This window comes from Vibrio sp. 10N.286.49.E11 (assembly GCF_041469505.1).
In the GTDB taxonomy this organism is placed as follows: domain Bacteria; phylum Pseudomonadota; class Gammaproteobacteria; order Enterobacterales; family Vibrionaceae; genus Vibrio; species Vibrio crassostreae_C.
The window spans coordinates 1-115,343 of sequence record NZ_JBFRKQ010000033.1 but is presented as its reverse complement, the minus strand read 5'-3'; the positions used below and the strand labels follow the sequence as shown (position 1 = coordinate 115,343).

The window sequence follows — 115,343 nt, the reverse complement described above, 5'->3', positions numbered from 1 at the left end:
AACTGACGCAACAGTTGTTGGTAACAAAGACGTAGTAGCAGTAACTTACCTAGGTTTCGCTAAAGACCTAACAGCAGGTAACACTATCCTTGTTGATGACGGCCTAATCGAAATGGAAGTTATCGCAACAACAGAAACTGAAGTTAAGTGTAAAGTTCTTAACAACGGTGCTCTAGGCGAAAACAAAGGTGTTAACCTTCCTGGCGTTTCTGTTCAACTTCCTGCTCTTTCTGAGAAAGACAAAGCTGACCTTAAGTTTGGTTGTGAGCAAGGCGTAGATTTCGTTGCTGCTTCTTTCATCCGTAAAGAAGAAGACGTTAAAGAAATCCGTGAGCTTCTAAACGCTAACGGCGGCGAGAACATCCACATCATTTCTAAGATTGAAAACCAAGAAGGTGTAGATAACTTCGATTCAATCCTTGAAGCTTCTGACGGCATCATGGTTGCTCGTGGTGACCTAGGTGTTGAAATCCCAGCTGAAGAAGTAATCTTCGCTCAGAAGATGATGATCGAGAAGTGTAACCGTGCACGTAAGATGGTTATCACTGCAACTCAAATGCTTGACTCTATGATCAGCAACCCACGTCCAACTCGTGCTGAAGCGGGTGACGTTGCGAACGCAATCATGGATGGTACTGATGCAGTAATGCTTTCTGGTGAAACTGCTAAAGGTAAGTACCCAGTTGAAGCTGTTACTATCATGGCTCAAATCGCGAACCGTACTGATTCAGCTCTTAAAGCTGAGCTAGGTTCTCGTCTAGACAGCCCACGTCTACGCATCACTGAAGCAGTATGTAAAGGCGCCGTAGACACAGCAGAGAAGCTAGCTGCTCCTCTAATCGTTGTTGCAACTGAAGGCGGTAAATCTGCACGTTCAGTACGTAAGTACTTCCCAACTGCAAACATCCTAGCTCTAACAACTAACGAAAAGACAGCTGCACAGCTAGTTCTTACTAAAGGTGTTAAGCCAGTTCTTGTTGACTCTATCGAGAACACAGACGCGTTCTACATCAACGGTAAAGAAATCGCTCTACAATCTGGCCTAGGTAACAAAGGCGACATCGTAGTTATGGTTTCTGGTGCTCTAGTAGCTTCTGGTACTACAAACACGGCATCTGTTCACGTTCTATAAGAATGAACCGATTCGCATAAAATATAAAAGAGGGCTTCGGCCCTCTTTTTTTATGAAACAAAATCTTGCCTAACTTTTCAGTACGCTGTATTATCAATCACAATAGAACTACGTACTGTTAACCTCCAACTGACTCTTTCTAAGAGACGGATTAGCAGACTAGAAATCATATATAGATGAGGTTTGTAATGTCTAGTCCTACGCTCACTGACAAAGTATCAAAGATGATTCGCCAAGATATTCTTAATGGTGAGTTAACCCCAGGCCAAAAGCTTGTTGTTGCTGATCTAAAAGCACGCTACAACGTTGGCGCATCCCCTATTCGCGAAGCCTTGGTACAGTTATCTTGGAGCAAATACGTAAAGCTAGAGCCACAAAAAGGCTGCTGGGTATCTCCTGTATCAAAGAAAGAACTGAATGACCTATACGAAAGCCTTCGTGTTGTATCATCGGTTCTGCTTAAAAAAGCGATTGCAGCAGGTGATGAGAGCTGGGAACTGGATGTACTAACGTCTTACCATAAACTATCGCGAGTACAGTACGTATCTGAAGAGTTTGACTGTGTAGAATGGGAAGAGCGCCACCAGCAATTCCATGTCGCACTGCTTGAAGGTGCAGATTCAGAGAACATGTTTAAGTTCTTTGATGACCTAATTAACCAAGTGAAACGTTACCGCTTCCTCGCTATGTCTGCAGAAAGCGCATCAGATGATCTGTTCAATATTGATGAACACGAAATGATCATGAAACTAGTACTCTCTAAGAATGTAGAACAAGCGACTGAACTGCTTGATCAACACCTGCTAGGTTCAATGAAACGAATTGAAGAAGTTATCGAAGCGGCATAACGCTAAAGTAGCTTCTAACCAAATAAAAACGGAGCCCAATGGCTCCGTTTTTTGTTTCCAGTATTACGACTGAACTACCACCCAAAAAACTCTTTGTGATGAGTATTGAGTAGCACAACCATAGGTAAAAAATACAAAGCACTCAATTGAAAGCCAAGAATGGCTAATGTGCCTATGGTTAACCTCACTAAAAAATCGACAAACATACCACGCCTCTTTTAACCAGACTGTATGATCCCCAAACTCTTGCTCCAGCTAACCTAATTCTACTGCTGCCTTTCAAACCATTGAAAAGGCTAGCTAATCAGTTGAATTAAGTTAACGGTGTCATCCTTTTACATCTGGTAAACACTCTATTTATTACACCGTTAAGCACGATGTAATCTGAAGCAAGGTAGTTTACTTATTGTTCATTTTAGCTCAAATTTCCACCAGCATTAGACTTTAGTCTAACTGTATAGATTTTGTGACATAGGTCGCTCAAAAGTGAGATTCCTATAAAAAGGGGGAGAGATAAAGTGAGTCGGGGCCAGCTTGAAGAGGTGAAGCAAAGAGAAGACAGGACTAGATAGAAGCGAACCTAAGCGACATCATCGTAGCTAGGACACATAGAGACCGTATTACGACCAGACGATTTAGATTCGTAAAGCGCAACATCGGCACACTTGTATGAGCGAGTACTGTTACTTGTTAAATCAGTAAAGCCAACACTCACCGTTACCTTAGTTCCGGCTGCCAGTTCAATCTCTATTCGCAAGCGATCCAATACGCGCTTTGCTTCTGGCAGAGACGTGTGTGGCATCAAGAGTGCAAACTCTTCTCCTCCGACACGTGCAACAAAGTCCGTCCCACGAAGGCTATCTTGCAGAAGTTTAGCAACACCAGCGATCACACGGTCACCTTCGTCGTGGCCAAGCTCATCATTGATTCGCTTGAAGTTATCGATGTCCACCAAGGCTAAGCAGGTGGTCGCTTCGATCGGGTAACGCTCAACTAAGCGAGAATAGTAGGCCAGCTGCTCTTCGAATTTTCGTCGGTTCCAGAGATTACTCAAAGAGTCACGTTCACTTAAAATCCTCAAACGTACCTCAAGCTCCTTCCTTACGGAAATATCAACCAACGAGGTGATGTAATAACTGACTTTGCCTGAATTGTTTTTGACCGCATGCACTCGCATGATCGCAGTAAAAGGAATACGCAGCTTGTTCTTACACTGAACCTCCCCTTCCCATACTTCTTCTTGCTCTAAATGACTCCAAATAGCCGAGCTTGAGAGCACTTGGTCGGTATTCTCAAGCAGCAACTGCAATGCATTTTGACCGATCACCTGTTTTTTGCAGTACCCAGTCATGTTCTCAAATTCGTTGTTGATCATCATTGTGCGGTGCTGCTTGTCAGAGATCATCACTGCCGACATACCATTCAATGCGGCTCGTGCCAATTTACTCTCTAGGCTTCGGCGTCGGCAGTGCGTCACCAGGTAAGCAAACGGGAAAGCGAATATCAGCACCGTAATCAGAACAATGATCTCTTCATGGGCCAAATCATCTAGATCACGCTCAGCCCGATCCATCAGTTGCTTTTGATTAAGTTGAATCAGTAAATGGACCTTTTGACTGTTCGCGAGCATAACCGTGTTAAAGGCAAACAAATTACCATCTTCAAAAACGTATCCCACCTGATCATTGGAGATCGTATCCCACGTCTTCGGCGCGATATTTTTCAGGTTATAGCCTTTTCTTTCAGGAATAGAGTCTCCGAACAACTTACCGCTGTTGTTACTCGCGATGAAGTAACCCGCGTCATTGAGAACTTCTGCTCTAAGATCGTTATCTGGTGAAAAGCTCAGACGCGACGATAAGCCCCATACATCAAGATTGATGACGAGGTAGCCTACTCTTTCGTCAGGGGTTTCTACTGGGGTAAAGACACGGATTACCGGCGAATAAGGGAAGGTGACTTCACCATGCTCAGTTTCAAGCTCAATACCCCAACCGCCAATCTGTTCGGCTTCTAGTTTTTGAGCGTCTTGGAAGTAGTTAGAATCCGACCTATCTTGCAGCTGTTGAGGAAACGTCACTCTACCGGTATCAGAGGAATAGTTAACACGCACCAATTCTTTGCCAGTGACATCTAACAGATGGATTTGTGTATACCACTTCTGGTTCACGAGAACAGATTGCCAGACCTCTTCAAGTAGATGTTTGGTTTGGTCTGAGGGAGAGGAAGCAAAGTTAACCAAGCTCTGGCTATGACTGAGTAGCTCCATGACCGAGACTAACTGAGTCTTGAGAAGATCATAATCTCGCTTGGCATACACTAACTGATGAACGGCTTGCTTAGCTGAGTAGTCAAAGCTCTGCTGTTTTACTTCTTTGTAGCGCTGCAAATAATACAGACATACTGCAGAAGACAATATGATAGAGATAATCAGCAATGTAATTATTGATTTTTTATTTCGCATTGCTAACTCAGATGAATGGAAGTGCAGCGCGGGATTATAGCACTCTAAAAAATTAACAAAATAAAAGCCGCTTAAAAAAGCGGCTTTAAATTTATTTTTTAAAGACTTATCGTCTAGGCTTTCAACGCACGTTCGCCTCGTGCGATGCCAACAACACCACTTCGAGCTACTTCAAGCACTTCCGTCACTTCAGACAGCGCCTGAATGAAGGCATCCAGTTTCTCGCTAGTACCCGCCATTTGAACCGTATATTGAGAAGCCGTAACATCAACGATCTGACCACGGAAGATATCCGCTGTGCGCTTCACTTCCGCACGAGCAAAGCCGCTCGCACGTACTTTTACCATCAACAGCTCACGTTCAATGTGTTCAAGTTCAGACACTTCTTGTACTTTAAGTACGTCGATTAGCTTATGCAGTTGTTTCTGAATCTGCTCAAGCTGCATTTCGCTCGAGTTAGTAGTGACGTTCAAACGAGACAGCGTCGGATCATCGGTTGGAGATACGTTCAAAGACTCGATGTTGTAGCCACGCTGAGAAAACAAGCCAACCACACGAGAAAGCGCACCAGGTTGGTTTTCCATTAGTAGTGAAATAATGTGTCTCATATTATGTTCTCTCCGTTTTGCTTAGCCACATGTTATCCATACCCTCGCCTTTGATCTGCATTGGGTATACGTGCTCGGTGTCATCCACACTAATATCGACAAATACCAAACGGTCTTTCATCGCCAGTGCTTTTTCCAAACCTGATTCCAATTCATCCGGAGATGAAATGCGCATACCAACGTGGCCATAAGCCTCAGCGATAGCAGCAAAATCAGGAACAGAGTCCATATATGAGTTAGAGTAACGGCCTTGATAAACAATGTCTTGCCACTGTTTTACCATGCCTAGGAAACGGTTGTTAAGGTTAATAATCTTAACCGGGATATTGTATTGCAGCGCAGTCGACAGCTCTTGGATATTCATTTGAATACTGCCGTCACCGGTTACCACAACCACCTCTTCATCTGGCTTAGCAAACTTAACGCCCATACCAGCAGGCAGGCCAAAGCCCATCGTGCCTAGACCACCAGAGTTAATCCAACGACGTGGCTTGTTAAACGGGTAGTATAAAGCAGCAAACATTTGGTGTTGACCTACATCAGAAGCAACATAAGCATCGCCATTGGTTACTTTATGCAATGTTTCAATAACTTGTTGAGGTTTAATGCGCTCAGACGATTTCTCGTAAGCTAGGCAGTCACGCTCTTGCCACTGCTTAATTTCACTCCACCAGCTTTCCATCGCTTGCGCATCGTTACTTCCACCTTGCTCAACGAGCAAGTTCACCATGCTCTCTAGAACCTTTTCAGCAGAACCTACAATCGGTAGATCCACTTTTACGTTCTTAGAGATCGAAGATGGGTCGATATCAATGTGCATGATCTTCGCATCAGGGCAGTACTTATCTAGGTTATTAGTCGTTCGATCATCGAAACGTACGCCAATACCAAAGATCAAATCCGCATTGTGCATCGCCATATTGGCTTCATATAAACCATGCATGCCTAACATACCCAAAGAGTTCTTATGGGTGCCAGGGAAAGCGCCAAGCCCCATTAGGGTGCTTACCACAGGTAAATTCAGTGCCTCTGCTAATTTTAACAGCGGCTTATCTGCCTCAGAAATAACCGCACCACCACCGACATAAAGTACCGGCTTCTTCGCTTCAAGAAGGGCTTTTAGCGCCTTTTTGATCTGACCTTTATGACCCGTAACCGTTGGGTTATACGAACGCATTTTGAGCGTTTCTGGGTATTCATAAGGAAGCTTGATTTGTGGGTTTAAGATATCTTTCGGCAGATCAATAACCACAGGACCGGGACGTCCTGTCGTTGAAATATAGAATGCTTTTTTAACGACTTCAGGGATATCTTCCGCTTTCTTAACTAAGAAGCTGTGTTTAACGATCGGGCGTGATACACCCACAATGTCACACTCTTGGAAGGCGTCGTTACCAATAAGGTTATTTGGTACGTTACCAGAAATAACAATCATTGGGATTGAGTCCATGTAGGCTGTTGCAATGCCAGTAACGGTATTGGTCGCACCTGGACCAGAACACACAAGTACTACGCCCGGTTTGCCGGTAGAACGAGTATAGCCATCTGCCATGTGGGTAGCGGCTTGTTCGTGTCGCACTAATACGTGTTTAATTTCAGCAGTTTTAGCATGCAACGCATCGTAGATATCAAGTACAGAACCACCTGGGTAACCAAAGATTTGTTCTACACCCTCTTCAATTAGAGACTGCACCACCATCTCAGCGCCGGATAACATTTCAGCGCCGGATGACATGGCTGTTTCAGGTTTTGTTGTCATATTGCTCTCCTCACCAGTTTCCAATCATATTTGGTGAACATGTTGGGCTGGTTTTTTCATAGTCTAGGGCTTATTCGTAGCCTAATTCGAAATACTTCCACTTTTTCGGCTATGGCTGTCTGTCGTGATAACAACAAACAGTAATAAGAAACAACTTTAACGCTTTATTATCATCTGGTCTAACACCTGTTATTCGGCAACTGTGCCAAAAAACCAACTATTAGCTCAAAGCATTAAATAAAACCCAACCCAGACCCCCACACTAGGCTTAAACACTAGTTAACGAACAAAAAAAAGCACTTAATATTTCAATAGATCACTATTTATCGATAAACAGCGAGTCTGCTGGTGTGCGCTTTCGCACATTGTGCTGTGTCATTAGATACAAAAAATCCCCCTAAAAATGCAATCACATTCGTAGGGGGATTTTTAAACAACTGAAAATTTATCTAAGCAGAAAACTACTTATCTTTCGGCTTTTCGTTGTACATTTCTTCGATTTCGTCTTGATACTTATCGTTGATAACTTTACGACGCAATTTTTGAGTTGGTGTCAGTTCACCATCATCCATAGAAAATGCTTTTGGTAGCAGTTTGAATTTCTTCACTTGCTCAAACTTAGCCAGTTCTTGCTGTAGGTCATTCACACGCTTTTCTAGCATCTCGACGATTTGGTGATGCTTAACAAGCTCAACGCGATCGTGATACTTGATATTAAGCTCTTTGGCGTACTCTTCTAGCGAGTCATAACAAGGAACAATCAGCGCAGAAACGAATTTGCGTGTATCAGCGATAACAGCAATCTGTTCGATAAAGTGATCTTTACCAATCGCACCTTCAACCACTTGCGGGGCAATATACTTACCACCAGAAGTTTTCATCAGCTCTTTGATACGATCAGTAATGAACAGGTTACCATTTTCATCAAAATGACCCGCATCACCGGTTTTCAAGAAACCGTGCTCATCGAATGTCTTAGCTGTCTCTTCTGGCATCTTGTAGTAGCCACGCATCACCATTGGACCGCGAACAAGAATCTCGTCCTTAGCACCAATTTTTACTTCTGCGCCCGGCATCGACATACCAATCGAATCAGGGTTAAAACAGCGATCATCCCAACAAGATACTGTTGCCGTGGTTTCTGTCATGCCGTAGCCAAGTTTTACGTTGATGCCGATAGCATGGAAGAAACGACCAATCGTCTCATCAAGCTTCGCGCCACCACATGGCATGAAGTTGATGTTACCGCCGAGTAGAGCGCGCAGTTTAGATAGCACAAGCTTATCAGCTAGCGCATGGCTCTTCTTCAGCATCAACGATGGAGTACGACCTTCTTGGTGACAAACTGAAAGCTTTGCTCCCATGTTCACCGCCCAAGTAAATAGCACTTTACGAATAAATGGTGCTTTAGATACCTTCTCGTGAATCGCAGAGAAAATCTTCTCGTAGAAACGTGGAACCGCACACATTACGGTTGGCTTCACGTCGCTCAGCGCGTCACGCACCTGCATGGTATCTTGCAAGTAACAGTTGGTTGCGCCTTTATAGAGAACGTAGAACGTCCACGCACGCTCAAATACGTGTGATAACGGTAAGAAACACAATGAGACATCGTCTTTGCTTAAACTTAGACGCTCATCGTGGCCTTCTAATTGATAGCCAATATTGGTGTAATCAAGCATTACGCCTTTCGGCTGGCCAGTAGTACCAGAGGTATAGATAAGAGTCAGTAAGTCGTCCATGCTTGCATCTGCAAGACGAGCATCAAGTTCAGCTTGCTGAGCTTCAACACCGCGCGCCATGAAATCAGCCCAAGATACCGCAAAGCTATGGCCTTGAAGATCGATATCATCAGACATCGCGACAACCACTTCTAGCTGTTCACACTCTTCGAATAGGCTCACCGCCGCGTCAAATTGAACTTGCTCACCAACGAATAAGATCTTCACATCCGCATTTTGGATGATGTAAGACGACTGTGCTGCTGTGTTGGTTGGATAAATCGGCACAGTCACAAGACGAGCTTGTAAAGATGCAAAATCTGCCACGGTCCATTGAGGCATATTATTTGAATAGATACCGATCTTATCTTGAACTCTCAGTCCCTGAGCCAATAGTGCTAATGAAAGCGTATCGATTTGTTGTCCAAACTGTTCCCAGCTAATGCCTTGCCATACATTGTCTACTTTGTGCTTCAAAGCTGTACGGTTGCCGCCTTGGGCAATTTGGTCACGAAGTCTTTTTACGATATGAAAATCTAAATTGGCCATCTCTTTACCTTTGGCTTACACCTGTAAGCTTTTTTGAGCGCACAAGTGTACCTCTGATCATGGAAAAGGCAACTGATGAAGCTCAAAGTTATAAGTAATAGTACGTATCACGCTAAGTTTTCTATCAACAAAAATAGCAGGTACAAAAAAGCCCCAAGCCAGACTCCCAGCTTAGGGCTTATAAATCATAGAGTTTAGTGCTTAGTTAAGCGCCACTACTTCGCCACAGATCATCATTAACTGATCTCGTAACCAAATGTGTCCTTTATCCTTTTCACTTGATTCGTGCCAGCTTAGGAAGCCAGAAATCGCCGCATTATCGAATGGGAAATCTAGAATCTGAAGCTGCTCTTTGTTTGCTGCATGTTCTACCATCCAACGAGGAGCAATTGTTACTAGTTCAGACTGGCCTACAACGTAAAGAACGTTGCTCAAGCTCGTACCTTCGTAGAAAGGCGTGCAATCTAGGTCACGGTAAGCTTGCTCAGAGAAGCTACGTTGACCGTGGATACGAGACAATTTCGCGTGCTTTTCGTTAAGCAGCTCTGCCGCTGTTACTTCACCGTTAATGCGTGGGTGAGAAGCAGAAGCGACAACAACCAACTCATCTTGGAAGATTTCAGTGCTTGAGAAACCTTGCTCATCAAAGCGAGCGTAATCGATCACGAAGTCGATTTCTTGGTAGCGCATACGCTCAGAAAGCTGACGATCGAACTCAGCGTCCATGTGCAGTTTAACGCTTGGTGCTTGCTCGTTAATTGTCGACATAATCTTAGGTGCAAAACGCATGTCACAAGGGCTGCAAATCGCAAGTTTGAACAGGCGAGAAGACGACTCTGGAGAGAACACAGAACTTGGTAGTTCGTTGCGTACTAACTGTAGCGCTTGGCGGATAGGACCAAACAACTGACGAGCACGTTGAGTCGGTTGAATACCACGACCTTGGCGCATGAATAGTTCGTCGTTAAACATCACTTTTAGACGAGCAACAGCGTTACTTACAGCAGGCTGAGACATACCCAGATTGTGAGCTGCACGTGTAATGTTTTGCTCTTGCATAACTGCATCAAATACAGTCAAAAGATTTAAGTCGACTCCACGAAGTGTGCTTTCCATTCTGTAGCTTGCAATAGCACTCATTGCGTCTTTCTTATCTAACATTCAAGTTGCCTCTTGTCGGTTCGACAGCGTTAAATTGGTAATGGTATGAGAATAGATAACCACTAATTCTTATATTTATCAGACCGATGTTTTTCGGATTGACATTACTATTAACCAATGCATCTCGAGCTACCAACAAGATTGATAAAGAATAATTTTATTTTACCTTAATGATTAAACAACATCTAAAAATCAATTATTTATAGAGTTATAAAAAAACATAAAATGCGTCACTTATGAGTTTAATTTCGACTTATTTAGCTGTTCTATCGTTTGGTTACATTTGTTACAATTTATTGAGCTCGTGAATTGTTCAACCGGTCAATTCAGAAATAGCACTTATGAGTTAGGTGAGCGATGCATAACTTGGAAAGTCGACCTTGTCCCAAAGTTGCTTTCTTAAATCATCTTGATTAGACCAATTCCCCGCTAATACCCACTCAACGAGTGCACTTGCCACGTCTGGATAGGTGACCACTTCAGCCTGTTTTTCACTGAGCCAAGTACGCAAGATAGCCGCATCTAAAAAGCTCATGGTTTGAGCTAATCCAAGAGCCTCTAGCGTCGCCACATTGCTCTGTTGTTCGAACTGCCCTTCGAGTGGTTTGAGAAGCAATTTCTTCCCCAAAGTGAGGGCTTCAGATGGCAATTCAAAGCCGCCATTTGCGACCACTCCAGAGCACTGATTGAGGTCGAATTGGAAGCCAGTATGACTGAGTGGTTTGAACTCAATATTTTCGACTCGGCTGTGCTCAATAACATCCGGGTGGTAACAGACAAAGTTGTGCGAAATGAACTTCATCAGCAGCTCTGAGATCGACTCAAGATCCTCAAATGGCAAATAGACCAACGTAAAGTCTTGTGCTGTTTTGGTTTGTTGCTCACCAACCAGCGTGTGAACGATAGGCGGCAAAATCGGCTGTTCAAAGTGATACCAGTGCAAGCCAATAGAGTGCTCGGTTGGGGCGAAATGTTGAATCACTGAATGTTCAATCCAGTTGCCCCCTTCTTTGGGTACATCATAACGAAACGCATTCTGGTGGCTTATCCCAATGCATGGCACACCTTGTCTCTTAGCCGCCCATGCAGTGACAGGCTCAAAATCATTAATCACTAAGTCATAAGGCGTAAGATCGATCTGGTTAATCTCACGGAGAAATCGCCAGATGTTGTTCTTCATGAATGTTTTGCCGTATTTAACCTGCCCCTGCTCGCTGTAAAAAGTTAAGCCGCTGCGGGTCTGATAGTTGCCAAACGCTTCCATCGAAAAGTATTTGCTCTCATCTCGCCCAGAGAACAGAAAATCGACATCAATATTTTGCTGACGAAAAGCGACGGCCATTGCTCTCGCTCGAGCGATGTGCCCATTTCCTGTGCCTTGTACGCCATATAAAATTTTCATGCATGTTCCTTTAAATTTACCACTTAAGCTCGGCAGTGGTTGCCAACAAAATAATTACAGGATGAAGCTGATAGCGAGGCTGGTACAAGCGATGCCCAAGGCTGCGCCAATCAGTACGTCCGTTAAAAAGTGCACACCGAGCAGGATTCGAGAGCCTGCAATCGCAGTTGCCCACACCAAGCTAAAGAGGTACAAGCTCGGATAGAAATGCCCGATTAAGGTCGCCATAACAAAAGCAGCAGCGGAATGCCCTGAAGGCAGACTGTATTTATCGGATGGCACAATATGAGAGTGAAGTAGTGAAGAGAATTCAGCTGGTCGACGGCGCTTGAGGGTATTTTTAGCAAACCAGTAAATAGGCAGTTCGATTGCGAAGGCGGTTAAGCCCACCAAAAGAAAGTCTCGACCGGTGTTGCTATCGACCAGCAGTGCAATCAAGGCAATCAAAACATAAAGGTGTCCATCTCCAGTATGAGACACCGCTTTACTGAGCGTTGCATGTTGCCCGCCATAGCGGTTGTTTAAACAGAAAACAGAAAATGCCACATCCCAGCGGACAATAGGTTCGATAGTACGCATACGATCTCCTTAACAATCCTTATTCAGTTAAGGCTCAAGTTATGCCCAACAAATGACAGTTAAGTGACGTTTTGAATGAACTAAAATGAAATTTCCCATGCTTGATAGACAGGTCAATGGATCAAGTCAGGATGGCGATAGATGCAACCGATAAAAATAAAGCGACCCAAGGCCGCTTTATTCTTCTATGTTTTTACTTCTTTATATAAGCAAGCAAACGCTACTTCTATCGTGTTAATGGTTATAGCGTTCGCTAATGATAATAGCGCTAAAGGCTATAGCACTAAAAGTTATAGCGCTAATGGCTCGTGCTTTTTCACCAAACCGAAATCCGCCAATATCGCGTAGGCCGCTGGGATCATAAACAATACTAATAAGGTCGAGGCAAATATGCCGAATACGATCGAAATAACCAGTGGCTGGATAACCTGAGCCTGTAAGCTGGTTTCCGTCAACAGCGGTAGCAAACCTGCCGCAGTCGTCATTGAGGTCAAGAATACCGCTCGGAAACGCTCGCGACTGGCTTTCACCACCGAGTCATGCACGCTATCTCCCTCATCGACATGGTGACGAATGTACTGCACCAACAAGATGGAATCATTAACCACAATCCCGGCAAGCGACACGAAGCCCATCATGCTTGGCATACTCAAAGAGTGCCCAAGTATCCAGTGCCCAACCACCACCCCAATAAAGGCGAGTGGAATGGCTAGCATTACGACCACAGGCTCTAAGTAGCTTCGGAATTGATAGCTAAGAATCGCAAACACGCCGAATAAGCCGAGCAAGAAGCCTTTGCCCATCGAGGCTCCAGTCTTAGCCGCATCTTTGGCTTCCCCTTCGAAATCAAAGCGTAATCCTGGGTACTTCTGAATAAGCTTAGCTGCTTCATCTTTTTGGAACTGAGCCAAAATTGCGGACGAACTCGCCTTCTTATTATCAATATCACCAAAGATACTGATGGTTCTTAAGCCATCGATGCGCTGGATTCGCACGTAGTTACGTTGGAAATCTAATGTCGCCAATGTTGCTAGCGGGATCTGACTGCCATCTGCGGTAATGATCGGGAAGTTAGCCAGCTGCTGTATGTCGCCCGCTTGTTCCTTATCAAGACGTACCTCAATCGAGATATTCTCAACACCGATTTGAATCTCATCCGCAGTTTGCCCAAAGAAAGCCGCTCGTAATTGGGACGCAATCATCTGCCCATTCACATTGTAGGTTTCAGCTCCAGGGCGAAGTTTAACTAAGATCTCTTCCTTACCCATGCGCATGTCATCAAGCACACCATGCACTCCGTCAAACTGATTGAGGTACTCCTGAATCTCCAGAGAAGCAGACTTCAATTCAGCCAGATCATCATGCTTGGCACGGATCTCGATGGCACGACCACCCGGCCCCATCGTGGGCTGCTTGAACACTAATGAAATAGGATCCGCTAAATCGCCAATATCTTCACGCCACGCATCAATGAAGTCATCGATAACCGTATTACGGCTCTCTGCTCCGCGTAAGTCTAAACGCACAGTGGCTAAATGTGGGCCTGATTCATTGGCGTCTGCGTTGGCATTGAATTGGCTGGTGATATGCTCAACCAATTTATTACCGTCCTCAACCTCTTCGCTCCATTGCTCATTCAAACGCTCAGCAGAAGCGACAATTTTGTCGACGACTCTCTCGGTTTGAGACAATGATGCGCCCGGCGGAAGAATGATACGCGCCTCGGCAATATCACCATCCAGCTCAGGGAAAGGTTGGAACTTAACAACGCCACCAGCAATCAAAGCTACCGAAAGCAACAACAGGGTCAGCACTCCGCCCATAAATGCGTAGCGGAATGTCACCACTTTCTCGACCATGTTCATCAAGGTGGTATTACGGAAGTTCTCAAACTTCTCAAGCAACACCACTTTAAAGCGCAACGCTGGCTTATCATTTTTTTCTTTATGTAATGAATGAGATAAGTGATTAGGTAGAATCAGGAAGGCTTCAATCAAGCTCAACGACAGCACCAAAATCAATACTTGAGGAACGGCCTTAAGCACCGCGCCCATCTCGCCATCAAGAAACAGTAAGCTACCGAAAATACACACCGTGGTTAAGAAAGAAGACAGTACTCCGGGAAGCACTTTCTTAACGCCGTTGTACACCGCATCATCGACGCTTTGTCCCCTATCTAAGTGGGAGGCTATCGATTCGGCGATCACGATGGCGTCATCCATCATAATACCGATTGCCATCAACAACCCGACCAGCGACATAATGTTGATCGACAAACCAAGGTTGGCCATTAAGAACAAGCCACCAAGGAAGGCAACTGGCAACCCTGCCGCCACCCAAAATGAATAACGTAAGCTGAAGAACAGCCACATGGTGGCGAACACCAGCACAATACCTTGCCAGCCATTGCTCACCATCATGGTTAGACGATCCCAAAGCACAGATGAGAGATCGTTGGTCATTTGTAGTGTCACGCCATCAGGAGCAATCGCGCTTTGATCTTCAACGAATCGTGTTACGTTCTCTTTGATTCTCAGCGCATCGTCTTCTTTGTTCTTACTGATCTTAAGCAGCGCTGAAGGCTTGCCATCAAATAGCACCTTTTGCTCATCAAGCTCAAAGCGGTCGGTTATTTTTGCAATGTCCCTCAAACGGATCACAGAGCCATTGGGCGCAGATCCAACCACGATACTTTCAAGCTCAACAGGTGTAATTCGTCTTTCATCAAAACGAATCAGAAAATTCTTGTCTGGTGTTTCAACGTTACCGCTTGGCAGTTTTACATTCTGACGGCCAATCTGGTCTGCGATATCACCGACACTCAAACCCAGCTGGCGAATCGCTTGAGTATCCAGTTCAACGCGGTATTGATGATCAGAGAAGCCGCTAACATCGACCAGTGAAACATCATAATCAAGCTTCATGATACGTTTGAGGTCTTCAGCGTAGGCCTTAAGCTCCGGCCACGACGTTTCTGCTGTGATGGCGATATCAACAACTGGTTCATTCCAATCCAGTTCTTGAACAACAGGCGATTCAATCTCAGTTGGGAAATCATTGATCGAGTTGATTTGAGTTTGCACATCCACCAGCATTCGACCGATATCCGCTTTCTCATTCAACTTCAGGATTAGACGTGCACTACCTTCTATGGCTTCACACTGAGTCTCTTCAATGTTAGCTAGGCCATCGACGGCATCTTCCATTCGTACACACAGGCTTTCTTCTACTTCTTGTGGGGATGCACCGGGATAAACGATGGCAGCCATAATATAAGGCGGATCATAAGCGGGGAAGGTTTCACGCTTGATGGTTGATAATGAGCTTATACCCATGATCAATAACCCAAGCATCAACAAGTTTGCCGCTGTTGGGTGCCTAGAAAAGAACTTGATCATGACGCACTCTCCTGAGTATCTGATTCAAGCTCAGCCTCTTCAGAGTTGGACTCTCTCAGTAACATGCCTTCTATTGCTGGCAGGACATCATTGAGAACCAGTTTATCTCCAGTTTGTAGCTCTCCACTCACAACCACTTGATTGTCTCTGCGATAAAGCACTTCAACATTGACCACTTGCAAACGCTGGTTGTCATCCATCAGGTAAACCTTATCACCATGCAGTGCTCGCTCTGGAACCACCCAACTTAGATTGGCGACACCCTCAATCTCAGCTTTGACAAACATACCGTTAACCAAAGGCGTCGCGCTGTCTGGTTGCAATTGTGAGTAATCTTGAGCGATCTCGAGAATAATCCCCGCCGTCGCTTGGTTTTCATCAACTGTTTCGCTGATTCTTGCCACCTTCGCTGGCCAACTGAGGTTCAGGTTGCCGCTGTTAAGTTGAATGCTTGCTTTGATTGGCGCTTCATAAGGATTAGGGATTCCTGCAGCATCGCGAGGAAATTGGTTAAAGCTGGAGGCTAAAGTTTGCATATCGTGAATAGAAAGTTGCGCCTCTACTTCCATGACATCAATCCCGTGAGCAATAAACATCTCTTGCTGAAGGTTAACCACTTGATTTTGCTCGATATAAACTTGAGCAACTCGCATCGCTCTTGGTAAAGTGACGGTAGTCTTATCGAGAGAGCGTTGCGCCTCTTTGACTTTAGATACATTGACCTTAATCACCGCTTGCGCAACACGTTTTTCGTCTGGCATTAATGCGATTTGGTTCGCGATATCTAATACCAACTTCTGTTGAGATAGCGCACTTTGTTTTTGTAGATCGACATCCGATTGAGAGGTGAGCCCTTTCTTACGCAGATCCTGTTTACGTTGTAACTCTTTATTACTGATCACTAAGCGATTCTTTTCGATCTTAAGAGTCTGATTAAGGTTGTCTTCTTCTTGATTCAATTTCGCTAATGAGGTTTGGCTTGATTTTAGATCCGCCTCTGCTTGTATCAGTTTCAATTCGTAATCCAATGGATCAACCTTGAGCACGACCGTTCCTGCAGGGATCACCTGGCCTTTTTCAAGATCTGGATGTCGATACACGATCTGTCCTGTCACCTCTGCAATCGCTTTCCATTCAACTTTAGGCACCACTTTGCCAAAGCCGACCGCTAAAGGCGCTATCAGTTGTTGTTCTAGGCTCACAGTATCAACTAAGCGAGCCCTATCACCCGCAGGTTTGGTTGGAAGATCCGGCTTCAAGTTAATCGCGGCGACAAGGCCAATCACACCAACCGCAAGTGCTGGAAAGAAGAGTAGTTTTCTATTTATTTTCATTATCTTTGGTCCTGCACGGAAGAAGGGCTCGGTGCGTTAATAAAGCCTTCAGTCATCAATTGAATGTTGTGTTCGATTAAACGATTAAGAAATTCTTCATTAATCTCAATCCCATGAATTGCCAATAAAGGCGGCGGAGCGATGAAAGGAAACACCATCAAGCTTACATACGAAACACGGCACAATTTTGGATCCATGTTCTGTTTTAAGATGCCTTGTTCAACCAGCTTTTCAAAAATGACATCTTGGGCTGGCTTTGCAACATCGAGGAAAACCTTTTCGAGCAACTCTCTTTGCACTTCAGAGGGAGGCATATTCATCACTTGGGCTATCAAGCGAGGAAACTTCGGCACCTTGACCATCTCTTTGTAGTAAGTCCTCATTAAATCAAGAAAGTTCTCATGACTGCTTTCTTCAACCAACCTCTGCATCTGCAATTGCATCGGTCGTAGCGTTTCACGCAGCATCGCTTCAAACAGCCCGGCCTTACTACCAAAGTAATAGCGGATCATCGCTATATTCACACCCGCACGCTCAGCAATCAGGCGCGTCGAGACCTTGTCGTATGCTTGAACGACAAACAGATCACGAGCATGCTCAATTAATAACTGTCGAACATCTAAGTTTTTTTGAGGTCGCCCCGCTTTACGCGCTGCCATCACTGAGACCTATCCCTATAATTAATCACACGATTAATTATAGGGATAAATCGACATGGTTGTAGAAGATTAATTACTCACTATTTAATCAAATGATTAATTAATTTAGCCACCCTTTTAATTTTATTGGTGAATCGTTCCATCAAAAAGATTTACTACAAAGTTTTAACCTACACATCAGCCAAACGATAAACTAACCGCCCAGTACAAAACACTCAATCAGCTGATAACACCAGCAAACAACACGCAAGCAGCACAAACCAAAAAAAAACACCGCCAAAGCACGCTGATATTGGATTTTCTTGTTTGACGCTCAGAATAAATTGCGGTAAATATGGTGTTAACAGTTTATTTACGGATATTTGTGTAATGATTTTTTCTTCTTCTCGACTGCTGAAACTTCTCCTTATCGTGAACCAATCGCGCGGGTAAGTTGTGGGTCAAGAACTACACAAATATTAAAACCCGCGCTGAGCGGGTTTTTTTGTAACTGGCACTTTTAAAAGAACATCATTCTTAATAATAATTTGGATAGCAATCGATTCATTATCGATATAAGGAAGCCCCCATGAACGATCAAGTGATAATTTTTGACACGACCTTACGTGATGGCGAGCAAGCGTTGGCTGCAAGCTTAACGGTAAAAGAGAAATTACAGATCGCTTATGCACTTGAACGACTGGGTGTAGATGTTATTGAAGCGGGCTTTCCGGTGTCATCACCAGGCGACTTTGAGTCAGTACAAACCATCGCAAAAAATATTAAAGACAGCCGAATCTGTGCACTTTCTCGTGCTGTAGCGAAGGATATCGATGCCGCTGCAGAAGCGTTAAAAGTCGCTGAGCAATTCCGTATTCACACCTTCATTTCTACATCAACGGTTCACGTGCAAGATAAATTACGCCGTAGCTACGACGATGTTGTCGATATGGCAGTAAAAGCGGTAAAGCATGCGCGCAACTACACAGACGATGTTGAGTTCTCTTGTGAAGATGCAGGTCGTACGCCTATCGATAACCTATGTCGTATGGTTGAAGCGGCAATCAACGCGGGCGCGAAAACCATCAACATTCCAGACACAGTGGGCTACACAGTACCTAACGAGTTTGGTGGCATTATCAAAACGCTATTTGATCGCGTTCCAAACATCGACCAAGCAATCATCTCTGTTCACTGTCACGATGACTTGGGTATGTCGGTTGCTAACTCAATTGCTGCGGTACAAGCCGGTGCTCGTCAAGTTGAAGGTACTATTAACGGTATCGGTGAGCGTGCGGGCAACTGTTCTTTAGAAGAGATCGCAATGATCATCAAAACTCGCCAAGAGTTACTAGGTGTTCATACTGGTTTGGATCATCAAGAGATTCACCGTACCAGTAAGTTGGTTAGCCAGCTTTGCCACATGCCAATTCAAGACAACAAAGCAATCGTCGGTGCTAACGCATTCAGCCACTCTTCAGGTATCCACCAAGACGGCATGCTAAAGAACAAGAACACTTACGAGATCATGACTCCTGAGTCTATTGGCTTGAAAAACAAGGCATTGAACCTAACAAGTCGCAGTGGTCGTGCAGCCGTTAAGAGCCACATGGACGCAATGGGCTACAAAGACAATGAGTACAACCTAGATTCATTGTACGAAGACTTTTTGAAACTGGCTGACCGTAAAGGCCAAGTATTCGATTACGACCTAGAAGCACTAATGCACTTCGCAAATCTACGTGACGAAGATGACTTCTATAAACTTAACTACCTAAGCGTACAATCTGGTAGTGTTATGTCAACCACCAGCATCAAGCTGCAATGTGGTGATGAAGAGAAATGCGAAGCGGCTGTCGGTAACGGCCCGGTTGATGCTTTATACCAATGTATCTACCGCTTAACGGGTTACGAAATTGCATTGGATAAATTCGACCTTACCGCGAAAGGTGAAGGCGAAGATGGCTTAGGCCAAGCTGATATTATTGCGAACTACAAAGGCCGCAAGTACCACGGTACAGGCGTTTCAACGGATATCGTTGAGGCCTCTGGTCAGGCGCTACTGCACGTTATTAATAGCATTCAACGCGCAGACACCATTGCTGAAATGAAACAGCAAAGAATCGCAACAGTTTAAACACCCAATAACAGAGCCCTAGAGCCGATGTTATTGGCTTTAGGGACAAAATTTAAAACGAGCGAAAGAGCTCAGTAACAAGAATTAAAGGATTAACATGACTGATAAATCATACAAGATTGCCGTACTACCTGGTGATGGCATTGGCCCAGAAGTAATGCAGCAAGCACACAAAGTGCTAGACGCGATTGAAAAGAAGCATGCGATTAGCTTTTCTCGTGAAGAGTATGATGTTGGTGGTATCGCAATTGATAACCACGGCTGTCCACTTCCAGAAGCGACAGTAACAGGCTGTGAAGAATCTGACGCAGTACTATTTGGCTCGGTTGGCGGCCCTAAATGGGAACACCTTCCACCGAACGACCAACCAGAGCGTGGTGCCCTACTTCCTCTACGTAAACACTTCCAACTGTTCTGTAACCTACGTCCAGCTCAAATCCATAAAGGTCTAGAGTCTTTCTCTCCTTTACGTGCTGACATCTCAGGTAACGGTTTCGACATCGTGGTAGTCCGTGAGCTAACAGGCGGTATCTACTTCGGCCAACCTAAAGGCCGTGAAGGCGAAGGCGCAACTGAAAAAGCTTTTGATACCGAGGTTTACCACCGCTACGAAATCGAACGTATTGCAAAGATTGCGTTTGAATCTGCACGCCTACGTAACAAAAATGTTTACTCAATCGATAAAGCGAACGTTCTACAGAGCTCTATCCTATGGCGTGAAGTCGTTGAAGAGATCGCAAAAGATTACCCAGATGTAACGCTAAACCACATGTACATCGACAACGCGACCATGCAGCTAATCAAAGACCCATCTCAGTTTGACGTAATGCTATGTTCAAACATCTTTGGTGACATCATCTCTGATGAGTGCGCAATGATCACTGGCTCTATGGGTATGCTTCCTTCTGCAAGTTTAAATGAAAGCAACTTCGGCCTATACGAACCAGCAGGTGGCAGCGCACCAGATATCGCAGGTAAGAACATCGCAAACCCAGTCGCGCAAATCCTTTCTGCAGCCCTAATGCTTCGTTACAGCCTAGGCGAAGAAGCGGCAGCACAAGACATCGAAGCAGCGGTTTCTAAAGCACTTTCTGCAGGCGAGCTAACGGCAGACCTTGCTGGCAAAAACCAAGCGCTGACTACCTCTGAAATGGGTGACAAGATCGCTGAGTACATCTTAGCTTCATAAGCTAAAGGCTCCGATTAGAAGCAAGTACATAAGAATAATATCAAGCCAAGTCAGCGTAAACCGCATGACTTGGCTAGAAACAAACACTGGGACTGATGCTCCCAAGGAAGAAAAGCTATGTCGACAAACCAGCACGCAAAAACCTTATACGAAAAAGTTTATGACGCTCACGTTGCAGTTGCAGCGAAGGGCGAAACGCCAATTCTTTATATCGATCGCCACTTAGTCCACGAAGTAACGTCGCCACAAGCCTTTGATGGCCTGCGTGAAAAAGGTCGTAAAGTTCGCCAAGTAGGCAAAACCTTCGCGACCATGGATCACAACGTATCGACACAAACCAAAGACATCAACGCTTCTGGTGAGATGGCTCGTATCCAAATGGAAACGCTATCGAAGAACTGTGAAGAGTTTGGTGTCACGCTTTACGACCTAAACCACAAATACCAAGGTATTGTGCACGTAATGGGGCCTGAGCTAGGTATTACTCTGCCGGGTATGACCATCGTATGTGGTGACTCACACACGGCGACACACGGTGCATTTGGTTCATTAGCATTCGGTATCGGTACTTCAGAAGTAGAGCATGTTCTAGCGACTCAAACGCTAAAACAAGCGCGCGCTAAAACCATGAAGATCGAAGTAAAAGGCAAAGTCGCAGAAGGTATTACAGCCAAAGATATCGTGCTCGCGATCATCGGCAAGACAACAGCTGCAGGCGGAACAGGCTATGTAGTTGAATTCTGTGGCGAGGCAATTACAGACCTTACAATGGAAGGTCGTATGACAGTATGTAACATGGCAATCGAGCTAGGCGCGAAAGCGGGTCTAATCGCTCCAGATGCAACCACATACGAGTACATAAAAGGTCGTAAGTTCTCTCCAGAGGGCGAAGACTTAGAAGCGGCAATCGAATACTGGAACACATTGAAAACCGATGCTGACGCAGAATTCGATGCAGTTGTCACGCTAGAAGCAGCTGAAATCAAACCACAAGTCACTTGGGGTACTAACCCAGGTCAGGTTATTTCAGTAGACACACCAATCCCAGCACCAGAAAGCTTCGCAGATCCTGTTGAAAAAGCATCGGCTGAAAAAGCGTTGGCTTACATGGGGCTAGAAGCAGGTAAATCTCTATCTGAATACAACGTCGATAAGGTCTTCGTGGGTTCTTGTACTAACTCTCGTATCGAAGATATGCGCGCAGCCGCTGCGGTAGCGAAAGGCCGCCAAGTAGCGAAACATGTTCAAGCATTGATCGTTCCGGGCTCAGAGCAAGTTAAAGCACAAGCAGAAGCTGAAGGTTTAGATGTAATCTTTAAAGAAGCAGGCTTTGAATGGCGTTTACCGGGTTGCTCTATGTGTCTTGCGATGAACAACGACCGTCTAGGTCCACAAGAGCGCTGTGCTTCTACATCAAACCGTAACTTTGAAGGTCGCCAAGGCCGTGATGGTCGTACGCACCTAGTTAGCCCAGCAATGGCAGCCGCAGCGGCTATCGCTGGTCACTTTGTCGATATTCGTGAACTTTAATTAGAGGATTTAACATGTCAGGTTTTCAACAACACACCGGATTAGTCGTTCCTCTAGATACGGCCAACATCGATACTGATGCGATCATTCCAAAGCAGTTTCTACAGAAAGTAAACCGCATCGGTTTTGGTAAGCACTTGTTCCACGATTGGCGCTTCCTAGACGATGCAGGCCAACAGCCAAACCCTGATTTTGTAATGAACGAAGCTCGCTACCAAGGCGCTTCAATTCTTTTAGCTCGTGAAAACTTCGGTTGTGGTTCATCTCGTGAACACGCACCGTGGGCGCTTGCCGATTACGGTATCCAAGTAATGATCGCACCAAGCTTTGCCGACATTTTCTACGGTAACTCGATCAACAACCAAATGGTGCCAGTTCGATTGACTGAGCAAGAAGTGGATGAGCTATTCCAATTCGTTGAAGCGAATGAAGGTGCAGAAATTACGGTTGATCTAGAAGCAATGAAAGTCAGCGCGAACGGCAAAGAGTACTCGTTTGAAATTGATGAGTTCCGTCGTCACTGCTTACTGAATGGCCTAGATAACATCGGCCTAACACTTCAACACGCCGATAAGATTTCAGAGTTTGAAGCTAAGATTCCTAGCTTCCTAAAATAATGAGACGTTTCTGAATAAATCTAAAGGTTGGCCAAGTGCCAACCTTTTTTATTTGGCTAAGCTTTTAACTTAACTTCATATGTTTATTTAAATGAAGAGCTATGAAAGAAAATCGTAAAACATAAGGTCTTAGTAGTCAGTCATCAGGAGAATGCCATGAAACAACTACTTTTTATTGTCAGCCTACTTTTCTCAACCTTAGCTTGGTCTGCGCCTAAATCTGATCTTTGGCCATACTGGAAGCAAAGTAATGAAGCCAACTCTGAGCAAGTTTCTCATCAAGATTGGCAACAATTCCTCGATAACTATTTAGTAAAACAAGGTCAACACGCCTTAGTTAGATATCAAACGGTGAGTTCTTCAGACAAAACCAAACTGAAGCAGTACATAAGCCGACTTGAACAGATTGACCCTCTCGACTATCCAAAAGCTGAACAGTATGCTTATTGGGTTAACCTATACAATGCAGTGACTGTTGATTTGATTCTTAATGCATACCCAATTAAATCTATCACTAAGCTCGGCGGACTATTCAGTTTTGGACCTTGGGGAGATGATGTAGTTGCAGTTAATGGAAAGACACTGACACTCAATGATATCGAACATCGAATTTTAAGACCGATTTGGCAAGACCCTCGCACGCATTACGCGGTGAATTGTGCAAGTCTAGGTTGTCCTAATCTACAATCTCAAGCATTTACTTCTGATAATACAGAAATGTTGCTAGAACTCGCTGCAGCTGAGTATATCAATAGTGATAAGGGTGTATTGGTTAACAACAACCAGCTTCAATTGTCATCGATTTACGAATGGTTTGCTGTTGATTTTGGCAACCAACAACAACTGATTAAACACTTAGATAAATACAGAACAAAGTCGGTAACGTACACGGGAAAAATAAGTTATGACTATGATTGGTCACTTAACCAAGCAAACTAGTTCTAACGCGAAAGTTAATCACTAAAGCTAAACAAAAAAAGAGGCTAGAGGTTTTATTAACCACTAGCCTCTTATCAATTCTTTGACCGTATTTCTACAATTAAAAGCTTGAGCCCGGTTGCTGCAAGAACTCAATCTCTTCGGGAGTCGAAGCTCGCCCTAACACCTCATTACGGTGCGGATAGCGACCAAATCGCTCAATGATAACCTTGTGCTTAAACTCAAAGTCCAGATTATGCTCTAATCCCGTTTGAGAAAAGAGTTCCACGGCTTGTTCATGGACTAACAAAGATTCACTGTGCATATAAGGCATATACAGGAAGCTTTTCTGTTGCTCGTTAAGCTGGTGATCAAAACCACCCGCTACCGCCTCTTGGGCTAGAGCCAACGCCATCGGATCAGCCGAAAAAGCTGTCGGACTGTTTCTACCAATATTTCGAGAAAACTGATCAAGCACGATAATTTCAGCCAAGCGCCCTTCTGCATTTTGTCGCCATTCAAATAGCTCACCTTGGATAGCGGCTTTGTGCAGTTTAGCAAAACGAGACTCAATCAAAGTATCGATCTCTTCACCGCCAGTAAACCAGTCTTTTGGCGTCAGTTCATCGAACCAAAACTCTAGAACATCCTGATACGTTACCGTCATATAATTCCCTTTAATAAAAAACCGAGTCATTTAATATCATGACTCAGTCTATATTCAATTACTTAAAACCTTTTACTTTCTTTATCAGATCATAAGCGTTCTGAATTTCTTGCGATTTCTCTTTCGCAACATTCATCATCTCAGGCGGTAAGCCCTTCGCCATCAGTTTATCTGGGTGATGCTCATTCATCAGCTTGCGGTAAGCTTTCTTCACCTCTTTACCGTCGGCACTTTCACTCACACCGAGAACTTTAAACGCATCGGCCAGTTGGTTTTGTTGCGAAGCCTGTTGCCAACCCGATGATTGCCCATGGCCTTGATGGCCACCAAAGCTTCCACCTTGCTGTTGAAAACGAAATGCTGCTTCTTGCATCTGCAAGCGGCGCTCTAGCTGTTCTGCAGAAAATCCAAGGCCTTGCGCTATCTTATGCAGAACTTGACGTTCACTCGGGTGCAAACTTCCATCCGCAAATGCGGCAGATACCTGAAGCTCTAGAAAGAACTGCAGAAGATCAAAACGACCACCCGATGAGATTTTAACTCGATCAAGTACGTCGTTCAGAGGGAAGTCGCTCTCTTTGCCGTCACGGAATGCATCTTGCGCTGCTTTACGCTGTTCGCCATGTAGGTTCATACGCTCCATCATGGTAGAAGCGAGTTGAATCTCTTCTGGCGTTACCTGCCCTTTCGCTTTAGCAACGTGCCCCATAACCGCAAAAGCGGATTTAAAAAACTCGTTCTGTCTTTCTGCTTGGCTTGGACCTCGACCAAAACCAGAGCTATTGAAGCCTGATTGGTTCAATCCGCGAGCTTTATCGAATTGGTGTCCTAAAAACAGACCAAAAACTAAACCGAGTGGCCCTCCAAATAAAAAGCCAAAAAACGCGCCCAAAATTTTGCCAAATATTTGCATTATGTGTTCTCTATCTATGAATTTTATCTGAGTAATGCTGTCTGATGATGCTGAATGCTATTATTTCCTTTATCATAAGGAAAATGCTTTATTAATTGGATTGATACTAGATCAACCCTTCATCTAGTGACACAGGATAGTTCAACTTCATGCAATCTTTTTCCCGCACCTTGTTAGCCGCGTCTATAAGTACGGCGTTATACGTGTCGACAACTCAAGCTGAAACAATCACCGATAGTAGTGTGCAGGAAATGCCCTCTATAGATCAATGCTTGATCGAGCCCGCTGCAGAAAACGAGACACAGCTACCCGCTCACGTTGAGTCAGATCGCCTAGAAGCTATCAATGGTGACAAAGCAATATATTCAGGTGACGTAGTCGTTACGCAAGGGAACAAGACCATCCTTGCCGATAACGTAACCCTGCACCAACAAGAAAATATCGTTGTAGCTGAAGGCAACGTAAACTTTAGTGATGGTCAAATCAAATCTATCTCAGACAGAGCGACCAATAATCTGACTACAGATGAAATGACGCTTGAGAACACCGATTACGAATTCCTTTGCGAGCCCGGTCGCGGAGATGCTGTTTATATAGCAAAAACAGGTAAAGCGGTTTATGAGATTGAAGATGGCTCCATTACCTCTTGCCCTATCGGCGATAATGCTTGGCGTCTAAGAGCATCGAGCATCAGTGTCGACCAAGACGAAGAACAAGCCACTTTTTATAATCCACGTTTTGAAATCCAAAGTGTTCCCGTCTTTTACTTACCTTACTTAACAGTACCGGTGGGTGATACACGTAAAACCGGTTTCTTGTACCCAACAGTTTCGTATGGTTCAAGCGATGGTTTTGAAGCTGAAATTCCTGTTTATTGGAACTTAGCACCAGACTACGATTTGGAAACTACCTTCAAGTACATGCAAGAGCGTGGCACTCAACTCAACAGTAAATTCAGATATTTAAGCGATTTTGGTTCCGGTAGTATCGAGTCTGAATATTTACCAGACGATCAAAAGTACACTGATCTAGGCGATCGTTGGGGTTTCCAACTAGAACATTCAGGAATATTCCAACAATCTTGGTTATTCGAAATTGATTACTCTAAAGTCAGTGATATTGACTACTTTTCGGACATGAGCTCAAATATCGGTAACCGTGAAGATGGACAACTGCTTCAAGAAGGGCAAGCAACATACCGTTCTCAAAATTGGGATGCGTCTGTACTTGTTCGAGACTTCCAAGTTCTTACCACCAGCAATAACTTGCCTTATCGTCTAATGCCACAACTCGAGTATAACTACTATGCTCCAGAGGTAATGGATTACCTAGATTTTGACTTAATCAGTCATATATCAATGTTCGATACCGACGCATCAGGCAAACCATCAGCCACTCGTGTTCACGTTGAACCTGGTATTACAATCCCAGTAGGTAACACTTGGGGCACTTGGACAACCGAAGCACGATTACTTGGTACATACTACCAACAGGATCTTGATGGCGTTGATACAACAAGTGACGAGTACAAAGATTTAGAAGAATCGGTAAGTCGAGTTATCCCTGAATTTAGAAGCCACGCTGGTATTGTTCTGGAGCGAGATACCACGATTGTAGGTAACTATACTCAAACCTTGGAGCCTCAAGTCCAGTACCTGTATGTTCCTGAAGAGGATCAAAGCGATATTGGTCTTTATGATACTACGCTGTTACAAACCGATTACTACGGCCTATTTAGAAGCCGTAAATACAGTGGTGTAGACCGCATTGCGTCAGCAAATCAAATTAGCTATGGCGCATCATCTCGCTTTTTTGATGATGAGTACCGAGAGCGCTTAAACATATCTTTTGGTCAAATTTTCTATTTTGATAAAGATACAAAACAGACTTTAGACAACGACGACTCTAATAAGAAAACTAATTATTCGTCTTGGGCTATTGAAATGGATTTCAACTACGATGATTACCTTTTCTACCATGGCGGTGTGCAATACGACATTGATTCATCTTCGATGCAACTTGCTAACAGTACCATTGAGTACCGTTTTGCCGGCGGCTATATACAAACCAACTACCGCTATGTAACAGAAGAGTACATAAATGAAACTGTAGATTTTGACGTATCATCCATAACTAGAGATGGTATCTCACAAGCAGGCTTACTTGGTGCTTACCAGATTTCGCGGAAGTGGAATGCCAGTGCTCAATATTTCTATGATTTAACCACACAAGAAAATCTAGAATGGTTGGCTCGCTTGAACTATAAATCGGATTGTTGGTATATCGGATTTACGTATAGTAACCAGCTGACAAATAACATTAGTGATCCAAATGTCACGCCTGAATATGAAAATAACTTTGGTGTGAATTTCGGTATTATCGGCTTTGGTACTAACTTAGGCTCTGATTCAGGCGCTGTTGGGGATAGCAGTTCTGATAACTCATTGAGCTACGGTCGCCCATTCTTCTTAAACAACTAATTTTCTTTACTGATAAGAAATCAGTAAATTTAAAGGATTACACATGACATTGTGGAAACGCACATTAATTGCTATTGCAGCGACTTGTACTTTATCAACAAGCTTTGCAGCACCGGTTGAGCTAGACAGCGTAAAAGTTATCGTTAACGAAGGCGTTATCTTACAAAGCGACATCGATGCTTCGATGAAGACACTGCGTGCCAACGCAAAAAAAAGCGGTCAAACACTGCCATCGCAAGATGTGCTCAATGAGCAAGTACTAGAAAAACTGATCATCGATACTATTCAAACTCAAGAAGCAGAACGTATCGGTGTTCGTATTGATGATGCTCGACTTGATCAAGCAATTGAAGGTATCGCTAAAGACAACAACCAAACGGTAGAACAACTTACCGCATCGGTTGCTGAAGAAGGCCTTAGCTACAATGCATTTCGAGAGCAAGTAAGAAAAGAGATTGCAGCAAGTGAAGCTCGTAACGCCTTAGTTCGTCGCCGTATCAATATTCTTCCTGCGGAAGTTGATAACCTAGCAGATATCTTAGCGCAAGAGACTAACGCGACCGTTCAATATAAAATTGGCCACATTCAACTGCGCTTTAATGATGACCAAACCAAAGAAGAGCTAGAAGCCCAAGCTAAAGAACTTGTCGAAGAACTGAACTCAGGCAAAGATTTCAGCACCATGGCATATACTTACTCTAAGGGTCCTAAAGCGCTGCAAGGTGGTGATTGGGGTTGGATGCGTAAAGAAGAGATGCCAACCATTTTTGCTGACCAGATCAAAATGCAAAATAAAGGCAGCATCATCGGTCCTTTCCGTAGCGGTGTAGGTTTCCACATTCTAAAAATTGAAGATGTGAAAGGCTTAGAAACCGTAGCAGTAACGGAAGTGAATGCTCGTCATATCTTGATTAAGCCAACCGTAATCTTGAGTGACGATGGCGCGAAAGAACAACTTGAAGAGATCACGCGCCGCGTAAACGCAGGTGAAGCGAGCTTTGGCGACCTTGCACAGCAATACAGCCAAGATCCAGGTTCTGCAGTACAAGATGGTGAGCTAGGCTACCAAACACCAGATTTGTATGTACCAGAATTCAAACACCAAGTAGAAACGCTACCAGAAGGCAAAATCAGTGCGCCATTCAAAACCGTACACGGTTGGCACATTGTTGAAGTACTAGACCGTCGCGAAGTCGACCGTACCGATTCAGCTTTGAAAAACAAAGCTTACCAAATTCTATTTAACCGTAAATTCAACGAAGAAGCTGGTGCTTGGCTACAAGAAGTAAGAGCAAGTGCCTTTGTTGAGATGGTTGAGGACGACCAAGATGACAACAACTAAACGTATTGTCATAACCGCAGGTGAACCAGCAGGGATAGGCCCAGATTTAACTTTGGCTCTATCTCAAGAAAGTTGGCCTCATCAACTCGTGGTTTGTGCTGATAAAACACTGCTATCCGAGCGAGCTAAAATTCTTGGTATCGAAGTCGATCTTCTGGACTACGATGCAAATGCAGCTAAGCAACCGCAACGCGCTGGCACACTGGTAGTGAAACACGTTCCACTTGCTAAAACGGCAGTTGCAGGTCAACTCAATGAGGCTAATGGTCATTACGTATTAAATACTTTAGAAACCGCAGCAATTGGCTGTATGAATGATGAATTTGATGCTATTGTCACCGGCCCCGTTCACAAGGGTGTAATTAACCGAGCTGGCGTTGCTTTTAGCGGCCATACCGAGTTCTTTGCAGAGAAGTCCAATACACCACTGGTGGTGATGATGTTGGCAACTGAAGGGCTGCGTGTTGCGCTAGTAACAACGCACATCCCACTAGCTTATGTATCTCAAGCTGTGACCGAAGACAGATTAGAGCAAATTATTGCTATTCTAAATAAAGACTTGGTTGAAAAATTTGCTATTGAGAAACCAACTATCTATGTGTGTGGCTTGAATCCACATGCTGGTGAAGATGGTTGTTTAGGGCGTGAAGAGATTGAAACTATCACCCCGACGCTAGAAAAAATTCGCCAAAAAGATGGCATCAATTTAGTTGGCCCATTGCCAGCAGACACCATCTTTAATGAAAAATATTTGCAAGATGCAGATGCTGTTTTAGGTATGTATCACGACCAAGTACTCCCGGTATTGAAATACAAAGGGTTTGGTCGCTCAGTGAACATCACGCTTGGCTTACCGTTTATTCGCACATCAGTCGACCACGGTACCGCCTTAGACTTGGCAGGGAAAGGCCAAGCCGATACAGGGAGCTTTAGAACAGCGCTCACGCACGCCATTGAATTAGTAGAGAAAAAGCAATGAGAAATGATGTCCACTTAGGGCACAAAGCGCGTAAACGTTTTGGTCAAAACTTCCTTAACGATCCATACATTATTGATGGCATCGTATCGAGTATTAACCCACTACCAGGTCAAAACTTGGTAGAGATCGGTCCTGGTCTAGGCGCAATTACTGAGCCTGTGGGTAAGCTTGTCGATAAATTTACTGTTATCGAATTGGATAGAGACCTTGCAGAACGTCTTCGTAACCATCCAGATCTTGCGGACAAGCTAACGATCCGTGAAGGCGATGCGATGAAGTTCGATTTCCAAGAACTGGTTAAGCCAAACAATAAGCTACGCATCTTTGGTAACTTGCCATATAACATCTCTACACCATTGATGTTCCACCTTTTTGAATTCCATAAAGACGTGCAAGACATGCACTTTATGCTTCAAAAAGAAGTGGTTAACCGTCTAGCTGCTGGCCCTGGCAGTAAAGCTTACGGTCGTCTTACTGTAATGGCTCAATACTACTGTAAAGTAACGCCTGTGTTAGAAGTTCCACCAACGGCCTTCGTTCCGCCACCGAAAGTAGACTCAGCAGTCGTGCGCCTACAGCCATACGAAGTGCTGCCTTATCCGGCAAAAGATCTGAAATGGCTAGATCGCGTCTGTCGTGAAGGCTTTAACCAACGTCGTAAAACAGTTCGTAACTGCTACAAGAGCTTAATCGATAAGGAAGTGCTTGAAGAGCTAGGTATCAACCCAAGCATGCGTCCTGAGAACTTAACGCTCGAGCAGTTTGTCGACATGGCAAACTGGTTGTACGACAGTCATAACGCTGACAAATAAATAAAAAAGGCTCCTACACTTCGGTTAGGAGCCTTTTTTATGTAATACTTTAATTACATTAAGTATATCAACAACAAAAGGTGCGAATATGGATATATCTACGCCTTGTATCAAATGCCAGGTTCACTCTAAGTACATAGAAGAACAATCTGAGCCAACGAAGAATCGTTATGTCTTCGCCTACATTATTACCATCAAAAATCTAAGTAAAACAACGGTGCAACTTATGTCTCGCCGCTGGTTAATTACCGACTCTAACGGCAAGCAGCTCACCATTGAGGGTGATGGTGTAGTTGGCCAACAACCCGTGATTGAAGCCAACGACGAGTACACCTACACAAGTGGTACGGTCATCGAAACCCCTGTTGGCGTTATGCAAGGTCACTATGTGATGACCGATAACAAGGGCATTGATTTTATTACCGAAGTTGACCCATTCAGACTCGCAATCCCTAATATTCTTAATTAGCCGTACATCCGTATCTATAGGAAATTATTGTGTCGAATTATATTGTCGGAGACATCCAAGGGTGCTTCGACGAACTTCAATTACTGCTTGAAACCATCAACTTTGATAAACACCAAGATACTTTATGGGTCGCTGGAGACTTAGTTGCTCGAGGCCCTAAATCATTGGAGACGCTACGCTTTATTCGTAGCCTTGGTGACGCAGCTAAGGTTGTATTAGGCAACCACGACTTACACCTTTTGGCGGTGTCCTTAGGGCTATTTCCAGCGAAACCAAAAGATAAGACTCAAGCGATTCTTGATGCTGAAGATCGTGAAGTGCTACTCGAATGGTTAAGACAACAGCCTTTGCTTCAGGAACATCCAGAGTTCGTGATGTGCCATGCGGGTATCTCACCTCAGTGGAATATAGAAAGAGCACGTATTGAAAATCGAGAGATCGTATCCTTGCTGAAGTCGGACAGGTGGCAATGGCTAATCGAAAACATGTACAGCAACGCACCTGATTTATGGCATCAGGATTTAAATGATATTGAGCGCTATCGTTATGCGATCAATAGCCTGACAAGAATGCGTTTCTGTTTTGAAGATGGCCGTCTCGACATGGCATGTAAGCTACCACCGAATGAAATTACCGATGAACCATTAGTGCCATGGTTTGACCTTCCGCAACGCATAAAGCTCGATAAAACCGTTGTTTTTGGACACTGGGCTGCGCTTGAAGGCTATAACGGAAAAGACGTAATTGGACTTGATACTGGATGCGTCTGGGGAGGTGAATTGACAATTCTTCGCTGGGAAGATAAACAGTTTTTCACTCAGAAAGCGCTATAAAGATACGAGAAACTTGCGCTACCTTGGTAGGGTAACGCAAGCATTTTTCAGAGACTAGCTATTGATAACCACAGTTAACGCTCGAGAATCACAAACTCCATGTTGTGTTTGTTTTTCTCGTCAGCTTGATAGCTCTCGTTAAAGCTCTGCTTCCAACCTTCACCCCAGTCAGGAAATTGTGTATCTCCATCGACGGCGAAATCGATGTAAGTCAGATACAACTTGTCCGCTTTAGGTAAGCAGCTCTCATAAATAGAGCCGCCACCAATGATCATCACCTCTTCAACATCACTGAGTAGCTCTAGAGCCTGTTCAATAGAAGTTACCGTCGTTACACCTTCAATCTTTAAACTCTCATCACGGCTGATTACGACATTCAACCGACCCGGCAAAGGGCGTCCAATAGAATCGTAGGTCTTACGTCCCATCACGACTGGTTTACCCATAGTCGAGCGTTTAAACCATGCAAAATCCGCAGGTAAATGCCAAGGCATCTGATTGTCTTTACCAATTATACGGTTGTTTGCCATTGCCGCTATCATGCTGATGATCATAAATCGAAAGTCCTGTCCCTAAAAAGAAAATTAACGCTAAACGATAGGTCTACGGCGATAGAATAACAGCCCTGGCACAGCTAAGCCAACCGCCAACCCTGCGATAATGAACATCGATTTTAAAAAGTTCTCCATCAACATTGCCAACAACTCAGGCGTGTAGCCTGCCCTGTTAATCTCCACCATCGCAATCATCGCCTTGAAGGCGAACACACCTGGCACCATAGGAATTAGAGCTGCAACCGTAAACACCTTCGGATGTGCTAACAGTTTATGTGACCAATGAACCCCTATCATACCAACCACGGTTGCGGCGAAGAACGTCGCCCATTCGATTGGAATACCAAAGTGCATCATCAGATACCGGCTACCATGACCGATAGAACCACCGAGTGCACAATAAATTAAAGCACGTTGCGGAACGTTAAACACCAATGCAAACCCAACCGCAGGAATAGCGGCGAAAAACATATCGTTGAGCAGACCTAAAAACAGTTCGAAAATACTCATTAGCTTGCCCACCCCCAAACATCTGATAGACTCATCGCCGCGACAATGCCCAAGCTCGTCGCCAGAGTTAATAAGCTGGCCATGGTAAAGCGCGCTAACCCCATATTAATATGGCCTTTAAGCATATCAGCGACGGAGTTAATCAGAGGAAAACCAGGTACTAACATTAATACAGATGAAGCCATCACGATCGTGGGTTGGCCGCCAATATTGTAAAGTACGGCTTGAGCTGAAATGGTCGTGGTAACGAATGCTGTGATAGCAAAGTTTAATAGCGGATTGAAATGGCGGTGCCCAATCTCTTGCCTGACGATCATACCGCAAGCTGAAGCAATAAAAGTCATCATGAAGACTTGCCAGTCTCCGCCCGCAAGGTGGCTAAAAGAGGCGCACGACAACCCTATCATCACAACCACTAACCAACGGTTGTAGCGCTCGGGGCTGATGTTTTGAATCTTTTTATACGCCAAATCATAATCGAGAATTCCCTTCTCCATCATGATGCAAATGCGTTGAATGTCGGTGATAACCTGCATGTTAATGCCACGATCAGCACAACTTCGAGTAGTGGTAATACAGTGATCATCCATTACGGTAGTTACAACAAGCGCATTGGCTGACAGTGCGACTTCAACCTCATTCACCCCACAAGCAATACCGATGCGACGCATGATATCGCCGACCAGTGTGCTCTCTGCCCCGTGCGCCAATAACATTTGTCCTGATTGAGCGACGAGTCTTGAGATCGCTCTTTGCTTTGATGCCATGATTTCCTTCCCATAGGCGTTAATTATCTAAAGATAAATTTTGCATAAAAAACAGTAAGACGTCATGATTTAGATACAAAAAAACCGCAATTTTCATTGCGGTTTAATAAAACTATCAGTGTACTTGTAAGAAGCGACCGATGCGTTATGAGAAACTAAGAGGATTAGTCACGAACATAGATAACATGGCCGTCATCCTCTTCGTCATCCCAATCGTCCCAATCGTCGTCATCTTCAGTAACGACATTCTTACCGCTCATCGCATCTTTATGGTAGTCATCCCACATAAAGTCTACTTTTTCTTCTTCTTCAACTTCTACAACTTCACGAGGTAGGTTTTCCATAAACTCACCTAGTTTGAAGCAAAGATCTTTGGTGCCGATTTTATTCACAGCAGAGATCTTGAAGTACTCGCCTTCCCAGCCCAAAGCATCGATGATTTCTTGAATCTTTTCGTCTGCTTCGTCTTCTGGCATTAGGTCAACTTTATTGAACACTAACCAGCGAGGTTTTTGTGAAACTTTTTCACTGTATTGCTCAAGCTCATCGATGATCGTTAGTGCATTCTGAATAGGATCAGATTGATCGATCGGCATAATGTCGATCATATGCAGAAGAACACGACAACGCTCAAGGTGCTTAAGGAATCGGATACCAAGGCCAGCGCCATCAGCTGCGCCTTCGATTAGTCCTGGGATATCGGCAACAACGAAGCTCTTTTCAGGGACAACACTTACCACACCCAAGCTTGGGATCAAAGTAGTGAACGGGTAATCAGCCACTTTTGGTTTCGCAGCAGATACTGAACGAATAAAAGTAGATTTACCTGCGTTTGGTAGGCCAAGCATACCAACGTCAGCTAATAGAAGAAGCTCTAAACGCAGTTCACGAACTTCGCCTTTAGTACCCATTGTCTTTTGACGAGGAGCGCGGTTAACAGACGATTTAAAACGCGTGTTACCAAGACCGTGCCAACCACCTTTACCAACCATTACTTTCTTGCCGTGTTCAGCAACTTCAGCAACGATTTCGTTGGTGTGGATATCAACCGCACGAGTACCTACAGGCACTTTCAGTGTAATGTCTTTACCACGTTTACCAGTACAGTTACCACCGCGACCGTTCTCACCACGCTCTGCGTTGTAAAAACGTTGGAAACGATAATCGATCAGCGTGTTTAAGTTCTCATCCGCTTGAATGTAAACATCACCACCGTCACCGCCATCACCGCCGTCAGGACCACCTTTAGCGACGAATTTTTCGCGCCAAAAGCTAACTGTACCATTACCGCCATCACCGGCTTCTATTTTTACTACCGCTTCATCAACGAATTTCATTTTTTAACTCCGCACTTACGTTGCGTTACCACTCATCAAGGAGTGATATAAATTCTAGCAGATCCGTGTTTAGATCGATCACCTAAGATCTAGGCCGACCTGCAACCAAGGAACAAATAAGGAGAGGTTCTTTGCTTTCTATTTCTTTTAAAACAAACGGCTTCTTAAAAACCAAACTGTTTATCAAAAAATAAAACGGCTTCTCAAAACCAAAACAAGAGCGTCTGCTTTTTTATTCTTGCTATAAATAAAAAACCCTGCCGAATCGGCAGGGCTTTTGAATTCAGCTTGAAAGCTAATAAAATAATCTAATTAAAGATTAAATTACTCAGCTTCGATGCTTACAAACTTACGGTTTTTAGGACCTTTAACAGCAAATTTCACTTTACCTTCAGTAAGAGCGAAAAGAGTGTGGTCTTTACCGATGCCAACGTTTGTGCCAGCGTGGAACTTAGTACCACGTTGACGAACGATGATGTTACCTGCAAGAACAGATTCACCACCAAAACGCTTAACACCAAGACGTTTGCTTTCTGAATCGCGGCCGTTATTAGTAGAACCGCCAGCTTTTTTATGTGCCATTGTTAAACTCTCCTAATACTTAAGCGTTAATGCCAGTGATTTTCACTTCAGTGAACCACTGACGGTGACCAGCTTGCTTACGCGAGTGCTTACGACGACGGAACTTAACGATTTTTACTTTATCGCCACGACCGTGTTGTACTACTTCTGCAGTAACCTTGCCACCTTCAACAAGAGGTGCACCAACAGCGATTTCTTCGCCGTTAGCAACAAGAAGAACTTTATCAAATTCAACAGTTGCACCAGTTTCAACGTCTAATTTCTCTAAACGAAGTGTTTGACCTTCGCTTACTCGGTGTTGTTTGCCACCAGATTGGAAAACAGCGTACATATTTTACTCCGCTTTTTCCGCACAGCCTATGGTTGTTAATTGTACAACTCGGGTGTGCGCTAAACTAATCAATAGGGCGCAGATTCTACGGGAATCATGGCGCTATGACAAGCCATATTTTTAAAAAATTGGCGAAAACCTGTTCGCCAAAGAAAAGTGCGGCAATCATGCCCTTTAGCGATGTATTAATCAACGTTTTTTAGTGTATTATTCAACAATTGAATACAACGTATAAGCCTTACAGGGTCTAACTTCAGCCGGATGAACAATGGATTTTAAAGCTATCCAAACGCTTACTGCCAATGATATGGCAAAAGTGAATGAAACAATTCAAGCCCAACTTAATTCTGACGTAAGTTTAATCAACCAGCTTGGTTTTTATATCGTTAGCGGTGGTGGAAAGCGCCTACGCCCTTTGCTAGCTCTTTTATCTGCCCGCGCACTTGGTTACCAAGGTGAAGCTCATATCACCTCTGCAGCCTTTATCGAGTTTATTCACACCGCAACCCTGCTTCATGACGACGTTGTCGACGAATCGGACATGAGACGCGGTAAGGCGACGGCCAATGCCGCTTTTGGTAATGCCGCTAGCGTTTTGGTGGGTGACTTTATCTACACACGCTCATTCCAAATGATGACAACGCTAGGATCTTTAAAGATCCTTGAGCTAATGAGTGAAGCGGTAAACGTGATTGCCGAGGGTGAAGTTCAACAATTAATGAACTGCAATAACCCAGACACCACAGAAGAAAGCTACATGCAGGTGATCTACTCTAAGACTGCTCGTTTGTTCGAAGCTGCGACCCAAATCGGTGCGATTCTTACTGAGTCATCACCAGAGATCGAAACAGCAATGCAGAACTATGGTAAATACCTAGGCACCGCTTTCCAACTGATTGACGATGTGATGGATTACACTGCAGATGGTAAAGAGATGGGTAAAAACGTTGGTGACGATCTAGCCGAAGGCAAACCAACACTGCCTCTACTTTACGCAATGCATAATGGCTCTCCTGAACAAGCAAGCATGATTCGTGAAGCGATTGAGAAAGCGAACGGCATGGAACGTCTTGACGATATTATGGCTGTAATGAAAGAGACAGGCTCTTTAGAGTACACAACAAATAAAGCCTACGAAGAGGCCGATAAAGCCATCGCTGAGCTTTCTGTACTTCCTGACTCTGAATATAAGCAAGCGCTAACCACGCTCGCACACTTAGCTGTTAAACGCAGTAAGTAAGCAGGTTAATAGACAACTCGCTTCTAGCTTCTATATAAATAACAAAAAGAGCCTCAGGGCTCTTTTTTTTGGTTTTCAACAAATATTTGTAGGTGAGCCAAATTCAATATCGACTGGCTTCTAATGATAACGGCAGTTGTGCTTCAATCTCTTCAAGCTCTTCCATTGGCACCGCGTACTGCTCATGCCCGTTGTAAGTCTCTACTAGCGCGTACTGCTCTTGCTCATCAATTACCAATACTTTTCCTAAGTGCCCCAAATATTCGACATTCATACCCTTCTGAACAGTAGCCATAACATTTACCTTCACATTAATTGTAAAGCTAAATACGAGTAGCTTGAACTTCAGGATCAAAAAAGCCGATCATAATGACCGGCCCTTATTAATTAGCTTAAGTCTGAGTTAAATAGCGTTTCGCTTATTTAGCGAATTCAACACCAATCTCGATGTCACCATTTAGCGTTTCAAGCATGCTATCTAAAGCGTTACGTTCGAAGTCACTTAGCTCACCGTAGCTAAGGATCGCTTCAGCGCCCTCTTTGCCTAGTTTAACTGGCTGTGCGAAGAATGGAGCGTGCTCGCCTTCACCTTCAACGTATGCACATTCAATCACGTTTTCTTCACCTTGAAGTGCTTTAACTAGTGCAAGACCGAAACGACAAGCCGCTTGACCCATAGACAGTGTCGCACTGCCGCCGCCAGCTTTAGCTTCTACTACTTCAGTACCTGCATTTTGGATGCGAGTCGTTAGCGCTGCAATTTCTTCATCAGTGAACTCTACGCCTTCAACTTGAGAAAGTAGAGGAAGAATCGTTACGCCTGAGTGACCACCGATAACAGGAACACGGATGTCGCCTGGATCTTTGTCTTTTAGTTCAGCAACGAACGTTTCAGAACGAATCACATCAAGAGTCGTAATACCGAATAGACGACGCTTGTCGTAAACGCCCGCTTTCTTCAGTACTTCAGCCGCGATTGGCACTGTTGTGTTTACTGGGTTAGTAATGATACCAACACAAGCAGTCGGACAAGTAACTGCGATTTTCTCTGCAAGAGACTTAACAATGCCAGCGTTCACATTGAAAAGATCCGCACGATCCATACCAGGCTTACGAGCAACACCCGCTGAAATAAGTACAACATCCGCACCTTCTAGTGCTGGTGTTGGATCTTCACCCGCGTAACCTTTGATCGAAACAGGCGTTGGGATATGGCTAAGATCGGCAGCAACACCCGGTGTTACCGGAGCGATGTCGTAAAGTGCAAGATCTGAACCAGCAGGTAGGCGGTTCTTAAGTAGTAGGGCTAGGGCTTGACCGATGCCACCAGCGGCACCAATAACAGCTACTTTCATTGTTATTCTCCTTGAGAGCTTTCTCTTATAGATTCTTTGTAGGGTAATTCTTGAGCTAAATCTAAGTTAAAAAACTATATTAATCACAAAGTGATTACAATCAATTAACGCTAGCTTTGCGACTTCGCGCAAGTCAATAAAACCGTGCTACACAGCAAGTTCGCATTATGGCGATAATCGACTGAAATAACAAAATAAGTCGTCGCAAATAACACATTATTCTATTAAATATTTACAGTGATATGACTAACAAATTACAGGGATGTTTTGGCTAAAATTGAATATGTATGCGAGAATATGCAAACATCTTTGTTAATGAATAAGAATGACATATGCGCAATACAGAAAAGCAAGACAACTTAGTTCGTGCATTTAAAGCCTTACTAAAAGAAGAACGTTTTGGCTCACAAGGCGAAATTGTTGATGCTCTAAAACACGAAGGTTTTGAAAGCATCAACCAGTCTAAAGTCTCGCGTATGTTAACCAAGTTTGGTGCCGTTCGAACTCGTAACGCAAAAATGGAGATGGTTTACTGTCTTCCTGCTGAGCTAGGTGTTCCGACCGTTTCTAGCTCTTTACGAGAATTAGTACTAGATATTGACCACAACAATGCATTGGTGGTGATACACACAGGTCCTGGTGCGGCGCAGCTGATTGCTCGTTTATTAGACTCACTAGGTAAGTCGGAAGGTATACTGGGCGTAGTCGCAGGTGATGACACTATCTTCATTACTCCAACGTTATCGGTTACCACTAAGCAACTGTTTGATTCAGTGTGCGAACTGTTTGAATACGCTGGATAATTGATCTCTGTTTCATAACTATCAGCCTTATTGATGGATCACGAGCATCTATTCGCTTCGTGATCCAAATCACATCCTCGAATATCCATACCTCCCTTCCAAAATCACACTAAACTATTGATTTTAAAAAACTCAGTAGTAAATCAAACACGAGATCCAGACATCATTTGTTAGATTTTTCAGCTATATCTTTTAACATTCGAGTAATTTTCTGCCAATTTTTGATATTATTCAGCCACTTTTTCATCACATGGATTGAAAAAGGTGCCGTTTCCAAATAGGAAACTCCTGAAGCAACTACACTTGTTTCAGGGTTAATAATGAATAAAGGAAGGGAAATTCATGGCATTTACCAAACTTATTAAAGTTGGTGCTATTGCAGCTGCTGTAATGGGCGCTGGCGCTGTTAACGCTCAAGAGTTCATCACGATTGGTACTGGTTCAGTTACGGGTGTTTACTACCCAACTGGTGGTGCGATTTGTAAGCTAGTGAACAAGGGCCGCAAAGACCACAACATTCGTTGTTCTGTAGAGTCTACTGGTGGTTCAATCTACAACGTTAACACCATCCGTGCTGGTGAACTAGATTTCGGTGTTGTTCAATCGGACTGGCAATACCACGGCTACAACGGTACAAGTAAGTTCAAAGATCAGGGCGAATACAAGAAACTTCGCGCGATGTTCTCTCTACATACAGAACCGTTCAACATCATCGCTCGTACTGATGCTGGCATCAACAATGTGTCTGACCTAGCAGGTAAGCGTGTAAACATTGGTAACCCAGGTTCTGGTGACCGTGCAACGATGGGTGTTGTAATGGACGCTATGGGCTGGACTAACGACAGCTTCAAGCTTGCTTCTGAACTTAAAGGTTCTGAGCGTTCACAAGCACTTTGTGATAACAAGATTGATGCATTCATCTACATGGTTGGTCACCCGAACGGATCAATCAAAGAAGCAACAACGTCTTGTGATGCAAAACTGGTTTCAGCAACAGGTCCACAGATCGACAAGATCGTAGCTGAAAACCCATACTACGCTTACAGCACAGTTCCTGCTGGTATATACCGTGGTACTGACGCTGACGTAAACAGCTTCGGTGTTGCAGCTACTATGGTAACAACTTCAGACGTTTCTGAAGAAGTTGCATACAACGTTGCTAAGGCAGTATTTGAAAACTTTGACACTTTCAAACGCCTACACCCAGCATTTGCTAACCTGAAAAAAGAAGACATGGTTAAAGCGGGTATCTCTATCCCTCTTCACCCAGGCGCAGCAAAATACTACAAAGAAGTGGGCCTTCTAAAGTAACTCTACTTTAAGCCTACTACACCAATAAGGAGGCTAGCCCTCCTTATTGGCTTTTCACGTTTTATAAAAATAATTTAAGTGAAAAGAACAGCCCTTTAAGTTTCTCCAATTTGGAGGACTTACCTTCGTATCAAGCCTAAGACAAAGACGAACAAAAAACGCATTTCCCTATCCATTCACTACACTAGATAGGAAATAAATAACGTTTGGTTGTTCGTAAGAAAAGGCAGACCATCAATAATAAGGATAAAGTACATGACGCAGACAACATCACCGTCTCCAGATGTGCAAGAAATGGTGGCACAATCAGATACTGGTGCGCGTAGCCCTCGTGGTATCCAAGGCCGTATTTTATGGTTTGTGCCTCTATGTTGGTCACTGTTCCAACTTTGGTATGCATCTCCGCTGCCGTTCATTTTTAACTTCGCAATTTTAAACGACACTGAAGCTCGAGCAATTCACCTTACGTTTGCTATTTTCCTAGCCTTTACCGCTTATCCAGCCATGAAGAATTCGCCTAGGGATCGCATCCCCGCAGTCGATTGGATATTAGCGCTTGTAGGTAGCTTTTCAGCTTCTTATATCTATATTTTCTATACTGAACTCGCTGAGCGATCGGGCGCACCAACAACATTCGATATTGTTGCGGCTGTATTCGGTATGGTTTTACTGCTTGAAGCAACACGACGCGCTTTGGGTCCACCTCTTATGGTTGTGGCAGCAGTATTCCTACTTTATACCTTTGGCGGCCCTCACATGCCAGACGTTATTGCCCACAAAGGTGCGAGCCTGAACAAGGCAATGTCGCATCTGTGGCTAACAACTGAAGGTGTATTCGGTGTGGCACTTGGCGTATCAACGTCATTCGTATTCTTGTTTGTACTGTTTGGTGCAATGCTAGAACGTGCTGGCGCCGGTGCTTACTTTATTAAAGTTGCATTCTCACTGCTTGGTCACATGAAAGGCGGCCCAGCGAAAGCAGCCGTTGTCGCATCAGGTCTGTCTGGTTTGGTATCAGGTTCATCTATCGCGAACGTGGTAACCACGGGTACCTTTACTATCCCGCTAATGAAGCGTGTTGGTTTCCCGGGCACAAAAGCCGGTGCGGTAGAAGTCGCGGCTTCAACCAATGGTCAATTAACACCACCTATCATGGGTGCAGCAGCCTTCTTGATGGTTGAGTATGTGGGCATTTCGTATGTAGAAGTAATCAAAGCCGCGCTATTGCCAGCTCTGATCTCTTATATCGCTTTGATTTACATTGTTCACCTAGAAGCATGTAAAGCGGGTATGACTGGCCTACCTCGTCGTCACACGCCAACCATCGTACAAAGCCTACTGTCTTTCACCGGTACCATTTTAGGTCTATGTGTTATCAGTGCCGCGGTTTACTACGGTGTGGGTTGGACGAAAGATGTATTTGGCGAAGCAGCAACACCAATCGTTACTGTGGCGCTATTAATCGCTTATGTTGCTCTGGTTCGCGTATCAGCAAAATACGCAGCTGAAGGCGGCATGGAGATCGATGCGGATCTAAAGGAAGTTCCGGATCCAGGTCCAACAATTAAGTCTGGCCTGCACTTCCTATTGCCTATCGTGGTGCTTGTTTGGTGTTTAACAGTTGAACGTTTCTCTCCAGGTCTGTCGGCATTCTGGGCGACCGTGTTCATGATCTTCATTCTGATCACTCAGCGTCCGTTAATGACTCTGATAAACAAATCAGACGATCTTGCAGAGCAAACTAAAGCTGGCTTCGTTGATTTCGCAGAGAGCTTGGTTTCAGGCGCACGTAACATGATTGGTATCGGTGTCGCGACAGCGGCTGCAGGTACGGTTGTAGGCGTGGTGACTCTAACGGGTATCGGTCTAGTAATGACGGACTTCGTTGAGTTTATCTCAGGCGGTAGCATCATTCTTATGTTGCTATTCACTGCAGTAATCAGCTTGATCTTAGGTATGGGCTTGCCAACAACGGCGAACTACATCGTTGTATCAACGCTGATGGCTCCGGTAATCGTGACCCTAGGCGCTGCGCACGGCTTGATCATTCCATTGATTGCGGTTCACTTATTCGTGTTCTACTTCGGTATTCTTGCGGATGATACACCTCCGGTAGGTCTCGCGGCGTTTGCAGCAGCGGCAATTGCGAAATCAGATCCGATTCGTACTGGTATCCAAGGCTTCACCTATGATATCCGTACCGCAATTCTACCTTTCATGTTCATCTTCAATACTCAACTACTACTGATGGGCATTGATTCTTGGTGGCACTTAGCACTAACGATTTTCTCATCTGTGACTGCGGTACTTATCTTCGCAGCTGCAACACAAGGTTGGTGGTTCACCAAGAACAAGTGGTGGGAAACGGTGCTGCTTATTGCATTAACCTTCACTTTCTTCCGCCCTGGCTTCTGGTGGGACATGATTTACCCAGAGAAAGTTCTTTCACCTGGAGTTGAGATTGCTCAAATCACGGAAAAGCTGGATGTGGGACAATCACTTGAACTTAGAGTGGGTGGCGAAAACTTAGAAGGTGACTATTCTGAAAAGACAGTTCGCCTGCCGTTTGAAGATTCTGCGACCTCAAGTGAAGATCGTATTGCCTCTATGGGTCTAATGCTGACTGAATCAGAAGGCAAGATGATTGTTGATATGGTTGAGTTCGGTAGCCCAGCAGAAGCGGCTGGTATTGATTTCGATTGGGAAATCAAATCCGTTATCCAAGATGCAGATCGACCAATGAAAGAGTGGGTATTCTTACCAGCTCTGATCATTTTGATTGGTTTAGCGATGAACCAAAGAAGACGTGCTCGTAAGGATGAGATTAGCGCGTAATGGATAAGGCTGAGTAGTGCTTAGCGCTATTTGGCTTTATTACATGGAAAGGATAATTACAGTGCTAAGTGAAAGCTTAGCGCTGATTAAAAAGAGACGAATACATGTATAAACAAATCCTTGTTCCTGTTGATCTTAATGACAAAGGCTTTTCTGATAAGGCAGTCGAACTGGCGGTATGGCACGCAAAACACAGCAATGCTGAAATCCACATTCTGAACGTACTACCAGGCATTCACATGTCGATGGTGGCGTCTTACTTCCCGAAAGATGCAGCGAACCAAATGAAGCTTGATGTTAAAAATCAGCTGAAAGAGTTTGCTGACAAGCACATTGACGATGAAGTGGTGTATAAAGTTCACGTTGCCGAAGGCAAGACTTACACAACGATTCTAGATTACGCAGAAAAACTGGGCGCCGACCTTATCGTGATGCCTAGCCATAAGCGTTCAAAAATCGACAAAGTGGTACTTGGCTCGGTTGCAAGCAAAGTAGTACAGAACTCACCAATCAATGTATTGGTGGTTAAACCGCAAGGTTAAGTCATTTAATCGACACACAATCTAAAAAGGTTGGCCTACAGGCCAACCTTTTTTGTTTTGCGTTCGCACCATTTAATTCTTTAATCAACTCACTAAGTTCTGCGGATTACCCTCAACAAACCCATCAATATTATCGATTAAGATATCAGACAGTTTTTGAATCGAGCTGTCGCTGCCCCACGCCACATGTGGAGTGAGTAATAAGTTCGGTAAGTGGCTATTAGCCAATAGTGGATTTGAGTTGTCGGCTGGCTCTTGTGTAAACACATCCATACCTGCGCCTGCAATCTCATGTTTTTTCAAAGCCTCAACTAGGGCTTGTTCATCTACTAGACCTCCGCGCCCGGCATTAATTAATACCGCGCTCGATTTCATCATTGTGAGCTCTCGCTCTGAAATCAGATTTTGGGTCGCATCAGTCAATGGGCAATGTAGACTGATCGCATCCGCTTGCTTCAATACCGTATCAAAAGGTAGATACCCTTCTCGACAAGACTCTGCTCCTTTTCGCTCGGCAAACATCACCTTCATACCAATCGCTTTGGCTAACATTGCGGTGGCTTGACCTAAGCTGCCACTCCCCATCAACCCCAGTGTGCTGCCAGCCACATCTTGAATCGGATGAGTAAAGAAGCAGAACTGCTTGTCCTTTTGCCACTCGCCCGCCTCAATGTCTTTATGATAACCAACAAGGTTTCGTGTAAGTGCAAACAGCATTGCGATGACATGTTCAGGAACCGATTGAATCGCATAGCCTTGCACGTTTGTCACTGCAATGTTTTTAGATTTGCAGTATTCCACATCGACATTATTGACACCGGTCGCTGAAACCGCGATCAACTTGAGTTTTTTCGCACCAGCGAGATTCGACTCATTGAGCACCACCTTGTTAGTGATCACCACATCAGCTTCTTCAACTCGCTCAGACACTTGCTCAGGAGTGGTGAAGTCATACTCCACCCACTCATGTTCAAAGCTCAGAGGTTTTAAATGAATTTGAGATGGGATGGTTGCTCTGTCGAGAAACACAACTTTCAACGTTGGCATTCTTCTTCCTTGGTTAAACCTATGAATCCATCCATTCTAAGCTTTTAGCTTACTGTAGTCTGGAAGCTCAGGCGCAATTTCAAAGTGCCGTTCGATTTGGGGAAATGCTTGAGGATAAAAGTCACAGGGAACAAAGGCTTTGAACAACTGATTATTCGCTGGATGATAAAAGCTCAACTCACACGCATGCAAAGCCAACCTATCACTGTATTCAAACGCTTCTGGTGTCGCGTAAAACTCGTCGCCCACAATTGGATTACCTATTTCCATGCAATGCACACGCAACTGATGAGATCGTCCCGTGATAGGCAGTAGCTTCAACAAGGTGGTTTGAGTATCTGTTTGCTCTACCACATAACGTGTCTGTGAAGGTTTGCCAGCATCCAAACACACTTTCTGCCGAGGGCGGTTCGGCCAATCACAGATGAGTGGCAGATCGATCAATCCTGCTTTTTGTTCAACCGCTCCCCATACGCGTGCGTAATACAGTTTGTGTGTCAGGCGATATTGGAACTGCTTCTTCAAGTGACGTTCTGCCTGCTTGTGCTTAGCCAGCAACATCAAGCCTGAGGTCGACATATCCAAACGGTGCACCACTTGAATATCAGCAAACTCCTCCCCCAAGCGACTCCACATGCTGTCGTAATGCTCTGGCAATCTGCCCGGTACTGAAAGTAGGCCCGCAGGCTTATTCACCACCAGAATGTCGTCATCTTGATAAACAATATCAATCCAAGGTTCGCGTGGTGGTGTGTACTGTTCTAGCGCCATTGAAGCCTCTTATTTACTAGTGAACAAATAATTCACAGTTAATTCGTTTATTAATAAATACAATTTTTGATGTTTTCGTACATAAAAGTTGACGCATTTACAAAACATGGTATTGATAGGGTAACGGAAAATAACAAGCCAACATCAAAGGAACAATGATGGACAGTACGGTTAAAACAACCACAACAAAAACCTCAGCTCCCCTATCCAGTTTAATTAAATCTCTTGGCCCGGGTATTATGATGGCTGCAGCTGCAGTCGGCGGTTCACACTTAGTTGCCTCAACCAAAGCCGGAGCCATCTATGGTTGGCAGCTCGCTGCATTGATCATCTTAGTAAACCTATTCAAGTACCCATTCTTTCGTGCCGGCATCCAATACACGCTTGGTACAGGACAAAGCTTGGTTGAGGGTTACTCAAACCTAGGCCGCCCTTACCTAGTGATCTTTTCGATACTAAGTGCTATTTCAGCCGTCGTAAACACAGCCGCACTACTGCTGTTTAGTGCGAGTTTGCTTAGCTACTTCATTCCTTTTGAGCTAGCAACCAGTACGCTTTGTATGATCGTACTTGCGACCTGCTTGATCATCTTATTTGCAGGACACTATCGTGCTCTGGACACCCTTTCCAAAGCGATCATGGCGATCCTTACGATCACCACTCTAGCCGCTGTCGCCATTGCTATCGGCTCACCTGTCGAACCGGATGCTGCTTTTGTTCCACCATCACCTTGGTCATTGGCAGCAATTGGCTTTATCGTGGTGACCATGGGGTGGATGCCTGCCCCTATTGAGATTTCAAGCATCACCTCTATGTGGCTAAAAAGCCAAAAAGAGAAACAAGAAGTCACTGCTCAATCTGCCTTATTCGACTTTAACGTCGGCTACATTGGTACGGCACTGCTTGCTTTAGTATTTGTCGCTTTAGGCGCGCTGGTACTTCACGGTTCAGGCGTGGAACTGTCTCGCTCTGGTGTAGGCTTTACTCACCAGTTAGTTGGTATTTACGCATCGACGATTGGCGAATGGTCACGACCACTCATCGCCATTATCGCTTTCTTCTGTATCTTTGGTAGCACGATTACGGTTATCGACGGCTACTCTCGTGTACTCGCGGAATCACAACGTCTGTTATTCAACAAAGAGTCGAGCCCGCGCATGCTACAAGGCTGGATTATCATTGTCTCTATCGCCGCACTCGCGATTGTGATGTTCTTTAGCGCAGCATTAATGCCTATGCTCGATTTCGCAATGGTACTTGCTTTCGCAACGACGCCATTCTTCGCTCTGCTTAACTTCATCTTGGTGAACAAAGCTAAGCTTCCAGAAGCGTTAGCCATTGGCAGCAAACTAAAATGGTTGTCTGTCGCTGGCCTAGTTTACTTATTCGGTTTCTTAGCCGTATTTGTTTGGTGGAAGTGGTTAATGTAACCAGCTACTTGAATTGTTAATTAAGCTACAGATACAAATAAGGCCTTCATAATGAAGGCCTTATTTCGTTGAAGCATTTCGCTAATTCAAAACTAGTTGTGAGAAACCACAATCAGGCGTAGCGAATCTAGCTGAACCTGAGCTTTGCTGATGTAGCCTGTCAGTTCATTAATCTGAGCTTCGATAACTTCTAACTCTTCATCACGAATATTTGGGTTCACCGCTTTCAGTGCTTGTAAACGCTCTAATTCACCATTCAGGTTTGTCTGCATATCTCTCTGCGCTTGCTGACGCACTTCTTCAACTTTAGGAAGAACTTGTGCCTCACCCGCTTCGATTAGCTTGTGAATTTCGCCTTGTACCGAGTTAACTAGCTTACTTGCTAGGTGACGGTTCACCGGGCTTAACTGACGGTTAAAGCTATCAAACTCAACCTGAGCAGATAGGTCGTTACCACGGCCATCCATCATCAAACGAATCGGAGTCTTAGGTAGGAACTGGCTGATACCACTGCGCTTTGGAGCTTGTGCATCCACTAGGTAAACCAATTCAAGCAGGATAGTGCCAACTGGTAGCGCTTTGTTCTTAAGTAGTGATACCGCAGAAGTACCCACCCCTTCGCTAAGTAGTAGATCAATACCACCCTGAATCATTGGGTGTTCCCAGCTAATGAAGTTCATGTCTTCACGCGAAAGCGCGGTATCACGGTCAAACGTGATAGTTGCACCTTCATAAGGTAAGCCAGGGTAGCTTGGTACCATCATGTGCTCAGATGGTGTTACTACTAACGCATTTTCACCTTTGTCGTCTTGGTTCAAGCCAATGGTGTCGAACAGGCTGAGAGCGAAAGTCACTAGGTTAGTATCACCATCGGTTGATGCAATCTTCTCTGCGATCTCGTGCGCTTTGTCGCCGCCGTTTGAGTGCATCTCTAGTAGGCGATCGCGACCTTTTTCTAGATCTGATTTCAGGCTTTGATTTAGCTTGGCAGACTCTTCAATCACTTCATCAAGTTGCTCTGTGTTACCAGAAGCCAGCATCTCGATAAGAACATCTGAGTACTTATCGTAAACCGTGCGACCCGTTGGACAAGTTTCCGCAAATGCATTCAGACCTTCATCGAACCAACGCGCAAGAATCGCCTGTGATGTGCCTTTTAAGTAAGGAACATGAATGTCGATATCACGCAGCTGACCAATACGGTCCAAACGACCAATACGTTGCTCAAGCAAGTCTGGGTTGAACGGCAGATCAAACATCACAAGTTGGTTAGCGAACTGGAAGTTACGACCTTCAGAGCCGATTTCACTACAGATAAGAACCTGAGCGCCGCCCTCTTCTTGAGCAAAGTAAGCCGCAGCTTTATCACGCTCTAGAATCGACATGCCTTCGTGGAATACGGTTGCACGTACACCTTCACGCTCACGCAGTGCTTGCTCTAATTGAAGAGCCGTACTTGCACGAGAGGCGATCACTAGGATTTTCTCGCTGCGCTTGTCTTGGATCTTTTCAATCAACCAGTTAACGCGTGAGTCGAACTGCCACCAGCTTGAATCTTCACCTTCAAACTCTTGGAAGATCTCTTCTGGATACAGCATCTTCATAGCACGAGCTTCGGGAGCCATTTTGCCACCGATCATGCCAGATACACGCATTGAGGTTGTGTACTGCGTTGGAATCTCCATCGGCAGTAGGTTTACATTACGCTTAGGGAAGCCTTTGATTGCAGCACGTGTGTTTCTGAAAAGAACACGGCCAGTACCATGGCGATCCATAAGGTTATCAATCAATTCTTGGCGAGCTAACGCTTGCTCTTCTTCGCTGCTATCACCTTCGATAACGCGGAATAGAGGCTCAACATCTTGCTCAGAAAGCAGTTCCGTAATCTGGTTCTTCGCGCTGTTTTCAAGCTTCACTCCAGAGAACAGAGCCGTTACTGCATCAGCAACCGGTGCGTATTGGTCTTCTTCTTCAACGAATGCTTCGTAATCGTAGAAGCGATCAGGATCAAGCAGACGCAGACGTGCAAAGTGGCTCTCACGACCAAGCTGTTCAGGCGTTGCTGTTAGTAGTAGCACACCAGACGTATTTTCCGCTAAGCCTTCAACCACTTGGTATTCACGGCTTGGTTTGTCTTGGCTCCACTCAAGGTGGTGCGCTTCATCGACAACCAACAAGTCCCACTCGCCTTCAAGTGCTTGCTCGTAGCGCTTACGGCTCTTACGTAGGAAGTCCAAAGAACACAGAACGTACTGCTGGGTATCAAACGGGTTGTCTGATTCAGCAAACGCTTCAATACAACGCTCTTCATCGAAGATAGAAAAATGCAGGTTGAAACGGCGCATCATCTCTACTAACCATTGGTGTTGTAGGGTTTCAGGAACCACAATCAGAATGCGTTCAGCACGGCCAGACAGCACCTGTTGGTGGATGATCATGCCCGCTTCGATGGTTTTACCTAGGCCCACTTCATCAGCCAGTAAAACGCGCGGAGCGTGACGACGCCCCACTTCATGAGCGATGTATAGCTGATGAGGGATCAAGCCAGCACGCATACCACACAAGCCACGCATCGGGCTCTTGTGTTGTTGGTACTGGTTGCTTAGCGCACGGTAACGCAACACAAAGTTATCCATACGGTCGATTTGACCTGCGTATAGCTTATCTTGTGGCTTGTTAAAGCGGATCTGGTTGCTTAAGAAGATTTCACGCAGAGTGACTTCTGTTTCTTGGGTATCTTCGCGAGTACCTAAGTAGGTTAGCAGCCCTTTGTCTTCGATAACTTCTTCGACAGACAGAGACCAACCTTCTTGGCATTCGATGACATCGCCTACATTAAACGTTACTCGGGTTACGGGAGCATCAGTACGTGCATAAACACGGTTTTCTTCTGACGCTGCAAACATTAGTGTCACTGTGCGAGCATCCATTGCTACAACGGTACCTAAACCTAAATCGCTCTCCGTATCGCTTATCCAGCGTTGCCCCAAAGCAAATGTCATGAATCGACTACCTCAATCTTATAGTTGGAATTTGGTCTTCTTAACTGCAGTTTTAAACAAGAACATTATCGCTCCTGAACTAAAAATATAGCCAAAAATGTCTAGTTTGCAGCCACTTTTTAAGTGCGCTCTCAATAATAAATATCTCGAGAAAATGGTGCAGAAAAAGGTCGCTAATCTTACTCGATGCTGTGATTTAGGTCACGCCTAAAGGAGATGATTTCATGCTTTTTTTCTGTTTTCGCCAGTGCAATCAAACTGTCAAAAATTCATGGTTAATCTATAGGTAGCAGATTGCTGCTCTCAAACGAATACACCATATTCACTCGTAACGATATGGTGCTGTTCCTCTAGATGAAGTTTAGGTGAGTAGTTGACTATCACCAGAATCAGATACTAATCTTTATATGAGCTTTATCTACGTTCAATGAATGCAAGGCAAGCCGCACGTCGGCAAGGAGATGCTATGGGCGAGACCAACCGGAAGCTATTTGTTTTAGACACCAATATCCTACTTCACGAACCCTTCGCTATATTTTCTTTCCAAGAGCACGATGTCGTTATCCCCATGACAGTGCTAGAAGAACTCGACAGAATCAAAGGCAGTAAAAGAGACGTTGCTCGAGATGCGAGAATTGCGATTCGAACGCTCGAAGACCTGTTCAGGGAAGCCACACCAGACCAAATATCGGAAGGCATCCCTTTTTCTAAAGACATAAATGCATCTGGCAGTATTTCAATACTCGCTGACTACGAACTTCAAGAAAGCATCAAAGCCTTTGCCGATGACAAGGCGGGCGATAACCGAATCCTCAACGCTGTCCTCTATCTTCAAAATAAACGCGCACCACGCGAAGTGGTTCTCATCACCAAAGACATCAATATGCGTTTACGAGCAAAAGGCGCCGGTGTACGTTTTGTTGAAGACTATCAAACTGACCAACTGATTGATGATATCCAATACCTCACCAAAGGCTTCCAACAACTGGAAGGCTCATTTTGGGATGGTATCGATAATGTCGAGAGCAGAAGTTTAGGCGGCAAGACGCTGCACACCTTAGCAAGAGCGCCGTTCGAGCCAACCTTCCTCAACCAATATGTGATTGACGAAGAAAGTGACTTTGCCGCTCGAGTCGAGGAGATTGAGCCGGAAAGCATTACCCTGAGAGACCTCAGCCGCGAAAGATTGATGAATCGCAGAGCATGGGACATCACACCAAAGAACGTCTATCAAGGCATGGCGATTGATGCGCTGCTCGACCCTGATATTGATCTTGTGATTCTCACTGGCGCCGCAGGTAGTGGTAAGACACTGCTTGCTATGGCTGCTGCACTTGAACAAACCATTGAACGTAAGCAATTCGATAAGATCATCGTAACCCGCAACACCCCTGATATTGGTGAGTCGATAGGTTTCCTTCCGGGTACAGAGGAAGAGAAAATGTTGCCTTGGTTAGCCGCAGTGACCGATACACTGGAAGCGCTGCACAAGAACGACCACTGCACAGAAGGCTCGATGAAGTACATCTGTGACAAAGCCAATATCCAGTTCAAATCAATCAACTTCATGCGTGGCCGCTCGATTCAAAATGCCTTTGTGCTTTTGGATGAGTGTCAGAACCTCACCGCTTCACAGATAAAAACCATCATCACCCGTTGTGGTGAAGGTACTAAGATCGTCTGCTCAGGTAACTTAGCGCAGATAGATTCTTCTTACCTAACCCCTGTGACTTCAGGCTTAACCTACATGGTTGAGCGTTTTAAAAACTTCGAAGGCAGTGCCAACATCCACCTCAATGGTGTGGTGCGTAGCCGACTAGCTGAGTTTGCGGAAGAGAACATGTAGTGACTCTATACGCTCACTGAATCAGTAATCTAAAAACAAAAAGCGCCTCACATTGGAGGCGCTTTTCAATTTAATATTTTGAAGTAAGTCGGCAGAGGTTAGTCTGAATTACTCAGTACCACCAACGGTTAGCGAGTCTAGTTTCAATGTTGGTTGACCAACACCCACAGGCACACTTTGACCAGCCTTACCACACACACCCACACCACGGTCGATGCTTAGGTCGTTACCCACCATAGACACCTGCTGCATCGCTTCGATACCAGAACCGATTAGCGTCGCGCCTTTCACTGGGTGAGTGATCTTACCGTTTTCAATCATGTACGCTTCAGACGCTGAGAATACGAACTTACCTGATGTGATATCGACCTGACCGCCACCGAAGTTCGGTGCGTAGATACCTTTCTCAACCGTCGCGATGATCTCTTCCGGTGTGTGTTCGCCCGGTAGCATGTATGTATTCGTCATACGTGGCATTGGAAGATGCGCGTATGACTCACGACGACCATTACCTGTCGGTGCTACACCCATTAGACGAGCGTTCAGCTTATCTTGCATGTAACCTTTTAGGATGCCGTTTTCGATTAACGTATTGTACTGACCGTTAACACCTTCATCATCGACGTTCAATGAACCGCGTAGATCCGTTAATGTACCGTCATCGACAATCGTACATAGGCTTGAAGTTACTTGCTCACCAACTTTGCCGGAGAATACTGACGACTCTTTACGGTTGAAGTCGCCTTCTAAACCGTGGCCTACCGCTTCATGCAGCAGAACGCCCGGCCAACCAGAACCAAGAACCACAGGCATGGCACCAGCAGGCGCTGCAACCGCTTCAAGGTTAACTAATGCTTGGCGAATCGCTTCATCAGCAAATTGGTAAGCAACTTGAGTGCCTTTGTCATCACTTAAGAAGAAGTCGTAACCAAAACGACCACCACCACCAGCGCTACCACGCTCACGACGATCACCCTTCTGTGCAAGTACACTAATAGACAAGCGGACCAGCGGACGAATATCACCAGCGTAAGTGCCATCAGTAGCAGCAACTAGCATCTGCTCATGCACACCACTTAGGCTCACCGATACTTCAGTCACCATCGGTTCTTTAGTGCGAATGTAAGCATCTAATGATTTTAGTAATTCTGTTTTCTGCTGTTTCTCCCAGCTCGCTAGCGGGTTAACTGCATCATAGTAAGCTTGGTTAGAGTTGCGTTTGAACGCTTGAACCTTGCCGTTTTGACCTTGTTTAGCAATACCACGAGCCGCAATTGCGCTCTGCTTCAGACCATCCAGTTGGATTTGATCAGAGTAAGCAAAACCGGTCTTTTCACCAGATACTGCACGAACACCAACACCGCAATCGATATTGAAAGAGCCGTCTTTAATAATGCTGTCTTCTAGCACTAAAGATTCGTGCCAGCTTGACTGAAAGTAGATATCAGCATAATCAATTTGGCGGGTAGCAATGCTCGCCAATGTATCTGCGATATTTTGCTCCGTAAGCCCTGTCGGGTTCAGTAGCGCTTCTTCAATTTGATTAATGCTCATAGATGGCTCTTGTTTGTAATTAAAATTGATTGGTAAATCGAGAGTGTTGCGTGATTGGCATATTTTGCCTAATTGACTCACAACTGGATGTGTCTATCTCAACCACCATACTTTTAGGATCTTGGTCTAACTGTGCGACCACTCGTCCCCATGGATCAACCACCATTGAGTGTCCCCATGTTTCTCTTTGGCAAGGGTGTTTTCCGCCTTGACCTACCGCGACAATCCACGACTGTGTTTCAATCGCGCGGCATCTTAACAATGCTTCCCAGTGCGCTTGACCTGTTACCGCTGTAAAAGCCGCAGGCACCACAATGATTTGTGCCCCTTGCTTACGTAACTCTGAATACAAGTGTGGAAAGCGCACATCATAACAAATACTCAAACCTAAGCGACCAAAAGGCGTTTCCGCTGTCACAACTTGGTTGCCCGGAGTGAAAATATCTGACTCTCGATAACACTTATGTGCGTCAGCGACATCCACATCAAACATGTGTAGCTTGTCGTAATGAGCAACGAGGCAACCAAAATCATCAATTACCAAGGTTGTGGTCGTCACGCCGTTAGTTGTGCTTATCGGCATACTGCCAATGACGATCCAAATTCTATGAAGCTTTGCTAGCTCAGAGATTTTCTTTTGCAGTGGGCCATCATTTAAAGGCTCAGCACACTGGTGATAGTCGACTTTACTGCCAAAGACTAACGTGTTTTCAGGGCAAACAACCCACTTAGCCCCCAACCCTTTGCACTTTGCAACTTCTTGAGCAAGGTACTCAAAGTTCAATTCAGGGCTAGGGCCAGATGTCATTTGAATCAACCCAACACAATCCATGTGTATCGCTCCTCCATTCATTATGATTCAGAAATCAGCATTTCACCGTATATTCGCTGATTAGGATACTAAGGTATTTTCAGCTAATTTAAGGTTTATTCGGCTAATTTTCTCAGCTTCTCTGGTAGCTGGAACTCGCCAGAGCTACGAGAAAGCTCGCTCACCGTTGGTGAATCCAATGGTCCTTTCACCGAATAATTTACTTGGGTAAAGACTTCCACAACAGGCGAAATAACTGTGGTCACCGCCAATACGTACAGTGCCGTTTGAGGGGTTACCGCAAAGGCCGTTAACACAGGAATACCCGAGGTAATATCTGGGGTAAAGTTCACCTCAGCATCAACCTGACGTGTGTTGAGGTTAGCGATACCTTTGATTTTCATCTCACCGGCGACCGCATCCATATTCAGATCATTGGTCAGGAAGATACCATTTTGAATCTCGCCCGTTCCGGTGATGCTGTTGAAGGCCATACCTTTATCAAACACGTCTGAGAAATCGAGCTGCATCTTACGAATGATTGAATCTAGGCTAAACAGACCAAGCAATCGAGCAGCGCCGCTCACATCCGAGATAATGCCTTTACCAAACTTAGTTTTAACGTTGCCATCAAGGGTATCCATTTTGATCCCCCAAGGCGAACCATCCCAATTTAATTGACCTTCCAACGCGAATGGGGCTTTTTGAATCCCGGAAGTAATACCAAAGCGCTCCATGAGTTCGCTGTTGTTTTCACCTTCAACATCAACGGTTAATGATGAATGACTCTTGTCACCTTGCAGTTCCCACCAGCCACTCACATCCGCTTTGTTGCCGCCGCTTCGAACCTGGATTTTGTTCCACTCAATACGGTCTTCGTTCCTCGTCATTTCAACATCGACCTTACCAACCTTGTAGCCTTGCAGCCAAAAGTCGTTCAACGTCAGGGTCAGGTTTGGCATAGCATCGTGGATCTTTCTATCCAATTTCGAGATCAATGGCGCTGCTTGCTCTTTTCGTTGTAACAACTGCTGATCTTGATTGTTCTTATCACTCCACTCAGGAACAAACAGGTGCAGACGATCCAGTGAAACCGTCAAATCGTAAGGTGGCAGGTAGTTAATATCCCCTTCTAGCTCTTGGCTAGACACTTCCATTTGCCACGCTTGTTTGTTCTTGCGAGCACTAAAATCGACGTCATTCCAAGAGATACCACCCAAGATCAGCTCTTTACTCTCAAAGGTAATACGGCTTGGCGCTGGAATGGTTGGCGTGTTCATTTGGCTAAGTACAGCCGTTGAAGGCTTTACCGGTTCCATCACAACCGATAACCAATCATCGGCATTGAATTTGTCTGTACGAATCAGTGCGTGATGGCCAACAACCGGGCTAATTTTATAGCCACCGCGACCAAGCACTAAGTTGGTCGCCGTTAACTCAGGCACGTCGCCTGTGATATCAATCTCAGCTTGGTACTTGGTGTTTGGCAATTGCAGGCGCGCGGTAATCGTCTCTTGGTTACCCGATGCCTGTAGCCTTGCAGAGCCACTTTCTAGTGATTTTTTCTCCAAAGGGTACGGGTAATCACTCGCCAAGTATTTTAGATCTGACTGTAAGTCTAGTTGGTAGGTAAAGCCGATATCATTAAGCTGGATATCAATCTGGCTTTGCCATTGCGCATGACCTGACAAGCGACTTAACCATTGCTCACCAATGTAAGGTTCTAGAGGCTTTACGTCCCAATCACCTAACACATCAATATCAACGGCATAGCCAGGACCATCATTCAGGCCTTTAAAATCAAGCGAGATACCTTGGTTAAGTAGATCCGCAGCGAGGCCATTTGCCGTCACTACGTCATTATCAAATTCAATTCGACCCGTGGTGTTCTCGAGCACCATTGGCGGCGCTTCAATCTCAACATGGTTGCCACTTAAGTCGGCGTAACCCCATGCTCTTGCTTCTTTTTCAGAATCAAACGGAATATTCAGCTGGAACTCAGAAGAGACATCACCACTCACTTGAAGTGCGGTTAAGGCTGCGCCTACCGAGCCCACCAGTGGCGAAGACGTCATGTAATCGCGTACTGCGTTGCCAGACGCCGTCGCTTTAGCTTCAATTTCAATATGGCCGCCTTCCCCTAAATAAGGAATGCGTCCTGTGATTCGATCTGCCGTCACATCCATCAGTTGAGCTGAGCGAGAATCCAGATGCATCGCATCATTTTCAAACAACAGATCAAGCTGAAGATCAGTAATCAGTGGCCACGCGGTATCAAAGCTGAATTTCGCATCTTCTAAGCCAACCCAAACCTGGAAAATACCATCGTGGTTAGTGTATGGGTATTGAGACAAATCACCATGCCACAACAGTTTTACGGTATCCGCTTTACCGGCTTGAATCGCAGTTGAAAGGTAGTCTGTTAGATCTTGCCCAAGAGCCAGTGTAGGTAAGTAGCGCCATGTTTCACCGACATTGTAAGCGTCCGCTTCGCCGTAGAAGGATAAAAACGGGCTCGCATCTTTTGGGAAGTCTAAGCGGAATGCGCCTAGTACTTGTAAATCGGGGGTGGCAGCTGTGATTTTGTCTGACCACAGCTTCCAGCCGTTTTCATCTTGCTGCCAAACAATATCAACCTGACCTTGTTTGATATTCAAAGGCGCTTGGAATACGTCACCATAAGGGAACACATCGTCAATAACATGCAGGCTAGCTTTCGCTTCCGAGGCCGAACCAAACACACTACCAGACACTTGGCTAAAGCCTGGGACTAGTTCCCACTGCTCGATAGCAAGATCAGAAAAACTGGCTGAATAACGTAAACTGTCAATTCCCGAACCCATGGAAACACGGATATCAGAAACAGAGCCGCCCGGCGCCAATACGTTAATCATTTTGGTTGATTGTTCAGAGTCAGGCAGCAGCTTAATCAACGGAGTAATAGTCGCAATATCCAGCTCAGAAATGTTGAGTTGCCATGGACCTTGATTCCACTTGAACGCTACGTCGAGTTCCGGCCAAGGTGTGTCATCCGTTCTAAGGTTTAGTGAGTGACCATTTACTTGCCAACCATCATCAGTCGGCGACAACTTAAAGACACCGGACTCAAGCATGAGGTCATGCTCGCCATCTTCGTTCCACGCCAGTTCTGAGGGTAAAACCTCAACATAAGCGCTCACTGGCTTGCTATTTCGCAGCGTAAGCCAGCTATTCAAGCTCACAGTACCCGTTTCAATGCCGGATTCCGCCTGCATATAATGCGTAAGCCATGGCTTAACAGAAATGCTGTCGGCACTGACATAAAACTCACCAGTCACATCAGTCAGTGACCCACCATCAATAAAGTTAGCACTCACTGACAGAGAGTTTAGATTGGCATCTTTGATACTCACCACACCTTCAGCAAGGTGATGTTTGTCTGAATTTTGCCATTTTAAGGTTTCTATATCGAGCTGACGTTCTTCACCCGAAACAGAGTGATAAAGAATAGAAGAATCTTTTGCAGTTACATCGACGAGTGTTTTTAGCAGTAAATTATCGAGCTCTTGTATCACTCGCTTGGAAGACTCGGGATCTGTAGGTTCGTCTTTGCCATTTTGTCCGGCAAACAGATCAATTGAGCGGATATCAAGATACATTTGATTCATGACTAGATCGGCCACAACCGGGCGCATCTGCACGAGCGATTGAATCAAGTCAAACTCGACTTCAACACGCTCAACAGAGAAGGTCACATCTTCTGCATTGGGGAGGCTAGCTTTAACGCCTTGCAGAGCAATAGAGGGGTGAGTGTTACGCCAAAAACCGCCCACATCTTGAATCGAAAAATCAAAACCGGAGTGTTGGTTTACCCAAAGCTCAATTTCAGATTGATACTTGTTTAAATTGGGCAAGGCTACACGCAGTGTAGTAACGGCAATGGCTAGCGTTACTAAGAGAGTAACCACTAACCATAAACATGCACGTAGAATCAGAGTAACGCTTGAGCTCACAAAATTTCCATTACATCATAACAACATCAAACTGCTCTTGTATGTACAGAGGCTCAGCCTGGATTTTAACTTGCTTACCAATAAAGACTTCAAGCTCCGCAAGCGCATGAGATTCATCGCCCTCTAACGCCTCAGCTACGGCAGCTGCCGCATAGACCACAAATTTATCGGCGTCGTACGCACGATTCACTCGCGTGATCTCTCGAAGAATTTCATAACAAACGGTTTCAACTGTCTTCACACTGCCGCGGCCTTCACAAGCAGGACAGCTCGAACATAGGATATGCTCAATACTTTCACGAGTACGTTTACGAGTCATCTCAACCAACCCAAGCTGCGTGAAGCCATTAATATTGGTTTTCACACGGTCTTTGTCGAGCGCAGCCTCTAAAGAAGTTAGTACTCGCTTACGATGTTCCTCAGACAACATATCAATAAAGTCGATAATGATGATGCCACCTAAGTTACGTAGACGCAGCTGACGAGCAATCGCTTGAGTCGCTTCTACATTGGTGTTGAAAATCGTCTCTTCTAGATTACGACGACCAACAAACGCGCCAGTGTTGATATCAACCGTGGTCATCGCTTCAGTTTGGTCGATAATCAGATATCCACCAGACTTTAATTCGACTTTACGATCCAATGAACGCTGAATTTCGTTCTCGGTATCGTACATATCAAAGATAGGCTTATCACCTTCATACAGCTCAAGCTTGTCTGTCAGCTCAGGCACGTATTCAGAGGTAAACTCTTTTAGGTTTTCATATTCTAGACGAGAATCGACCTGAATCTTGCTCAGCTCAGTACCGACGAAGTCACGTAAGATACGTTGGCTTAAGCAAAGCTCACCATACAAACGAGTACGCGCCTTGTGCTTACCACGACGCTCTAATACTTTTAGCCATAATCGCTTCAAGAATGCGGCATCTTGTGCCAACTCATTTGAATCTGCACCTTCTGCTGCGGTACGGATGATGAAGCCACCGTGTTCGTCACAGTAACGAGACACAACTTTTTTAAGACGGTTACGTTCAGACTCGCTGTCGATACGTTGAGATACACCAACATGACTTGCGCCCGGCATAAATACCAGATAACGAGACGGTAGAGTGATATCAGTGGTTAAGCGAGCACCTTTAGTACCAAGAGGGTCTTTGACCACTTGCACCACAATGTCTTGCCCTTGACGGACAAGCTCTGAAATATCACGAACCTGAAATTGTTTCTTTTCGTTTTCAGCGACACATTCAGTGTGTGGGACAATATCAGAGGCGTGTAAAAAAGCTGCTTTCTCAAGGCCTATATCCACAAAAGCCGCCTGCATTCCCGGAAGAACACGGCTTACACGTCCTTTATAGATATTTCCTACGATACCGCGTCGAGCATCTCGTTCGACATGGATCTCTTGAAGAGCCCCCCCTTCAATCATGGCCACACGAGTTTCACTCGGGGTCACGTTCAGCAACAATTCAGCACTCATGGTGCACCTCAGGTTAGTAATTATAAGAATTCTTGCAGTAGCTGGTCCGTTTCAAATAAAGGTAAGCCGACAACGGCGTAATAACTACCTTCGATTCGGGTGACAAAGCGTCCGCCCAAACCTTGGATCCCATAGCTACCGGCTTTATCGCATGGCTCCCCTGTTTGCCAGTATTGTTCTATTTCTTTTTCACTGAGGGGTTTAAACCATACGTCGGTAATAATGATTTCTGTTCTTTGTTTTTCTTCTGAAACCACAGAAACCGCCGTCATCACTTGGTGACGTTCATTCGCTAACTGAGTAAGCATGCGCTTAGAGTCAGTAAAATCGGTGGGTTTCTCAAGCACTTGCCCTTGGCTTACGACGACTGTGTCAGAACCAAGAACGACTATATCAGAGCCATGATCTACAGTATCAGAACTAGGAACGACATGCTGCCTTTCAGAAGGGTTATCTTTCAATAAAGACAACGCAGCTAAAGCTTTATCTAAAGATAGTCGCTTAACATATTCTTCGGCGGTTTCTTGAGCGTGTTTACACTCTTCAACATCGGTTACGAGGACAGAAAACTCATAACCGAGTTGAGATAGCAATTCTTTGCGGCGTGGAGAGCCGGATGCCAAAACTAAATGTTTCTTTTCCATCGTCACGCTACCTCACATGCCAATGGCGACGCACGCGTCTCATTAATAAAAACATCCAAGGCCAAAGTATACAGTTTATCAATGCGCTCCATAACGATAACGGATTGAAAACAACATCTTGGATCAAATATTCACCAAAGAAGATCAACACCTCAAACAAGACCGTTAACGCGGCAATGATCATCGCTTGCTGCCATAACGCCATGTTACGAATGACGAGGAAGTTCATCGCAATAATGTACATCACTATTGCCATCATCATGCCTCGAATACCCAGAGTAGAGCCGATCAAAAGGTCCCACAATAAGCCTAAAATCAAAGCACTACCCACGTTAACACGATGCGGTAGAGCCAAAACCCAGTAACACGTAACCAGCAGTAACCAAGATGGTCTAAATAAATCTAAGCTACCAGGCCAAGGGATCGTCTGCAGAATCAGTGCTATTAAAAGTGAGCAGAAAATTACTACCTTGCTTCTCAAAACGCTATTGGCCATCTTCGCCCTCTAACAATGCTTGTTCTATGCTCGATTGATCCGCTTGCATCTGTTTGTTTTCATCAGGCCATACAAGCAGCAGGTATCTGAGCTTATCGAACTCAACCACAGGCTCTGCTTTAATCACAGCGAACTCACGTTTCGGGTCGTAATCAACGGCCGTAACATAGGCGACTGGATAACCTTCTGGATATACCCCACCAAGACCTGATGTCACCAACAGATCTTCTTCTTGTATATCGGTACTGGTTGGAATGTGCTCTAGCTGGATCTCATCAATCATGCCATTGCCCGAAGCAATCACACGGATGTCATTACGAATAACCTGAACAGGAATCGCATTGTTTGCATCAGTGAGTAGTAATACACGACTATTATGAGCAGCAACGAAAGTGACTTGGCCGACAATGCCTTTTTCGTTGATCACCGGCTGACCTTCATACACCCCATCAATCTGACCTTTGTCGATCACGACTTGATGGCGATATGGTGAAGTGTCTACCGCCATAACTTCTGTGACGACTTTCTTCTCATCACGGATAAACGGCGAGCCTAACAGCTTACGAAGGCGCTTGTTTTCTTCTTGATATTGCTCAAGCAGAATCAGCTCGCTCTTCAGACGCAAGACTTCTCGTTTAATATTATGGTTAGATTCAATTAACCCTTTGCGAGTGCTAAAACGGTCGTAAACACCATCGAACATAGTGCGAGGCAAGTTGGCTGCATATTGAATAGGCGCAACCATGCTGTTTAATAGATAGCGAACATTTGAGAAAGCATCTAAACGACTATCAGCCAGCATAAGGCTGGCTGATAAAATTACAGCAAAAAACAGGCGCAATTGTAGAGAGGGACCTCTACCAAAAATTGGCTTCATTCTATATTTGGTCCTAGAGCTACATTTGATCCTATAGACAAGGTCCTAGGCTCTTTACATAAAACTAGATAAGACAAGAGCCTAACACTAGATATTATTCTTCGCTGAACAGATCGCCGCCGTGCATGTCGATCATCTCTAGAGCTTTACCGCCACCTAGAGCAACACACGTTAATGGCTCTTCTGCAACAACAACAGGGATACCTGTTTCTTCTGTTAACAGGCGATCAAGGTCTTTAAGCAGTGCACCACCACCCGTTAGTACCATACCGTTTTCTGAAATATCAGAAGCCAGCTCTGGTGGACACTGTTCTAGTGCAACCATGACTGCAGATACAATACCTGATAGCGGTTCTTGAAGCGCTTCTAGGATTTCGTTTGAGTTTAGGCTAAAGCTACGAGGAACACCTTCAGCAAGGTTACGACCGCGAACTTCGATCTCATTGACTTCATCACCAGGGTAAGCTGAACCGATTTCGTGTTTGATCTTTTCTGCCGTTGCTTCACCGATCAAGCTGCCGTAGTTACGACGAACGTAGTTGATGATCGCTTCATCAAAACGGTCACCACCAATGCGAACAGAAGACGAGTAAACCACACCGTTCAGTGAGATAACCGCAACTTCAGTAGTACCACCACCGATATCAACAACCATTGAACCTGTTGGCTCAGAGACACGTAGGCCAGCACCAATCGCAGCAGCCATAGGCTCATCGATTAGGTAAACCTCACGAGCACCAGCACCTAACGCTGATTCACGGATAGCACGACGCTCAACCTGTGTTGAACCACAAGGTACACAAACCAAAACACGAGGACTTGGTTTAAGCACACTGTTGTCATGCACTTGTTTGATGAAGTGCTGAAGCATTTTTTCCGTTACGTAAAAGTCGGCAATTACACCGTCTTTCATTGGACGGATCGCTGAGATGTTACCAGGCGTACGACCAAGCATTTGCTTAGCAGCGTGGCCAACAGCAGCGACACTCTTTGCAGAACCCGCACGATCTTGGCGAATAGCTACAACTGAAGGCTCATCAAGAACAATGCCTTGGCCTTTTACATAAATAAGGGTATTGGCTGTACCTAAATCAATCGATAGGTCGTTTGAAAACATGCCACGAAGTTTTTTAAACATATTCTTCGCTCATCCTGCAAGAATTAGAAGACAAAAATTGCACTAAATGTACCAATGCCTTGCTGTCACGGCAAGGCATTGAAGTATAAACATGGACTGAAACCCGCAATTTCTTACAGATTCCTAACTTAAGGGGCAAAAATTATATTTTTACTGACCTGTTAACCCACTTTCACCTCGGTAGATCACACGATCGTTACCACGGTAGATACCAAATGTGACGACGGTGGATGGATCTTCATCACCCAGTTGGCGCCAGTTGTAACGTAGCCATGGTTGATCTTGATCACTGCCACTACATGAGATGTTATTTCCGCCATCGCTATCAGGCTCAGAGTCATCCATTCTTAACCACAGACGAACTTGCTCACGTGGCGCGTCTGTTCCTGCTGGCGTATTTTGATTTGCTGTGACCTCTTCTTCTCCATCATCCACATTTCCATTACCGTTAAGTGAAACTAAAGTGGTTGCCGCCCCTTCACTGTGCCAAATAACTTGTTTACAAGTATTAGCCCCATTGAAGGTACTGCGGTCATCATCCTCGTTAACAATAAACTCGCTGCCATCCCAGAACTCAGCGCGCAATGGAATAGTTAGAGTAGTATCAGAATTGCCACCAATATCATCGAGCGCCATTCGACCATATCGGGCAGGAGGTTGAACTGGGAATGCAGCTGAATCGGTAACAGGGTCTGAATCCGTAAATGACACAGGATCAACTCCTGTCACTGTTAAACCAAAATTAGTGGCTATTGAGCTAGCATCACTGGTATTGAAAGGACCATCTCTGCGGCTAACGTCATCTGAATCCGTAACTCTTTGCAGCTCAGCTGCATTGTCATTCAGTAACCAATGTTTACGATCAACAGACCAAGACCCAGCGTCCGTATCTAGCAAGAAATCATTATCTATACTGGTGTCATCCAGAATACCAAAACTAGCTTGCAGGTCTGAACTGAAGAATCGGTAGTTATTGAGCGCATCATCCGTATCACTCTCACCTGATGCCATTGGATATACTTGGTGAACTGTAGAGTCATAAGGTTGACTTAGGTACGCAATATTATTTTGATTTGTAACATTCCACTCAGGGTCACCTTGCATGAAGTATTTGGGGTAAAAACGGCCGATAGTTTTAGACCCAGTGACACCTGAATCACCATTTGGAGGGGCAATGGTGCTATAAAAGTTACCCGTTTCAATTGCAACCAATTCAAAACTTCCTACCTCTGAGTAGGTTAACCCATCAAGTTGGTACCCACCATTTGACTGATCACTAATTGAAATACTCGGAGATATCGTGTCGGGCATCAAATAGCCAAGTACACCCTCACTTGGTGTGTCTAAATAATGGGAAACACTGATCGAAGCTTGAGACACAAAATAATTCGAAGGAACACCTACATTATTTGAACATACGGAATTTACATTAGCTCCGGTAATCATGGGTTTCACGTCCACATCAAAGCTCTCCCCCGCTGCAACAAAGCCACTACTACTGGATTCTGTACTCGTTCCACTTGAATCGCTATCAGTACATACAGCAAACTCATAAGGTTTAGATTTGACAACAAAGCTACCAACCAACCCCGAACTTGCGGAATCAGGCTGTTCATAAATAGGACACCCTTCAATTTCAGAACAATCAAAGCTAGGATCATTGATAACTACATTAACTTGCCCAACATTGCTCCAATTTACTTCAGTTGTAGCACCACCATTATCAAAATTTAGATCTGTAACTGAGAAGTCATCAAGTGATCCATCTTCAGGGGTAGGCATTTCAAGAAAGTAATCTTTAGAAGCATCAAATGATAAGTTTTTAGTATAGCCATTTACTGGGCTAACAACGCCTTGATCACAAGCTTGAGCCGTCACCTCTACCACTAACTCTTGAGAGTCTTGAGCTGCATTCATATGTATTTGGCTTGGGCTTGTATCAAACTTATAGGGCACATAAAAAACTTGTGTCGATGTTGCGGGCTCTGAATCGTAGACTCCCCCAACACTGAAACTACCAACCGTATCAGAGTCTAAATACAAGGTTCGAATGCCACCATCAAACGTATAATCCGGAGTTTCACACGCATTGTTAGCTTCACCCTTACACCATCGCGTTCCCGTTGGGGTTACCGTCGCTTCAAACTGCTCATTAGAGTCGACCAATTCGCCATTCTCTTCTAGGCGAAACTCAACCGGAATTCGCTCACAGGTTAGGCTATATAATTGTTGAGGTTCTACAACCAATAATCCTTGCTGTACTGGGGGTTCACAAGAATAATCAGGTTTGATTATCGTTACACCATTATCAAGCACGGCGACTCTCGCTGTCACGGCACCATGAATAGCTGTCTGATTTAAATCTACAGTATCTGCGAGAATAAATCCTTTGAAAGTAGAGTTCCCAACGTCAAATATGACCTCACCTTTAGGAGCGTATATAATGGGATAAGCGAAGTCAGATTGTATATCAACTGCCAAGTTAAACTTCATACGTGTTATCACATTTATTTGAGAGTTGCCCTCAAAGGCATATACCAAATCTCCTGCATCATGCTCATAATTATCAAAGGTCACCGTGGAATTATCAGGAAAAACCAGTTCTACACCCGCCCCTCCACTAACTTTAACATCTGAGATATAACTGTCTTCATCTAAGACGACTCGAACTAGATTATAATCATTCCCCTGCTTGTTGATAACGAGCTTAGACAAGTTACTCTCAATGAAAACATCTATTGTTTCACCGTTAATTTGGTAAGAACATATCTCTGAGTCCGCTCCGCAGCTCTGCAAAATATCCGAAGCCTTGCCCGTAATGGTTAAACTTTCTGATGGATTTTTTTCTGCAATAGAGGTTACGTAACTGCCTTTAATCTTTCTTAATTCAAGTTGGCTATCATTATTACCAACATCACATTGATGTTCATCACACACTGGAAAATTATAAATATGATAAAACTCACTCGCATCATCAAAACCCAATAATAAAAAGTCATCTTTTGTTGTCCATTTATCATTAAAGAGCTCATAGCCTTCAGAGACCTTTTTTAAAGATTGATTAATATAGTTATTAGACCAGCCGCTAAATTTTGTTTGCTGGCTGGTAACCGTCAATGAGCTATTCACACCAGTCCAACTCTGAATGGGCTCGGGAAACAAGTTACACACGTTGGCAACAGGAACCACCTCAGGTAACTCAAACGCAAAGTAACCCACTTCTTCCGGAATATGCGTGCGGTCTCTAAAGTCCTCATCTACAACAAAGCTAACTTGGTTCGTGTTAATGTTACATCGACGTAGCCAGCCTCCGTGTCCACCAGCCCTCTCTTGTTTATTAGCTATGATCCCGTCAATATTCGTTAGAGAGGTGGTAGCATACTTATCCTCACAACCATCCAACATTGGGTCATTACCGCTTTGACTTGGCGTATCATACCCTCTTGCAAATTGAACCTTAAAACCATCAACATCAAGGTTAGTATTGGTGGCTAACGTCGCTAAAAACGCGATCTTCTCATCGTCATAATCATCGTTACTGCGGTGAGAAGCACTTAGCTCCAAAAACAAATCAATGTATGACGTTTCATCGGTTCGCCTAACCTTGCCAGAGGTCATCCATTTATCATTGTTATTTCGAGTTTGAATTTGATGCAATACCACCGGATTAGAAGAAAAGCCAGCTCCGCCAAAATCGCTATAAAGGACTCTATCATTACTATTTGAGCCTGATTTAGCACTGGCTGCATCGGTGTTCAAATAACCCGCTATGACTTCATGGCCATTAAAATCGGCCACACCGGGCTCAATCGCAAGGTAACTGACTTCTGTTATCGGTTGGCTATCTAAATCTGAACCACCGCCATTCTTTGGCGCCTTAATCTGCTTGATGGTCGCTTCGGTTTTGCTTACCTCGGTAACCATTAACGTTGCAGGAGCATCCGCGTCAGGGGCACTTGAATCAATGGTTGGCATCACAAACACCAGTGGCGTGTTGGTATAAGACTGAGTCAGTGGGATCTTACATTCTCCACCAGAGCACTGAACGATACCAAATTCATACTGAGCATCGTTTGAATAAACCGGCGGTGGCTCGATATCCGAGCTGTCACATTCTAGTTCAGTACTGTCCCCACTATTAATATCGACGCTTTGCGGGTGAATACCTTTAAAGTCTGCGGGGTAATTGCCTAAAAAAGTAAAACCCTGCCCATCGTCAACGTAGTAGTCTGCGGTTCCGGCATCATTTCCCGCTCCCGGCTGATAAATCAGTTGAACACTATAGTCTCCCCCACCAACCATGTAACGAGGATCGCGAATAAAGGGCGTATCTCCCACCGTAGGCTCATTAATATCATTGGTCCAGATGGTGTATTCCGGGCGGTTATTTCCGGGCTCTTGCTCTGCAAACACAGATTCAACAAGCTGGGCGGAATTGATATTAAATGATATTTTAAATTCACCGCTCGGATCTACGTTACAAGTCGACGCTGTCGCGATCAAAGGGAATAGGCAGAAACAGGCAACTAAAATATATCTACATGCTTTCATCGTATTGACTCCTTCACCCAAACTTCTTGAATACGCTGTACTTGGTTGATACCTGAGCCACAAATGGCTGTTGATTCAATCTTAAAAAAACCAACATCATCTAAAATTCCGATCGGAGTACAAGTTAACTCTTCAACTGTACAGATAGTCGACATCCCACTGCTCACTTGATTTGAATTTAAGTTACCACACGCTGCACTAACACTTGTTGAAACCGCGGGAGATACAGTCAAAGGGTACACTTGAGTAAGTGCCCACTCATTCGCAGAGTGTGCTAGCAACCAAGCCTGTGTCCCAAGTTGCTTACGGGTCAATGTATCGTGATTTGACCATTGGACTTGCACTAGAGAAGTCGCGAGGAAGCCCATCACCACGATAACAAATACCGCGACGACCAAAACACTCCCTTGTTGAGATGATTTACTATGGCGCATTGAGTACCTGCACATCTTGTTGATAAACACTGATTTCGTTGTTTTGCTCAAGCACAAGTTCGATATGAATCACACCACCGCGCTGTAAGCTTGGCTCTTCGTAACGAAAATTACTTTCAGAATAATTGATGCTATCCGCAACGGTAACTCCATTACGCTGGATTAGACCTTGATTTTGAATAGTATCGTTTACTAAACAGTAACTCACCGGAGCACTATCACTGTCATCGTAAATATAATGACGTTTAGCAATAGATTGACTACTCAAACTTACCGAAGAAGCGGTAAACACATTGCTCGTTGAGACTAACCCCGACACAGGAATTCGCTTAGTTGAACCAGCCACCAACTCCGAGTACGCGGTTGGGTTAATAATAAGGAAATCATCTGCATCGAGTATTGGGGAGTCTTGGCCGATAATAAAATTCAGTTCATCTGTCGCTTCATCAAGGTGATAAAAGCCTGAGTACTTAATAGCGTAAAAGGTAAGACATTTTTGAGCAAAAACCGAAGCCGGAGTAATACTCGAATCAAAACTATTAGGGACCGCATGACTGATTTCTCGCGACATTTTCTCAACAACAAACTGCCCTTTTACTTGCACCTTTTGTCTATCGATAGTGTCGACATAACCTTTCATGCCATATTCAACAAAGCCTGCGATCGCTAAACCAATCACACCTACGACGACAATCGTTACAATCATCTCAATTAAGGTAAAACCACGTTGCTTCATCAGTAGTTCCCCTTGTAAGCGATAACGCTGTAGCGGTTGTTGCCACCAAAGATCTGTAACTCAACACGCTTCATCGTGCCAATAGCATTATCGTTAATACCATCCATGTTTTGATCGTAAAATACGGAGACTTCAACTCTAAAATTGGCATAAGTGCCTTCAATATTTTCATCTAGGATATTAGCAATTGGGTACTTAATAGGAGATACACATGCTGATTCAGTGGTATCGGTGTACCAACAGCCAATATAATCATCGACATCATTAAAAGCAGCGGGCGTTGCCTCTGCCCCATCCACTCCGAGTTCATTAGGAGCAGAACAAGCAGTCGCATCTGCGTCCCCACAGCGCACCAAACCACCATCAAAATCACTATGTTCATCAAAACCACGTGCCAATATTTGATTCATCAAACTCTGGCCTAGCGCCACTGAACGGTTTTGATAATGTGGGTCAGCAGAACTTGCAACTTGTGGTGCTAAAAAGCTAGTAATAGTGACCATCGCAATGCCCAATACGATAATCACCACAATGCTTTCAATTAGAGTAAAGCCACGTGAACGAATCATAGACACACTCCCTCACGCACATAACCTTGAGAATTAATGCAGACTTGGGCGCTATTGCTCGAAGTGGTTGAGTCAATCGTAATATTCACACCTGCACTTACCGAAGGGTTACCCAACAGGTCAAAGTCGATAACCGTATTCGCTGGAGAAAATGAAATATCTGATTCACGCACATAATCACTACGTGCATCGGCCTGTGTTTTTTGAGCGCTATTCGAAAGATTTAAGTTACACGCGGCCACAGAGCCTAAACAATCACTATTAATAGCAAGGCGAAAACTGTCATTAGCCGCTGAAACGTTCGATTGCATTCGATTGACTTGGATTTGGCGAATTACGGAAATGGTTTGCTCTTGCGCAGTAAAAGTAGAAAAGCTAGATGTACCGACGAAGCGACTTGCGGCAAAGGTGGAAACAATACCGAGGATAATGATAACGATGATCAGCTCTACCAGAGTAAAGCCTTTGGATGTGGGGCTGTTATCCATAATGAGCCTCTAACTGCCAAGCGAATACTAATTATACAAGATAACGAATGTAGTGATCTTATGTATATGAATAGTTTTGATATTTATGTGCTTTGGATAGAAAAAAGGCCAGCATCTGCTGGCCTTCCATAATCATTTCAAATGATTACTCACAAGCTACCAAGTCAATTGAAGGTTCATCGCCCTCTGACTGAGCTTGTTGATAAGTAACGTGACAAGTAGCAGCATCATTTGCAAAACCGTAGGCAACGGTACCAGCAGATTGACCTGTTACTTCTGTCCAATCATCAGTCAAGCCAGATACAATTGCAGTTAATGCTGCAGATGTACCTTCAGGATAACCCCAAACCACATTAATAGTACTTTGACCAACTGAAATTGCAGTAGGCGCTTCAGTTCCTTCTTGCCCAGCAATAGCTGCCTTACCATAAGTAATACCCGCAGCTCCAGCCATAGCCCCCTTAAGGCCCTCTGCTGAAGCTCGTTTAGCATCATCTTGCAGATTCAAGAAACGTGGTGCCGCAGTTACAGCAAGAATACCTAGAATAACAATTACAACCACTAGTTCGATTAGGGTGAAACCGCCTTGTCTTTTCATAGTTAAGCTCTCTCTATGTTTAATTTTACGCAGACTTACTGCAAAGTTACGGTCACACGACCAGTTTTAATTTCGTAAACAAACTCATGCTCAGTACTGCCTTCTAATTGAACGTAAGTACACGTTGCATCACCTGAATTCGCTTGCGCTGAATATTTGTAATTTGAATCACTAGCAACAACTGAAACCTCACCAACTTTAGGTGGATTTTGCAGCAAGTTTTCCATCAACTCAGAACATGTTTCATCTGAAATATCTTGTGGAGCAGTGCTCGAATTATTGTTCAGAGTCCACGGATAGCCATCTCTAAAATCCGTATCGACATTGTTACTGTTTTTTGATCTCGTTAACCAAAAATCAACACCATCATAATTTACAGTATTGTATGTTTCAACACCTATCTTCTCTGATGGCCTAGCCTCTGCTTCCCACTGTGCTCTTGCCGACAGTACTGCTGTCGCAAAACCACCAGCGACACCTTCAATACTGGATTTTTTAGCCTCATCGGTCACATCTAAGAAGCGGGGTAAAGCCGCCACTGCCAATAAACCAACGACAACAATTACGATGACTAATTCGACAAGGGAGAAACCCTTTTGATTTTTAAGCATTTTCTACCTACTCATCTAATTACTAACGCGCATTATACATTTGCACACGTATAAAACCATAAAAACAGTGTCAATATTCTCACAAAGCCAAAATATTGGCTTTTACACTAAACCTTTCTCTTTCGAGTAATATATCTACCTGATATTTATCACCATAATGATAACTACAATAAAACTGTATGTTATCACTTTTATCTTCAACACTTGGAGAGCTTAGCCCTAAAATGCTCCCTTGAGGATATAATTGATCCAGCCAATAATTACAGTCTCGCTCCGTACCTTGGATAGGCATTACCCACCCAGTTCTGCTGTAGATCTTTGGGGGTTCCGAGCCTTCTTCTTGCCCAGCACCCGATAACAAATACTGCTGTTTGAACAAATTGGCTTGCTCTAAAATCCGCTTGCTCGCGACGATAAATGCCGTGTTAGTCGCTTCTTCTTCTACCGTTTTGAATGCCGAAAGTACACCGACAATAAGAAAAAGAATAACCACAGTCCAAATAACAAAACGTGAGCGTTGTAGGTTATTTAGCATTCCCTAGCCTTTGATCGCATCCAACATTCCCCACATCGGCAAGAAGATACCTAGCGCCAAAATCAGCACCATGCCTGCAACGATGGTTAACAAAATGGGTTCAATTCTGGCGGTTAAGGTTTTCAGATCGTAATCGACTTCGCGGTCATAAAAATCAGCCACTTCAAGTAATAGCTCATCAATACGACCCGTCTCTTCACCGACGGAGATCATTTGTATCACGAGCGGTGTGAAAATTTCGCTGTTAATCGCGGTCGACGAAACCGTACTACCGGCTTCAATGGCCGATTTCATGGCTTGAACTCGCAACTCTAGAAAACGGTTATCTAAAGCTTCCGCCGAAAGCGCTAGCGACTGGTTCAGTGGAACACCCGCTTTAAGCATCAAAGCAAAAGTACGCGAGAAGCGTGACAACAGTGCTCGATTCACTACCCCGCCAATGACCGGCATTTTTAAGCGTAATCGATCCCACTTTTCCAAGCCTTTGTCTGTCTTCACCCAAGCTTTAAAAGCGAAGATAAGACCAAAGATCACTCCAAGCATTAAGCCCCAGTAATTCACAAAGAACTCAGACATACCAATCAAGATACGAGTAGGCAGCGGCAAGTCGACACCAAAGCGCGCAAACATGCTTGAGAACTGTGGAATAACCTTGATGTTAAGAATGAACATTGCAATCAAGATAAAACTGATCACGAATGTTGGGTAACGCATCGCAGTCTTAATTCGTTTGCGAGTCTCAACTTCTTGTTCGTAATATCCAGCTAATTGCAGTAAAGCCTGATCTAGACGGCCTGTGTTTTCACCAACGCCAATCATCGAGACAAACAACGGACTGAATACCTTTGGGTGCATCTGCATTGACGCCGCTAAGCCGCGACCATTGGTTAGCTCAGCAACCACCTCTTCCAAGGCGGCTTTCAGCTGCTTATTTTCGCAGTTTTGAGTGAGGCCTTTCATCGATCTTAATAGTGGTACACCCGCTTTGGTTAGGCTGTATAACTGTCGACAAAACAGAACCAACACCTCTAACGGTACACTCGGAAAGAACAGACTCGATACATCCATATCTAAGACTGAACCACCACTTTTGCCCAGTTTGATAGAGGTTGGAATGATCCCTTTACTCATCAAGCTTTCAGCAGCAAGATCTTCGTTATTCGCGTCTAATTGCCCACTTACTTGACTACCATCAGAGCTGCGACCTACATAACGATACGTTGGCATATCATTCTACCCCTACAGATAAATTGGGTCAGTGGCACCGGACGCATCACCTTCGCCAAGATGCATTATCTCATCAAGACTCACGACACCTTGCAGAGCCAATTCCATCGCAGAAGCCAATAACGGTTTATAGTTTTCAGACTGTCTCGCCTTTTGAGCAAAACCTACCGCATCATTAGCTCTCAGCGCATCCATCATGTTTTGCTCTAGCTCCAACATTTCAAATACACCAATTCGCCCGCGGTAACCGGTTAAGTTACAGTTCTGGCAACCACGGCCTTTCATAAACGGCACACCTACTTGGTTAGGGAAACGGACGCTCAGCCATTGCTTGCGAGGTTCATCTAACTCATCCTCAACCTTACAATCTGTACACACTTTACGAACTAATCGCTGTGCGACTACTGCTCGAACAGCGCTCGCGACCAAGTAACCCGGAGCACCCATATCCATCATACGCAACGCGCTGTCTACCGCATCATTGGTATGTAACGTACTTAATACTAAGTGGCCGGTCAGTGCAGCTCTCAAGCCTATCTCAACGGTTTCGTGGTCACGCATCTCACCGATAAGAATAATATCGGGATCCTGACGTAGAAAGGTTCTCAAGATAGTAGAGAAATCGAGATTGATCTTAGGGTTTACCTGAACTTGATTCACACGAGGTAGGCGGTATTCCACCGGGTCTTCCGCAGTAATGATCTTTTTACCCGGTTCGTTTAATTCACTTAACGCGCCGTATAAGGTTGTTGTTTTACCTGAGCCGGTTGGGCCGGTAACCAAAATCATGCCATGTGGACGGCGCAATTGTTGACGCAGACGAACCAACAGATCACTCGGTATGCCCGACTCTTCTAGTTTACGTAGGCCTGCTGACTGGTTAAGAAGACGCATAACCACTGATTCACCGTGCTGTACTGGCATGGTCGACATACGAATATCAACCGACTGACCTTTAGCTCGGATATTAAAGCGACCATCTTGAGGAAGACGTTTCTCTGAGATATCGAGGTTTGCCATCAGCTTCAAGCGCAGTACAAGTGCCGAAGCAATATTCACCTCATTCAGCAATGTTTCATGCAGCACACCATCAATACGCTGACGAAGACGCAATACGTTTGAATCTGGCTCGATATGAATATCCGAAGCGCCAACCTGAATAGCATCTTCAAATAGCGAGTTGATCAGCTTAACGACGGTAACTTCATCACTGTCTTCTTCAGCGATATCGAAATCAAAGGCATCATTAACTTGGTGTTCAGCGTGAAGTTGCTCAGCAAACGAGGCAATCTCTTTGGTTCTTCGATAATAGCGATCGAAGCCATCAACCAATTGCCTTTCTTGAGCAACAACGAATTCAAGCGCGTAATCGCCGAGCTGACCAAGCAAAGACTCTTGGGCAAACAGATCCGCAGGGTCACTCATTGCAACACGCAAAGTGTCACCTTGGCGTCCAATAACCAATGCACGAAGGCGACGAGCATGTACTTCGGGTAAAAGCTGTACTGCTTCAACATCGACAACGGCTCGGCTTAAATCAATAAGAGGAATCGCTAACTGCTGCGACAAAAAGCTCAGCATTTGCTGTTCTGACAAGAAGCCAAGCTCAATTAGCGCATCACCCAGCTTACGCCCAGTACTTTTCTGAGCGGCCAGTGCTTGTTCAACTTGAGCCTCAGTGATAATGCCTTCTTCGACAAGCAAATCACCAAGTCTTTTTCTTAATCTAATTTGCATCGCCGCTCTCCTCTAAAGCATTGAGTATTTTTAACCGGTCACGCACAAAGCTTTGTGATTGAGATGAGATACCGACTCTAGTCAACGCACCTTGATATGATTGTTTTGCTGCAGCGAAGTCTAACTGGCGTTCTTGCTGAATCGCTAAGCCCAACCACCAGCGAGCGTTATCTGAATCGACTTCAACCAACTTTTGATAACTCTCGAGTGCGATTTCTTCTTGCTGTGATTTTTGGCTCAACGCCGCACGCATTGCTAGATACTCTTGAGTTGGATGCGGAGGCATGTGTACTAAAGGGCTCAGCGCCGCTTCTGATTGATTCGCTTTAACCAGCAGTTTAGATAACCCTAATCGCAATTTTTCACTGTTGATGTTGAGCTTAATTCCAGACTGATAAAGCTCATAGGCTTTGCGAGTATCGCCTTTACCAAAATAGAGAATCGCAAGTTTCTGACGGACATCTTCATTTCGTGGCGTGTAGCGTAGAGCTTCAGTGTAGCCCTTCAACGCACCAGTAAGATCGTTCGCATCAAGCGCTTTCTGAGCTCGACCTTGTGCATTCACAGATAGCTGTTCCGGAGTTAACTCAACCTGCTCGATCAACATTCCGCTATTTTCTGAACCACCAGAGGTTATAGGCTCATTAGAGATAGACGCAGGATCTTTTTTTGCCACACTAGCAACGTAAATCGGTTGGGGAATTTCAGTCTTAGTCGTTTCAGGCACGCTTAGAGCTTTAGCCGGTGTTTGTTGTTTTGTCGCTTTTGGGGCAGACATAACAACTGATTCGGAAACACTAGGCTTAGATTGAGCGCTTTTTGCCATCGCAGTGTTTTCTGTTGAAAGGATCGCAGAGTCTAGTGTCACCAATTTCTTAGTTGGCGATGAGATAGGTTGAGCAGCTTCCTGGATGCCATTTGAATCATCAACGACAGAGACTTGAACCTGTAAATCTCGAGTTGAGATTGACTGCTCAACAATAGACTGATCAATCACAGGGCCTTGCGATATCGCCCAACCGCCCATCGCTAAGCTCAACGTAAAACCTGCAACAACCCAAACTAGGGGGGAACGCGTTTTTACTTTAGGTACGACTGCCGCTTCAATCGAAGTCGCTGACTTTTTCTTTGCCAATTCAGACAAGGCGTTGTTAATGACGCTCATAATTAATTCCAACCCCACAGTATTGGCGTTTTAAATTTAGGCTTACACACATCGTACGTTTCATGCATAGCTGAAAAAAGATGTTGGTTGTCGATACTTTTCTTATCTTCACTGAACGAAAGCAATAGAGCCTTATGGCAAAGTTGGTTTATCAATCTAGGGATACCTAACGACGAACGACAGATCGCCTTTTTTTGATTCAAGCTGAATAACTCAGGGCTGCCACCAGATTTAGCGATTCGATTATCAATATAAGCCACCGTTTCATCGAGATTCAGCGGTCTCAGTGTCGAACTAAATGTGATTCTTTGGCGAAACTGCCTTAGGTGATAAGCCTCTAATCGAGCATCCAATTCTGGCTGACCTAATAGAACAATCTGCAGCAGTTTTTTATCTTCCGTTTCAAGGTTACCAAACAACCTTAATGTTTCGAGCGCTTCATCCGATAGAGCCTGAGCTTCATCAAGAATAGCCACCACTCTTAAACCAGAATTGTGCAATTCAATGAGCTTATGCTGAATGTTATCAACCAAGGTTGCTTCATTATCGACAGCTAAACCAAGCTCTGTTGCAACCGCCTGGCGCAAGTCTGCCCCTGATAACACAGGGTTTGGTAAATAGATCAGAGCTGTACAGTCATGTAGGTGATTGACCAACATCCGGCAAACCATGGTTTTTCCAGTGCCGACCTCTCCGGTCACCTTAATCACGCCCTCGCCCATTTCTAGCGCCGAGATTACCGTCTGAATTGCTTCGAAATGAGGCGCTAAACCATAAAAGAAATCGGTATTCGGCGTTAAGGTAAATGGCAGTTGTTCAAAACCAAAATGAGCTTGATACATACGACGACCTAGCTTAGTGAGACACTGCCACTCTATATAGAGAAAGTAAGCAATTACTCTTCATCAGGGAACCACTGTTGAAGAAGATCACGTGAACGCTCCAACTCATTTTGCCAAGTATTCACACCCACGATCGTTGGCTTAAGCAAGATCACGAGCTCAGTTTTTTGCGTTAACTGATTGGTGTTGCGGAACAAATGACCAAGTGCTGGGATATCACCAAGGAATGGGACTTTAGAGGTTACGTCACTGGTGTTGGATTTCATTAACCCACCGATCACCACAACATCGCCATCTCGAGCTCGAATCACTGAGTCAGATTCACGAATAGAGCTTTTCGCCAAAGGAAGTTGCACCAAGCCCGTTGTTGAACCTAGGTTGAGCTCTTTTACTTCTTCCTCTACTTCAATAACGGCTGGGTGAACATGTAAGAACACGCTACCTTTGTCATCTATCTGAGGGGTCACGTCTAAAGAAATACCAGAGAAGAACGGAGTTAGTTCAACCTCAGGCGCCACATTCGCGTTGTCACCACTGCCTACCGCGCTAGATAAATCCGTCACGTAGTATTCGTCAGTACCCACTTTGATAACCGCTTTCTGGTTGTTTGCAGCTGTGACTCGTGGGCTTGATAGAACGTTCAGGTCACCTTGAGTATCCATAAAGCTCAATACCGCTTCAAAACTGCCATCTGAGATCGTTACGTTGGTTTGCCCGCCTAACAAAGAGCTGATCGCATCTAATGGAGGCAAAGTTCCACCAGGTCGATCAATTACCACACCGCCGCTGCCAATCGACTTAGATAAATTAGACCAGCTAATACCTTGTTGGTAACCATCACTCAAGGTTACTTCCATGATTTTGGCTTCTAGGATAACTTGACGCTGCAGGCGTTTTTGAGAAATACCTAAGAACTCTCGAACCTCACGAATTTCGTCAGGGTAAGCACGCACTGTAATCACACTCGCTTGCGGGGTCACGACAACGCTTTGCCCATCGCCCGAGCCAATTAAGTGAGCAACCGCCGCTTCAAGCTGTGGCCAAAAATCACTTTCAGAGGTCGTTTCAATCTCTGTACCACCATTCGATGTCGAGTTTGATGAATTAGAAGAGTTAGATGAATTTGACGAGTTTGAGTTCGAGTTTGAAGAGCTCGATGAATTCGAATCTGAGTTAGAGATCGTGCCGGTGGTGATTGTCGTTAGTGAGCGACCAGAACGCTTAACTTGTAAGTAATCGACAGGGATCGTTACGGTGCGAAGACCGGCAGGATAAACTTGAATCACTTTGCCACGCTTTTCAATATCGTAGCCATACATATCTTGAGCAACAGCCAGTACCTCATCTAACGTCACGTCCGTTAGATTAAGCGTAAGGTTTCCAGACACACTTGGGTGAATAGCCGCACTATATTCCGTACCTTTCACTAAGCTGGCAAAAAAAGTTCTCGCTTCAACACCTTTTGCCTGAATACGAAAACGCTTAACCGTTTCCATCCCCGGAGACATCGAGTCAGAATTAAGCTGAGGCATAAGGTCATCTTGAACCGACGAAGGCAGCTCATGAAGCGCTCTGCTATTGGCTTCATTAATTGATTCGTTTAAAGACTCTTTAATCTCTACAGGATCTCTATGCCCCATCGAACAGCCGACTAAAGATGACACTAGGATTGCTACTACAAGTTTACGCATGTCTTCACTCTAACCTTAATTATTCTTAACATCTAAAGAGAACATCTCTAATTTCCACTGCTTAGAGCTTCTCTGCAGAGTGACGTATTCTGGATCTATGTTCTTAACTCGGTACCCTCTGATCGTTTCCCCTTGTCCGAGAATCTGACCATTCATAATCGCATAGCAAGGCGTATCTCCCTTACACACGATGCTTTCTAAAGAAGGCAAGCGATAACGAGTTGGTGCTTTCTTAGCAGGCGCCGTTTTCTGTTGAGGTGAAAGCCAGCCTAATGGCGCCGTGGGATCTTGCTCAGCCCACACAAAAGAGCTACTAAATAGCAAGGACAACAAAAGAGTTCTAACCACCGATAAACTCCTGTCTAGTACCTAATGTGTAAACCTCGAACACCAGTCGAGCTTTAGGATATTCTTCTACTGAGTATTCAAATGTGCGCCAGTAGTAACTCACAGGTAGAGACTCAAGTGCTTGAAGGTAAGCTGAGATATCAAAGTAACTGCCGGTTAGCTCCATTCTTACAGGGTGAAGAAAGTAGCCTGAATATTCGCTGGTCTCTTGATTATTCGAAATCGCTTCTGGTTTTAATGACTCTAGCGATTCAAGCTTTAGTCCATTACCGGCGTTAAGAACGCTCTCCAGTAACTGCGACATTTGAGAAGGTGTGATTAATCCATCAACAATCTGAGAAAGCTGAAGAGAGAGATCTTGGCTCTCCACCAGCAGCTTTTTGTACTCTCGATTAATTTCTTTGTCTGGGTCTTTGTTTAACTGAGCTTGCAGAACAAGTAACTCACCTTGCTGCCTTTGATTCGATTGAGTCAGGCTGCTCGCCTTGGCATTTTTAGCTTGTAGATCGAGATACGCAGGCTCAACCAATAAGGTGAACAACAACATCGATAGGCCAACAAAACCACACACAAAAAGTAGCCATTTTTCTCTTTGACTTAATGCAAGAAACTTATCGCTCAGCTGGTTCCACTGCTGCATTATTTACTCTCCCGACGAGTACTTAGCTCAAACGTCACCACATCCTGATCATTACGGCCAATTTTTAGTTTTTCAAAAGTGCGTCCGACTAAATTAAGCTCACTTTTAAACTGACCAATCCAGTTCGGAACGACATTTGCGTTACGAGCCAAGCCACTAAGATCTAAAGTATCGTGGGTCATGTAGATGTGCGAAAGAGAAATGTCATTTCGGCCTAATTTAGCTAAGGAATTCATGACGCCAGAATACCCGACTTGTTGGGATTCGTCGTATTGTCCAACAGCCTTCAAAGCCTCTTTTTTAGCCTCAGTCTCACGTTTGAGACGCGCAACCGCCGCGACTTTCTCTGGAGACGGTTTATGCTGAGTTAACTTACTATTCAATTGGTTAACTTGCTTGTTAAGTTGATTCGAGTCTTGTTGCAGGGCTGTTAGCTCTTTATCTAGATTAGAAACTTGATACTGCATTGCGAAGTAACCACCAAGCATCAAAACACAAATTACTCCCCAGCTCGCAACAACATTGGTCAGCGTAAAATATTCTTTTTTAGGCTTAAGGTGTTCAGGGTAAAGATTGACCTTAAACGTCTCTTTTTCAGCTGCAAGTTTAAGCAACAAACTCTCTGAATTATCACGCTCACCTTCAACCAACAGTGAAACTGTCGAGCTCAATGTACTGTTTAAGGCACTTTGTAACTCTGCTTCATCTTCTTCGTCACAACAGATTTTAAGCTGGTGAAGCTGGGTGCCTTTAATTTGAGAAGAAAGGTAATCAATCGAGCGTTGAAGCTCTAAAGCGAGGCCATCTAACTGCAGAGCACTTGACGCAACACCCGTTAAAGGTGGCACAACACTGCGGATGGTTCTTTGAAAACAAACGGTATTTTCGACAAACGCACCCAATTTAAAGTGTGAATTGACGCTACGTTGTAAAAGAATGAAATTAGACAGTTCGCCTGTACTGTAACCCCAGATTTCATCTTCAGGAGCAACACCTATTAATTCAACCTGAGCCGAATTAGTGATATTCAAAAGCTTGTCCAACAGCTTTTTAGGCAGGACATATACTTGCAGCTTGTTCGACGTTGGTAACGCGACCGCACTCGCAGTAATTTCCGTGACTCTTTCTGAAACAAGATCTTTGAGTAAAAAAGGCAGTGCTACCGACCATTCACTCTCTGGAATGTCCGGTTTATCAATTTGGTAGGTTTGGTAGTAGTTAGCACAGACAATCAGTTGGACGCTATTACTGGTAAACGCCTCACTGCTAAGCGATTTTTTTAGCGCACTCTCCCAGTCCCCATTAACCACGGGAATGCTGGCTACTTGAGGATCTTGTTCTGTCGATGAAATATAAATGGCGTCATTGCCCAGCAAGACAACTTGCGAGCTACCTTTATTATTCGTTGGCTTTATTTTGTCTAAAATCGCTTTAAAATTCATTCTTAACTACTACTCTTACGCCATCGATTTCTTCGTCCAACTTTGACAACAGATTCCGCTTTCGCGGCTTTTTCTGCTTGATTAGGCAAAGGGATAATTTGTTGTTCTTCGTCGAAATATCTCCCTTGATAGCCGTTAATGCCTAACTCTATCAAGGTATTCTTTTCTTGTTTTGTCTCGACTCCAACGGCAATAACTTGAGTTGGAGAATCACCACACGCCCCAATTAAGCTTCGAACAAACAGTTGGTTCTCATGCCTTTGATCGATTTTCTTTATTAGGCTTCGATGAAGCTTAATATAACTAACCTTCAAATCCTTTATATAGTGAGTGCTAACAATGGTTCGCCCAGCTTGGCCAACCACAACTTTACACCCTAAACCTCGCAACATCTTTGCCACCGGTCTCATATAATCAAGATGAGCAATCAAGTGCCCTTCTGAAAATTCAAACGCAAGCTGAGAGCGGTGTTGAGCAGAGAGCTGTAACAACTCACTCCTAAACCACTTAAAGTGCTGTTTATTAGCAAACGGGGTAACATTCAGATTCACTGAATAATTGATAGATTGAGTTGATTCTTTAAGCGAACGCAACAAAACCTTCAAAACAGATTGATCCATTTGAGCTTGATAACCCACTTGCTCTACCGCAGGCATAAATCGAGACGATTTCAATAAACCTTTGTCAGGATCCTGAATTCTAGTAAATATTTCTCTATGCAATTCATTAACTTGACCAGGTTCCGGCATAAGATAACACCGCTGAGCAAAGATTACTAAATTTTCAGGAAGCAGCGCTTTATCAAGTAATGTTCTCCAACGAACACTGCCTCTATCAAGCTCATTCTTATTCTCTTTCGGGTAACGGCTCCAGTTATTAATACGCTCTAACTGAGCACTCTTTAGTGCCGTTTCCGTTTCATCCATGATCTGGCTATGACGCTCACCTTCGGTATACATGGTCACACCAATATGACACCAGTTATCCGACTCTAAAGGCTCTGGCGGAGTTAGCTTATCTAACTGCCTTAAACACTGAGCAGCCAAGGTCGCAATATCTTTTGCGCCCTGATGAGGGATAAATACAGCAAAGTCCGCTTCGTAATAGCGAGAAAAAATGACATCGGGATAGCGTTGAACGATATTCGACAGTACTTCACCGACTTCAATAATAAAGCCGTCTGTGGTTTGCTTATCGTTAGCATCACTAACTTGCTCCCATTCGTCGATACGTATCAGTAACACACCGCCTCGAGCACCACTTTCATGCAGTGCCGATTCCAGCTTATTATCGAATAAAACTCGGTTTGCCGTTCCCGTGAGTTTATCTAGGAAAGTATGGGTACGAATAAAGGTATCAAAGCGACTTCGTTCTTGACGAGCATCTTGTAGCTCTTCAATCAATACATCTAAGGCTTCGCTTGCGGTATAAGGCCACTCTCGCTCATCTCCCTTTGCATGAGCTTCAACCTGACCGGCCAAGATCATTCTTCCTCGCTCTTCCAAGATTTCAGAACCCATGAGTTGTTCTTTCAACCAACGAACACCGCGAGCAAGACAGAACAGAACCAATGCGACAGCCAAAGTAATTGACCACATCGCTTCCATTGAGTAGTTGTAGCCAATATAAGGAGGAAGTGCTTTAAATTCGATTCGGTAGCCTTCATTACGCTCTAAAATGAAGCTTTTCTCATAAAGACGATTGGGATCAATTTGTGGGGAGGTATCTTTGAAACGATAAACGATGCCGGTCTTGTTCGAGAGTTTCATCTCAACAATATTGCTCGCCTGCAACATCTTAGGCATCCAACGCTGCATTGAATACGCGGCGTCAGGGTCTTCCATCTCTTTATCTACAACGTCGACAATGCCAACCAAATAATGGTCTAAATATTCCTGTCCAATACGCTTAAAGGAAAGTGTGCCACCAATAAAAAGAATGAACATCGCGCTGATCACTATCACGGTGACAAATGCGACCAATCGAGTGCTCAATTTTAGTGTCGGGGTATATCTCATGAATAACGAAATCCTTTTCAACTCACATTATACCGTATTGCTACTTATACTATAAATTGACGTTGTAAATAAAGCGTTAAGAATTGTAGGTAACAAAAAGCCGCGATGAACGCGGCTTTTTCCAATTTAATACTGTCTTTATAATATATTAAAAACAGGGACTAAAATGGGTGTGGTGACCTTGATGACCGACCGACCGACCTAAAGCACTAATATATAAGGATTTTAACCAGAATGAGAGGGGAAATGTAACGTTTTTCGTTAACCTTTTCCGTTTTCGCTCTCAAACGTTACAAAATCAGAGTCTTAGAGTGACACATAAAACATGCTAATAATCGCAAATAACTTTATAAGCATATAATACATTCATTCTATAAACCACACGGCACATCTCAGAAAAATGATGTCAGCTCGAACACACATGAAAGAGCGCCGCTTCACAAGCCTTACCATCAAAAAACACAACCCAGTCAAAAAACAGCAATAAAACACTTGACCATGAGGGGATTTTGTGATCAAGGCATTAATCCAGAGCTGCGGGAGTTGATTAAATTTAAAAAACGTACATCTTGATATTCAATTATTGGTAAAATTAGGACTGAAAATGAACATAACAAAACTGGAAACTTTCGAGGAACTATGTGATTGCTTCCACGTAGAGATGTCTAATCACTGCAAAATAGATCATCAGCGCAGTTGCTCTATTATATCTGAAATAATGTTCAACATGGAAACTACAGAAGTTCTGAACAAACTAGGAAAAAACCACGCGATTCCTGTAGCATGGAGTGTTGCAGGAAAATGCACACTGTCAATGTGGCCTCGATCTAATGCTATTCTCATAGAGCAAATGGGATTCGACGAGCCGAGCGTAATCGATATTCTAACAGTAACGATTGCGAGCGTTTTTTGCGATCTGGAGCCAGCCGTAAATCTGAGTCGATTGGACTCAGTTCTAAATTTCAATACCTGCGGGGAGGCTGATCGCGCTCTCAAACTGAAGGATCAGTCTGTAGTTAAAAAAATTGTCATTAGAGGCGAGAAATATTCTCCCTCGTCATTTGAACACGCTTTTGTACAGTTCGACAGACAAACGTCTGAGATCATTGCCAAATCGTATAAAATGGTGCTGGATAGCCCTTTATCCTCGGCAATCGTGAATAACTATGAAACGCCTGTGCTTCAGGAAACTCTGTCTGTACTTCGTGATAGATTTATACTGAATATGCTATTTCGCACGGACGAGCAAACAATAAAGATTGTTGTCGATCACGTTGTTGAAGACATTGATATCAACTCTGAGCCTACCAGCCAGCAGGATAATAGCTGGTTCGACACTATCAGCGCTACAAATGGGACCCCTTGCGCAGTCAGCATTTCCCATGACTGTGTTAATAAATTAATGGAACATCACGAGTTGCGACGTGTTAATTCAGTGCTAGCTTATCGATTCACGCTGGATTTTCTGAGCGAGCTTTACATTGAATGTCGCATGCAAAAAGAACGCGTGATGAATTACTCATGTAAAAATGCTAACAGAATGGATCCAGAAGTGGATTTGCTTGAAGCGATCAAAAACGCATATATCGAAGCAGTAAACAAATATTCAGATGAACTGTCTGAGATGATGCTCTTACTAATTCGAGGCGATCGAAATAATCCATTGGCTAAATTGATCCCTACTCAGATTAGCGAATGAATTCATATCTATTATTAGCACATTAAGGAATTTTTACATGTTCGAATCTGTGATCGAATTTATTAACGATAATTTTTGGCTATGCCTAGCACTCAGCTTGACAGCTCTAGCAGCTACAAATTATCACATTAAACGCATCGTGACGAAGCACAAAAAAAGCGGTAAACCACTGTAAAATAGGAACTTATGAATAATACACTACCAGATCTAGAGCCTTTCAAACTCAGCGGGTCACCATTTTTAGTAGTCGATCCGAGTTCACTTGATGACGTGATCACGGTGGCATTAGATCGATTCATGATCGGTAAAACATGTAGCCACCAAGTTTTCATCTACCTGCAGGATTGGAACGAATTTTGCGCTGCGGTAGCTCGAGATGACATAACGATTTAGAACTGAGAAATAGGATATTTGCATGTGTGATAATGACGATGCGTTTACAGATGCTGAAAGATCTTTTCTGAATCTGTTAGAGAACGATATTACTGAAAATCCTGAGATTTTAATATCGGTTGTGCGAGCTGATATAGATGAGATACGAAATTTGATTGGTGATGTTCATGTTGATATCGATGACGATGAATTACGCTATATATGCGAATCTTGACTTGGAGGGAACTCTGATTTCAAATGCGATTAGTCAAATTCGTCGACCGCACCTATTTACATTTCTAGTTGGCTGTAGAGAGTTAGCACATAGAATCGTTATGTTCACTACCGTTAGTGAATCACGATTTACTATATTTAGAAAATTGGAACAAAAACGCCCCCCTTTGCGCGGCAAATCGTTATAAAACAGCAACTTAACCACCATAAAACTTGGAAAAAAACGCGTTTTTATGGGAAAAGCCAATAGTAACCTATTGGAGTTCTAGCGATTATCGCACTGAGAAGCCTCTGCACATAAATAAGCTAGACCTTTCACTCTAGATTAGTACAAATTAATGCTTGCTTGTTTTCCGCAATGATTTTGGCAAAAACATATCTATTTCTTCATCACTAAAAGTTAGCTCTTCGTTTTTCTTCAGTGCTTCAGATGCTTTTTCGTAAGCTTTTCCAACATTAGTACTTGGAGAACCTTTATAAAGCTTATGTAAGCTTGCCTGCAAAAAGTCTCGTGTCTTCCTTACTTCATCATCTTTGATGATGTCAGAGTGCATATCTGTTATCAGTGACAAATAAGATTCTCGAATATTCCAAAGAGTGTTTGCAGCATCGGAATGCTTCTGTGATAGACCGCCAAGATCATACTTTTTAACATACGTATTAATGATGGTTAGTAGTAGTGATACCAAAGCTGAAACATAACCAACTTCAGGGAGGTCACCAAAGACTGCCGCAAAGACACCTGTAGTTGTGACAGCAGATAAGACAATCTGCCAAAATTTGATTCGGTTGTTTTTGTCATCGAGTATGTCTGCACATTTTTCATGTGTTTTATGTGTCCATACTACACGACCATAACACTCGCGAATTTGGTCAAGTAACACGGTATTTAATTGAGAATGCTGCACCATAACAATTACTTTCTCGTTATTTTTTAACTAAATCATTATTAATTTGATGCTAGAGTCGAACGTCTAGACAACTCCCATAACAGTAGCATTCTAACTAATCGGAACTGGAATACGATCACGAGCTACGATTGTGTTATTCACTATTGCATAGCATTCAACATAATGGTCACCCTCAAATGTCGTCGATTCACTACGGCTCAAACTGCCATCATCATCCAAAATATTTCCTCTTAGACAATTTTTCTTAATTGCTTGCTCCCCTTCGTTTTTTACCTTCCATTTCAAATCAAAAGGAACAGGAATATCATGATAATCGACACGGAAATTCAAATTATAACCTTTGTTAAGTGGTGAACTAGAACCAAGCAATTGTGATAATTTATGTGTGATACTTTCATTTTTAACTTCGCATTCTATTGCAATTTCGTACAAGGGATTATCTGGATAAATATCTTCAATAAACTGCTCCCCATTTGAGTGTGCTGAAGCCTTCTGGACAGTTGACTGACTAGGAAATGGACGACCATAAAGTTTCTTCCATTCTTTCCTCTCTCCTGATTCTGTTGTCGCTTCTATGGCAGCTTCACAGATTTCACGAGCGCTCACAGCAGCATTATGAAAGGAACTTTTTACAGGGATTTTAGACAGACTACCAAAAGCACGGTAGAAGTCAGGCTCCCCTTCATTTTCAAGATAAGTAAAGAAATCTAAAGATAGCTGGTCAAAACTAGCAAAACTACTCGTATCATAATCAGAATTATTTTGGAGAAAGCGATAGCATAGTGTGTCAATCAGGAAACCACTCATTGAGATATCGTTTCTGTTTTTCCACGCTCGTACCATTTTGGATAAGCGTCGAAGATGCCCCTTCCTAGTTTCATTGAGCTCTTTAAATGCTACTAATTCAGAATCAGGGTTACACTTGCGCCATGAGCCGCCATTATTAGAATCAGGGTATTTATAACGACCGTCACTTTGCCGAAATACAGGACAGACTTCAAACTCTACATGGTCCTTAAATTTGACCACCACCACCTGACCATCGCCACGTATATCAGTGTTCTTATAAACTTTGCGGATGGCATTGCGAACGACTTGAAGAAGATAAGATTGTTTATCTTTGAAACGTTCCCAATCAGTGTCAGGAAGCAAATATAACATATCCAAATCAGATATGCCGTTGATACCACTCATCCGACCATAGGAGCCAACTTGCTTCGAATTGGCGGTCTTAGATTCACTATCGCGAAATTCACGGTTCAGAGCACGAGTAATGCTTCTATATCGCTTTCCAATTTGCCCCTTATTTTTTATCTGGAGGTTACTTTGTAAAGTTTTAAAATCCGTTGATACTGTCATGTTTTCCCTTGAGGTCTGAATGCTACCTATTTAACAGGTGTATTATTTCATATTAAGCGTATCAAGTAGCTCAAGTCAAAGAGGGACATGTGGATATGTTACGAGTGTTAACTCTAACGAGGTTTGGGGCATTTTCGTGTTTCATACCCGCCATCTAGTCTCTAACCACACGGAGATTTGAAAAGGCAAAACAACGCTCTAACGTAAACGCCCCATGAAACCACGGGCGTTTACGTTAGAGCGTCGTAGATGGTATTCAGTGCATTAGTAGCACTTGCTGTATTTGCTCATAAAAGTTACCAAAGAAAGCTTAATGAAATCTTGAAGCGAACCAATAATTAAACTATTGTTTATTAAGTAATTAAAAGGTTTTTGATTCACTCGCATTACGCATCTGGAGCCACCTCCATTATGCATTTGGGGTGGTTTCCATTATGCATTTGGGGTGGTTTCCATTGAGCATTTAGGGCCAGACCTATGAATGATTTCTAGCACACTCTGTCATTTATAAGCCCCAGCCGAAAACAGACGTAACCAAGGTTTGGTGACCAAACTTTGGTTACGCAATAAACTATTGATTAAAAACAATTTACTGGCAAGCCAATCGCGTAAAAAAGGGTAGTACTCGAATCCTCGAACTGCAAAACACAGGCAACAGCACAATTAACACGCGACGCTATTATTTTTATTTACTTTCAATACCTTACCTAGTGGCTAAACCTTAGTGACTAAGGTTTAGTCACTAAGGTTTAGTCACTAGGTATTTAACATCTCACAACAGGCTGATATCTGTTTTAGTATTAATTAGTAAATGAAATACTAAAGTGCATAAGAACTACTTATTTTTAACCGCTGACACGGTCAGACTCTTTGCATTAAAACGGTAGTTTATGTACACATCAAAAAAAACACTATAAGCCACTGTTAATATTTAAATAAACCACAAAAAACACCTCATAAAAACGCGTTTTTTTCCAACTTTTTGGCGTATTTTTTGTGATATGAATCACTACTACGCTCAAATCATTGCGCATCCAACTCATCGAGTAACAATTGACGAAGGTAGGTATCACGAGTGTCTGCATCACTGAACCTGTAGATGGCACTTTCGAAGTCTTTCATACTGTCCACTATCTCTATCTGAACCTCAGCTCTAGTCAAAGCAGTATAAATCCACGCATTATCCATCATTGAACTACTAGTTAGTGGCACGACTATTCGCTTGAACTGACTCCCCTGAGCCTTATGCAAAGAAATGGAATAAGCGAGCTTGAGTGAATCAAGCAGGTCAACTGTTAGCGGAATAATCTCACCTGTATCTATGAGTACATCAACTAAACTAATTTCCCCGTCATCCGTTTCTAGCTTGGGTTTACCAACATTGAGTAGCTTCCCTAAAGTTCCGTTTTGGACACCGCGATCCCAATTGTTCTCAACAAAGATAATCGGGTCATTTTCACGTATATCTAGGCAGTTGGCAGTACCGTTGATAACAAACTCAAGCCTCTGCCCATGGGGATTGTAGCGTTGCTGACAGAGGGTATTAATTGCATCAATGCCACCATACATAGCAGAGATAACCTGCGTCTCAGTCGCATTTTCAGCATACAGGTCAGTGACAAGATTATTGATACCCTCCGAAGCACACGAATGAAAGACGATATTTTCATTAAACATGCCAGAATCAGGCACAACCCGTTCGACAATGCGCTTGGTGAACTCAGGAATACCAGTGCTGCCCTTCTGGCGTTTTACAATGTCTAGCGTAACGGTAGGGACGACAATTACCGCCTCATGAAGCACCAACCCAGCGGAAATAGGAGCTAACTGTTTAGGGTCACCAAACTTTGGTCGTTGAACCTCAATTACGACTCAATTGATCATTAGTAGCTAATGCCTTGGGTGTACTTTTAAATAGTGAGTGGTAGTACCCGGTCATGAACTACAACTCTATTGATTACGAGACTGAATCTCTGGATTTAATTACAAACGATTAAGCAAAGCTCCTTAATCGTTTGGTTTTCCCCTCGGAACGGGATTGAGACAAGACTCGAGAACTTGTTGAGTGCACTGATGGCGCTGACATTTGACGATGTGAGTTAACCATAAATCATGAAAAAGCATCACCGTGCTACCAAGTACACAAAATGTGTACTTGGTTATTTCTCATTTATACCAAACAGTTACCACATATACACAAAATGTGTATCTTAATATTCACGGTGATTTTGATTGGCAATGGGGAGCTATGCAGACAAAGATTATATGGTTTAATCATCTAGCTGCTTAATCGTTGATAACTAATGGAATGGATTTGCCATTGCATAATACGAAGCAAGCTGAATTATCCAGAATATTGAACTGTGCAAATAATAAACAATCCCAAATTGCTCTAACAAACTTTGTGGTCACGCAACTTCTTTCAGCGTTTCCAATTCATTTAATAACAGTGGGCGAAGGTAAGTATCACGAGTATCAGCATCGCTGAACCTGTATATGGCACGTTCGAAGTCCCTCATACTACCCACTATCTCTATCTGAACCTCAGCTCTAGTCAAAGCAGTATAAATCCACGCATTATCCATCATACTGCTGCTGGTTAGTGGCACGATAATTCGCCTGAACTGACTCCCCTGAGCCTTGTGCAAAGAAATGGAATATGCGATCTTGAGTGAATCAAGCAGGTCAACGGTTAGCGGAATCATCTCGCCAGTGTCAATGAGTACATCAGCTAAACTAGTTTCTCCATCATCCGTTTCTACCCTAGGTTTACCAACATTGAGTAACTTCCCTAAAGTACCGTTCTGGACACCACGATCCCAATTGTTTTCAACAAAGATAATAGGGTCGTTTTCGCGTATATCTAAATAGTTAGCAGTGCTGTTCATAACGAATTCCAGCCTCTGTCCATGTGGGTTGTAGCGCTGCTGACAAAGGCGGTTAATTGCATCAATGCCGCCATTACCACCATACATGGCAGAAATGACCTGAGTTTCAGACGGATTTTCAGCATATAAATTGGTTACGAGCTCGTTGATATCCTCAGAGGCACATTGATGAAAGACGATGTTTTCATTGAACATACCAGCATCAGGTACAACCCTCTCTATGATTCGCTTGGTAAACTCAGGGATACCAGTGCTGCCCTTCTGCCGTTTTACAATATCTAACGTCACGGTAGGGACGACATCTACCGCCTCATGTAACACTAGACCTGCCGAAATTGGCGCTAACTGCTTAGGGTCACCAACTAGCAGAAACCTTACCTGTGATGATGTATTACTCACCAAACTAAACATTGTTGCCAAGTCGACCATCGAAGACTCATCAATCACGATTAGGGCACGCTCGCCTAAAGGATTTTTTTCCAAACCTTTCAGGAAGCCCGTGATAGTTTGAGCTGGATACCCTGTAGCCTCATTGATGCGCTTGGCTGCCCGACCACTAAGCGCCATTGCTCGGATGTCAGTACTTAGAGCCTGATAAGCACGAAGTACGACATTGAGAACCGTCGTTTTACCAGTACCAGCACCACCTGCAATGATAGACAACCCATGGGATAAAGCACTTCGAACCGCCTCGTTCTGCCTGTCAGTTAGTGGAAAAGTCTGCCCCTCCAAAGCTTTACCTAAGGCATAGTCGTAATGGTGCGTCCAAATCGCTCGTGTAGCTAATTTCGCAAAACGACGTGCCACAGTTTGCTCCATAATCCACTGTCCGATGCTATGGTAATAACCCTTGTCACTCATGATAAAGGCGGTATTTTCATAGCCTGCCATCAGCGCTTGAGCAGCCAACTCCCTAGTACCCAGAAGCGCTTTCACGTGCGGCATCAGGTTCTCATTCGTGGACACCGTGTGCCCCTCATGCATTCTTACCAGCAACGCCTGTTCAACAGCCCCTCTCAGCCTCACATAATCATCTAGAGATACTCCGAAATACTCTTGTGCGAGCAGGTCAGCCTGAGGAAACTTAAGTCCAAAACTAATCAGTCTATAAGGGTCATCCTCTATGGCGTGAATAGCATTTACCTTGTGGTATTTAATGATATTCCGCGCAATGCCTGAAGGTATCTGGTGCCTGTCGAACCATGCAATTTGCTTGAGGTTTTCGTATCGTTCCCACCCTGAAACCAGAGCCTCAGCAGCAGCCTCGGTTACCCCTCGAACAAACGTAAGCTTCTCAATATCTTTATTTTCTAGAAGCTGATAAACCCCTGTTTGATATTTAATCCAAAGCTTTCTAGCAAGCGTCTCACCCAGACCGATGAAATGTGGCTCTTTGGAAATAAAGTGAGTAAAGAGATTTTCGGTTTCAGGGATTATAAGACGAACACTCTTAGCTTTAATGAATACATCAATAAGCTGAGCACCACCTCTAGTCACCTCTGTTGTCGTGGTCTCTTTAGCACTGACCTTCCATATTTGCCCGATTACAGGCTCTACAGGCATATCAATATCCTGAATTCTAATGCGGTAGTATTTGCGAGCCGAAACACGGTCACCATGACCATCAACTGCAACAGCGCCTAGAACATAAGCATCTTCCGTTTCATACCCCATAGACGTAATACGAAATAAACCTCGACCTTTCTCGTCTTTCATCGAGGAAGCACTCCTGTTCCAGCTAGCACCTCAGAAAGCTCTTCATATCGCTCAAGACGCTTCCGTAACCTACCAATTTCTGCATCCTTGTCCAAACACTTCTTTTTAAGGCTCTCTAGCTCAGTGCTAAGGCGTTTAAGCTGTTTCAGTGACTGGTCGTAAGGAATATGCTCCTCCAACTCTTTAGGGGCGTTCTCACCACCTTCTGGGTTAAACCCCTTTGGTGCTACCTTTAAGGGTGCCAACTGCTTTTTATCCCTTAGCTCTTCCTCCCAAGCTATCAAGGCTTTTTTAACAAGGGGGTTGTCATTCAAGGTACTTTTAGCAATACCTACACGCTTAGAGACTTCAACCCTATTTAGTCTTGCACCACGACTCATTGCAGCAACATCAACAGCAGACTGAGTTTCTTTCCACGACATGAATTTAGCCAAGCTCTCATCAGCTTGAGAACCTCGTTCTTGATTGGTCACTTTGCTCATTAATCAACCACTCACTTATCCTGTTTAGTTGGTAATGGTTCGTTTAGTTGCTCAATCGTAATTCCATGCTGAGTCGCATTGTACAACCAAGTATGGAATTGCTCTAAAAGCTGGCTGTTTTCAACTTCAAGCCGCGCAATGGTTCGCTTGCGTGCTTCCAATTGGTCAGCCGCAGCCTTCAAACTAGATGGTAAGTGTCGATTACGAGCAGCAACAGCCTTAGGAGAGTTGCCTGAAACAAGCGCTTTAACCTCGGTAAAAGCATTCTTTATACGAGGTTGTTTCTGCAATGTCTGCCTAGTGGTATTGAGCCTGTAATCATGTGCAACAGCATCGACCAACCTATCCCATGTAAGCTTGGAGTCCACAGGCCAGTCATCTAAAAGTTCACATACGTTACTAATGTCTTTGTCTGTTAAGTGCTTAGCCACAACAATCAGTCCTCGAAAAAGTCCATACAATCCATATCATCCAAAGCCTCAAACAATTCGTCATCTGTTGCCTGAGGGATACTCTCAACACCAATCAATTCATCAACCGTAACCTTCTGAGCTTCAGTCGCCTTGATTCGTTGAAAGTTTTCTATTTTAGGCAAACGCTTTTTGCCATTTGCATCCATTGCTCGATCCAGTTGAGTTACATCCTCTACATTAAGGAGCCTAATGAGAGAGCCATCTTCGATACTTTGGTCTTCCATCATGGTAAGCAGTTGCTCACAGCGCTCTGTAGTCAGTTTCCTGCGCTCATAAAACTGCGTAGCCCCCTGCACACCATCATCAACCGCTCTTTTGTCCATCTGGAGCAGCCTCTTTTCATCTTTTAGGCGCTGACGAATACGCTCACATTTGCCGTCATCTCCCTTTTCACAAACTTGCTTGTCGCAGTTGATACAGTCGCGATATTTCGTGCAAGGCTCTGCCATGTAAGACGTCACACACATACCAAATTCGTTCGTGTGCGCTGTCAGCGCCGCTTTAGTATTCAGCTCTTGGAGCGTCCGTGGGGTCGCAACCTGCACCTGAATTTGCGTCGTCCCTGTTGTTGGGTTCTCTATCAAACCCTGAGAAACAAGTTCTGTTTCTCTGTCTTCAATAAAGTCAGCACTATACTCCTCAGGAGTTGTATGGTCATACCAACGATTATGTCTCGGATCACTACGCATAGCCCAATTAGCCCGTTGCTCACCATCCAACCCATTCACGGCCCCCAAAGTGTCGAGCAAGTGCCGAATCTGGTGTGAGGTTATGACAAAGTCTCCAAGTCCCCAACGTTGGAAAATTGAAAGCGCTCCTGTTAACAGTTCGCCTGTTTTCTTGCTTTTCTTTTTCGTCGGCGCAAGGTCTGTGTTTAACGTATTAATGGTCGGAATAAACAACCCAGTTGAAATGTTTGATTTTGTTGTATCTAAGCCGTTTGCAAACCCAGCATATAAAGCCTCAGACCACTTGACTTTTACATGTCCACCACCGTTCACAAACGGTATGTAAGGAAAACCCTCTGGAAGTGCTTTTCGAAGGATTACATTCAAATCTCGGAGCGTAACTAGATAATCTTTTCGCTCTACCCCTTTACGTTTTAGAAACTGGTTTCTAGACGTTCGCCACTGTTTGAGATTCCTTTTATCAGAAAGGTCGCCATACATGGACATATTCAGCCCAAGAGCCATTGCAGCCTCATCCATCGTTAAGGGCTGGTCTTCCGAGACGTTCGGGCAAAGCTCATGCCTTGGAAAACACGAACTATTTTCTAACAGCTTTGCCAACTTACGTGCAGGCTCGGACTGCGCTCGTAAACGCTCTACAGCAACATCCACAACGCCGTACATACATGAGGGTATCCACTTATGAGCATGACCAAACCCTTTTCCTGAATACCACTTTAGGCCTTTAATTTGGATGGTTTCAGTAAGGTCTAGCTCTTCATCATTGTCGTTTTTCTTATCCTGAAAGTCTTCGGTGACATTCCCTGACTCGTCAAGAACAGCGCTCTCGGTAGTCTCTAAAACAATATCGTTCTCTTTTTGGAATTTAAGGATGTCCTTCACATCTTCCACAGTGAACCCATCCATCTTAAGCACTTCCCAAACTTTTAGTTCATCGGTATGAATAGGGTCGGAAAGCAAGTATAACGGCTCAGATCCACGATTTGGGGCAGCCATCAACAAGGTCATGGTAGAAGTCGTGAATATATCTCGAGGGCTTAAGTCTTCAGTTTTTTGTGCATTAACAGAGGCAAGAGCTAATAGTGCATTTTCATCAGGCATTTTGTCCTGACGTCTCTTATCCGCATCATCACCCGTTGCATTCTCAGCAGCTTTTTTGAGTCCACTTTTCCACTTAAATGAAGATAGTAATTTGTATTCCACCAAAAACTTGAGTAGCAAGTTCAAGCCCCGTCCCGCACCATAGCGCGTGGCCTCACTCAAATTCTCTTTGATTGCCTTCTCTGCACCATTAAAGTCTTGGGCTGTAAGTTTAGTGACATCAATATCCTCTCCTTCATGGAGCTTTAACCAGCTTGCATTAATTGCACGCAATGCTTGGAAGTTAGTATTCCCTCCCCCACAATAGGTTATATAGGCTTTCGCGAATGGTATTAAAGACTTATCTAACAAATCTTCGGGCTTTTTTTTTCGGCTATTTGCACCGAAAACAGCAAAGTTGCCCACACCACCCCAATAGTGACTGTCATAGTCATACTTATTGTTAATAGGAGCGATTTGACGACCTAACTCAATAAAATCAGATAAGTTTTTTTCATGGTCAAGCTCATGTCGAGGCTTAAAAATCAGTACATCAGCCATGATTATGCTCCTTACACAATTGAATTACTTGGCATACCGCTAGAATGGCACGGTCATTGATAGTCACAATTTGCATATCATCATTCGTATCAACCTTTAATCGTTCCCGTTCTTCGACTAGCCACTCAAGGATAAGGTGGTGCGGAGCATGTGCCCATGGGCGAAATTTAGGGCATAAATAGCAAGCGATAGGTGCATAATCTTGACAAAAACTGTTTGTACCACAGGAGCCAACATCGCAGTCTTTTTCTCGACAAGGAATACGTGCCGCACCTGCGTTTTCTGCATTGGCTTCATCCTCATCTTCAACCAGTTTCCCTGCAAACGCTGAAGCATAACGAGCCAGTGGTTGGTTCATGATTTTGGAGATATGAACGGCATGTTCAGGGGCGTTAGCAACATATACTTTTACATTTTGCGTATCAGAATGGTCGAGCAAATTAGCAATTGTTAACGTACCAGCTCCCTCCCTAGCTGCGCGAGTGCCTAGGGTATAGCGAAAACGGTAGCCCGTTGACTTCAAAGGTTCACCAGTTCGCTCACTGATGATTTTCAGCTTTTTAACCGCGCTGTTGAGCTTATTGGTCAGGTTGCTTGTTTTGATATGTGGTAGCTCGGATTTTAAATAGTCCATTAACGAGTTGGGGGCCATCGATTGAACTTCCTTAATGGTCCCAACATCGATAAACAGTGGCAGCTCACCTTTTTCTTCAAGTGTCATCTTACGACCAAGGGCGTCTTCCACTTTAGCTGCCTGCTCATTGATATGTAGCTCAATAACCTGTGCTACCGAGTTAACTAAAGCATAAGGTTTTAGTTTACTTCGGAACTTCCCTCCACGAACTTTTGCTTTAGGGATCAGTACCACATACATTGGAGCATCCGTATATTTGGACGAATAAGAAAAGTCTCTGCATTTTATGGATGCAATTTGGGTAGCACGGCGACCCGACGCTTTAAACATCGATAGGCAAGCATATTCATCAATTCTCAACTCACCCTCGGCATACCGATGAGCAGCATGTAAACCAATAGCTTCAAACTCTAAATCACTAAATGGCCCAGTTTCAGGGTCAAGGGTCAGGACGGCAACCCCTTTATCATTGCCACCTAAACGCCATTTGTCTGTCAGCTTAAAGACCGCATCATCGATATGTTTATCCAACCCTAGAAACCGCATCTGTCGGAGCATTCCTCTTACGACCGAAACCTTGTACCACTCCTTCTTAGGTAGCCCGTTTTTAAAGGAAGCAAACCCCTGCTCAGTTAAGTTATTTTGACCTGTAACCGTTTGATAAAGCTTAAGGTGTGTCGCTATGTTAGCCGTGTGTTTTGCTGATGATGTCTCAGCATAAAACACCAATGCTTCCCGAATATCTTCTTGTAACGGATGAACAAAAGAGTCCAAAAAGTCTACCGCTACAGTCACATCCCGATTAAGTGTCCACCTGCTAGATAAATAATCAAACTCAAAGCCATTGTGTGACATTGAGATCGTCACCTTGCTATCGTTAGCAAGACCAGAATTCGTAAAATCTTGATTCAATTTATTATTCCCCAGTCCAGAGGTCTTCATCGCGCTGCTGAACGATTGAGCTTATATTGGTTGAGTCTTCTTCTTGCATCTCTAATGCCATATCCATTGCACGTTTGTCATCAAAGCGCTTGGAGTAGCGTTGTGCCATCTTTGAACCGTCTGACCACCCCATCAACTTTCGCCTATCAAATTCTGATTTCGCTTCCGTTGTTTGACCTGCCGCAATGCGTTTATCCGCAAAGTGACTAAACCTATCATTCCATGTATGACGAGCCGCATGAGGGTGAACCCTAAAGCCAACTACCTCAGAAATCTCACGGAAAATTTTATTTACCTGAGCCAAGGACAAAGCGGTATTGGTTTGTATTTTATGGTGATGGGTAACGAACAAATACTCGATATGTTCAGAGCCAGTGGCATTTGGGCGGTGATAGATAAGGTAATTTTCATACATATCTACTAAACGTTTATCCATTGGAACAAATCGCCCTAGCGTCTTTGCTTCAGGTCTGTGTTTACGTTTGTCCCCCTTGTCCGTTTTAGAGCGGATCATCAAGAAGTGGCGACCATCTTCGTTACGCCTTCTGACATCTGATTGATTGTTGTCTGTTCTCACTCTAACTTTGAGCAACTCCCCATGCCGACAACCAGTACCAAAAAGCATATTTACGATGAGTTGATTTCTATATCGAACCGATTCCGATTTCCAAGGGTTTTCTGACGAGTCAGGGTGAACAACATCAAGCACTCGTATTTCTTCAATTGGCTCTAGAGATCGCCAATCCCCCCAGTCAAGAGCTTCATCACTGGTGCCAAATTTGTTTCCTCTAATTTTTTTTAGCTCAAACTCCGCAGTGGAGTCTTCAAAAGGAAATAACTCTTCTTCCAGCCAGCCAATAAACTGTGCAAACACAGTTAATCGGTTGTATGTCGTGTGTGGCGAGATGTCGCCCTCTGGGTTGACGACTATATTAGCTCTCGCCGTTTCAACTTTATTTTTCTTGATACTCACAACATTAAAAGATTTATGTCTGGCCACCATCTCGCGGAATGATGCGACTTTAAACCCTGAGTGTTTCTTGATGTTCTCAAACTCTTTCTTTGTCAAAAAATCACCAGTCTTGCATCGTTCGATGAGGTCGATTTTTTCAAACTGACAGATTTCTTCTAGAAAGCAAAGATGCTCAAAAACACGATAGCAGGTGTTACTTGCTTTAGACTCATTTCGGTAATGCAGGGTCACGAAGAGGTTGTGGTAAGGCAACGGCATACCATTCTCATCTAAGAGGATTGAGTAGCTCTCACCACTCGACATTTGAAACTTTCTTATATTCATTCTCATCCTTAAACCAATAAAACGTTACAAAAACACAAGGTAACACCAAAGCTTAATATGAATATAAAAAAAGTTTACAGAAGTTGCAACACTCACTGTAAACTTTCTCTCACAAAGCCTTGTTATTATTGACTCAAATCATCAAACTTAACAAAACTAGGTCTCAGGTAACCGTCAAAATGGGATGTCATCATCAAAATCCATTGGCGGCTCATTATATTGAGGTTGAGCCTGCTGAGGAGCTTGTTGAGGTGCTTTTGGCTGCTGTTGAGCGGGAGCACTGTATTGTTGTTGCTGTGGCTGCTGTGGCTGACCCCAACCACCTTGCTGTTGGTTGTTACCCATGCCACCTTGAGCAGGAGCACCACCTTGAGCACGGCCGCCAAGCATTTGCATTACACCATTGAAGCCTTGAACAACCACTTCAGTTGTGTAGCGATCTTGACCGCTTTGATCTTGCCATTTACGTGTTTGAAGTTGACCTTCAATGTAAACTTGAGAACCTTTACGTAGGTACTCACCAGCAACTTCCGCAAGCTTGCCAAACAGAGCAACACGGTGCCATTCTGTTTTTTCACGCTGCTCGCCAGTTGCTTTATCACGCCATGACTCTGACGTTGCAATGGTAATGTTCGCTACTGCGCCGCCATTTGGCATGTAACGAATTTCAGGGTCATTACCTAGGTTACCCACTAATATAACTTTGTTAACTCCACGGCTAGCCATGATTTGCTCCGTCTAAATTCATAGTCTCAGAAAATTTTAGCGCACAAGAATAGCATGCTTTTCTGCAGTGATAAATCGCATTCCTATTCTCTCCTCACTACAAAGAATAAAAACGTAACAAATCATGATATTCAGAGCGATGTTGCTTTTTTCTCCACTTACAAACCACTCATTTACTTTGATAATTGATATTCAACGCAAGTCACTATCAAGGCGCTAGAGAAGCTAAAGCCTGCATGACAACGTGGAATCTAATCCCACTCAAACAGGACGTTTCAATGAGAAAATCAAGATACGCTCGCACTTTACACTTTCTGTGCATCGACCCAAACGATACCTATCTACATGTAAAAGAGATAGAAAAGCATTTATCTATTGTTCTCTACAAAATGACACCCGACGAATTAATGCTAGTTGATAGAAAGCGGAGTAACCGGATCTTGCTCGTCGATTACAGAGAGGTACCACAACTACTGATTATTTGTCCTAACCTGACTGTTATGTGGAAAAATCACGAAATCATTTTATTCAATGTCCCCCAGCAACTTCCAACCTCAGAGCTTCTTACCTATGGGGTACTAAAAGGACTCTTTTACAACACTGAACAAAAGGACAAGATTGCTCGTGGTCTTCAAGAAGTCATTGATGGCGATAACTGGCTGCCAAGGAAGGTAACCAATCAACTGTTGTTTTATTATCGCAATATGGTCAATACCAACACCACACCAACCAATGTTGATTTAACCATTCGTGAGATCCAGGTGATTCGCTGTCTTCAATCCGGGTCTTCAAACACACAAATCGCCGATGACTTGTTTATTAGTGAGTTCACGGTTAAATCTCACCTCTATCAAATATTCCGTAAGCTTGCGGTAAAAAATAGAGTTCAAGCGATAGCATGGGCAAACCAGAACCTGCTTGCATAATCGACCCACCTCTTAGTCTGACGATAATTTTGAGGGAAGCTCTAGTAAACCATGGCTATTGTTGCTGAATTTTCTACATAACTTATGCTAGAGTTGCCCTCAGAAATATCAACCACTCAGGTTGAATCAATAATTATTATAGATAAAGGGTCTTATCATGATCAAAAAGTGCCTTTTCCCGGCAGCTGGTTACGGTACACGTTTTTTACCTGCAACCAAGTCAATGCCTAAAGAAATGATGCCTGTAGTAAACAAACCTCTGATTGAATACGGTGTAGAGGAAGCTATCGAAGCTGGTATGGATGGAATGTGCATCGTTACTGGACGTGGTAAGCACTCGATCATGGATCACTTTGATAAAAACTACGAGCTTGAGCACCAGATTAGCGGCACCAATAAAGAAGACCTATTGGTTAATATCCGTGAAACGATTGAAGCGGCAAACTTCACCTACATTCGTCAACGTGAGATGAAAGGCCTTGGCCATGCTATTTTAACGGGTCGCGAACTTGTAGGCGATGAACCGTTCGCAGTAGTACTTGCTGATGACCTTTGTGTGAACGAGCAACAAGGCGTGCTAGCTCAGATGGTTGCGCTATACAAACAGTTCCGCTGTTCTATTGTTGCTGTACAAGAAGTTCCAGAAGAAGAGACTCACAAGTACGGTGTTATCTCTGGCGAAATGATCAAAGATGACCTTTTCCGAGTTGATGACATGGTAGAGAAGCCAGAGCAAGGTACAGCACCAAGCAACCTAGCGATCATTGGTCGTTATATTCTGACTCCAGATATCTTTGAATTAATCGAGCAGACAGAACCAGGTAAAGGCGGCGAAATCCAGATCACTGATGCATTGCTAAAACAGGCAAAAGCAGGCTGTGTATTGGCTTACAAATTTAAAGGCCAACGTTTTGACTGTGGTAGTGTTGAAGGCTATATCGAAGCAACAAACTACTGCTTCGAAAACCTATACAAGAAAGACCAGCAGCAAATCGAGCTAGGTAAACACTCGACCAAGAAAGAAGCATAACGACAGGTTAATCACTAACGTTACTGATTTTAGAAAGGGCGACTCTTTGAGTCGCCCTTTTTGTTTACTGTTTTTTTATCCAGTAAAACTTTGCACAAATCTCACTCTATGTAATACTTTAGCCACTTAAAATTACATGGTCTATTGAGATGGATAAAATAGAAATTAGAGGCGCTCGTACGCATAACCTCAAAGACGTCAACCTAACCATTCCACGTGACAAACTGACTGTCATCACCGGATTATCGGGTTCAGGAAAGTCGTCACTTGCGTTTGACACACTCTACGCAGAAGGTCAGCGTCGTTATGTTGAATCTCTGTCTGCTTACGCTCGTCAATTTCTATCTCTTATGGAAAAGCCTGATGTCGACCATATTGAAGGTCTATCTCCAGCTATCTCAATAGAACAAAAATCGACTTCACATAACCCTCGCTCAACCGTCGGTACCATTACCGAAGTCTATGATTACCTCAGATTATTGTATGCGCGAGTAGGCGAACCTCGCTGTCCAGACCACAACATCCCTCTAGCAGCACAAACCATCAGTCAAATGGTCGATAAAGTCTTAGAACTGCCTGAAGGCTCAAAGATGATGTTGATGGCACCAATTGTCAAAGAGCGCAAAGGTGAGCATGTTAAAACACTGGAAAACTTAGCTGCGCAAGGCTTTATCCGAGCCCGAATTGATGGTGAAACCTGTGATCTATCCGATCCACCAGCACTTGAACTTCATAAGAAGCACACCATTGAAGTTGTGGTAGACAGATTCAAGGTTCGTCCTGATCTTCAACAGCGTTTAGCCGAGTCATTCGAGACCACATTAGAGCTCTCTGGCGGTATCGCTGTCGTCGGCTGGATGGACGAAACGGATCAAGAAGAGATCGTATTCTCTGCTAACTTCGCTTGTCCTAAATGTGGTTACAGCATGCAAGAGCTTGAGCCTCGCCTGTTCTCATTTAATAACCCGGCAGGAGCATGTGGTACGTGTGATGGTCTTGGTGTTCAACAGTATTTTGATCCAAGCCGAGTGATTTTAGATGAGAACCTAAGCATTGCTGAAGGTGCGATAAAAGGTTGGGATCAAAAGAACTACTACTATTTCCAGATGCTAACGTCGCTTTCAGAACATTATGGTTTTGATCTGTATGCGCCATTTAATTCTCTACCGAAAAAGACTCAAGAGATCATTCTAAAAGGATCAGGTCGAACTGAAGTGGAATTCAAGTACATCAATGACCGAGGTGATATTCGAGTTAAGCGTCATCCATTTGAGGGCATTTTAAATACCTTAGAGCGCCGTTACCGTGATACTGAATCTAGCGCGGTGCGTGAAGACCTTGCCAAATACATCTCAACCAAGTCGTGTTCTAGCTGTGATGGCACTCGCCTGAGACTAGAAGCTCGCAATGTTTTCATTGGTGATACAACACTTCCGGAAATCGTTGAACTTAGCATTGCTGACGCACTACAATTTTTCCAAGAATTGAAGCTAGACGGTCAACGTGGGCAGATCGCAGATAAAGTGATGAAAGAGATCAATGATCGTCTGCATTTCTTAGTCAACGTTGGTTTGAACTACCTTAACCTATCACGCAGTGCTGAAACGCTGTCTGGTGGTGAGGCGCAACGTATTCGTTTGGCGAGCCAAATCGGTGCCGGTTTAGTTGGCGTTATGTATGTACTTGATGAGCCATCAATTGGTCTCCACCAGCGCGATAATGAACGTCTATTGCAAACCTTAATTCACCTGAGAGACTTAGGTAATACGGTACTTGTTGTGGAACATGACGAAGATGCAATTCGTTGTGCTGACCATGTTATCGATATCGGTCCAGGAGCAGGGGTGCACGGTGGTCACGTGGTGGCAGAAGGTACCATGCAAGACATCATCGAAAACCCGAACTCTTTGACAGGCCAATACCTGAGCGGTGCTAAAGAAATTGCAGTGCCTGAAAAGAGAACGCCTATCGACAAGAAAAAGGTCGTCGAGATCGTTGGCGCAACGGGGAACAACCTAAAGAATGTGACCGCGACAATTCCTGTTGGCTTGTTCAGTTGTATTACGGGCGTATCAGGTTCGGGTAAATCAACGCTTATCAACGATACCTTCTTTAAAGTCGCCCACACTCAATTAAACGGTGCCACGACTGCAGTTCCAGCAAAGCACAAAAAGATTAAAGGGTTAGAACATTTTGATAAGGTAATCGACATAGATCAAAGCCCTATCGGTCGTACACCAAGATCAAACCCTGCGACCTACACAGGGATTTTCACCCCTATTCGTGAACTATTCGCGGGCACTCAGGAATCACGTTCTCGTGGTTACAAGCCAGGTCGATTCAGCTTTAACGTTCGTGGTGGTCGTTGTGAGGCTTGTCAGGGAGACGGCGTAATCAAGGTAGAGATGCACTTCTTACCCGATGTGTATGTGCCTTGTGATGTGTGTAAAGGTAAGCGCTATAACCGTGAGACTCTAGAGGTCCGCTACAAAGGTAAAACCATTGACGAAGTTCTAGAGATGACTGTGGAAGATGCTCGTGAATACTTCAACCCGGTACCTGTTATCGCTCGTAAACTGCAAACTTTAATGGACGTTGGCCTCTCTTACATTCGCTTAGGGCAAGCAGCTACAACCTTATCTGGTGGTGAAGCTCAGCGTGTTAAATTAGCGCGTGAACTGTCTAAACGAGACACGGGAAAAACCTTATACATTCTCGATGAGCCAACAACAGGCCTTCATTTCCACGATATCCAGCAGCTACTGACGGTATTACATAGACTGCGTGATCACGGTAATACAGTTGTCGTGATTGAGCACAACCTAGATGTCGTTAAAACAGCAGACTGGATCCTAGATCTTGGCCCAGAAGGTGGGCAAGGTGGTGGTGAGATTGTTGCAGAGGGTACACCTGAAGATGTGGCGTTAGTCGAAGGTTCACACACTGCTCGCTTCCTTAAGCCTATGTTAAATTTGAAGTAGGTGTAAAATAGCGCCCTGCGGGCAGACAGAAAAATGTTAAAGTAACAGAGCTTGTTTCAGAAGGAACAAGCTCTGTTTTTATAAGGTTAGGGATTTATGGCAACAATACACACTAGCGGTACTCAGCTAGAAAATCAGGTCACTCAGCTACCACTCAACAAAGCATTTCTGGCTTCTTTAGCTGTTGTATTCTTGTTAGCTATGCATTTTTTTATGCCGAATCCTGGTGGTTCGGGCCTTGCTCTATCCTTTAACCCTACCACTTGGCTAGCGCTAAGCTTCACGCTAGCGATTGGCTTTTACCAACTCGCGACCAATCGAGTACTCAAGTATTCCAAATTAACAATTGGCTTGTTGATTAGCTGCATCATACTCACGCTACCCATTTTATACAGCAATGCTGCACCTCAAGGAGCGTCAGGACGCTTGCTTGGATTGTGGGCGGGCTTTGCCTTATTTGTGGTGCTGCAGCAATTTAAGTTCAGCAATAAACACAAGCAACGTATGTTGTGGTTCATTGTACTTGCTGTTGTTATACAAGCACTATTTGGCTATGTGCAATATTTCTTATTAGAAGCTGGCAACCTATTTGGCTACAACACTGCTGCAAACCGACCATATGGGATATTTCAACAACCGAATGTAATGGCAAGCTTTCTTGCTACTGGTTTTGTGCTGTCCGCTTACCTTTTAGCAAGGCAGCCGGCTAAATATAACCATAAGATCAGCGAATCATTCCTACTGTATTTAACTCCAACCTTAACCGTGCCCTTGCTGATCATCATTGCATCACGTACCGGATGGTTGGCCGCTGTCATTGGGTTTATCTGCATTCTGCCCTATCTATACAAGTTCTCGACCAAGAAACGCTTCTACGGATGGTGCGCATCAGTGCTCGTCGGTGTCGTCGTCGCTTTTTCGGTGATCAGCCTAAGTGCGACTGATAGCCTCGCTAGCAAGAAAGCGAACCTAGAAAGCCCGCGCGCTTATACGTTCCCGCAAGCTTTAGATATGATGATCGAAAAGCCATTTACAGGTTATGGTTACGGGAAATTTGAGTCTGAATACACGCTATATACAGCTCGCCAACATCAACTCAACTCGAACTATCATCCAGGTCTTCCTTCAATGGATCACCCGCACAATGAGTTCCTGTTTTGGGGAGTTGAAGGGGGGATTGTACCAATCATCGGAATCTTGATTGCTGCAATATTGGTGATGTCACGCATAACAAGTTCAGCAAAGGGAACACGTCTAGCCCTGCTCGCGTTATTTATCCCAATCCTTTTGCACTCTCAACTTGAGTATCCTTTTTACCACTCGGCGATTCACTGGATAACATTCATTATATTGATTTACTGGGTAGATCAGCGCTCTTCCCGACATTATCAACAGTCGTTCAGTATCATCAGCAAGACCCTATTTAGAGTGTTGAGCTTAGTGCTCCCTATTTTGGTCAGTTTTTATATGTTGAGCGCCCTGCACACCAACTATGTACTGACTAAGTTTGAACTGTCTAAGCCGAAAAATCCGGACATTCTTAAGCAGGTAACGAACCCAGTGGTGTGGAAAGATCGCTACGATTGGGATATATACAGCACTTACCTTAATATCGGCCTCTACAAAGCCGACCCGAGCCTTATACAGCCTTACATCGATTGGTCACTGGAGATCATTAAGAGCAAACCAAGACCGGCTTTCTACAGCAATCTGATTCTGGCGTATCAAGGCCTAGGAGAAGAAAGTAAAGCAGAGCAAATTCGTAGCGAAGCGAACTTTTTATTCCCTAACAGAGACTTTTCAAAGGTTCAGTATAAGAAAGTGTCACAAGCAGAAGATAACGTTTCGTCTGCAGAATAATGTTAAGAATTCGCAACGCAAGCTTCACTTAGTAGGCAGTAGGAGCTTGGGGTAGATACAAAAAAGCGCACGATCTCTCGTGCGCTTTTCTTTTTAATTTCAGTTCATGCAGCTACTTCAAAACATCTTTTAGCGCTTTTAGGCACAACGCGACATTCTCTTTACGAGCACCGTAACCCATTAGGCCGATACGCCATGCCTTACCAGCCAAAGAGCCAAGCCCAGCACCGATTTCAAGATTATATTCTTCTAAAAGCTGCGTTCTGATCTTAGCCTCATCAATTCCTTCTGGGAAATAAAGTGCATTAAGCTGCGGCAGGCGGCTCTCTTCATCAACCACAAACTTTAACCCTAGAGCTTCTACGCCTTCTTTAAGCTCTTGGTGCATCGCATGATGACGAGACCACGCATTATCTAAGCCTTCATTTTTCAACAAAACCAGCGACTCATGCAGAGCATAAAGGCTGTTCACGGGTGCGGTATGGTGGTAGCTACGCTTACCTTCTCCACTCCAGTAACCTAATACTAAACTTTGATCCAAAAACCAGCTTTGCACTGGTGCTTTACGGGCTTTCATTTTATCAACCGCACGCTGAGAGAAAGTCACTGGAGATAGCCCTGGCACACAAGACAGACACTTTTGGCTGCCAGAATAAACCGCATCAAGCTGCCACTCATCAACCAGCAATGGCACACCACCTAATGATGTCACTGCATCAACAATCGTTAACGCATCAAACTGACGAGCGACAGCAGAGATAGCTTGAGCATCAGATAACGCTCCGGTTGATGTCTCTGCATGCACAAATGCAACAGCAACGGCATCGGGGTTTTCTGCCAATGCTTGTTCTACCTTTTCTACTGAAACGGGCTTGCCCCATTCGTCATCAACAAGGATGGCTTCGCCACCACAACGCACCACGTTTTCTCGCATACGCTCACCGAAGACACCGTTACGACAAACAATCACCTTTTCACCAGGCTCAATCAAGTTAACAAAACAGGTCTCCATACCCGCACTGCCCGGTGCAGAAACGGCAATCGTAAATTCGTTTTCAGTCTGAAAAGCGTATTTAAGAAGCTGTTTAAGCTCGTCCATCATCGCAATAAACAGCGGATCTAAGTGACCTATGGTTGGACGGCTCAAAGCCTGTAACACTTGAGGTGAGATATCTGAAGGACCAGGTCCCATTAACGTTCGGTGTGGTGGATAAAAGCTATCGATAGCAGTAGTGAGTGGTAAATTAGACATGTACATCCCTTACGTTAATGTTGTGAACAATCCACCCTAAAGCAAATTGATTACCTCAGCAATTAGCCATAAGTATTGAGGTCAAACCACTGTCACATAATTGTTAAAATTATTTTTCAATTATCTCAAGTTACGGATTGACATTGTTACCACAAAAACGTTCAATGAAACGGCTATCTAGCAGAAGAGGAGCACTGCCCAGGCAGATGTTTTGTGGAACCGCATTTCCAATACAAAACATTTATGGGGAGCAGTGCCGAGATAATAAAAGGATGCAGGACCTTTATTATCGGTTGAGCGGGCTGAATCCCGTCAACTGTCGCCATTTCTATATGGTGAAGAGCTTCTGAGGTTACTATTCTAATAATTCCTCTCTTTTTGCTCTAAAACTCTCTTCGAAAAACATCGGACGTTGGATTACCCAACCGTAATTTTATTTTAGGAAGTCGTGGGAGATATATCGTGAGTGCATCTAATGTAGCTGGTTCTTTTAATGTCGCTAAGTTTGGTGGAACAAGTGTTGCCAACTTTGAAGCAATGAGCCGTTGTGCTGCCATTATTGAAAACAACTCAAACACGAAACTGGTCGTGAGTAGTGCATGCTCTGGTGTCACTAACTTGCTGGTTGAACTAGCAAATGGTGTTCAAGACAAAGCTCGTCGTCAGGAACTAATGGCGCAATTAGCGGACATTCACAACGCAATTCTTGACCAACTCGCAGATCCAATCAGCATCGAAAAAGAAGTCCACAGCATTCTTGATGACATTGCGAGCGCTGCAGAGGCCGCATCATTCCAAACAAGTACTAAACTGACGGATCACCTTGTCGCATGTGGCGAGTTGATGTCGACACACATCTTGGCTCAGATCATCTCTGAACGAGGCACTCCTGCTGTTCGCTTTGATATCAGAGATGTGATGCGTACTAATGATGATTTTGGTAAAGCCGAACCTCAACTAGAAGATATTGCCGCTCTAGCGCAAGAGAAACTGATTCCACTTTGCCAACAACAAGTTGTCGTTACCCAAGGTTTTATCGGCGCTGATAGCGAAGGTAACACCACGACTTTAGGCCGCGGTGGCAGTGATTACTCAGCAGCATTGATTGCCGAATCTGTAAAGGCGATTGGTCTAGAAATCTGGACGGATGTTCCGGGTATTTACACCACTGACCCTCGTATTGCACCTAAAGCTTCTCCTATCCCAGAGATCAGCTTTAGTGAAGCATCGGAAATGGCAAACTTTGGTGCGAAGATCTTGCATCCATCGACTCTAGTACCTGCATTACGCCACCAAATCCCGGTATTTGTCGGCTCTTCTAAAGCACCAGAGTTGGGTGGAACTTGGATTCGCCAACAGGTGGAAAGCTCTCCACTATTCAGAGCCCTCGCCCTTCGCTGCAACCAAACCATGGTTACGCTGCGTAGCGCTAATATGTTCCATGCTTACGGCTTTCTTGCGAAAGTGTTCGAGATCCTTGCTAAACATAAGATCTCGGTCGATCTTATCACCACTTCAGAGATCAGTGTTTCACTGACACTCGATCAAACGGATACCTCTGGTGGTGCCCCTGAGTTACCTGAAGCCGCTCGCATTGAGCTTGAGGAGCTGTGTTCTGTAGATATTGAACACGACCTATGCCTTGTTGCTCTTATTGGTAACAACATGAGTGAAAGCAAAGGCTATGCGAAGCAGGTATTCGGCACTCTTGAAGATTTCAACCTACGCATGATTTGTTACGGAGCAAGCCCACACAACCTGTGTTTCCTGCTGAATGAGTCTGTTTCTAAGTTGGCGATTCAAAAACTGCACCAAGAATTGTTTGAGTAAAAATGCGTTTATCACCAACAGATAAATAACTAAATCTCAGATACAAAAAGGGTTGCTATTAAGCAACCCTTTCTCTTTTTTACTATACGAATCAAAGCTCGTCGTAGATTCAAACTAGTTAATGTTTGGACCTAACCACTTCTCGGCTTCTAACATATCCCAACCTTTGCGGTCAGCATAGCTATCCACTTGATCCTGTTGAATCTGTGCAATAGCAAAGTATCTAGCATCAGGGTGTGAGAAATACATACCAGACACTGAGGCACCAGGCCACATCGCGTAGCTTGTCGTTAATGACATATCGATTGCCTTTTCAACGTCCATCAGCTCCCACAACGTACCTTTCTCTGTATGCTCTGGGCAAGCAGGGTAACCTGGAGCTGGACGAATACCTTGGTATTTCTCTCGAATCAAATCGTCGTTAGACAAATTCTCATCTGGCGAGTAACCCCAAATATCCTTTCTCACTTCTTTATGCAGATATTCCGCGAACGCCTCAGCCAATCGGTCAGCAACCGCCTGAATCATAATCGCGTTGTAGTCATCGCCTTTCGCTTTGTATTCATCAGCCAGCTCTCGCTCACCAATACCACCCGTAACCGCAAAGCCACCAATCCAATCCGCTTTACCGCTTTCTTTTGGCGCAATGTAATCAGACAAACAGTAGTTAAAGCCTTTTGGTTTCTCTGTTTGTTGACGAAGATTGTGTAGAACTTTTAGAACTTCGGTACGAGATTCATCGGTATACACCTCAATATCATCACCAACACTGTTCGCTGGGAACATGGCACACATACCACGCGCTTCAAGCAGCTTCTCTTTCTCTACGCGATCCAGTAAATCATTAGCATCTTTGAATAAACGTTTTGCCTCTTCACCCACTTCTTCATGATCAAGGATTGCAGGGTATTTACCAACCAATGACCATGTCATAAAGAATGGAGTCCAATCAATGTACTGACGCAAAGTTGCCACATCAAAATCATTGAAGATGTGAACTCCCGGCTTAGCGGGTGCCGGTGGCGTATACGCATCCCAATCGATAGCAACTTTATTGGCACGAGCTCTTTCAAGCGTGACAGGCTTGGTACGAGGCTTCTTACGATTGTGCTGATCTCGAACGCGATCGTAATCGATATCCAGCTTCTCAACGAAAGCGGGTTTCAATTCATCAGAAAGTAGTGAAGTACAAACACCCACTGCACGCGAGGCATTATTTACGTATACAACAGGTTCTGAATAATTCTGCTCAATCTTAACTGCTGTGTGAGCTTTAGATGTGGTTGCGCCGCCAATCAGAAGAGGCAGCTTGAAACCCTGTCTCTCCATTTCTTTAGCAACATGTACCATTTCATCAAGAGACGGTGTAATCAGCCCAGACAGGCCAATAATGTCGACATTCTCTTCTTTCGCTACCTTGAGAATCTTCTCGCAAGAAACCATCACACCTAAGTCGATAATATCGTAGTTATTACACTGTAAAACCACACCAACGATATTTTTACCGATATCGTGAACGTCACCTTTAACGGTCGCTAACAAAATCTTACCGTTAGTTGCGCCCACTTCTTTGGATGCATTAATGAATGGTTCTAAATGGGCAACCGCCTGTTTCATCACACGCGCAGACTTTACAACCTGTGGTAAGAACATCTTACCTTCACCAAACAGGTCACCAACAACGTTCATTCCGTCCATTAGAGGACCTTCAATCACTTCAATAGGACGAGAGGCATTAACACGAGCTTCTTCGGTATCTTCAACAATAAAGTCGGTGATACCTTTTACCAAAGAGTGCTCCAAACGCTTCTCTACAGGCCAAGTTCGCCACTCTAATGCAGATTTATCTTCAACCTTACCAACAGCACGCTCTAGGTATTCGGTCGCCATATCCAGCAATCTTTCAGTCGAATCATCACGACGGTTTAGTACGACATCTTCAACAGCATCACGCAGATCTTCTGGAACATTATCGTAAATTTCCAACTGACCAGCGTTTACAATGCCCATATCCATACCGTTTTTAAAACAGTGATATAGGAATACCGCGTGAATAGCCTCACGGACGTAGTTATTACCACGGAATGAGAATGAAACATTCGACACACCGCCAGAGATCATCGCATGCGGGAGATCGCGTTTGATGTCTCCTACTGCTTCAATGAAATCAACCGCATAGTTATTATGCTCATCGATACCAGTAGCCACTGCGAAAATATTCGGGTCAAAAATAATATCTTCTGGTGGGAAACCGACTTCATCAACAAGAATGTTGTAGGCATTGGTACAGATTTCGACTTTACGCTCTCGAGTATCAGCCTGCCCGACTTCATCAAACGCCATCACGATGACAGCAGCACCATAACGACGAACTAATTTGGCTTGCTCAACAAACTTCTCTTTGCCTTCTTTTAGAGAGATTGAGTTAACGATGCCTTTGCCTTGAATACACTTTAGGCCAGCTTCGATAACTTCCCACTTAGAAGAATCGACCATAACAGGTACTTTCGAGATTTCAGGTTCTGAAGCACATAGATTCAGGAATTTAACCATACACGCCTCGGCGTCTAGCATCCCTTCATCCATGTTGATATCGATAATTTGAGCACCATTCTCGACTTGCTCTCGAGCTACACTCAAGGCTTCGTCGTAGAGCTCTTCTTTGATAAGGCGCTTAAAGCGTGCAGAGCCGGTAACATTGGTCCGCTCACCTACATTCACGAACAAAGATTCTTTAGCTATCGTCAGTGGCTCTAGTCCCGAAAGACGACAAGAAACTGGTAAGTCTGGCAATTGACGCGGCGTTACACCTTCAACGGCCTCAGCCATTTGACGGATATGCTCTGGAGTAGTACCACAACACCCACCAATTAGGTTCAAGAAGCCACTTTCAGCCCACTCTTTAACATGTTCAGCCATATCCTCAGGAGAAAGGTCATACTCGCCAAATGCATTAGGCAAACCCGCATTAGGGTGAGCAGAAACATTGCACTCTGAGATACGAGACATCTCACCGACATACTCACGCAGTTCATCAGGGCCCAATGCACAGTTCAATCCAAATGAGATTGGTTTTACATGACGAAGGGCGTTGTAGAATGCTTCTGTCGTCTGTCCTGAAAGGGTACGACCTGATGCGTCAGTGATGGTACCGGAAATCATCACTGGAAGAGCAATACCCACCTCTTCAAAAACAGATTCAACGGCAAAGGCACACGCTTTCGCGTTTAACGTATCAAAGATAGTTTCAATAAGAATTAAATCTGAACCGCCCTTAATGAGCGCGCGAGTCGATTCAGAATAGGCTTCAACCAGTTCGTCAAAGCTAACATTACGGTAACCTGGATCGTTTACATCAGGCGAGATAGAACAAGTTCGGTTGGTTGGACCTAATACACCCGCGACGAAGCGAGGTTTATCTGGGGTCTTTGCAGTCCATTCATCAGCTGCTTCACGAGCAAGCTTGGCAGCAGCAAAGTTAATCTCTTCACTAAGGCTTTCCATATCATAGTCGGCCATAGCGATGGTTGTAGCGTTAAAGGTATTGGTTTCGAGGATGTCAGCCCCAGCTTCCAAATACTCCATATGGATATCTTTGATAAGCTTAGACTGTGTAAGAACTAAAAGGTCATTGTTGCCCTTCAAGTCACTGTGCCAATCAGCAAAGCGTTCACCACGATAGTCTTGCTCTTCCAATTTATAATCCTGAATCATGGTGCCCATGCCACCATCAATCAGTAAAATTCGTTGCTTCAACAGAGCGTCAATCTTTTGCCTTACATTACTTCCCACGGTACAACCTCATTCCTTTAATTATCCCTCCATCCTATCACACATTAAAAAGGAGTCTAGACGTCTAAAAAAGGAAATTGATTACTGAGTCATGACAAAAAAATGTTTGCTATTTGAGCATGAGACAACGAAAATTCATATTCATACTTTGTTACATGTTGGAATCCCAATGTCGGTCTATTACACCTTATGCTTCTTGTCCGCTGCAGCCATGCTTATTGCTTTCGTGAATACAAAAATTGGTAAAATGCAGACAACCATCGCCATCACAGCTGGCTCAATGATGTTATCTCTATTGATTATCATTGCGGGACAAAATAATTGGTTCCAATTGGCAGACATTGCCTCAGAGACCGTTGCCAGTATCAATTTTGAAGATTTCCTTCTAAAAGGGATATTAGGATTCTTACTATTTGCAGGCGGTTTGGGAATCAAATTACCAAACCTAAAAGACCAGAAATGGGAAATAACAGTACTCGCGTTAGGTGCTACGCTGTTTTCAACATTCTTTATCGGTTTTGTGCTGTACGGGTTTTGCCAGTTCATCGGTATTCAATTTGATCTGATTTACTGCCTACTCTTTGGCTCGCTAATCTCTCCAACCGATCCCATCGCCGTGCTAGCAATAGTAAAGAAACTCGACGCTCCCAGAAGAATCTCTACTCAAATCGAGGGAGAATCTCTATTCAACGATGGTTTTGGCTTAGTTATCTTCGTAACCCTATTTACTATCGCATTCGGCACAGAAGCGCCAACCGTCGGTAGTGTGAGCATGCTATTCGTTCAAGAGGCGATTGGCGGCATTGTCTATGGTTTTGTTTTAGGTCTTGTATTCCACTACCTAATCAGCAATACCGATGACCACTCGATGGAGTTGCTATTAACCATCGGCATCCCAACTGCTGGTTATGCGTTTGCTGAAGTTCTACATGTATCAGGCCCATTAGCGATGGTGGTATCAGGTATCATGATTGGTAACTGGACTCGCTTTATCGGATTCTCGAAAGAGAGTGAAGATCACCTAGATCATTTCTGGGAGTTGATAGATGAATTCTTAAACGGCGTATTATTCCTACTAATTGGTATGTCGATGCTGTTATTCAAATTCCACCAAGAAGATTGGATCTTAATGGCTTTCGCAGTCCCTCTAGTATTGAGTGCACGTTACTTGAGTGTTTTCTTGTCTTACATCGGATTTAAACGCTTTAGAACTTACAACCCGTGGTCGATTAAGATTCTAACTTGGGGTGGTTTACGCGGTGGCTTAGCACTAGCCATGGCACTTTCAATCCCTTCAGGTATCTGGGTAATTGAAGAAAAAGCAATCGATGTTAAAGAGATAATCCTTGTCATGACTTACGCCGTTGTTGTGTTTTCTATTCTGGTTCAAGGCTCAACTATCACTCCTATGATAGAGAAAGCAAAACAAGCAGAGAAAGAGCTAGATTAATATCTAAATAGATCAACCAAGGCCGCCTACTTTAGGTGGCCTTTTTTATACCCAATGAAAGTCAAACTCACCAATTCCCATACTGGAGCTATCGCTGAAAGATATGCGTGGAACATAGAGCTCATATCGATATTTGATACCGCTAATATTTGAGTAATCGAAAGCCTTAATGTGGGTGGACAGAACTCTTTAAGGAGCTTAAGTCATACAGAGAATTAGTTCTTCTGCCCACTCGCTAGTCTACCCAATAACCCACTCTCAAGTTATATAAGCTTCAATCGAAAGGCTTCACCTTTCACCTGGAAACAAAAATAACGGGACTCAACGTCTCGCTAGAATAGCGTTAGTTATTAACAGGACTACGGAGCTAGATGAGTGGTGAACAGAAAGCTTTAGCTTTGAACTAAGTCATTAAATACAGCAAGGCTGCACTAAATCAGTGTTCGATAGAGATAGCTAAAGGAACACATGGTACTTCAAGTGATACTTGTAAAAATGACAGGAATAAAAAGCGCTAGCATTTCTGCCGAGACGTGCAGACTAGAGTCTTAAATATGGCAAGGCTGGAATGAGTAGGCACTCCGGAGATTCGAGCACGCAGGTGAGCTAGGAGCGCCTAGTTATCCCAACATTACTTCGTAGAAGCAGCAGATACAAAAAAGCCCCAGTATTTCTGCTGAGGCTTAGTATATGGAAAGGTTGGAGGTTTAGACTCCCAACACGCGCTGTTTTGGTAAGTAGGAGAATCCGCGGCTTTGCTAATGGCGTATATTATACCAATCCGGAAAATTAA

General features: G+C 44.1%; 89 protein-coding genes and 1 riboswitch (1 of these 90 running past the window's edge). Of the genes, 29 read left to right on the top strand and 60 right to left on the bottom strand.

The window, feature by feature from the left end; all coding sequences use genetic code 11:
- Nucleotides 1-1,132 carry the 3' portion of a pyruvate kinase PykF gene (pykF, locus tag AB4167_RS06980; RefSeq protein ID WP_017061403.1) on the top strand. 281 nt of this gene lie to the left of the window's left edge, so only the last 1,132 of its 1,413 coding nucleotides appear in the window; its start codon lies beyond the left edge, outside the window; its stop codon occupies nt 1,130-1,132.
- Nucleotides 1,133-1,308: 176 nt separating this feature from the next.
- The gene (locus tag AB4167_RS06975) at nt 1,309-1,980 is read left to right on the top strand and encodes a GntR family transcriptional regulator (protein ID WP_080582236.1); all 672 of its coding nucleotides are present in this window, start codon (nt 1,309-1,311) and stop codon (nt 1,978-1,980) included.
- A 580-nt stretch (nt 1,981-2,560) separates the two neighbouring features.
- Here the strand turns inward: AB4167_RS06975 and AB4167_RS06970 are convergent.
- From AB4167_RS06970 to AB4167_RS06925, 10 genes are all read right to left on the bottom strand, one after another.
- Nucleotides 2,561-4,444 (bottom strand): diguanylate cyclase, encoded by a 1,884-nt coding sequence (locus AB4167_RS06970; protein ID WP_372136348.1) that lies wholly within the window; start codon nt 4,442-4,444, stop codon nt 2,561-2,563.
- Between the two features lie 113 nt (nt 4,445-4,557).
- Entirely contained in the window at nt 4,558-5,052 is a 495-nt protein-coding gene (gene ilvN, locus AB4167_RS06965; RefSeq protein WP_008219984.1) for an acetolactate synthase small subunit, read from the bottom strand.
- Nucleotide 5,053: 1 nt separating this feature from the next.
- Nucleotides 5,054-6,811, bottom strand: coding sequence for an acetolactate synthase 3 large subunit (locus AB4167_RS06960; protein WP_372136347.1), 1,758 nt, complete (start codon nt 6,809-6,811; stop codon nt 5,054-5,056).
- Nucleotides 6,812-7,272: 461 nt separating this feature from the next.
- Nucleotides 7,273-9,081: a long-chain fatty acid--CoA ligase gene (locus AB4167_RS06955; protein WP_136979308.1), complete on the bottom strand. Its 1,809-nt coding sequence runs from the start codon at nt 9,079-9,081 to the stop codon at nt 7,273-7,275.
- Nucleotides 9,082-9,282: 201 nt separating this feature from the next.
- On the bottom strand, nt 9,283-10,242 hold the full coding sequence (gene leuO / locus AB4167_RS06950) for a transcriptional regulator LeuO (RefSeq protein WP_137001755.1): 960 nt from the start codon (nt 10,240-10,242) through the stop codon (nt 9,283-9,285).
- Between the two features lie 346 nt (nt 10,243-10,588).
- A complete protein-coding gene (locus AB4167_RS06945; RefSeq protein WP_372136346.1) occupies nt 10,589-11,644 on the bottom strand; it encodes an MJ1255/VC2487 family glycosyltransferase in 1,056 nt (351 codons plus the stop codon).
- Between the two features lie 54 nt (nt 11,645-11,698).
- Nucleotides 11,699-12,223: a phosphatase PAP2 family protein gene (locus AB4167_RS06940; RefSeq protein WP_017062930.1), complete on the bottom strand. Its 525-nt coding sequence runs from the start codon at nt 12,221-12,223 to the stop codon at nt 11,699-11,701.
- 290 nt (nt 12,224-12,513) lie between these two features.
- Nucleotides 12,514-15,621, bottom strand: coding sequence for an efflux RND transporter permease subunit (locus AB4167_RS06935; RefSeq protein WP_372136345.1), 3,108 nt, complete (start codon nt 15,619-15,621; stop codon nt 12,514-12,516).
- Entirely contained in the window at nt 15,618-16,955 is a 1,338-nt protein-coding gene (locus tag AB4167_RS06930; RefSeq protein WP_372136344.1) for an efflux RND transporter periplasmic adaptor subunit, read from the bottom strand. The genes AB4167_RS06935 and AB4167_RS06930 overlap by 4 nt, the downstream gene beginning before the upstream one ends.
- Nucleotides 16,955-17,614: a TetR/AcrR family transcriptional regulator gene (locus AB4167_RS06925; RefSeq protein ID WP_372112564.1), complete on the bottom strand. Its 660-nt coding sequence runs from the start codon at nt 17,612-17,614 to the stop codon at nt 16,955-16,957. Before AB4167_RS06925 ends, AB4167_RS06930 begins: the two co-directional genes overlap by 1 nt.
- Nucleotides 17,615-18,182: 568 nt before the next feature.
- Here AB4167_RS06925 and leuA point away from each other — a divergent pair.
- From leuA to AB4167_RS06900, 5 genes are all read left to right on the top strand, one after another.
- A complete protein-coding gene (gene leuA / locus AB4167_RS06920) occupies nt 18,183-19,730 on the top strand; it encodes a 2-isopropylmalate synthase (protein ID WP_017066940.1) in 1,548 nt (515 codons plus the stop codon).
- A gap of 97 nt (nt 19,731-19,827) precedes the next feature.
- On the top strand, nt 19,828-20,919 hold the full coding sequence (gene leuB, locus AB4167_RS06915; protein WP_017061390.1) for a 3-isopropylmalate dehydrogenase: 1,092 nt from the start codon (nt 19,828-19,830) through the stop codon (nt 20,917-20,919).
- 117 nt (nt 20,920-21,036) lie between these two features.
- Nucleotides 21,037-22,449: a 3-isopropylmalate dehydratase large subunit gene (gene leuC / locus AB4167_RS06910; protein WP_372136343.1), complete on the top strand. Its 1,413-nt coding sequence runs from the start codon at nt 21,037-21,039 to the stop codon at nt 22,447-22,449.
- Between the two features lie 14 nt (nt 22,450-22,463).
- Nucleotides 22,464-23,066 carry a 3-isopropylmalate dehydratase small subunit gene (leuD, locus tag AB4167_RS06905; protein WP_017062937.1) on the top strand — a complete coding sequence of 201 codons (603 nt, stop codon included), beginning with the start codon at nt 22,464-22,466 and terminating at the stop codon, nt 23,064-23,066.
- A 156-nt stretch (nt 23,067-23,222) separates the two neighbouring features.
- Nucleotides 23,223-24,005 (top strand): DUF547 domain-containing protein, encoded by a 783-nt coding sequence (locus AB4167_RS06900; protein WP_372136342.1) that lies wholly within the window; start codon nt 23,223-23,225, stop codon nt 24,003-24,005.
- A 100-nt stretch (nt 24,006-24,105) separates the two neighbouring features.
- Here the strand turns inward: AB4167_RS06900 and AB4167_RS06895 are convergent, their stop codons facing one another.
- Complete coding sequence (locus AB4167_RS06895) at nt 24,106-24,651, bottom strand: DUF924 family protein (RefSeq protein WP_102487776.1); 546 nt, start codon at nt 24,649-24,651, stop codon at nt 24,106-24,108.
- Nucleotides 24,652-24,709: 58 nt separating this feature from the next.
- Nucleotides 24,710-25,564, bottom strand: a complete 855-nt coding sequence (djlA, locus tag AB4167_RS06890) for a co-chaperone DjlA (RefSeq protein ID WP_372136341.1) — start codon at nt 25,562-25,564, stop codon at nt 24,710-24,712.
- Between the two features lie 149 nt (nt 25,565-25,713).
- Between djlA and lptD the strand changes: the two genes are divergently transcribed.
- The 6 genes from lptD to AB4167_RS06860 all read left to right on the top strand — a co-directional run bounded on the left by lptD (nt 25,714) and on the right by AB4167_RS06860 (nt 32,479).
- On the top strand, nt 25,714-28,044 hold the full coding sequence (gene lptD / locus AB4167_RS06885; RefSeq protein WP_372098530.1) for an LPS assembly protein LptD: 2,331 nt from the start codon (nt 25,714-25,716) through the stop codon (nt 28,042-28,044).
- A 43-nt stretch (nt 28,045-28,087) separates the two neighbouring features.
- The gene (gene surA, locus AB4167_RS06880) at nt 28,088-29,386 is read left to right on the top strand and encodes a peptidylprolyl isomerase SurA (protein ID WP_372136340.1); all 1,299 of its coding nucleotides are present in this window, start codon (nt 28,088-28,090) and stop codon (nt 29,384-29,386) included.
- Entirely contained in the window at nt 29,373-30,365 is a 993-nt protein-coding gene (gene pdxA / locus AB4167_RS06875; protein WP_017061382.1) for a 4-hydroxythreonine-4-phosphate dehydrogenase PdxA, read from the top strand. The genes surA and pdxA overlap by 14 nt, the downstream gene beginning before the upstream one ends.
- The gene (rsmA, locus tag AB4167_RS06870; RefSeq protein ID WP_017062942.1) at nt 30,362-31,177 is read left to right on the top strand and encodes a 16S rRNA (adenine(1518)-N(6)/adenine(1519)-N(6))-dimethyltransferase RsmA; all 816 of its coding nucleotides are present in this window, start codon (nt 30,362-30,364) and stop codon (nt 31,175-31,177) included. Before pdxA ends, rsmA begins: the two co-directional genes overlap by 4 nt.
- 88 nt (nt 31,178-31,265) lie before the next feature.
- A complete protein-coding gene (gene apaG, locus AB4167_RS06865) occupies nt 31,266-31,646 on the top strand; it encodes a Co2+/Mg2+ efflux protein ApaG (protein ID WP_004735899.1) in 381 nt (126 codons plus the stop codon).
- A 29-nt stretch (nt 31,647-31,675) separates the two neighbouring features.
- Nucleotides 31,676-32,479 (top strand): symmetrical bis(5'-nucleosyl)-tetraphosphatase, encoded by an 804-nt coding sequence (locus tag AB4167_RS06860; RefSeq protein ID WP_372136339.1) that lies wholly within the window; start codon nt 31,676-31,678, stop codon nt 32,477-32,479.
- Nucleotides 32,480-32,553: 74 nt separating this feature from the next.
- On the opposite strand, the gene folA is transcribed toward AB4167_RS06860, so the two are convergent.
- From folA to rplU, 6 genes are all read right to left on the bottom strand, one after another.
- Nucleotides 32,554-33,033 carry a type 3 dihydrofolate reductase gene (gene folA, locus AB4167_RS06855; protein ID WP_017062944.1) on the bottom strand — a complete coding sequence of 160 codons (480 nt, stop codon included), beginning with the start codon at nt 33,031-33,033 and terminating at the stop codon, nt 32,554-32,556.
- Nucleotides 33,034-33,069: 36 nt separating this feature from the next.
- Nucleotides 33,070-33,543: a threonine/serine exporter family protein gene (locus AB4167_RS06850; RefSeq protein WP_017062945.1), complete on the bottom strand. Its 474-nt coding sequence runs from the start codon at nt 33,541-33,543 to the stop codon at nt 33,070-33,072.
- The gene (locus tag AB4167_RS06845) at nt 33,543-34,310 is read right to left on the bottom strand and encodes a threonine/serine exporter ThrE family protein (RefSeq protein ID WP_017061378.1); all 768 of its coding nucleotides are present in this window, start codon (nt 34,308-34,310) and stop codon (nt 33,543-33,545) included. Before AB4167_RS06845 ends, AB4167_RS06850 begins: the two co-directional genes overlap by 1 nt.
- Nucleotides 34,311-34,474: 164 nt before the next feature.
- A complete protein-coding gene (cgtA, locus tag AB4167_RS06840; protein ID WP_017061377.1) occupies nt 34,475-35,647 on the bottom strand; it encodes an Obg family GTPase CgtA in 1,173 nt (390 codons plus the stop codon).
- Between the two features lie 324 nt (nt 35,648-35,971).
- Nucleotides 35,972-36,229 (bottom strand): 50S ribosomal protein L27, encoded by a 258-nt coding sequence (gene rpmA / locus AB4167_RS06835; RefSeq protein WP_004735905.1) that lies wholly within the window; start codon nt 36,227-36,229, stop codon nt 35,972-35,974.
- 19 nt (nt 36,230-36,248) lie between these two features.
- Nucleotides 36,249-36,560, bottom strand: coding sequence for a 50S ribosomal protein L21 (gene rplU / locus AB4167_RS06830; RefSeq protein ID WP_004740823.1), 312 nt, complete (start codon nt 36,558-36,560; stop codon nt 36,249-36,251).
- A gap of 268 nt (nt 36,561-36,828) precedes the next feature.
- On the opposite strand from rplU, the gene ispB reads away from it, so the two are divergent.
- Nucleotides 36,829-37,800, top strand: a complete 972-nt coding sequence (gene ispB / locus AB4167_RS06825; RefSeq protein WP_017061376.1) for an octaprenyl diphosphate synthase — start codon at nt 36,829-36,831, stop codon at nt 37,798-37,800.
- A 103-nt stretch (nt 37,801-37,903) separates the two neighbouring features.
- Here ispB and AB4167_RS06820 read toward each other — a convergent pair whose 3' ends face one another.
- Together AB4167_RS06820 and mdh are read right to left on the bottom strand one after the other, a co-directional pair.
- Nucleotides 37,904-38,095 carry a hypothetical protein gene (locus tag AB4167_RS06820; protein ID WP_017061375.1) on the bottom strand — a complete coding sequence of 64 codons (192 nt, stop codon included), beginning with the start codon at nt 38,093-38,095 and terminating at the stop codon, nt 37,904-37,906.
- A gap of 124 nt (nt 38,096-38,219) precedes the next feature.
- Nucleotides 38,220-39,155 carry a malate dehydrogenase gene (gene mdh / locus AB4167_RS06815; RefSeq protein WP_009847834.1) on the bottom strand — a complete coding sequence of 312 codons (936 nt, stop codon included), beginning with the start codon at nt 39,153-39,155 and terminating at the stop codon, nt 38,220-38,222.
- Nucleotides 39,156-39,487: 332 nt separating this feature from the next.
- Here mdh and argR point away from each other — a divergent pair, with 332 nt between their 5' ends.
- The 4 genes from argR (at nt 39,488) to AB4167_RS06795 (ending at nt 44,646) form a co-directional block, all read left to right on the top strand.
- Complete coding sequence (gene argR / locus AB4167_RS06810) at nt 39,488-39,958, top strand: transcriptional regulator ArgR (RefSeq protein WP_004740827.1); 471 nt, start codon at nt 39,488-39,490, stop codon at nt 39,956-39,958.
- 342 nt (nt 39,959-40,300) lie between these two features.
- The gene (locus AB4167_RS06805; protein ID WP_372136338.1) at nt 40,301-41,269 is read left to right on the top strand and encodes a TAXI family TRAP transporter solute-binding subunit; all 969 of its coding nucleotides are present in this window, start codon (nt 40,301-40,303) and stop codon (nt 41,267-41,269) included.
- A 255-nt stretch (nt 41,270-41,524) separates the two neighbouring features.
- Nucleotides 41,525-44,104 (top strand): TRAP transporter permease, encoded by a 2,580-nt coding sequence (locus AB4167_RS06800; RefSeq protein WP_372136337.1) that lies wholly within the window; start codon nt 41,525-41,527, stop codon nt 44,102-44,104.
- A gap of 104 nt (nt 44,105-44,208) precedes the next feature.
- Nucleotides 44,209-44,646: a universal stress protein gene (locus tag AB4167_RS06795; RefSeq protein WP_017061372.1), complete on the top strand. Its 438-nt coding sequence runs from the start codon at nt 44,209-44,211 to the stop codon at nt 44,644-44,646.
- Nucleotides 44,647-44,730: 84 nt separating this feature from the next.
- On the opposite strand, the gene AB4167_RS06790 is transcribed toward AB4167_RS06795, so the two are convergent.
- A complete protein-coding gene (locus AB4167_RS06790; protein ID WP_372136336.1) occupies nt 44,731-45,693 on the bottom strand; it encodes a D-2-hydroxyacid dehydrogenase in 963 nt (320 codons plus the stop codon).
- Between the two features lie 36 nt (nt 45,694-45,729).
- The gene (locus AB4167_RS06785; protein ID WP_019826934.1) at nt 45,730-46,464 is read right to left on the bottom strand and encodes a pseudouridine synthase; all 735 of its coding nucleotides are present in this window, start codon (nt 46,462-46,464) and stop codon (nt 45,730-45,732) included.
- A 158-nt stretch (nt 46,465-46,622) separates the two neighbouring features.
- Between AB4167_RS06785 and AB4167_RS06780 the strand changes: the two genes are divergently transcribed.
- Nucleotides 46,623-47,894 carry an NRAMP family divalent metal transporter gene (locus AB4167_RS06780; protein ID WP_105059031.1) on the top strand — a complete coding sequence of 424 codons (1,272 nt, stop codon included), beginning with the start codon at nt 46,623-46,625 and terminating at the stop codon, nt 47,892-47,894.
- 92 nt (nt 47,895-47,986) lie between these two features.
- On the opposite strand, the gene rapA is transcribed toward AB4167_RS06780, so the two are convergent.
- Nucleotides 47,987-50,896, bottom strand: a complete 2,910-nt coding sequence (gene rapA / locus AB4167_RS06775) for an RNA polymerase-associated protein RapA (protein WP_372136335.1) — start codon at nt 50,894-50,896, stop codon at nt 47,987-47,989.
- 466 nt (nt 50,897-51,362) lie between these two features.
- Between rapA and AB4167_RS06770 the strand changes: the two genes are divergently transcribed.
- Nucleotides 51,363-52,742: a PhoH family protein gene (locus AB4167_RS06770; RefSeq protein WP_372136334.1), complete on the top strand. Its 1,380-nt coding sequence runs from the start codon at nt 51,363-51,365 to the stop codon at nt 52,740-52,742.
- A 108-nt stretch (nt 52,743-52,850) separates the two neighbouring features.
- Here AB4167_RS06770 and tldD read toward each other — a convergent pair whose 3' ends face one another.
- The 25 genes from tldD to csrD all read right to left on the bottom strand — a co-directional run bounded on the left by tldD (nt 52,851) and on the right by csrD (nt 83,366).
- Nucleotides 52,851-54,296, bottom strand: coding sequence for a metalloprotease TldD (gene tldD / locus AB4167_RS06765; RefSeq protein ID WP_017061366.1), 1,446 nt, complete (start codon nt 54,294-54,296; stop codon nt 52,851-52,853).
- Nucleotides 54,297-54,315: 19 nt separating this feature from the next.
- Entirely contained in the window at nt 54,316-55,128 is an 813-nt protein-coding gene (locus AB4167_RS06760; protein ID WP_372058120.1) for a carbon-nitrogen hydrolase family protein, read from the bottom strand.
- Nucleotides 55,129-55,223: 95 nt separating this feature from the next.
- Nucleotides 55,224-59,099 (bottom strand): YhdP family protein, encoded by a 3,876-nt coding sequence (locus AB4167_RS06755; RefSeq protein ID WP_102332746.1) that lies wholly within the window; start codon nt 59,097-59,099, stop codon nt 55,224-55,226.
- A gap of 10 nt (nt 59,100-59,109) precedes the next feature.
- Nucleotides 59,110-60,579: a ribonuclease G gene (gene rng, locus AB4167_RS06750; protein WP_017061363.1), complete on the bottom strand. Its 1,470-nt coding sequence runs from the start codon at nt 60,577-60,579 to the stop codon at nt 59,110-59,112.
- 20 nt (nt 60,580-60,599) lie between these two features.
- Nucleotides 60,600-61,223, bottom strand: coding sequence for a nucleoside triphosphate pyrophosphatase (locus tag AB4167_RS06745; RefSeq protein ID WP_372098526.1), 624 nt, complete (start codon nt 61,221-61,223; stop codon nt 60,600-60,602).
- Nucleotides 61,224-61,230: 7 nt separating this feature from the next.
- Nucleotides 61,231-61,719 (bottom strand): rod shape-determining protein MreD, encoded by a 489-nt coding sequence (gene mreD / locus AB4167_RS06740; protein ID WP_372136333.1) that lies wholly within the window; start codon nt 61,717-61,719, stop codon nt 61,231-61,233.
- Nucleotides 61,709-62,596, bottom strand: coding sequence for a rod shape-determining protein MreC (mreC, locus tag AB4167_RS06735; protein ID WP_004735927.1), 888 nt, complete (start codon nt 62,594-62,596; stop codon nt 61,709-61,711). The genes mreD and mreC overlap by 11 nt, the downstream gene beginning before the upstream one ends.
- 94 nt (nt 62,597-62,690) lie before the next feature.
- Entirely contained in the window at nt 62,691-63,734 is a 1,044-nt protein-coding gene (locus AB4167_RS06730; RefSeq protein WP_017068734.1) for a rod shape-determining protein, read from the bottom strand.
- Between the two features lie 150 nt (nt 63,735-63,884).
- On the bottom strand, nt 63,885-68,285 hold the full coding sequence (locus AB4167_RS06725; RefSeq protein WP_372136332.1) for a DUF6701 domain-containing protein: 4,401 nt from the start codon (nt 68,283-68,285) through the stop codon (nt 63,885-63,887).
- Nucleotides 68,282-68,719 carry an MSHA biogenesis protein MshP gene (locus tag AB4167_RS06720; RefSeq protein ID WP_102398237.1) on the bottom strand — a complete coding sequence of 146 codons (438 nt, stop codon included), beginning with the start codon at nt 68,717-68,719 and terminating at the stop codon, nt 68,282-68,284. Before AB4167_RS06720 ends, AB4167_RS06725 begins: the two co-directional genes overlap by 4 nt.
- Nucleotides 68,709-69,455 carry a prepilin-type N-terminal cleavage/methylation domain-containing protein gene (locus AB4167_RS06715; protein WP_372136331.1) on the bottom strand — a complete coding sequence of 249 codons (747 nt, stop codon included), beginning with the start codon at nt 69,453-69,455 and terminating at the stop codon, nt 68,709-68,711. Before AB4167_RS06715 ends, AB4167_RS06720 begins: the two co-directional genes overlap by 11 nt.
- Nucleotides 69,455-70,024, bottom strand: a complete 570-nt coding sequence (locus AB4167_RS06710; protein ID WP_372098522.1) for a prepilin-type N-terminal cleavage/methylation domain-containing protein — start codon at nt 70,022-70,024, stop codon at nt 69,455-69,457. Before AB4167_RS06710 ends, AB4167_RS06715 begins: the two co-directional genes overlap by 1 nt.
- Entirely contained in the window at nt 70,021-70,512 is a 492-nt protein-coding gene (locus tag AB4167_RS06705; protein ID WP_372098521.1) for a prepilin-type N-terminal cleavage/methylation domain-containing protein, read from the bottom strand. Before AB4167_RS06705 ends, AB4167_RS06710 begins: the two co-directional genes overlap by 4 nt.
- 145 nt (nt 70,513-70,657) lie before the next feature.
- Nucleotides 70,658-71,110, bottom strand: coding sequence for a type II secretion system protein (locus tag AB4167_RS06700; protein ID WP_102393510.1), 453 nt, complete (start codon nt 71,108-71,110; stop codon nt 70,658-70,660).
- 35 nt (nt 71,111-71,145) lie between these two features.
- Nucleotides 71,146-71,721 carry a prepilin-type N-terminal cleavage/methylation domain-containing protein gene (locus AB4167_RS06695; RefSeq protein WP_372082777.1) on the bottom strand — a complete coding sequence of 192 codons (576 nt, stop codon included), beginning with the start codon at nt 71,719-71,721 and terminating at the stop codon, nt 71,146-71,148.
- A gap of 79 nt (nt 71,722-71,800) precedes the next feature.
- Nucleotides 71,801-72,256, bottom strand: a complete 456-nt coding sequence (locus tag AB4167_RS06690; protein ID WP_102393512.1) for an MSHA biogenesis protein MshF — start codon at nt 72,254-72,256, stop codon at nt 71,801-71,803.
- 3 nt (nt 72,257-72,259) lie between these two features.
- Entirely contained in the window at nt 72,260-73,483 is a 1,224-nt protein-coding gene (locus tag AB4167_RS06685) for a type II secretion system F family protein (RefSeq protein WP_017061351.1), read from the bottom strand.
- 12 nt (nt 73,484-73,495) lie between these two features.
- The gene (locus tag AB4167_RS06680; RefSeq protein ID WP_017061350.1) at nt 73,496-75,220 is read right to left on the bottom strand and encodes a GspE/PulE family protein; all 1,725 of its coding nucleotides are present in this window, start codon (nt 75,218-75,220) and stop codon (nt 73,496-73,498) included.
- Entirely contained in the window at nt 75,210-76,385 is a 1,176-nt protein-coding gene (locus tag AB4167_RS06675; protein WP_372136330.1) for a tetratricopeptide repeat protein, read from the bottom strand. Before AB4167_RS06675 ends, AB4167_RS06680 begins: the two co-directional genes overlap by 11 nt.
- A gap of 2 nt (nt 76,386-76,387) precedes the next feature.
- Complete coding sequence (locus tag AB4167_RS06670) at nt 76,388-77,227, bottom strand: ExeA family protein (RefSeq protein WP_017061348.1); 840 nt, start codon at nt 77,225-77,227, stop codon at nt 76,388-76,390.
- 53 nt (nt 77,228-77,280) lie between these two features.
- Entirely contained in the window at nt 77,281-78,918 is a 1,638-nt protein-coding gene (mshL, locus tag AB4167_RS06665; RefSeq protein WP_017068726.1) for a pilus (MSHA type) biogenesis protein MshL, read from the bottom strand.
- A 15-nt stretch (nt 78,919-78,933) separates the two neighbouring features.
- Nucleotides 78,934-79,266, bottom strand: coding sequence for a hypothetical protein (locus AB4167_RS06660; protein ID WP_017061346.1), 333 nt, complete (start codon nt 79,264-79,266; stop codon nt 78,934-78,936).
- The gene (gene pilO / locus AB4167_RS06655) at nt 79,259-79,906 is read right to left on the bottom strand and encodes a type 4a pilus biogenesis protein PilO (protein ID WP_372136329.1); all 648 of its coding nucleotides are present in this window, start codon (nt 79,904-79,906) and stop codon (nt 79,259-79,261) included. The genes AB4167_RS06660 and pilO overlap by 8 nt, the downstream gene beginning before the upstream one ends.
- Nucleotides 79,906-81,348, bottom strand: a complete 1,443-nt coding sequence (locus AB4167_RS06650; RefSeq protein WP_372136328.1) for an MSHA biogenesis protein MshI — start codon at nt 81,346-81,348, stop codon at nt 79,906-79,908. Before AB4167_RS06650 ends, pilO begins: the two co-directional genes overlap by 1 nt.
- A gap of 2 nt (nt 81,349-81,350) precedes the next feature.
- Nucleotides 81,351-83,366, bottom strand: coding sequence for an RNase E specificity factor CsrD (gene csrD / locus AB4167_RS06645; RefSeq protein WP_372136327.1), 2,016 nt, complete (start codon nt 83,364-83,366; stop codon nt 81,351-81,353).
- Nucleotides 83,367-84,093: 727 nt separating this feature from the next.
- On the opposite strand from csrD, the gene AB4167_RS06640 reads away from it, so the two are divergent.
- From AB4167_RS06640 to AB4167_RS06630, 3 genes are all read left to right on the top strand, one after another.
- The gene (locus AB4167_RS06640) at nt 84,094-85,065 is read left to right on the top strand and encodes a hypothetical protein (protein ID WP_372136326.1); all 972 of its coding nucleotides are present in this window, start codon (nt 84,094-84,096) and stop codon (nt 85,063-85,065) included.
- Between the two features lie 186 nt (nt 85,066-85,251).
- Nucleotides 85,252-85,458, top strand: coding sequence for a hypothetical protein (locus AB4167_RS06635; protein WP_372136325.1), 207 nt, complete (start codon nt 85,252-85,254; stop codon nt 85,456-85,458).
- 22 nt (nt 85,459-85,480) lie between these two features.
- Complete coding sequence (locus tag AB4167_RS06630; protein WP_372136324.1) at nt 85,481-85,672, top strand: hypothetical protein; 192 nt, start codon at nt 85,481-85,483, stop codon at nt 85,670-85,672.
- A gap of 334 nt (nt 85,673-86,006) precedes the next feature.
- Here the strand turns inward: AB4167_RS06630 and AB4167_RS06625 are convergent, their stop codons facing one another.
- From AB4167_RS06625 to AB4167_RS06580, 10 genes are all read right to left on the bottom strand, one after another.
- Nucleotides 86,007-86,582 (bottom strand): SLATT domain-containing protein, encoded by a 576-nt coding sequence (locus AB4167_RS06625; protein WP_123295163.1) that lies wholly within the window; start codon nt 86,580-86,582, stop codon nt 86,007-86,009.
- A 90-nt stretch (nt 86,583-86,672) separates the two neighbouring features.
- Nucleotides 86,673-87,941, bottom strand: a complete 1,269-nt coding sequence (locus tag AB4167_RS06620; RefSeq protein WP_123295164.1) for an SMODS domain-containing nucleotidyltransferase — start codon at nt 87,939-87,941, stop codon at nt 86,673-86,675.
- Between the two features lie 1,023 nt (nt 87,942-88,964).
- Complete coding sequence (locus AB4167_RS06615; RefSeq protein ID WP_372136323.1) at nt 88,965-89,633, bottom strand: ATP-binding domain-containing protein; 669 nt, start codon at nt 89,631-89,633, stop codon at nt 88,965-88,967.
- Nucleotides 89,634-90,349: 716 nt separating this feature from the next.
- Complete coding sequence (locus AB4167_RS06610; protein WP_372136322.1) at nt 90,350-92,545, bottom strand: AAA family ATPase; 2,196 nt, start codon at nt 92,543-92,545, stop codon at nt 90,350-90,352.
- A complete protein-coding gene (locus AB4167_RS06605) occupies nt 92,542-93,027 on the bottom strand; it encodes a VPA1267 family protein (protein WP_372136321.1) in 486 nt (161 codons plus the stop codon). The genes AB4167_RS06610 and AB4167_RS06605 overlap by 4 nt, the downstream gene beginning before the upstream one ends.
- Before the next feature lie 11 nt (nt 93,028-93,038).
- Nucleotides 93,039-93,458, bottom strand: coding sequence for a hypothetical protein (locus tag AB4167_RS06600; protein ID WP_372130335.1), 420 nt, complete (start codon nt 93,456-93,458; stop codon nt 93,039-93,041).
- Between the two features lie 5 nt (nt 93,459-93,463).
- On the bottom strand, nt 93,464-95,830 hold the full coding sequence (locus AB4167_RS06595; protein ID WP_372136320.1) for an integrase: 2,367 nt from the start codon (nt 95,828-95,830) through the stop codon (nt 93,464-93,466).
- Nucleotides 95,823-97,406, bottom strand: coding sequence for a site-specific integrase (locus AB4167_RS06590; RefSeq protein WP_372136319.1), 1,584 nt, complete (start codon nt 97,404-97,406; stop codon nt 95,823-95,825). Before AB4167_RS06590 ends, AB4167_RS06595 begins: the two co-directional genes overlap by 8 nt.
- Nucleotides 97,381-98,703 (bottom strand): tyrosine-type recombinase/integrase, encoded by a 1,323-nt coding sequence (locus AB4167_RS06585; protein WP_372136318.1) that lies wholly within the window; start codon nt 98,701-98,703, stop codon nt 97,381-97,383. The genes AB4167_RS06590 and AB4167_RS06585 overlap by 26 nt, the downstream gene beginning before the upstream one ends.
- A gap of 174 nt (nt 98,704-98,877) precedes the next feature.
- The gene (locus AB4167_RS06580) at nt 98,878-99,429 is read right to left on the bottom strand and encodes a single-stranded DNA-binding protein (RefSeq protein WP_017062970.1); all 552 of its coding nucleotides are present in this window, start codon (nt 99,427-99,429) and stop codon (nt 98,878-98,880) included.
- 278 nt (nt 99,430-99,707) lie between these two features.
- Between AB4167_RS06580 and AB4167_RS06575 the strand changes: the two genes are divergently transcribed.
- From AB4167_RS06575 to AB4167_RS06560, 4 genes are all read left to right on the top strand, one after another.
- Nucleotides 99,708-100,355, top strand: coding sequence for a LuxR C-terminal-related transcriptional regulator (locus AB4167_RS06575; protein ID WP_029235092.1), 648 nt, complete (start codon nt 99,708-99,710; stop codon nt 100,353-100,355).
- A 157-nt stretch (nt 100,356-100,512) separates the two neighbouring features.
- A complete protein-coding gene (gene galU / locus AB4167_RS06570; RefSeq protein ID WP_017061340.1) occupies nt 100,513-101,385 on the top strand; it encodes a UTP--glucose-1-phosphate uridylyltransferase GalU in 873 nt (290 codons plus the stop codon).
- A 149-nt stretch (nt 101,386-101,534) separates the two neighbouring features.
- On the top strand, nt 101,535-104,366 hold the full coding sequence (gene uvrA / locus AB4167_RS06565) for an excinuclease ABC subunit UvrA (protein ID WP_017061339.1): 2,832 nt from the start codon (nt 101,535-101,537) through the stop codon (nt 104,364-104,366).
- 96 nt (nt 104,367-104,462) lie between these two features.
- A complete protein-coding gene (locus AB4167_RS06560; RefSeq protein WP_372136317.1) occupies nt 104,463-106,226 on the top strand; it encodes a PglL family O-oligosaccharyltransferase in 1,764 nt (587 codons plus the stop codon).
- Between the two features lie 112 nt (nt 106,227-106,338).
- Here the strand turns inward: AB4167_RS06560 and AB4167_RS06555 are convergent, their stop codons facing one another.
- Nucleotides 106,339-107,478 carry an alanine--glyoxylate aminotransferase family protein gene (locus AB4167_RS06555; protein ID WP_017061337.1) on the bottom strand — a complete coding sequence of 380 codons (1,140 nt, stop codon included), beginning with the start codon at nt 107,476-107,478 and terminating at the stop codon, nt 106,339-106,341.
- Between the two features lie 176 nt (nt 107,479-107,654).
- A riboswitch (Lysine riboswitch) is annotated at nt 107,655-107,832 on the top strand.
- A 108-nt stretch (nt 107,833-107,940) separates the two neighbouring features.
- Here AB4167_RS06555 and lysC point away from each other — a divergent pair.
- On the top strand, nt 107,941-109,308 hold the full coding sequence (gene lysC, locus AB4167_RS06550) for a lysine-sensitive aspartokinase 3 (protein WP_372136316.1): 1,368 nt from the start codon (nt 107,941-107,943) through the stop codon (nt 109,306-109,308).
- A gap of 114 nt (nt 109,309-109,422) precedes the next feature.
- Here the strand turns inward: lysC and metH are convergent, their stop codons facing one another.
- On the bottom strand, nt 109,423-113,100 hold the full coding sequence (gene metH / locus AB4167_RS06545) for a methionine synthase (RefSeq protein WP_372136315.1): 3,678 nt from the start codon (nt 113,098-113,100) through the stop codon (nt 109,423-109,425).
- Between the two features lie 169 nt (nt 113,101-113,269).
- Here metH and AB4167_RS06540 point away from each other — a divergent pair, with 169 nt between their 5' ends.
- Nucleotides 113,270-114,550: a cation:proton antiporter gene (locus AB4167_RS06540; RefSeq protein ID WP_372136314.1), complete on the top strand. Its 1,281-nt coding sequence runs from the start codon at nt 113,270-113,272 to the stop codon at nt 114,548-114,550.
- Nucleotides 114,551-115,343 lie beyond the last annotated feature (793 nt).

What these genes read in the sequence shown, in the direction of transcription:
- AB4167_RS06975 (WP_080582236.1), top strand. Translation starts at nt 1,309, where the DNA reads ATGAGGTTTGTAATGTCTAGTCCTACGCTCACTGACAAAGTATCAAAG.
- AB4167_RS06970 (WP_372136348.1), bottom strand. Translation starts at nt 4,444, where the DNA reads ATGCGAAATAAAAAATCAATAATTACATTGCTGATTATCTCTATCATA.
- ilvN (WP_008219984.1), bottom strand. Translation starts at nt 5,052, where the DNA reads ATGAGACACATTATTTCACTACTAATGGAAAACCAACCTGGTGCGCTT.
- AB4167_RS06960 (WP_372136347.1), bottom strand. Translation starts at nt 6,811, where the DNA reads ATGACAACAAAACCTGAAACAGCCATGTCATCCGGCGCTGAAATGTTA.
- AB4167_RS06955 (WP_136979308.1), bottom strand. Translation starts at nt 9,081, where the DNA reads ATGGCCAATTTAGATTTTCATATCGTAAAAAGACTTCGTGACCAAATT.
- leuO (WP_137001755.1), bottom strand. Translation starts at nt 10,242, where the DNA reads ATGTTAGATAAGAAAGACGCAATGAGTGCTATTGCAAGCTACAGAATG.
- AB4167_RS06945 (WP_372136346.1), bottom strand. Translation starts at nt 11,644, where the DNA reads ATGAAAATTTTATATGGCGTACAAGGCACAGGAAATGGGCACATCGCT.
- AB4167_RS06940 (WP_017062930.1), bottom strand. Translation starts at nt 12,223, where the DNA reads ATGCGTACTATCGAACCTATTGTCCGCTGGGATGTGGCATTTTCTGTT.
- AB4167_RS06935 (WP_372136345.1), bottom strand. Translation starts at nt 15,621, where the DNA reads ATGATCAAGTTCTTTTCTAGGCACCCAACAGCGGCAAACTTGTTGATG.
- AB4167_RS06930 (WP_372136344.1), bottom strand. Translation starts at nt 16,955, where the DNA reads ATGAAAATAAATAGAAAACTACTCTTCTTTCCAGCACTTGCGGTTGGT.
- AB4167_RS06925 (WP_372112564.1), bottom strand. Translation starts at nt 17,614, where the DNA reads ATGGCAGCGCGTAAAGCGGGGCGACCTCAAAAAAACTTAGATGTTCGA.
- leuA (WP_017066940.1), top strand. Translation starts at nt 18,183, where the DNA reads ATGAACGATCAAGTGATAATTTTTGACACGACCTTACGTGATGGCGAG.
- leuB (WP_017061390.1), top strand. Translation starts at nt 19,828, where the DNA reads ATGACTGATAAATCATACAAGATTGCCGTACTACCTGGTGATGGCATT.
- leuC (WP_372136343.1), top strand. Translation starts at nt 21,037, where the DNA reads ATGTCGACAAACCAGCACGCAAAAACCTTATACGAAAAAGTTTATGAC.
- leuD (WP_017062937.1), top strand. Translation starts at nt 22,464, where the DNA reads ATGTCAGGTTTTCAACAACACACCGGATTAGTCGTTCCTCTAGATACG.
- AB4167_RS06900 (WP_372136342.1), top strand. Translation starts at nt 23,223, where the DNA reads ATGAAACAACTACTTTTTATTGTCAGCCTACTTTTCTCAACCTTAGCT.
- AB4167_RS06895 (WP_102487776.1), bottom strand. Translation starts at nt 24,651, where the DNA reads ATGACGGTAACGTATCAGGATGTTCTAGAGTTTTGGTTCGATGAACTG.
- djlA (WP_372136341.1), bottom strand. Translation starts at nt 25,564, where the DNA reads ATGCAAATATTTGGCAAAATTTTGGGCGCGTTTTTTGGCTTTTTATTT.
- lptD (WP_372098530.1), top strand. Translation starts at nt 25,714, where the DNA reads ATGCAATCTTTTTCCCGCACCTTGTTAGCCGCGTCTATAAGTACGGCG.
- surA (WP_372136340.1), top strand. Translation starts at nt 28,088, where the DNA reads ATGACATTGTGGAAACGCACATTAATTGCTATTGCAGCGACTTGTACT.
- pdxA (WP_017061382.1), top strand. Translation starts at nt 29,373, where the DNA reads ATGACAACAACTAAACGTATTGTCATAACCGCAGGTGAACCAGCAGGG.
- rsmA (WP_017062942.1), top strand. Translation starts at nt 30,362, where the DNA reads ATGAGAAATGATGTCCACTTAGGGCACAAAGCGCGTAAACGTTTTGGT.
- apaG (WP_004735899.1), top strand. Translation starts at nt 31,266, where the DNA reads ATGGATATATCTACGCCTTGTATCAAATGCCAGGTTCACTCTAAGTAC.
- folA (WP_017062944.1), bottom strand. Translation starts at nt 33,033, where the DNA reads ATGATCATCAGCATGATAGCGGCAATGGCAAACAACCGTATAATTGGT.
- AB4167_RS06850 (WP_017062945.1), bottom strand. Translation starts at nt 33,543, where the DNA reads ATGAGTATTTTCGAACTGTTTTTAGGTCTGCTCAACGATATGTTTTTC.
- AB4167_RS06845 (WP_017061378.1), bottom strand. Translation starts at nt 34,310, where the DNA reads ATGGCATCAAAGCAAAGAGCGATCTCAAGACTCGTCGCTCAATCAGGA.
- cgtA (WP_017061377.1), bottom strand. Translation starts at nt 35,647, where the DNA reads ATGAAATTCGTTGATGAAGCGGTAGTAAAAATAGAAGCCGGTGATGGC.
- rpmA (WP_004735905.1), bottom strand. Translation starts at nt 36,229, where the DNA reads ATGGCACATAAAAAAGCTGGCGGTTCTACTAATAACGGCCGCGATTCA.
- rplU (WP_004740823.1), bottom strand. Translation starts at nt 36,560, where the DNA reads ATGTACGCTGTTTTCCAATCTGGTGGCAAACAACACCGAGTAAGCGAA.
- ispB (WP_017061376.1), top strand. Translation starts at nt 36,829, where the DNA reads ATGGATTTTAAAGCTATCCAAACGCTTACTGCCAATGATATGGCAAAA.
- AB4167_RS06820 (WP_017061375.1), bottom strand. Translation starts at nt 38,095, where the DNA reads ATGGCTACTGTTCAGAAGGGTATGAATGTCGAATATTTGGGGCACTTA.
- mdh (WP_009847834.1), bottom strand. Translation starts at nt 39,155, where the DNA reads ATGAAAGTAGCTGTTATTGGTGCCGCTGGTGGCATCGGTCAAGCCCTA.
- argR (WP_004740827.1), top strand. Translation starts at nt 39,488, where the DNA reads ATGCGCAATACAGAAAAGCAAGACAACTTAGTTCGTGCATTTAAAGCC.
- AB4167_RS06805 (WP_372136338.1), top strand. Translation starts at nt 40,301, where the DNA reads ATGGCATTTACCAAACTTATTAAAGTTGGTGCTATTGCAGCTGCTGTA.
- AB4167_RS06800 (WP_372136337.1), top strand. Translation starts at nt 41,525, where the DNA reads ATGACGCAGACAACATCACCGTCTCCAGATGTGCAAGAAATGGTGGCA.
- AB4167_RS06795 (WP_017061372.1), top strand. Translation starts at nt 44,209, where the DNA reads ATGTATAAACAAATCCTTGTTCCTGTTGATCTTAATGACAAAGGCTTT.
- AB4167_RS06790 (WP_372136336.1), bottom strand. Translation starts at nt 45,693, where the DNA reads ATGCCAACGTTGAAAGTTGTGTTTCTCGACAGAGCAACCATCCCATCT.
- AB4167_RS06785 (WP_019826934.1), bottom strand. Translation starts at nt 46,464, where the DNA reads ATGGCGCTAGAACAGTACACACCACCACGCGAACCTTGGATTGATATT.
- AB4167_RS06780 (WP_105059031.1), top strand. Translation starts at nt 46,623, where the DNA reads ATGGACAGTACGGTTAAAACAACCACAACAAAAACCTCAGCTCCCCTA.
- rapA (WP_372136335.1), bottom strand. Translation starts at nt 50,896, where the DNA reads ATGACATTTGCTTTGGGGCAACGCTGGATAAGCGATACGGAGAGCGAT.
- AB4167_RS06770 (WP_372136334.1), top strand. Translation starts at nt 51,363, where the DNA reads ATGGGCGAGACCAACCGGAAGCTATTTGTTTTAGACACCAATATCCTA.
- tldD (WP_017061366.1), bottom strand. Translation starts at nt 54,296, where the DNA reads ATGAGCATTAATCAAATTGAAGAAGCGCTACTGAACCCGACAGGGCTT.
- AB4167_RS06760 (WP_372058120.1), bottom strand. Translation starts at nt 55,128, where the DNA reads ATGGATTGTGTTGGGTTGATTCAAATGACATCTGGCCCTAGCCCTGAA.
- rng (WP_017061363.1), bottom strand. Translation starts at nt 60,579, where the DNA reads ATGAGTGCTGAATTGTTGCTGAACGTGACCCCGAGTGAAACTCGTGTG.
- AB4167_RS06745 (WP_372098526.1), bottom strand. Translation starts at nt 61,223, where the DNA reads ATGGAAAAGAAACATTTAGTTTTGGCATCCGGCTCTCCACGCCGCAAA.
- mreD (WP_372136333.1), bottom strand. Translation starts at nt 61,719, where the DNA reads ATGGCCAATAGCGTTTTGAGAAGCAAGGTAGTAATTTTCTGCTCACTT.
- mreC (WP_004735927.1), bottom strand. Translation starts at nt 62,596, where the DNA reads ATGAAGCCAATTTTTGGTAGAGGTCCCTCTCTACAATTGCGCCTGTTT.
- AB4167_RS06730 (WP_017068734.1), bottom strand. Translation starts at nt 63,734, where the DNA reads ATGTTTAAAAAACTTCGTGGCATGTTTTCAAACGACCTATCGATTGAT.
- AB4167_RS06725 (WP_372136332.1), bottom strand. Translation starts at nt 68,285, where the DNA reads ATGAAAGCATGTAGATATATTTTAGTTGCCTGTTTCTGCCTATTCCCT.
- AB4167_RS06720 (WP_102398237.1), bottom strand. Translation starts at nt 68,719, where the DNA reads ATGCGCCATAGTAAATCATCTCAACAAGGGAGTGTTTTGGTCGTCGCG.
- AB4167_RS06715 (WP_372136331.1), bottom strand. Translation starts at nt 69,455, where the DNA reads ATGAAGCAACGTGGTTTTACCTTAATTGAGATGATTGTAACGATTGTC.
- AB4167_RS06710 (WP_372098522.1), bottom strand. Translation starts at nt 70,024, where the DNA reads ATGATTCGTTCACGTGGCTTTACTCTAATTGAAAGCATTGTGGTGATT.
- AB4167_RS06705 (WP_372098521.1), bottom strand. Translation starts at nt 70,512, where the DNA reads ATGGATAACAGCCCCACATCCAAAGGCTTTACTCTGGTAGAGCTGATC.
- AB4167_RS06700 (WP_102393510.1), bottom strand. Translation starts at nt 71,110, where the DNA reads ATGAAAAGACAAGGCGGTTTCACCCTAATCGAACTAGTGGTTGTAATT.
- AB4167_RS06695 (WP_372082777.1), bottom strand. Translation starts at nt 71,721, where the DNA reads ATGCTTAAAAATCAAAAGGGTTTCTCCCTTGTCGAATTAGTCATCGTA.
- AB4167_RS06690 (WP_102393512.1), bottom strand. Translation starts at nt 72,256, where the DNA reads ATGCTAAATAACCTACAACGCTCACGTTTTGTTATTTGGACTGTGGTT.
- AB4167_RS06685 (WP_017061351.1), bottom strand. Translation starts at nt 73,483, where the DNA reads ATGCCAACGTATCGTTATGTAGGTCGCAGCTCTGATGGTAGTCAAGTA.
- AB4167_RS06680 (WP_017061350.1), bottom strand. Translation starts at nt 75,220, where the DNA reads ATGCAAATTAGATTAAGAAAAAGACTTGGTGATTTGCTTGTCGAAGAA.
- AB4167_RS06675 (WP_372136330.1), bottom strand. Translation starts at nt 76,385, where the DNA reads ATGAGCGTCATTAACAACGCCTTGTCTGAATTGGCAAAGAAAAAGTCA.
- AB4167_RS06670 (WP_017061348.1), bottom strand. Translation starts at nt 77,227, where the DNA reads ATGTATCAAGCTCATTTTGGTTTTGAACAACTGCCATTTACCTTAACG.
- mshL (WP_017068726.1), bottom strand. Translation starts at nt 78,918, where the DNA reads ATGCGTAAACTTGTAGTAGCAATCCTAGTGTCATCTTTAGTCGGCTGT.
- pilO (WP_372136329.1), bottom strand. Translation starts at nt 79,906, where the DNA reads ATGCAGCAGTGGAACCAGCTGAGCGATAAGTTTCTTGCATTAAGTCAA.
- AB4167_RS06650 (WP_372136328.1), bottom strand. Translation starts at nt 81,348, where the DNA reads ATGAATTTTAAAGCGATTTTAGACAAAATAAAGCCAACGAATAATAAA.
- csrD (WP_372136327.1), bottom strand. Translation starts at nt 83,366, where the DNA reads ATGAGATATACCCCGACACTAAAATTGAGCACTCGATTGGTCGCATTT.
- AB4167_RS06640 (WP_372136326.1), top strand. Translation starts at nt 84,094, where the DNA reads ATGGAAACTACAGAAGTTCTGAACAAACTAGGAAAAAACCACGCGATT.
- AB4167_RS06635 (WP_372136325.1), top strand. Translation starts at nt 85,252, where the DNA reads ATGAATAATACACTACCAGATCTAGAGCCTTTCAAACTCAGCGGGTCA.
- AB4167_RS06630 (WP_372136324.1), top strand. Translation starts at nt 85,481, where the DNA reads ATGTGTGATAATGACGATGCGTTTACAGATGCTGAAAGATCTTTTCTG.
- AB4167_RS06625 (WP_123295163.1), bottom strand. Translation starts at nt 86,582, where the DNA reads ATGGTGCAGCATTCTCAATTAAATACCGTGTTACTTGACCAAATTCGC.
- AB4167_RS06620 (WP_123295164.1), bottom strand. Translation starts at nt 87,941, where the DNA reads ATGACAGTATCAACGGATTTTAAAACTTTACAAAGTAACCTCCAGATA.
- AB4167_RS06610 (WP_372136322.1), bottom strand. Translation starts at nt 92,545, where the DNA reads ATGAAAGACGAGAAAGGTCGAGGTTTATTTCGTATTACGTCTATGGGG.
- AB4167_RS06605 (WP_372136321.1), bottom strand. Translation starts at nt 93,027, where the DNA reads ATGAGCAAAGTGACCAATCAAGAACGAGGTTCTCAAGCTGATGAGAGC.
- AB4167_RS06595 (WP_372136320.1), bottom strand. Translation starts at nt 95,830, where the DNA reads ATGGCTGATGTACTGATTTTTAAGCCTCGACATGAGCTTGACCATGAA.
- AB4167_RS06590 (WP_372136319.1), bottom strand. Translation starts at nt 97,406, where the DNA reads ATGAAGACCTCTGGACTGGGGAATAATAAATTGAATCAAGATTTTACG.
- AB4167_RS06585 (WP_372136318.1), bottom strand. Translation starts at nt 98,703, where the DNA reads ATGAATATAAGAAAGTTTCAAATGTCGAGTGGTGAGAGCTACTCAATC.
- AB4167_RS06580 (WP_017062970.1), bottom strand. Translation starts at nt 99,429, where the DNA reads ATGGCTAGCCGTGGAGTTAACAAAGTTATATTAGTGGGTAACCTAGGT.
- AB4167_RS06575 (WP_029235092.1), top strand. Translation starts at nt 99,708, where the DNA reads ATGAGAAAATCAAGATACGCTCGCACTTTACACTTTCTGTGCATCGAC.
- galU (WP_017061340.1), top strand. Translation starts at nt 100,513, where the DNA reads ATGATCAAAAAGTGCCTTTTCCCGGCAGCTGGTTACGGTACACGTTTT.
- uvrA (WP_017061339.1), top strand. Translation starts at nt 101,535, where the DNA reads ATGGATAAAATAGAAATTAGAGGCGCTCGTACGCATAACCTCAAAGAC.
- AB4167_RS06560 (WP_372136317.1), top strand. Translation starts at nt 104,463, where the DNA reads ATGGCAACAATACACACTAGCGGTACTCAGCTAGAAAATCAGGTCACT.
- AB4167_RS06555 (WP_017061337.1), bottom strand. Translation starts at nt 107,478, where the DNA reads ATGTCTAATTTACCACTCACTACTGCTATCGATAGCTTTTATCCACCA.
- AB4167_RS06540 (WP_372136314.1), top strand. Translation starts at nt 113,270, where the DNA reads ATGTCGGTCTATTACACCTTATGCTTCTTGTCCGCTGCAGCCATGCTT.